General features: G+C 65.4%; 102 protein-coding genes and 1 pseudogene (1 of these 103 only partly in view). 70 read left to right on the top strand and 33 right to left on the bottom strand.

All coding sequences use genetic code 11. The features are described from left to right. On the top strand, positions 1-903 hold the 3' portion of the coding sequence (locus tag AB3X99_RS17390; RefSeq protein ID WP_069265629.1) for an SPFH domain-containing protein. 57 nt of this gene lie to the left of the window's left edge; only the last 903 of its 960 coding nucleotides appear in the window; the start codon falls outside the window, past its left edge; it ends in the stop codon at positions 901-903. A 70-nt stretch (positions 904-973) separates the two neighbouring features. Here AB3X99_RS17390 and smpB read toward each other — a convergent pair whose 3' ends face one another. After that, entirely contained in the window at positions 974-1,420 is a 447-nt protein-coding gene (gene smpB / locus AB3X99_RS17385) for an SsrA-binding protein SmpB (protein ID WP_368617633.1), read from the bottom strand. Positions 1,421-1,522: 102 nt separating this feature from the next. On the opposite strand from smpB, the gene AB3X99_RS17380 reads away from it, so the two are divergent. Together AB3X99_RS17380 and AB3X99_RS17375 are read left to right on the top strand one after the other, a co-directional pair. Next, a complete protein-coding gene (locus tag AB3X99_RS17380; RefSeq protein WP_042265786.1) occupies positions 1,523-1,960 on the top strand; it encodes a type II toxin-antitoxin system RatA family toxin in 438 nt (145 codons plus the stop codon). Continuing rightward, a complete protein-coding gene (locus AB3X99_RS17375; protein WP_042265785.1) occupies positions 1,957-2,289 on the top strand; it encodes an RnfH family protein in 333 nt (110 codons plus the stop codon). The genes AB3X99_RS17380 and AB3X99_RS17375 overlap by 4 nt, the downstream gene beginning before the upstream one ends. 97 nt (positions 2,290-2,386) lie before the next feature. On the opposite strand, the gene AB3X99_RS17370 is transcribed toward AB3X99_RS17375, so the two are convergent. After that, on the bottom strand, positions 2,387-3,439 hold the full coding sequence (locus AB3X99_RS17370; RefSeq protein ID WP_368617632.1) for a DMT family transporter: 1,053 nt from the start codon (positions 3,437-3,439) through the stop codon (positions 2,387-2,389). 269 nt (positions 3,440-3,708) lie between these two features. Between AB3X99_RS17370 and guaB the strand changes: the two genes are divergently transcribed. The 3 genes from guaB to guaA all read left to right on the top strand — a co-directional run bounded on the left by guaB (position 3,709) and on the right by guaA (position 7,661). Then, positions 3,709-5,169, top strand: a complete 1,461-nt coding sequence (guaB, locus tag AB3X99_RS17365) for an IMP dehydrogenase (RefSeq protein WP_069265633.1) — start codon at positions 3,709-3,711, stop codon at positions 5,167-5,169. 6 nt (positions 5,170-5,175) lie between these two features. Continuing rightward, positions 5,176-5,898: a hypothetical protein gene (locus tag AB3X99_RS17360; RefSeq protein WP_368617631.1), complete on the top strand. Its 723-nt coding sequence runs from the start codon at positions 5,176-5,178 to the stop codon at positions 5,896-5,898. Positions 5,899-6,077: 179 nt separating this feature from the next. Then, positions 6,078-7,661 (top strand): glutamine-hydrolyzing GMP synthase, encoded by a 1,584-nt coding sequence (gene guaA, locus AB3X99_RS17355; RefSeq protein ID WP_069265635.1) that lies wholly within the window; start codon positions 6,078-6,080, stop codon positions 7,659-7,661. A gap of 81 nt (positions 7,662-7,742) precedes the next feature. Here guaA and AB3X99_RS17350 read toward each other — a convergent pair whose 3' ends face one another. From AB3X99_RS17350 to AB3X99_RS17335, 4 genes are all read right to left on the bottom strand, one after another. Next, on the bottom strand, positions 7,743-8,735 hold the full coding sequence (locus AB3X99_RS17350; RefSeq protein ID WP_165979471.1) for a sugar-binding protein: 993 nt from the start codon (positions 8,733-8,735) through the stop codon (positions 7,743-7,745). A 185-nt stretch (positions 8,736-8,920) separates the two neighbouring features. After that, positions 8,921-9,916 carry an ABC transporter permease gene (locus tag AB3X99_RS17345; RefSeq protein WP_342945823.1) on the bottom strand — a complete coding sequence of 332 codons (996 nt, stop codon included), beginning with the start codon at positions 9,914-9,916 and terminating at the stop codon, positions 8,921-8,923. 159 nt (positions 9,917-10,075) lie between these two features. Beyond that, positions 10,076-10,816, bottom strand: a complete 741-nt coding sequence (locus tag AB3X99_RS17340) for an ATP-binding cassette domain-containing protein (protein WP_368617630.1) — start codon at positions 10,814-10,816, stop codon at positions 10,076-10,078. A gap of 211 nt (positions 10,817-11,027) precedes the next feature. After that, positions 11,028-11,501, bottom strand: a complete 474-nt coding sequence (locus tag AB3X99_RS17335) for an Lrp/AsnC family transcriptional regulator (RefSeq protein ID WP_069265638.1) — start codon at positions 11,499-11,501, stop codon at positions 11,028-11,030. A gap of 254 nt (positions 11,502-11,755) precedes the next feature. Between AB3X99_RS17335 and AB3X99_RS17330 the strand changes: the two genes are divergently transcribed. From AB3X99_RS17330 to AB3X99_RS17275, 12 genes are all read left to right on the top strand, one after another. Then, positions 11,756-13,150: an amino acid permease gene (locus AB3X99_RS17330; RefSeq protein WP_368617629.1), complete on the top strand. Its 1,395-nt coding sequence runs from the start codon at positions 11,756-11,758 to the stop codon at positions 13,148-13,150. Between the two features lie 43 nt (positions 13,151-13,193). Beyond that, positions 13,194-14,390, top strand: coding sequence for an amino acid aminotransferase (locus AB3X99_RS17325; RefSeq protein ID WP_368617628.1), 1,197 nt, complete (start codon positions 13,194-13,196; stop codon positions 14,388-14,390). A gap of 279 nt (positions 14,391-14,669) precedes the next feature. Continuing rightward, positions 14,670-15,080 (top strand): DnaJ family domain-containing protein, encoded by a 411-nt coding sequence (locus AB3X99_RS17320; RefSeq protein ID WP_368617627.1) that lies wholly within the window; start codon positions 14,670-14,672, stop codon positions 15,078-15,080. Positions 15,081-15,178: 98 nt separating this feature from the next. Further along, the gene (gene tadA, locus AB3X99_RS17315) at positions 15,179-15,772 is read left to right on the top strand and encodes a tRNA adenosine(34) deaminase TadA (protein ID WP_256094790.1); all 594 of its coding nucleotides are present in this window, start codon (positions 15,179-15,181) and stop codon (positions 15,770-15,772) included. A 25-nt stretch (positions 15,773-15,797) separates the two neighbouring features. Next, the gene (ldcA, locus tag AB3X99_RS17310; RefSeq protein WP_342945820.1) at positions 15,798-16,724 is read left to right on the top strand and encodes a muramoyltetrapeptide carboxypeptidase; all 927 of its coding nucleotides are present in this window, start codon (positions 15,798-15,800) and stop codon (positions 16,722-16,724) included. Between the two features lie 310 nt (positions 16,725-17,034). Then, complete coding sequence (locus AB3X99_RS17305; RefSeq protein WP_368605414.1) at positions 17,035-17,757, top strand: GntR family transcriptional regulator; 723 nt, start codon at positions 17,035-17,037, stop codon at positions 17,755-17,757. Between the two features lie 299 nt (positions 17,758-18,056). Then, on the top strand, positions 18,057-19,571 hold the full coding sequence (locus AB3X99_RS17300; protein ID WP_069265644.1) for an NCS1 family nucleobase:cation symporter-1: 1,515 nt from the start codon (positions 18,057-18,059) through the stop codon (positions 19,569-19,571). 37 nt (positions 19,572-19,608) lie between these two features. Beyond that, positions 19,609-20,397 carry an aspartate/glutamate racemase family protein gene (locus tag AB3X99_RS17295; protein WP_368605412.1) on the top strand — a complete coding sequence of 263 codons (789 nt, stop codon included), beginning with the start codon at positions 19,609-19,611 and terminating at the stop codon, positions 20,395-20,397. Positions 20,398-20,655: 258 nt separating this feature from the next. After that, entirely contained in the window at positions 20,656-21,615 is a 960-nt protein-coding gene (puuE, locus tag AB3X99_RS17290) for an allantoinase PuuE (RefSeq protein ID WP_368605411.1), read from the top strand. Further along, the gene (gene uraD, locus AB3X99_RS17285; RefSeq protein WP_342945816.1) at positions 21,612-22,133 is read left to right on the top strand and encodes a 2-oxo-4-hydroxy-4-carboxy-5-ureidoimidazoline decarboxylase; all 522 of its coding nucleotides are present in this window, start codon (positions 21,612-21,614) and stop codon (positions 22,131-22,133) included. The genes puuE and uraD overlap by 4 nt, the downstream gene beginning before the upstream one ends. 82 nt (positions 22,134-22,215) lie before the next feature. Then, positions 22,216-23,226, top strand: coding sequence for an allantoicase (gene alc, locus AB3X99_RS17280; protein WP_368617626.1), 1,011 nt, complete (start codon positions 22,216-22,218; stop codon positions 23,224-23,226). Positions 23,227-23,244: 18 nt separating this feature from the next. Continuing rightward, entirely contained in the window at positions 23,245-23,769 is a 525-nt protein-coding gene (locus AB3X99_RS17275) for an ureidoglycolate lyase (RefSeq protein WP_069265648.1), read from the top strand. A gap of 364 nt (positions 23,770-24,133) precedes the next feature. On the opposite strand, the gene AB3X99_RS17270 is transcribed toward AB3X99_RS17275, so the two are convergent. Continuing rightward, entirely contained in the window at positions 24,134-25,327 is a 1,194-nt protein-coding gene (locus AB3X99_RS17270) for a urate hydroxylase PuuD (RefSeq protein WP_069265649.1), read from the bottom strand. 216 nt (positions 25,328-25,543) lie between these two features. Then, positions 25,544-25,897 (bottom strand): hydroxyisourate hydrolase, encoded by a 354-nt coding sequence (gene uraH / locus AB3X99_RS17265; RefSeq protein ID WP_028204021.1) that lies wholly within the window; start codon positions 25,895-25,897, stop codon positions 25,544-25,546. A 230-nt stretch (positions 25,898-26,127) separates the two neighbouring features. Here uraH and AB3X99_RS17260 point away from each other — a divergent pair, with 230 nt between their 5' ends. Further along, positions 26,128-26,325, top strand: a complete 198-nt coding sequence (locus AB3X99_RS17260; protein WP_141710710.1) for a hypothetical protein — start codon at positions 26,128-26,130, stop codon at positions 26,323-26,325. A 160-nt stretch (positions 26,326-26,485) separates the two neighbouring features. After that, entirely contained in the window at positions 26,486-27,895 is a 1,410-nt protein-coding gene (locus AB3X99_RS17255) for an 8-oxoguanine deaminase (RefSeq protein ID WP_368617625.1), read from the top strand. 66 nt (positions 27,896-27,961) lie between these two features. Here the strand turns inward: AB3X99_RS17255 and AB3X99_RS17250 are convergent, their stop codons facing one another. Next, positions 27,962-28,894 carry a LysR substrate-binding domain-containing protein gene (locus AB3X99_RS17250; RefSeq protein WP_069265652.1) on the bottom strand — a complete coding sequence of 311 codons (933 nt, stop codon included), beginning with the start codon at positions 28,892-28,894 and terminating at the stop codon, positions 27,962-27,964. Positions 28,895-29,151: 257 nt separating this feature from the next. On the opposite strand from AB3X99_RS17250, the gene AB3X99_RS17245 reads away from it, so the two are divergent. The 4 genes from AB3X99_RS17245 to AB3X99_RS17230 all read left to right on the top strand — a co-directional run bounded on the left by AB3X99_RS17245 (position 29,152) and on the right by AB3X99_RS17230 (position 34,099). Beyond that, entirely contained in the window at positions 29,152-30,780 is a 1,629-nt protein-coding gene (locus AB3X99_RS17245; RefSeq protein ID WP_368617624.1) for an ABC transporter ATP-binding protein, read from the top strand. A gap of 66 nt (positions 30,781-30,846) precedes the next feature. Next, entirely contained in the window at positions 30,847-31,953 is a 1,107-nt protein-coding gene (locus AB3X99_RS17240; RefSeq protein WP_342945812.1) for an ABC transporter permease, read from the top strand. A 39-nt stretch (positions 31,954-31,992) separates the two neighbouring features. Then, positions 31,993-32,922: an ABC transporter permease gene (locus AB3X99_RS17235; protein ID WP_368617623.1), complete on the top strand. Its 930-nt coding sequence runs from the start codon at positions 31,993-31,995 to the stop codon at positions 32,920-32,922. 91 nt (positions 32,923-33,013) lie between these two features. Beyond that, positions 33,014-34,099, top strand: coding sequence for a BMP family ABC transporter substrate-binding protein (locus AB3X99_RS17230; protein WP_069265656.1), 1,086 nt, complete (start codon positions 33,014-33,016; stop codon positions 34,097-34,099). A 152-nt stretch (positions 34,100-34,251) separates the two neighbouring features. Here AB3X99_RS17230 and AB3X99_RS17225 read toward each other — a convergent pair whose 3' ends face one another. Continuing rightward, positions 34,252-34,461 (bottom strand): dodecin, encoded by a 210-nt coding sequence (locus tag AB3X99_RS17225; RefSeq protein WP_069265657.1) that lies wholly within the window; start codon positions 34,459-34,461, stop codon positions 34,252-34,254. A gap of 189 nt (positions 34,462-34,650) precedes the next feature. Between AB3X99_RS17225 and AB3X99_RS17220 the strand changes: the two genes are divergently transcribed. From AB3X99_RS17220 to AB3X99_RS17200, 5 genes are all read left to right on the top strand, one after another. Then, positions 34,651-35,550, top strand: a complete 900-nt coding sequence (locus AB3X99_RS17220) for an NAD(P)-dependent oxidoreductase (protein WP_368617622.1) — start codon at positions 34,651-34,653, stop codon at positions 35,548-35,550. Positions 35,551-35,749: 199 nt separating this feature from the next. Next, entirely contained in the window at positions 35,750-37,342 is a 1,593-nt protein-coding gene (locus tag AB3X99_RS17215) for an ABC-F family ATPase (protein WP_069265658.1), read from the top strand. A gap of 241 nt (positions 37,343-37,583) precedes the next feature. Next, a complete protein-coding gene (locus tag AB3X99_RS17210; RefSeq protein ID WP_368617621.1) occupies positions 37,584-39,017 on the top strand; it encodes an aldehyde dehydrogenase family protein in 1,434 nt (477 codons plus the stop codon). Between the two features lie 165 nt (positions 39,018-39,182). Further along, positions 39,183-40,373, top strand: a complete 1,191-nt coding sequence (locus AB3X99_RS17205; protein WP_342945806.1) for a nitronate monooxygenase family protein — start codon at positions 39,183-39,185, stop codon at positions 40,371-40,373. Between the two features lie 126 nt (positions 40,374-40,499). Further along, the gene (locus AB3X99_RS17200; protein ID WP_069265661.1) at positions 40,500-41,099 is read left to right on the top strand and encodes an OmpW family protein; all 600 of its coding nucleotides are present in this window, start codon (positions 40,500-40,502) and stop codon (positions 41,097-41,099) included. Positions 41,100-41,159: 60 nt separating this feature from the next. Here the strand turns inward: AB3X99_RS17200 and AB3X99_RS17195 are convergent, their stop codons facing one another. Then, positions 41,160-41,363 carry a DUF1289 domain-containing protein gene (locus tag AB3X99_RS17195; RefSeq protein WP_069265662.1) on the bottom strand — a complete coding sequence of 68 codons (204 nt, stop codon included), beginning with the start codon at positions 41,361-41,363 and terminating at the stop codon, positions 41,160-41,162. Between the two features lie 466 nt (positions 41,364-41,829). Between AB3X99_RS17195 and AB3X99_RS17190 the strand changes: the two genes are divergently transcribed. From AB3X99_RS17190 to AB3X99_RS17175, 4 genes are all read left to right on the top strand, one after another. Further along, complete coding sequence (locus tag AB3X99_RS17190) at positions 41,830-42,930, top strand: polyamine ABC transporter substrate-binding protein (RefSeq protein WP_133186742.1); 1,101 nt, start codon at positions 41,830-41,832, stop codon at positions 42,928-42,930. Positions 42,931-43,050: 120 nt separating this feature from the next. Beyond that, on the top strand, positions 43,051-44,214 hold the full coding sequence (locus tag AB3X99_RS17185; protein WP_368617770.1) for an ABC transporter ATP-binding protein: 1,164 nt from the start codon (positions 43,051-43,053) through the stop codon (positions 44,212-44,214). Further along, positions 44,211-45,146, top strand: coding sequence for an ABC transporter permease subunit (locus AB3X99_RS17180; RefSeq protein WP_342945805.1), 936 nt, complete (start codon positions 44,211-44,213; stop codon positions 45,144-45,146). The genes AB3X99_RS17185 and AB3X99_RS17180 overlap by 4 nt, the downstream gene beginning before the upstream one ends. Then, on the top strand, positions 45,143-45,961 hold the full coding sequence (locus AB3X99_RS17175) for an ABC transporter permease subunit (protein ID WP_069265666.1): 819 nt from the start codon (positions 45,143-45,145) through the stop codon (positions 45,959-45,961). Before AB3X99_RS17180 ends, AB3X99_RS17175 begins: the two co-directional genes overlap by 4 nt. Positions 45,962-46,045: 84 nt before the next feature. On the opposite strand, the gene AB3X99_RS17170 is transcribed toward AB3X99_RS17175, so the two are convergent. Beyond that, a complete protein-coding gene (locus AB3X99_RS17170) occupies positions 46,046-47,464 on the bottom strand; it encodes a methyl-accepting chemotaxis protein (RefSeq protein WP_069265667.1) in 1,419 nt (472 codons plus the stop codon). 219 nt (positions 47,465-47,683) lie between these two features. On the opposite strand from AB3X99_RS17170, the gene AB3X99_RS17165 reads away from it, so the two are divergent. Then, positions 47,684-47,815, top strand: coding sequence for a hypothetical protein (locus AB3X99_RS17165; protein WP_256094777.1), 132 nt, complete (start codon positions 47,684-47,686; stop codon positions 47,813-47,815). An 18-nt stretch (positions 47,816-47,833) separates the two neighbouring features. Continuing rightward, a complete protein-coding gene (locus tag AB3X99_RS17160) occupies positions 47,834-48,604 on the top strand; it encodes a class I SAM-dependent methyltransferase (protein ID WP_368617620.1) in 771 nt (256 codons plus the stop codon). On the opposite strand, the gene AB3X99_RS17155 is transcribed toward AB3X99_RS17160, so the two are convergent. From AB3X99_RS17155 to AB3X99_RS17140, 4 genes are all read right to left on the bottom strand, one after another. Further along, entirely contained in the window at positions 48,601-50,091 is a 1,491-nt protein-coding gene (locus tag AB3X99_RS17155) for a flavin-containing monooxygenase (RefSeq protein WP_368617619.1), read from the bottom strand. The two genes, AB3X99_RS17160 and AB3X99_RS17155, sit on opposite strands and share 4 nt — an antisense overlap. Before the next feature lie 113 nt (positions 50,092-50,204). Continuing rightward, positions 50,205-51,371: a tetratricopeptide repeat protein gene (locus AB3X99_RS17150; RefSeq protein WP_368617618.1), complete on the bottom strand. Its 1,167-nt coding sequence runs from the start codon at positions 51,369-51,371 to the stop codon at positions 50,205-50,207. Positions 51,372-51,497: 126 nt separating this feature from the next. Further along, positions 51,498-52,178: a PspA/IM30 family protein gene (locus tag AB3X99_RS17145; RefSeq protein ID WP_069265671.1), complete on the bottom strand. Its 681-nt coding sequence runs from the start codon at positions 52,176-52,178 to the stop codon at positions 51,498-51,500. Between the two features lie 398 nt (positions 52,179-52,576). Then, on the bottom strand, positions 52,577-53,230 hold the full coding sequence (locus AB3X99_RS17140; protein WP_368617617.1) for a hypothetical protein: 654 nt from the start codon (positions 53,228-53,230) through the stop codon (positions 52,577-52,579). A 140-nt stretch (positions 53,231-53,370) separates the two neighbouring features. Here AB3X99_RS17140 and AB3X99_RS17135 point away from each other — a divergent pair, with 140 nt between their 5' ends. Together AB3X99_RS17135 and AB3X99_RS17130 are read left to right on the top strand one after the other, a co-directional pair. Further along, on the top strand, positions 53,371-53,601 hold the full coding sequence (locus tag AB3X99_RS17135) for a hypothetical protein (RefSeq protein WP_141710711.1): 231 nt from the start codon (positions 53,371-53,373) through the stop codon (positions 53,599-53,601). A gap of 227 nt (positions 53,602-53,828) precedes the next feature. After that, positions 53,829-56,357, top strand: coding sequence for a penicillin-binding protein 1A (locus tag AB3X99_RS17130; protein ID WP_368617616.1), 2,529 nt, complete (start codon positions 53,829-53,831; stop codon positions 56,355-56,357). A gap of 392 nt (positions 56,358-56,749) precedes the next feature. On the opposite strand, the gene AB3X99_RS17125 is transcribed toward AB3X99_RS17130, so the two are convergent. The 4 genes from AB3X99_RS17125 to AB3X99_RS17110 form a co-directional block, all read right to left on the bottom strand. Next, positions 56,750-57,370 carry a 2-hydroxychromene-2-carboxylate isomerase gene (locus AB3X99_RS17125; protein ID WP_368617615.1) on the bottom strand — a complete coding sequence of 207 codons (621 nt, stop codon included), beginning with the start codon at positions 57,368-57,370 and terminating at the stop codon, positions 56,750-56,752. Positions 57,371-57,454: 84 nt separating this feature from the next. After that, the gene (locus AB3X99_RS17120; protein WP_368605394.1) at positions 57,455-59,038 is read right to left on the bottom strand and encodes an efflux transporter outer membrane subunit; all 1,584 of its coding nucleotides are present in this window, start codon (positions 59,036-59,038) and stop codon (positions 57,455-57,457) included. Beyond that, positions 59,035-62,190, bottom strand: a complete 3,156-nt coding sequence (locus AB3X99_RS17115; protein WP_368617614.1) for an efflux RND transporter permease subunit — start codon at positions 62,188-62,190, stop codon at positions 59,035-59,037. The genes AB3X99_RS17120 and AB3X99_RS17115 overlap by 4 nt, the downstream gene beginning before the upstream one ends. Then, positions 62,187-63,323, bottom strand: coding sequence for an efflux RND transporter periplasmic adaptor subunit (locus AB3X99_RS17110; protein WP_368617613.1), 1,137 nt, complete (start codon positions 63,321-63,323; stop codon positions 62,187-62,189). The genes AB3X99_RS17115 and AB3X99_RS17110 overlap by 4 nt, the downstream gene beginning before the upstream one ends. A gap of 253 nt (positions 63,324-63,576) precedes the next feature. On the opposite strand from AB3X99_RS17110, the gene AB3X99_RS17105 reads away from it, so the two are divergent. Then, on the top strand, positions 63,577-64,194 hold the full coding sequence (locus tag AB3X99_RS17105) for a TetR/AcrR family transcriptional regulator (protein ID WP_069265677.1): 618 nt from the start codon (positions 63,577-63,579) through the stop codon (positions 64,192-64,194). A gap of 34 nt (positions 64,195-64,228) precedes the next feature. Here AB3X99_RS17105 and AB3X99_RS17100 read toward each other — a convergent pair whose 3' ends face one another. The 6 genes from AB3X99_RS17100 to AB3X99_RS17075 form a co-directional block, all read right to left on the bottom strand. Next, positions 64,229-64,459: a DUF2795 domain-containing protein gene (locus AB3X99_RS17100; protein ID WP_069265678.1), complete on the bottom strand. Its 231-nt coding sequence runs from the start codon at positions 64,457-64,459 to the stop codon at positions 64,229-64,231. A 245-nt stretch (positions 64,460-64,704) separates the two neighbouring features. Then, positions 64,705-64,977, bottom strand: a complete 273-nt coding sequence (locus AB3X99_RS17095) for a hypothetical protein (protein ID WP_069265679.1) — start codon at positions 64,975-64,977, stop codon at positions 64,705-64,707. A gap of 248 nt (positions 64,978-65,225) precedes the next feature. Beyond that, positions 65,226-66,575 carry a C45 family peptidase gene (locus AB3X99_RS17090; protein WP_069265746.1) on the bottom strand — a complete coding sequence of 450 codons (1,350 nt, stop codon included), beginning with the start codon at positions 66,573-66,575 and terminating at the stop codon, positions 65,226-65,228. Positions 66,576-66,725: 150 nt separating this feature from the next. Then, positions 66,726-68,471: a ClcB-like voltage-gated chloride channel protein gene (locus AB3X99_RS17085; RefSeq protein ID WP_368617612.1), complete on the bottom strand. Its 1,746-nt coding sequence runs from the start codon at positions 68,469-68,471 to the stop codon at positions 66,726-66,728. A 160-nt stretch (positions 68,472-68,631) separates the two neighbouring features. Further along, on the bottom strand, positions 68,632-69,366 hold the full coding sequence (locus tag AB3X99_RS17080; RefSeq protein ID WP_368617611.1) for a glutathione S-transferase: 735 nt from the start codon (positions 69,364-69,366) through the stop codon (positions 68,632-68,634). A 246-nt stretch (positions 69,367-69,612) separates the two neighbouring features. Beyond that, complete coding sequence (locus AB3X99_RS17075; RefSeq protein WP_368617610.1) at positions 69,613-70,689, bottom strand: YeiH family protein; 1,077 nt, start codon at positions 70,687-70,689, stop codon at positions 69,613-69,615. 145 nt (positions 70,690-70,834) lie between these two features. On the opposite strand from AB3X99_RS17075, the gene AB3X99_RS17070 reads away from it, so the two are divergent. From AB3X99_RS17070 to AB3X99_RS17035, 8 genes are all read left to right on the top strand, one after another. After that, positions 70,835-71,752: a LysR family transcriptional regulator gene (locus AB3X99_RS17070; RefSeq protein ID WP_368617609.1), complete on the top strand. Its 918-nt coding sequence runs from the start codon at positions 70,835-70,837 to the stop codon at positions 71,750-71,752. A 158-nt stretch (positions 71,753-71,910) separates the two neighbouring features. Further along, positions 71,911-72,708 (top strand): TIM barrel protein, encoded by a 798-nt coding sequence (locus tag AB3X99_RS17065; protein ID WP_368617608.1) that lies wholly within the window; start codon positions 71,911-71,913, stop codon positions 72,706-72,708. 62 nt (positions 72,709-72,770) lie between these two features. Further along, on the top strand, positions 72,771-73,739 hold the full coding sequence (locus AB3X99_RS17060; protein WP_368617607.1) for a sugar kinase: 969 nt from the start codon (positions 72,771-72,773) through the stop codon (positions 73,737-73,739). 98 nt (positions 73,740-73,837) lie between these two features. Beyond that, complete coding sequence (locus AB3X99_RS17055) at positions 73,838-75,121, top strand: MFS transporter (protein WP_368617606.1); 1,284 nt, start codon at positions 73,838-73,840, stop codon at positions 75,119-75,121. Positions 75,122-75,142: 21 nt separating this feature from the next. Next, on the top strand, positions 75,143-76,108 hold the full coding sequence (locus tag AB3X99_RS17050) for a 2-hydroxyacid dehydrogenase (RefSeq protein WP_368605384.1): 966 nt from the start codon (positions 75,143-75,145) through the stop codon (positions 76,106-76,108). Further along, a complete protein-coding gene (locus AB3X99_RS17045) occupies positions 76,105-77,202 on the top strand; it encodes a LacI family DNA-binding transcriptional regulator (protein WP_342945787.1) in 1,098 nt (365 codons plus the stop codon). Before AB3X99_RS17050 ends, AB3X99_RS17045 begins: the two co-directional genes overlap by 4 nt. A 114-nt stretch (positions 77,203-77,316) precedes the next feature. Beyond that, positions 77,317-78,126: a YhfC family intramembrane metalloprotease gene (locus tag AB3X99_RS17040; RefSeq protein WP_368617605.1), complete on the top strand. Its 810-nt coding sequence runs from the start codon at positions 77,317-77,319 to the stop codon at positions 78,124-78,126. A 33-nt stretch (positions 78,127-78,159) separates the two neighbouring features. Continuing rightward, on the top strand, positions 78,160-78,525 hold the full coding sequence (locus AB3X99_RS17035) for a DUF3022 domain-containing protein (protein ID WP_368617604.1): 366 nt from the start codon (positions 78,160-78,162) through the stop codon (positions 78,523-78,525). A gap of 69 nt (positions 78,526-78,594) precedes the next feature. Here AB3X99_RS17035 and AB3X99_RS17030 read toward each other — a convergent pair whose 3' ends face one another. Together AB3X99_RS17030 and AB3X99_RS17025 are read right to left on the bottom strand one after the other, a co-directional pair. Next, positions 78,595-79,029 (bottom strand): PGDYG domain-containing protein, encoded by a 435-nt coding sequence (locus AB3X99_RS17030; RefSeq protein WP_368605381.1) that lies wholly within the window; start codon positions 79,027-79,029, stop codon positions 78,595-78,597. 159 nt (positions 79,030-79,188) lie between these two features. After that, a complete protein-coding gene (locus AB3X99_RS17025; RefSeq protein ID WP_368617603.1) occupies positions 79,189-79,740 on the bottom strand; it encodes a Spy/CpxP family protein refolding chaperone in 552 nt (183 codons plus the stop codon). A 225-nt stretch (positions 79,741-79,965) separates the two neighbouring features. Here AB3X99_RS17025 and AB3X99_RS17020 point away from each other — a divergent pair, with 225 nt between their 5' ends. Together AB3X99_RS17020 and AB3X99_RS17015 are read left to right on the top strand one after the other, a co-directional pair. Continuing rightward, on the top strand, positions 79,966-80,430 hold the full coding sequence (locus tag AB3X99_RS17020; RefSeq protein WP_042265707.1) for an Lrp/AsnC family transcriptional regulator: 465 nt from the start codon (positions 79,966-79,968) through the stop codon (positions 80,428-80,430). 209 nt (positions 80,431-80,639) lie between these two features. After that, the gene (locus tag AB3X99_RS17015) at positions 80,640-81,743 is read left to right on the top strand and encodes a saccharopine dehydrogenase family protein (RefSeq protein ID WP_069265691.1); all 1,104 of its coding nucleotides are present in this window, start codon (positions 80,640-80,642) and stop codon (positions 81,741-81,743) included. 4 nt (positions 81,744-81,747) lie between these two features. Here AB3X99_RS17015 and AB3X99_RS17010 read toward each other — a convergent pair whose 3' ends face one another. Both AB3X99_RS17010 and cydX read right to left on the bottom strand, forming a co-directional pair. After that, positions 81,748-82,341, bottom strand: a complete 594-nt coding sequence (locus AB3X99_RS17010; RefSeq protein ID WP_368617602.1) for an AAA family ATPase — start codon at positions 82,339-82,341, stop codon at positions 81,748-81,750. After that, entirely contained in the window at positions 82,338-82,517 is a 180-nt protein-coding gene (gene cydX, locus AB3X99_RS17005) for a cytochrome bd-I oxidase subunit CydX (RefSeq protein ID WP_069265693.1), read from the bottom strand. The genes AB3X99_RS17010 and cydX overlap by 4 nt, the downstream gene beginning before the upstream one ends. Before the next feature lie 141 nt (positions 82,518-82,658). Between cydX and AB3X99_RS17000 the strand changes: the two genes are divergently transcribed. From AB3X99_RS17000 to AB3X99_RS16900, 21 genes and pseudogenes are all read left to right on the top strand, one after another. After that, on the top strand, positions 82,659-83,105 hold the full coding sequence (locus tag AB3X99_RS17000; RefSeq protein WP_368617601.1) for a hypothetical protein: 447 nt from the start codon (positions 82,659-82,661) through the stop codon (positions 83,103-83,105). A gap of 182 nt (positions 83,106-83,287) precedes the next feature. Then, positions 83,288-84,265: a magnesium/cobalt transporter CorA gene (corA, locus tag AB3X99_RS16995; RefSeq protein WP_368617600.1), complete on the top strand. Its 978-nt coding sequence runs from the start codon at positions 83,288-83,290 to the stop codon at positions 84,263-84,265. Positions 84,266-84,431: 166 nt separating this feature from the next. Continuing rightward, complete coding sequence (locus AB3X99_RS16990) at positions 84,432-85,394, top strand: sugar ABC transporter substrate-binding protein (RefSeq protein ID WP_069265696.1); 963 nt, start codon at positions 84,432-84,434, stop codon at positions 85,392-85,394. Between the two features lie 108 nt (positions 85,395-85,502). After that, positions 85,503-85,661 (top strand): hypothetical protein, encoded by a 159-nt coding sequence (locus tag AB3X99_RS16985; protein ID WP_368617599.1) that lies wholly within the window; start codon positions 85,503-85,505, stop codon positions 85,659-85,661. Then, the gene (locus AB3X99_RS16980) at positions 85,661-87,373 is read left to right on the top strand and encodes a sugar ABC transporter ATP-binding protein (protein ID WP_368617598.1); all 1,713 of its coding nucleotides are present in this window, start codon (positions 85,661-85,663) and stop codon (positions 87,371-87,373) included. Before AB3X99_RS16985 ends, AB3X99_RS16980 begins: the two co-directional genes overlap by 1 nt. After that, entirely contained in the window at positions 87,370-88,458 is a 1,089-nt protein-coding gene (locus AB3X99_RS16975) for an ABC transporter permease (protein ID WP_141710712.1), read from the top strand. Before AB3X99_RS16980 ends, AB3X99_RS16975 begins: the two co-directional genes overlap by 4 nt. A gap of 139 nt (positions 88,459-88,597) precedes the next feature. Next, the gene (locus tag AB3X99_RS16970; RefSeq protein WP_069265698.1) at positions 88,598-89,635 is read left to right on the top strand and encodes a LacI family DNA-binding transcriptional regulator; all 1,038 of its coding nucleotides are present in this window, start codon (positions 88,598-88,600) and stop codon (positions 89,633-89,635) included. 110 nt (positions 89,636-89,745) lie between these two features. Then, positions 89,746-90,614, top strand: a pseudogene (rbsK, locus tag AB3X99_RS16965) (ribokinase). 202 nt (positions 90,615-90,816) lie between these two features. Continuing rightward, the gene (locus AB3X99_RS16960; RefSeq protein ID WP_368610264.1) at positions 90,817-92,604 is read left to right on the top strand and encodes a methyl-accepting chemotaxis protein; all 1,788 of its coding nucleotides are present in this window, start codon (positions 90,817-90,819) and stop codon (positions 92,602-92,604) included. A gap of 379 nt (positions 92,605-92,983) precedes the next feature. After that, a complete protein-coding gene (locus tag AB3X99_RS16955) occupies positions 92,984-93,745 on the top strand; it encodes a 2-keto-4-pentenoate hydratase (protein WP_069265700.1) in 762 nt (253 codons plus the stop codon). A 777-nt stretch (positions 93,746-94,522) separates the two neighbouring features. Then, the gene (locus AB3X99_RS16950; protein WP_069265701.1) at positions 94,523-96,445 is read left to right on the top strand and encodes a PrkA family serine protein kinase; all 1,923 of its coding nucleotides are present in this window, start codon (positions 94,523-94,525) and stop codon (positions 96,443-96,445) included. 175 nt (positions 96,446-96,620) lie between these two features. After that, positions 96,621-97,889: a YeaH/YhbH family protein gene (locus tag AB3X99_RS16945; RefSeq protein WP_069265702.1), complete on the top strand. Its 1,269-nt coding sequence runs from the start codon at positions 96,621-96,623 to the stop codon at positions 97,887-97,889. Beyond that, on the top strand, positions 97,886-99,610 hold the full coding sequence (locus tag AB3X99_RS16940) for a SpoVR family protein (RefSeq protein ID WP_069265703.1): 1,725 nt from the start codon (positions 97,886-97,888) through the stop codon (positions 99,608-99,610). Before AB3X99_RS16945 ends, AB3X99_RS16940 begins: the two co-directional genes overlap by 4 nt. 196 nt (positions 99,611-99,806) lie before the next feature. Continuing rightward, complete coding sequence (locus AB3X99_RS16935; protein WP_368617597.1) at positions 99,807-101,483, top strand: SulP family inorganic anion transporter; 1,677 nt, start codon at positions 99,807-99,809, stop codon at positions 101,481-101,483. Positions 101,484-101,685: 202 nt separating this feature from the next. Further along, the gene (locus tag AB3X99_RS16930; protein ID WP_368617596.1) at positions 101,686-103,089 is read left to right on the top strand and encodes a GH1 family beta-glucosidase; all 1,404 of its coding nucleotides are present in this window, start codon (positions 101,686-101,688) and stop codon (positions 103,087-103,089) included. A gap of 244 nt (positions 103,090-103,333) precedes the next feature. After that, entirely contained in the window at positions 103,334-104,572 is a 1,239-nt protein-coding gene (locus tag AB3X99_RS16925; RefSeq protein ID WP_368617595.1) for an ABC transporter substrate-binding protein, read from the top strand. 8 nt (positions 104,573-104,580) lie between these two features. Next, a complete protein-coding gene (locus AB3X99_RS16920) occupies positions 104,581-105,525 on the top strand; it encodes a carbohydrate ABC transporter permease (protein WP_368617594.1) in 945 nt (314 codons plus the stop codon). After that, positions 105,522-106,451, top strand: a complete 930-nt coding sequence (locus AB3X99_RS16915) for a carbohydrate ABC transporter permease (RefSeq protein ID WP_069265708.1) — start codon at positions 105,522-105,524, stop codon at positions 106,449-106,451. The genes AB3X99_RS16920 and AB3X99_RS16915 overlap by 4 nt, the downstream gene beginning before the upstream one ends. A 9-nt stretch (positions 106,452-106,460) precedes the next feature. Continuing rightward, a complete protein-coding gene (locus tag AB3X99_RS16910; protein ID WP_342945771.1) occupies positions 106,461-107,558 on the top strand; it encodes an ABC transporter ATP-binding protein in 1,098 nt (365 codons plus the stop codon). 35 nt (positions 107,559-107,593) lie between these two features. Next, positions 107,594-108,601: a substrate-binding domain-containing protein gene (locus AB3X99_RS16905; RefSeq protein WP_176732901.1), complete on the top strand. Its 1,008-nt coding sequence runs from the start codon at positions 107,594-107,596 to the stop codon at positions 108,599-108,601. Between the two features lie 116 nt (positions 108,602-108,717). Next, the gene (locus AB3X99_RS16900) at positions 108,718-109,488 is read left to right on the top strand and encodes an IclR family transcriptional regulator (protein WP_368606777.1); all 771 of its coding nucleotides are present in this window, start codon (positions 108,718-108,720) and stop codon (positions 109,486-109,488) included. A 74-nt stretch (positions 109,489-109,562) separates the two neighbouring features. Here AB3X99_RS16900 and AB3X99_RS16895 read toward each other — a convergent pair whose 3' ends face one another. The 3 genes from AB3X99_RS16895 to AB3X99_RS16885 are packed head-to-tail and all read right to left on the bottom strand — an operon-like array spanning position 109,563 to position 113,068. Then, positions 109,563-110,405, bottom strand: a complete 843-nt coding sequence (locus AB3X99_RS16895) for a citryl-CoA lyase (RefSeq protein WP_368617593.1) — start codon at positions 110,403-110,405, stop codon at positions 109,563-109,565. A gap of 2 nt (positions 110,406-110,407) precedes the next feature. Then, entirely contained in the window at positions 110,408-111,604 is a 1,197-nt protein-coding gene (locus AB3X99_RS16890; protein ID WP_368606775.1) for a CaiB/BaiF CoA transferase family protein, read from the bottom strand. Between the two features lie 24 nt (positions 111,605-111,628). Beyond that, positions 111,629-113,068: an MFS transporter gene (locus tag AB3X99_RS16885; protein WP_368617592.1), complete on the bottom strand. Its 1,440-nt coding sequence runs from the start codon at positions 113,066-113,068 to the stop codon at positions 111,629-111,631. A gap of 224 nt (positions 113,069-113,292) precedes the next feature. Between AB3X99_RS16885 and AB3X99_RS16880 the strand changes: the two genes are divergently transcribed. Beyond that, entirely contained in the window at positions 113,293-114,165 is an 873-nt protein-coding gene (locus AB3X99_RS16880) for a DUF2092 domain-containing protein (RefSeq protein WP_368617591.1), read from the top strand. Positions 114,166-114,372 lie beyond the last annotated feature (207 nt).

Below are 114,372 nucleotides of genomic sequence, written 5' to 3'. Positions count from 1 at the left end.
CAGACTATCAAGATCGTGCCGCAACAGCATGCCTGGGTGCTCGAACGGCTTGGGCGCTACCACGCCACGCTTACGCCGGGGCTGACGATCGTGCTGCCGTTCGTGGATCGCGTGGCGTACAAGCACGTGCTCAAGGAGATTCCGCTCGACGTGCCGAGCCAGGTCTGCATCACGCGAGACAACACGCAGCTTCAGGTGGATGGCGTGCTGTACTTCCAGGTGACCGATCCGATGAAGGCGTCGTACGGCTCGAGCAATTTCGTGTTCGCGATTACGCAGCTTTCGCAGACCACGCTGCGCTCGGTGATCGGCAAGCTCGAACTCGACAAGACCTTCGAGGAACGCGACTTCATCAACCATAGCGTCGTGTCGGCGCTCGATGAAGCCGCATCGAACTGGGGCGTGAAGGTGCTGCGTTACGAAATCAAGGATCTCACGCCGCCGAAGGAAATCCTCCACGCCATGCAGGCGCAGATCACCGCCGAGCGCGAAAAGCGCGCGCTCATCGCGGCCTCGGAAGGCCGCAAGCAGGAGCAGATCAACCTGGCAGCCGGCGCGCGCGAAGCAGCGATCCAGAAGTCGGAAGGCGAGCGTCAGGCGGCGATCAACCAGGCGCAGGGTCAGGCGGCCGCCATTCTCGCAGTGGCCGAGGCCAACGCGCAGGCCATCCAGAAGATAGGCAACTCGATCCAGGCGCAGGGCGGGATGGACGCCGTCAACCTCAAGGTGGCCGAACAGTACGTGAATGCTTTCGCCAATCTGGCGAAGCAGGGCAATACGCTGATCGTGCCGGGTAACATGGGCGATTTAAGCTCGATGATCGCTTCAGCGCTGACGATCGTGAACCGGGCAGGCCTGCGCGAGGGGCAGATCAGCGGGGCCGGGGCGGCGAAGGGCGCATAAGCGCTCAGGCCGCTGCAAATGACAACGGGCCGCATGAGCGGCCCGTTGTCCATCAGAACTTCCGGAAGAATCAGGTGGCCGAGCGCATCAGGCGCGCCTTTTCGCGCTCCCAATCGCGTTTCTTCTCGGTTTCGCGCTTGTCGTGCAGCTTCTTGCCCTTGGCGAGGCCGATCTCGCACTTCACGCGGCCGCCCTTGTAGTGAAAGTTCAGCGGCACGAGCGTGAAGCCGCGCTGCTCGACCTTGCCGATCAGCTTGTCGATTTCCTCGCGATGGAGCAGCAGCTTGCGGGTGCGCGTGGGGTCCGGCTGGATGTGCGTCGAGGCCTCGGGCAGCGGGCTGATGTGCGTGCCGATCAGGTAGAGCTCGCCGTCCTTGATCACGACGTAGCTTTCCTTGATGTTGGCTCGCCCGGCGCGCATGGCCTTGACTTCCCATCCTTCCAGCACGAGCCCGGCCTCGTGGCGCTCTTCGATGAAGTAATCGAAGAACGCTTTTCTGTTGTCGATGATGCTCATAGGAAAATGGGATTGGCCCAACTCGTTTAAAATTACGATTTTAGCAAAGCGGGCTCCCGAAAGCCCGTGGCGCTTTCACCCTAGCCACGCATTGCGCAATTTATGGCGGATGTCCAGAAAACCGTGTTGATTCGCCATTCGGCGGAACAAATGTTCGACCTCGTCACCGACGTCGCCGACTACCCCAACTTCCTGCCGTGGTGCGGCGGCGTCGAGATTCGCCGTCAGGACGAGAGCGGCATGGAGGCGAAGATCGACATCAACTTCAAGGGCATCAAGCAACACTTCGCCACGCGCAACTCGCAAAAGCGGCCCGAGCGCATCGACATGGAATTCGCCGATGGCCCGTTCCGCAAGTTCACGGGCTACTGGCGTTTCACGCCGCTGCGCGCCGACGCCTGCAAGATCGAGTTTGCGCTGCATTACGAGTTTTCAAACATCATTCTAGAGAAGCTCATCGGGCCAGTGTTCCATCACATCGCGAACACCTTCGTCGACTCCTTCGTGAAGCGCGCCGACCAGCGCTACGGCAAGCCATGAGCGCGAATCTTTCCATCGACGTCTGCTACGCGCTGCCGGATGCGCAGACGCTCATCAGCATCGAGTTGCCGACGGGCGCGACCGTCCAGCAGGCCATCGAAGCAAGCGGCATTCTCGCGCGCCATCCCGAGATCGATCTGGCGAAGCTCAAGGTGGGCGTGTACGGCAAGCTCAAGCCGCTCGACACCGTGCTCGCCGACCACGACCGCGTGGAGATCTATCGGCCGCTGATCGTCGACCCCAAGATGGCGCGCCAGCGCCGCGTCGACAAGACCCGCAAGGAAGGCTCGATCGAAGGGCGCAAGTGGTTGCCCAAGGACTCGCGCTAGAGGTTCGAGCCGGGTTGCCACGGATTTGACGCACGAGCGTAATGGGCGGGACAGCCTGCGCTGTCTCGCCCATTCGGCATTTTGCGGCCCGGCGCGCTCAGGCGATGGTCGTGCGGCCGTTTTGCTTCGCGTCGACGTTGGGTTGCGCAAGGCGGCTTTCGTTGCCGATGCCCGGCAGATCGCCGTCCGGCACGATGCCGTCGCCGTGCGCGGTGTCTTCCGGACCGCCCGAATGCTGGCGCACCGACCAGCTTACGCCCGCCACGAGCAGCATGATCGCCGCGATTTCCAGCCCGCGCGGCAGCCGGTGATCGTAAATAAAGCCATAGAGCAGGGCGAACAGCGTCTCGAACACGATCATCTGACCTGAGAGCGTGAGCGGCAAGCGCTTGGCGGCGGCGTTCCAGAGTCCGTTGCCGAGCCACGAGGCGCCGATCGCGAGCACCAGATTCAGCTGCCAGAACGTGGTCCAGCGGCCGGCGGCCACGGTTTCCTGCACCCAGTGCGACGGCACGACGAGAATGCCGAGCCAGAGCAGGCCGCCGAGCGCGCCCGTGACCACGCCCCAGAGCACCGACCATTCGTTGCCGCTGAAGTGCGCATTGCGCTGCAGATAACGCGCGTTCTCGACCGCGAACCAGGTCCAGCACACGAGCGAGCCGACTGCGCAGCCAATGCCTGCGATGCGTGTGAGGATACTCGCGCCGCCCGCGTCGCCGGCTGCGCTGAACACGTCCACGTTGATGCAGACGATGCCGGCCGCGATCATCGCAAGCGGCCAGACCAGACGCGAAAGCGGCACGGCGCCATGGTCACGGCGGCCGAGCAGCGTGACCGTGACGGGCAGCACGCCGACGATCAGCGAGGCCGGCGCGATGCCCACCAGATGGATGGCGCTCGCGAGAAAGAGGTAATAGAGCACGTTGCCCACCAGCGCGAGTTTCACGAGCGCGACGAGATCGGCGCGCGTCATGCGCGGCCAGACACGGCGCAGCATGGGCAAAAGCGCAGCGAGCGAAACGAGCCCATACATCGCATAGCGGCCCGCGCTCAGGAGCAGTGGCGAGAACTCCGCCAGTTGCCGGGGCACGACGAACACCGTTCCCCATAATGCGCCGGCGAGCACGCCGTACAACACACCACGCTGCATTTGTATTGCCTCCGGATACTTCGGTGGCCCAAGGCAGGCCGTTTTGACAGAACGGCCCGAAGCATAACTGGAGGTGCGCGCACCCGTCTTGTTCAATCCTGCAGCGTGCGCCCGATATTCGGGTCGGAGGCGGGCCATGCCCGCATGGCTCGCACCGGCAGGGCCGGAGCATGGAAATAATCCCGAAAACGGCGCTAAGCTACTGTTAGCGCTGATGATTTCCAGGGCGCTATCGCGTATAATCTGCTTTTGCGCCTATAGGATTTGCCATGCGTCTGATCCAGAAAGCACTCACGTTCGATGACGTGCTCCTCGTCCCCGCCTTTTCCGACGTTCTCCCGCGCGACACCAGCCTGAAGACCCGGCTGACCCGCAATATCTCCCTGAACATTCCGCTCGTGTCGGCCGCTATGGATACCGTCACGGAGGGCCGTCTGGCAATCGCCATGGCGCAGCAGGGGGGTGTCGGCATCGTTCACAAGAACCTCACGCCGGCCGAGCAGGCGCGCGAGGTCGCGAAGGTGAAGCGCTTCGAGTCGGGCGTCGTGCGCGATCCGATAACGGTTCCGCCGCAAATGAAGGTCGCCGACGTCATCGCGCTCTCGCAGCAGCATGGCATTTCGGGCTTCCCGGTCGTGGAAGGCGCGCAACTCGTCGGCATCGTCACGAACCGCGACCTGCGTTTCGAAACGCGCCTGGATGAGCCGGTGCGCTCGATCATGACGCCGCGCGAGCGCCTCGTCACCGTCAAGGAAGGCACGCCGCTCGTCGAAGCCAAGGCGCTCATGCACAGCCACCGCCTCGAGCGCGTGCTGGTCATCAACGACGCATTCGAGCTGCGCGGTCTCATGACCGTCAAGGACATCACCAAGCAGACCGAGCACCCGGCCGCCTGTAAGGACGAGCACGGCAAGCTGCGCGCGGGCGCGGCAGTCGGCGTCGGTCCGGACAACGAAGAGCGTGTCGAGTTGCTGGTGCAAGCCGGCGTGGACGTGATCGTCGTGGATACGGCGCATGGTCACAGCAAGGGCGTGCTCGAGCGCGTTCGCTGGGTCAAGAAGAACTTCCCGCACGTCGAAGTGATCGGCGGCAACATCGCGACGGCCGACGCGGCGCGCGCGCTCGTCGAGTACGGCGCGGACGGCGTGAAGGTCGGCATCGGCCCGGGCTCCATCTGCACGACGCGTATCGTGGCCGGCGTGGGCGTGCCGCAGATCAGCGCGATCTCCAATGTCTCGGAAGCACTCAAGGGCACGGGCGTGCCGTGCATCGCCGACGGCGGCGTGCGCTACTCGGGCGACGTCTCGAAGGCGCTGGCCGCCGGCGCGAACGCCGTGATGATGGGCAGCATGTTCGCGGGCACCGAAGAGTCGCCGGGCGACGTGTTCCTGTACCAGGGCCGCCAGTACAAGTCGTATCGCGGCATGGGCTCGGTCGGCGCGATGAAGGACGGCGCCGCGGACCGCTACTTCCAGGACAACTCGGCGAACATCGACAAGCTCGTGCCGGAAGGCATCGAAGGCCGAGTCGCCTACAAGGGGCCGATCAACGCGATCCTGTTCCAGCTGATCGGCGGCGTGCGCGCTTCGATGGGCTACTGCGGCTGCCGTACGATCGAAGACCTGCATGCGAAGGCGGAGTTCGTGCAGATTACCGGCGCCGGCCTGCACGAGTCGCACGTGCACGACGTGCAGATCACGAAGGAAGCGCCCAACTATCACGTGGACTAAGCCCCGATGAAGCCGCTGCTGCGCGTGCTACTGATTGTCGATGCGTTGACGTTGCTGGGGTTCGGCGTGCTGTTCGTTCTCACGCCCTGGACCCTCGTCTACAACGCGTTGCAACTGGTGCAAACGCAGCCGGCGCTCGTTGGGCAGGCGTTCGGCGTGGTGCTGCTGGGTTTCGCGTGGCTCGCGCTGCGCGCGGCCTTCCACGGGGAGATGACACTGCCTGTGGGCCGCACCGTAGGGCACGTCAACTGGATTGCCGGCGTGCTGATGCTGGTCTGGCTGATCGGGCTGCGTGCGCCGCAGCTCACGGGTTTTGGCCAGTTGGTGGCAGGTGCGGTTGGGGTGTGGCTGATCGTCCTCGGCCTCGGCGGCGTCCGGCTCGCGGGCGCGGTGCGCAAGCGCCAGAAGGGGCAGGCGAGCGGCAGTTCCGCGCAGCAGCGCAAGGTGGAGAAGGCCCAGCCCGAACGGCGCGAAGAGCCGGTGTCGTACGCGAAGCCGGGCTTTATGCGAACGATGGCGTGGGGCGGTGCACAAGGGGCAAAACGGCCCGCAGCGCCGGTCGAACCCGTTGTGGAAGTCCCGACCGTGACGCCCGCGGCCGTTCCGCCGGTTGCGCCCCGTCCATCGCCGGTTACGCCGCCGCCCGCGAGTCCCGCGCAAGCTCGAGAGGCTCGCCAGGCGGCTCGCGACGAGGCGGCCGACGCACCGAGGCCGCCGCTGCGTGGCTGAAGCCACGCGCAAACCCGGCCTCCCAAACAGCAGACGCAGTGCGCCCGAAGCACACCCGAGCTTGCGCCACCCGGTGCCGCCGTAGCGCGGCGCTTGGGTCCTGATGAATTCACGCTGCGCGCATTTGAAGTGTCGCGCGGCTTTCCGTATCCGTTCTTTTTTAGGTCTCGTCCGCAGCCATGCACGACAAAATCCTGATCCTCGACTTCGGCTCGCAAGTCACCCAGCTCATCGCGCGCCGCGTGCGCGAAGCCCACGTTTATTCGGAAATCCATCCGTACGATGTGGATGACGCATTCGTGCGCGAATTCGCACCGAAGGGCATCATCCTCTCCGGCGGCCCGAACTCGGTCACCGACACCGATACGCCGCGCGCGCCGCAAGCTGTGTTCGAACTGGGCGTGCCGGTGCTCGGCATTTGCTACGGCATGCAGACAATGGCCGAACAGCTCGGCGGCAAGGTCGACGGCGGCCACCTGCGCGAATTCGGCTACGCCGAAGTGCGCGCGCGCAACCACACGAGCTTCCTCGAGGGCATCGAAGACTTCCGCACGAGCGAAGGCCACGGCATGCTCAAGGTGTGGATGAGCCACGGCGACAAGGTCACGGAGATGCCGGCAGGCTTCCAGCTGATGGCGTCGACGGAATCGTGCCCGATCGCGGCCATGGCCGATGAAGCGCGCCACTTCTACGGCCTGCAATGGCACCCGGAAGTCACGCACACGGTGCAGGGCCGCGCGATGCTCGAGCGCTTCGTGCTCGGCATCTGCGGCGCGAAGGCCGACTGGGAGATGGGCCACTACATCGACGAAGCCGTCGAGACGATCCGCAGGCAGGTGGGCAACGAGCACGTGATTCTCGGCCTCTCGGGCGGCGTGGATTCGTCGGTCGCGGCGGCGCTGCTGCATCGTGCGATTGGCGACCAGCTGACCTGCGTGTTCGTCGATCACGGCCTGCTGCGTCTGAACGAAGCCGAGCAGGTGATGTCGATGTTCGCCGACAACCTCGGCGTGAAGGTGATCCATGTCGACGCGAGTGAAGCGTTCATGTCGAAGCTCGCCGGCGTGACCGATCCGGAAGCGAAGCGCAAGATCATCGGCGCGGAGTTCGTCGAAGTGTTCCAGACGGAAGCCGGCAAGCTCACCGACGCCAAATGGCTCGCGCAAGGCACGATCTATCCGGACGTCATCGAGTCGGCCGGCAAGGGCAAGAAGGCCGCGCACACGATCAAGAGCCACCACAACGTGGGCGGCCTGCCGGAAACGCTCAACCTCAAGCTGCTCGAACCGCTGCGTGAACTCTTCAAGGACGAAGTGCGCGAACTGGGTGTGAAGCTCGGCCTGCCGCACGAAATGGTCTATCGCCATCCGTTCCCGGGCCCTGGCCTCGGCGTGCGTATTCTCGGCGAAGTGAAGCGCGATTTTGCGGATCTGCTGCGCCGCGCGGATGCGATCTTCATCGAGACGCTGCGTAACACGATCGACAAGGAAACCGGCAAGTCGTGGTACGAACTCACGAGCCAGGCGTTCGCCGTGTTTCTGCCGGTGAAGAGCGTGGGCGTGATGGGCGATGGCCGCACGTACGAGTATGTCGTTGCGCTGCGCGCGGTGCAGACGCTCGACTTCATGACGGCGCACTGGGCGCACCTGCCGCACGAGTTGCTGGGCCACGTGTCGAACCGCATCATCAATGAAGTGCGCGGCATCAACCGTGTGGTGTACGACATCTCGGGCAAGCCGCCCGCGACGATCGAATGGGAGTGACGTTCTCCCGCTAGCCTGCAGGCGAAGCAAAGAACCCGCGTTCGGCACGGTGTGCCGGCGCGGGTTTTTTGCTTCCGGCGCTCAATGCTTCAGGCACGTATCCGCGTTCTTCCAGGTGCAAACGTCGAGACCCGTGTGAACGATCGGCTTCACCGTCTTTCCTTCGGCGAGGTCGCGCATCACCATCGCCGCCTGATAGCCCATTTCCTCAGGCCGCTGCCCGACCAGCGCATTGACCTTGTGGTCCTTGAGGGCCTGCAGCTCCGGCCCGAGCGTATCGGCTGAAACGATCACGAACTGGCCGCTGTTGATCTTGTCCATGATCGGCGCGACGACCTGCGAATACGCCTCGGGTGCGAAGAGCGGCCAGCCGCCCTCGAACACGAACGCCTGGAGCGTGCTGGCGTTCGCGGTGAGCGTGTCCTGCATCATCTGATTCGCTTTCGCGGCATCGTCGTTCACGTAGAGTGGACAGGCGCTGATCTCGTGCCAGTTGTTTTCGCCCGCCAGCTTCTTGATGCCTTTCTTGCCCGAGAGCACGTCGCGTGTGCCCTGGGCGCGCTGGTTGATGTTCTCGGCCGCGGGGTTGCCCATCACGAGGCAGATGTTGCCGCCCTTGGGCATCAGCGTCTTCAACTGCTCGCCGAGCTTCACGCCCAGCTCGTAGTTGTCGGTGCCCACATACGCCTTGCGCAACGACTGGTCCTTCGGCAGCAGATCGGCGTCCGCGGTGATGATCGGAATCTTCGCGTTGCGGCGGCGGATCACCTCGGCAATGGCCGGCGCGTTCGACGGCGAAATGGCAATCGCCGCGACGCCCTTGGTCAGCAGGTCGTCGACGATCTGCACTTCGGCGCTTTCATCCGCCGCTGTCGCGGGGCCCGTGTAGTAGCAGTTGTAGCCCTGTTTGCTGAGCTCCTTGTTGGCCCGGTCGCAGCCCTGGTGCATGAGGTCGAAGTACGGGTTGTCGAGGCCCTTCACGACCAGCGCGAGGGTCTTGTCGGCTGCGTAGGCGGAAGAGGCCAGCATCGCGAGCCCTCCGATCGCAGCGAGATACTTCCACGCTTTCTTCATGGTTTCCTCCTGTTCGGCGCCGGTCGTACGGCGCGCGTGTCTCGTACAGTTTTCGTCATCGGAAGGAAAGCCCGCGCCCGTGCCTTGGGCTTTCTGCGGAACCGCGCGCAACGAGTCGCGCTTCTTGTGATGGGTGACGGCCGGCGGTTCCGCGTGCAGTCCGGCCGCGCCTCCCTGAATTGCGTTCAGTCGTTTTGCCGCTCGCCGCCCAGCCGGTTGAACAGCACGGCGATGATGATGAAGCCGCCTACGACCGTGCCTTGCCAGAACGAATCGACGCCGAGCAGGATCAGGCTGTTGCGGATCACTTCGATGAGCGCGGCGCCGACGATCGTGCCGAACGCGCTGCCCACGCCGCCCGCGAGATTGGTGCCGCCGATCACCGTCGCGGCGATCACGCGTAGCTCGTCGCCGGTGCCGAGGCCGGTGGTCACCGCGCCGAGCCAGCCCACTTCGAGAATGGCCGCGACGCCTGCCATCAGGCCGCCCAGCACATAGACCGAGCAGATGACGCGCCGTACCGGCACGCCTGTGAGATTGGCCGCATGACGGTTGCCGCCGACCGCGAAGACATAGCGGCCCCAGCGCGTGAAGGCGAAGGCGAACCAGAACAGCAGGCCGAGGACGATCAGAAACCACACGGGATTGGCCACGCCGAGCGTTTTGCCGCCGCCGAGCAGGAGTAACTTGTGCCCGTCGGGTCCGAATTCGAAGATAGTCCGGCTTCCGGAGATCACGAGCGCGAGGCTGCGGCCCACGCTCAGCATGCCGAGCGTCACGACGAACGGCTGCATGTTGAGATAGGCGATGAGCAGGCCGTTCACGAGGCCGACCACTCCCGCGGTGAGCAGGCCGAGGCCGATGCCGGCCCAGATCGGGTAGCCCGCGTTCATCGTGACGGAAAGCACGATGCCGCTCAGGCCGATCGTCGAGCCGACCGAAATGTCGATCCCGCCTGTAATGATGATGGCCATCATCCCCAGCGCGACGATGGCGACAAAGGCGAAGTTGCGCGTGACGTTGAAGAGGTTTTGCTGCGTGGCGAACGTCGAGGTGACGAACGAGAGCAGGAGGCAGGCTGCGAGCGTCGCGAGCACCACCCAGAACACCTGGCTCGCGAGCAGTCCGCTCCAGCGGGTGTGGGTCTTCGCGGATTGGGGATCGTCAAGCAGTGTCGGCATCGGATTCGGCCTTTGCGGCGCATCGTTCAATTCCGGGTCTCCTGTCGGCCGCACTTAGCGCTTCAGCGCTTAGTGCGGCCCCATGCAAAGCGGTCGGCGCGCACTTAGCGCTTCAGCGCTTAGTGCGGCCCCATGCAACACAATCGCGCGCGGGCCGCTTCAGGCCGCGGCGATGGCTCCGGTGATCAGGCCGGTGACTTCCTCCGGCGAAGAGGCTTCGGTCTGCTTGTCCGCAACCTTGCGCCCGCGCCGCATGACGACCACGCGGTGGGCGACTTCGAAAACGTCAGGCATGCGGTGACTGATGAGAATGACGGCAATGCCATGTTCGGACAGGCGTTTGATGAGGTCGAGCACCTGCGCGACCTGGCGCACGCTGATCGCGGCGGTGGGTTCGTCCATGAGCACGAGCCGCGCCTCGGACAGTCGCGTGCGCGCAATCGCCACGGCCTGGCGCTGGCCGCCCGACATCTGCCGGACGAGATCGCGCGGGCGCGTTTCGGACTTCAGTTCCTTGAACAGCTCGGCAGCGCGCCGGTACATGGCCGCGTGATCGAGTACGCGAAAGGGCCATATGCCGATGCGCGGCTCGCGCCCGAGAAAGACGTTGGCCGCCGCGGTGAGGTTGTCGCAGAGCGCGAGGTCCTGATACACGACCTCGATGCCCTTGGCGCGGGCATCCACGGGGCGGCTGAAATGAACGGGCTTGCCGTCGATGAGGACTTCGCCGTGAGAGGGCGGGAAGTTGCCGGCGATGACCTTCACCAGCGTCGATTTTCCGGCCCCGTTGTCGCCCATGAGTCCGACCACCTGGCCGGGTTCCAGGCTCAACGTCACGTCGGTCAGCGCCTGGATGGCGCCGAAGTGCCTGGAAACGCCTCTGAGTTCAAGAAGACTCATGGACTGTCGTGCTCGCGCTTGTGAAGCCGCCCGTTGCCGTGTCCAGGGTGGCCAGGAGACAGGCTAACTAGCATGTTTTTTAGAGCACGATGGGGCTTTTAGCAAGACTATTTCATCAGCCGGTCTTGCGACGCCGCGAGCAGGCCGCTGATGAGATAAAATTGCGTTTTCGCCGAAAACCCCCGCCAGACGGACCTGGCGCGCGCTTGTCTCAGGCTTCCAGCGGCATCGCGCTCGTCCCCTTGAGTTCATCGAGGCAGACGATCGACTGCACGCTGTTCACGCCGGGCGCGCGCATCAGCGTATCGAGCAGGAACTCGGAAAGCGCCTTGAGATCGCGCGCCACCACCTTCAGAACGTAGTCGATATCGCCAGTCACGGAGTAGCACTCCTGCACCTGCGGCAACGTCGCGACGAGTTCCTTGAACTTGACGAGCTCGCGCATGTGCCCGCGCTCCATCGTTACCTGAATGAAGGCGACCACGCCGAAGCCGAGCGCCTGCGCGTCGAGGCGCGTCTCGTAGCGCCGGATCACGCCGAGCTCCTCGAGCCGCCGGTGACGCCTGAGTGTCTGCGCGGGCGAGAGCTTGATCGCGGCCGCGAGTTCGAGGTTCGAAGCGCGTCCGCGCTCCTGCAGTGCGGCGAGAAGCCGCATGTCGATCGTATCGAGCGCGAGATTTTGCATTTATCTTGCGTGAGATGGGTTTGAGGCGAGAGGGAATTGTATCAATCAGGGTTTGCCTGCGTACGAGATGAAATCATATTTTTCCGCGTCAACTATACACTGGGCGCACCCGATCGGGCTGGCGGCCAATACCACCAAGCCCGGCAGCGCGCCGATGCAGAAGGTTGTGTGCGCAATTTTATTTCGTGGAGCGGAGCCGGCGTCCTACCCGGATGCTTCGGCCCTGCGCACATAAGTCGGAGACAGGACGAGACATGGTTTCAAACGACACGCGTGAAAATCGCGGCCAGCTAAAACGCGGCCTCAAGAATCGCCACATTCAGCTCATTGCGCTGGGCGGGGCGATCGGCACGGGGCTGTTCCTCGGCATTGCGCAGACGATTCAGACCGCCGGCCCCTCGGTGCTGCTCGGCTACGGCGTCGCCGGCATCATTGCGTTCTTCATCATGCGGCAACTGGGCGAGATGGTCGTGGACGAGCCCGTCGCCGGTTCGTTCAGCTATTTCGCAGACAAGTATTTCGGCCCGTTCGCGGGCTTTCTCTCCGGCTGGAACTACTGGGTGCTCTACGTGCTCGTGAGCATGGCCGAGCTTTCGGCGGTCGGCATCTACATGCATTACTGGTGGCCGACGCTGCCCACGTGGGTCTCGGCGCTGGTGTTCTTTGTCGTGATCAACGGCATCAACCTCACGAGCGTGAAGTCGTACGGCGAACTCGAGTTCTGGTTCGCCATCGTCAAGGTGCTCGCGATCGTCGGCATGATCGCCTTCGGCGGCTGGCTGCTGTTCTCGGGCTCGGCCGGTCCCGAGGCAAGCGTGTCGAACCTCTGGCGCAACGGCGGTTTCTTCCCGCACGGCGTCTCGGGTCTCGTCATGGCCATGGCGGTCGTGATGTTCTCGTTCGGCGGGCTGGAGCTGGTCGGCATCACCGCGGCAGAGGCCGATGATCCCTCGCACAGCATTCCGCGCGCGACGAATCAGGTGATCTACCGCATCCTGATTTTCTACATCGGCGCGCTCGGCGTGCTGCTCTCGCTCTACCCCTGGCAAAAGGTCGTGGCCGGCGGCAGCCCCTTCGTGCTGATCTTCCACGCGATGAACAGCGACCTCGTGGCCAACGTGCTGAACCTCGTCGTGCTGACGGCGGCGCTCTCGGTCTACAACAGCGGCGTGTACTGCAACAGCCGCATGCTCTACGGTCTCGCGCAGCAAGGCAATGCGCCGAAGGCGCTGCTCAAGGTGAGCCGGCGCGGCATTCCGCTGGCGGCGCTCGGCGTGTCGGCGTTCGTCACGGCCGCCTGCGTGATCATCAACTACTTCATGCCGGGCAAGGCGTTCGAACTGCTGATGGGGCTCGTCGTGTCCGCGCTCATCATCAACTGGGCGATGATCAGCCTGATTCACCTGAAGTTCCGCCGCGAGAAGGCGCGTACCGGTCAGACGACCACGTTCCGCAGCCTCGGTTATCCGCTGACGAATTACGTGTGTCTCGCGTTCCTCGGCGGCATTCTCGTTGTAATGTATCTGATCCCGGATCTGCGCATTTCCGTGTACCTGATTCCGGTCTGGCTGGGCGTGCTTGGGCTCGCCTACCGCCTGTGGTGCCGCAAGTCGGTGCCGGCGCTGCAACGCGGCGTGCCGGCTCCGTAAGCGCTGATATTCGTCCCGAATTTCGTCCAGAGAGTTAAACAGCATGTTCGAACACATCGATGCCTATCCCGGCGACCCGATCCTCTCGCTCAACGAGAATTTCCAGAAGGACCCGCGTCAGAACAAGGTCAATCTGAGCATTGGCATCTACTTCGATGACGAAGGCCGTCTGCCCGTCATGAAGGCCGTTCACGCGGCCGAGGCGGCGATTCTCGAGGAGCCGGGTCCGAAGCCGTATCTGCCGATGGCCGGTTTCGCGCAGTATCGCGACGCTGTGCAGGCACTGGTGTTCGGCGCCGACTGCCCGTCGCGCGCGGCCGGCCGCATCGCGACCGTGCAGACGCTGGGCGGCTCGGGCGCGCTCAAGGTGGGCGCCGATTTCATCAAGCGCTATTTTGCGACCAGCCAGGTGTGGGTGAGCGATCCGACGTGGGAGAACCACCGTTTCATCTTCGAGCGCGCGGGCTTCACGGTGAACACGTACCCGTACTACGACGAGGTGACGGGCGGCCTGAAGTTCGAGGCGATGCTCTCGGCCATCGACGCGCTGCCGGCGAAGAGCGTCGTGCTGCTGCACGCGTGCTGCCATAACCCGACGGGCGTCGACCTGGATCGCGCGCAATGGGAGCAAGTGATCGACGTGCTGCAAAAGCGCGACCTGCTGCCGTTCGTCGATATGGCGTATCAGGGCTTCGGCGCGGGCCTCGAGGACGACGCGTTCGCCGTGCGCGAGCTTGCGCGCCGTGGCGTGCCGGCGCTCGTGGCGAATTCGTTCTCGAAGAACTTCTCGCTTTACGGCGAGCGTTGCGGCGGGCTGCACGTGATCTGCGAAGACGCGGCGGCCGCCGACCGCGTGCTCGGCCAGCTCACGGGCTCGGTGCGCGCGAACTACAGCAATCCGCCGACGCACGGCGCGAAGATCGTCACGCGCGTGCTGGGCACGCCGGCACTGAAGGCGGCGTGGGAGCAGGAGCTGGCGGCGATGTGCGAGCGCATTGCGCGCATGCGCGTGGCGATCCACGACGGCCTGCGCTCGCATGCGAGCGAAGCGGCGCTCGCTCGCTACGTGAAGCAGCGCGGCATGTTCACGTACACGGGCTTGAGCGAGAAGCAGGTCGAGCGCCTGAAAGAAGAATTCGCCGTGTACATCCTGCGCTCGGGCCGTATGTGCGTGGCAGGCCTGAACGAGAAGAACGTAAGCGTGGTGGTCGACGCGGTCGGCAAGGTGATGAAGGACTAAGTGAAGGGCGGGGCCGAATGCCCCGATATCTTCCTTGCGCCGCTGGCGTGCCGGTATGTGCCGGACGCTCCAGCGGCGTTTTTGCATCCAGCCCTTGGAACGGCTGCCTCAGCCGGCTGCCATCAGGCGATTCCAGATTGCGTCGCCCGCGTCTTTTCATTCGCATCAAACCGTCGGTCTGTCAAGCTGCAGGGGGTAGATGGCACACATGCCGGCCGCGCACGGTCTTCCAGGTCTCACCCTGATAGAATGCGTGAGCCGCAACGTAGTGGATTGCTGATGAAATTGCTTGATGCCCTCGTCGAACAACGGATTGCCGCCGCGGCCGCGCGCGGTCACTTCGACGACCTGCCCGGCGCCGGTGCGCCGCAGACGCTCGACGACGACCCGCTCGTGCCCGAAGAAGTGCGCATAGCCCACCGCATCCTGAAGAACGCGGGCTTCGTGCCGCCCGCAGTCGAACAGCTGCGGGCCTTGCGCGACCTCGAGGACGAGCTCGCCACGGTGGGCGACAAGGCCGTGCAGTGTCGTCTGCGCGCGCGCATGCTGGCGCTCGACATGGCGCTCGAATCGTTGCGCGGCGGACCGATGGTCGTGCCGCACGAATATCGCCGCCGCATCGCGGAGCGTTTGTCCGAACGCGCAGCGGGCGAGCCCGGCCTCCCGGGGCTCCCGGCGGGGGCGGCGTGACGGGCAGTCCCGTCCAGCCAGACGCCCCCGGCGGCGAACGCGAAGAGGCGCACCCGGTGGTCACTTCGCCCGCTGGATCGGTTCCCGCCGATCCGCTCGTGACGGCGTCCACACCCGCGCCTCAATCCGACGTCCAGCTCAATCCCGTCTCCGAGCGCGACCGGCATTTCATGCGCCTCGCACAGGCCGCCGCCGAAGAGGCGCGCGCCGCCGGCGAAGTGCCCGTGGGCGCGGTGCTCGTGCGTGGCGACGAAGTGATCGCCTCGGGCTTCAACCACCCGATCGGCGCGCACGATCCCTCCGCGCACGCCGAAATGGCGGCCTTGCGCGCGGGCGCGCACGCGCTGGGTAACTACCGCTTGCCGGGCTGCGAACTCTATGTGACCCTTGAACCGTGCCTGATGTGTGCCGGCGCGATCATGCACGCGCGCATCGCACGTGTGGTGTTCGGCGCACATGATCCGAAAACCGGCGCGTGCGGCAGCGTGGTCGACGCCTTCGCCAACGAGCAGCTCAATCATCACACGAGCGTGTCCGCAGGCGTGCTGGCGGACGAGTGCGGCGAGGCGCTGCGCGCGTTCTTCGCCGATCGGCGCCGCGCGAGCCGGGAAGCGCGCCGCAAGGCTCGGGAACAGGCTGAGCAGGCGCAGGGAGGGACTGGCGTAGCCGGTCCGGATGGACCCGCGGGTTGAATCTCACGGTTGAAGCGAATTCGACATGACCATTCATCGCACCATCGAGCTGGTTGCTCCGTCCGGTTATCCGCATGATGCGGAAGCGGTGCACCGAGCGCTTGTCCGGTTGCGGGCGCAGGGCCATCACGTCAACGGCGTGCAGGCGACCGAGCGGCGCTATCAGCGTTTTGCCGGCACGGATGGCCAGCGCGCGGCCGAACTGAATCGCCTCGCCGACCCATCGCGCGACCTGCCGGACATCGTACTCGCCGTACGTGGCGGCTATGGCGCGGTGCGCATCCTGCACGGTCTCGATTACGACGGACTGCAACGGCGTTTGACGGACCAGCCCATTGCGTTCGTGGGGCATAGCGATTTCACCGCCATCCAGCTCGCGCTGCTCGCGCGCGCCGGGCTCACGACGTTCGGCGGCCCGATGCTCTGCAGCGACTTCGGCGCCGAGAGTCTCAGCAGCTTCACGATGCATCACTTCTGGGACGCGCTCTCGAAACCGAACTACACGCTCAAGGTGAACGCGCCGCAGGCCCAGTCGACGAGTGTTTCGGGCACGCTCTGGGGCGGCAATCTGGCCGTGCTGACTTCGCTGATCGGCACGCCTTATCTGCCGCCGGTCGAGGGCGGCATCCTGTTCGTCGAAGACGTGAACGAGCAGCCGTTCCGCATCGAGCGCATGATTTATCAGTTGCATCTGACCGGCATCCTTGCTCGCCAGCAAGCCCTGGTGCTGGGCGACTTCACGGGCCACAAGCAGTTCGATTACGACAATGGCTACGATCTGCGCGAAATGGTTGAGCAGGTGCGTGCCGTGGTTGGCATTCCGGTGGTCACGGGCCTGCCGTTCGGCCATATTCCGGATATGGTCACGCTGCCGATGGGCGCACCTGCGCAGTTGACCACCACCGCGCACGGTTTCGAACTGACCGTGAGCGGGTATCCGCACCTGAGTTGATTTCGCACCGACATGGAAGCGCTTTCGGGCGCTTTTTTTCAGGGAGCCTTATGCAACTAACGGCCAGTCAAAGGCGGCATCTGACAATGTTCACGCCAACGCTTCTTCTCTAAATTGTTGACAAAAAATTCGCCCGGATTGGGGCAGCAAATCACCATGCAGGTGCTGAATTCCCCGAAGTGGAGCGCCTTTCACCGATACGAGGCACGTGGCAGTCGGCGCGCACGTGGGGATCTTCCCCAGGTTCGCCAACATAATTGTTGACAATATTTATGTCCAACCTAGGATACCCAGCATAGAGACACGAGCCATGCGAAAGACCGATATCGACGCCGAAGCAACCGGCATGAAGCCCGAGGCGATCGCCGCGCGAATCCGCGCAGCGATTCTCGAGCACCGGCTGCCGCCCGGCGCGAAGTTGACCGAAGCACAGTTGTGCGAAGTATTCGGCGTGAAGCGCGGCCCGATCCGCCAGGCGCTCGCGCTGCTCGCGAAGGACCACCTCGTGGATCTGGAGCCCAATCGTGGCGCGTTCGTCGCAAGCCCGTCGCTCCAGGAAGTGCACGAGGTGTTCGAGATGCGACGGATCATCGAGCTGGCAGTAGTGGGGCGCATTTGCAGCGCGCAGCACGGCAACCGTCGGCTGAAGACCATCGGCGAGACGATCCGGCGCGAGCGCAAGGCCTTCGAAGGGCGCGACTTCCCGACGTGGATCCGGCTTTCGGGCGAGTTCCATACGTCGCTGGCCACGCTCACCGGCAATACGGTGCTGTGTGACTGTCTTAACGGGCTCGTGGCGCGCTCCACGCTGATTTCGGCGCTCTACGAATCGCCGGGACGCAGTCCGTGTTCGTTCGACGATCACGAGGCGATTCTCGCGGCACTCGAGGCCGGAGACGAGAAAGCGGCCGTCGAGCTCATGGTCCGCCATTTACAGGGTGTCGAGCTCAGGATGCTCGACCGGCCGGGAGGCGCCTCGGTCGACTTGCAGGAAGTGTTCAGTGCGCGCGAGGCGACCACGCTTGCACGCTGATACGCATGCGAAGCGGCACTAAAACGGATTGCAGTAAGGGATTGCAGTAAAGCGCGACAGCCCGCTTCGACAGGTGGCTGCCGCGGCTGAAAAGGATGGAGTGGGGCGCATGCAATGCATGCGTACGGCAAGAACAGGCACAGCGTTACAGGGCGCCACCAGACGGCGACCGGCGCAGTGCCCGAGAAGGCCAGACCATTCGGGGATATCGCGGCGGCCGCGTCCAGCGGCGGTACGCACGCGTTTCGAGGCGTTCAGGCGTCTTTTTTCCGTCGGCATATCCATCCAAGGAGCGGATCATGGCTCAATTCAGCGCGTCACCTGGCAGTCCGGCAGTGCCCAACTTCGAATCTGGCGAAAGCAGCGAGTCCGCAGACAATCTGCGCTTGCCGGCCGGCTACAGCGAGCGGCTCTACAACCACGACCTGGCTCCCCTCAAGGAGCAGACCTGGGGCGCGTACAACATCTTCGCGTTCTGGATGTCCGACGTGCATAGCGTCGGCGGCTATGTGTTCGCGGGGAGCCTCTTCGCGCTCGGCCTCACGAGCTGGCAAGTGCTCGTCGCGCTGATCGTCGGCATCTCCATCGTCAATGTGCTCTGCAATCTGATCGCGCGGCCGAGCCAGCGTCACGGCGTGCCGTATCCGGTGGCGTGTCGCGGCACCTTCGGCGTACTCGGCGCCAACATTCCCGCCGTGATTCGCGGCCTCATCGCCGTGGCGTGGTACGGCATCCAGACCTATCTCGCTTCGAGCGCGCTCGTGATCGTCGTGCTCAAGTTCGTTCCGCAACTCATGCCTTATGCCGACGTGCACAAGCACGGCTTGCTCGGGCTTTCCGCGGTCGGCTGGGCCGGCTTCATGACGCTCTGGGTGCTGCAGGCCCTCGTGTTCTGGAACGGCATGGAGACCATCAAGAAGTTCATCGACTTCGCGGGGCCGGCTGTTTATGTCGTGATGTTCGCGCTCGCGGGCTACATGGTGTATCGCGCGGGTTGGCACAACATCGGTTTGAATCTCGGCGGCGTGAAGTATCACGGTACCGAAGTGATTCCCGTGATGATCACGGCGATCTCGCTCGTGGTGTCGTATTTCTCGGGGCCGATGCTCAATTTCGGCGACTTCTCGCGCTACGGCAAGTCGCTCAAGAGCGTGCACAAGGGCAACTTCTGGGGGCTGCCGGTCAACTTCCTCGCCTTCTCTCTCGTCACGGTCATCACGACGTCGGCAACGCTGCCTGTGTTCGGAGAACTGATTACCGATCCCGTCGAAACGGTCGGCCGCATCGATCATCCGACCGCGGTGATTCTCGGCGCGCTCACGTTCACGATCGCGACTATCGGCATCAACATCGTCGCGAACTTCGTTTCGCCCGCGTTCGATTTTTCCAACGTCGCGCCGCGGCTCATCAGCTGGCGTGCGGGTGGCATGCTCGCCGCCGTGGCCTCGATCTTCATCACGCCGTGGAATCTCTTCAACAACCCGGCCGTGATTCACTACACGCTCGACATACTCGGCGCCTTCATCGGGCCTTTGTATGGTGTGCTGATCATCGACTTTTATCTCGTGAAGCGCGGTCGTCTTGCCGTGGATGATCTCTACACGGTGTCGCCGAACGGGGCGTACTGGTATCGCAACGGCGTGAACTGGCGCGCGGTGTCGGCCTTGCTGCCCGCCGCCGTGATCGCGATTCTCTGCGTGATGGTGCCTTCGCTCGGCGGCGCGGCGAACTTCTCGTGGTTCATCGGTGCCGCACTCGGCGCGTTGTTCTACCGTGCGCTCACGATGGGCGAACGTGCTCGCGCGAACGCATGAGCTGCGCGTAAAACCAGGCATCGACGAAGGAATCGAAATGCGCATCAAACTGATCAATCCGAACACTACGCAGCGTATGACCGCCGCGATGGAGCAGTGCGCGCGCGCCGTGATCGCACCGGGCACGGAGGTGGTGGCGGTGAGCCCGACGATGGGCCCGCCGTCGATCGAAGGCTATTACGACGAGGCGCTCGCCACCCCTGGCCTGCTCGCCGAAGTGGAGGCGGGCGAGCGCGAAGGCTTCGACGGCTACGTGATCGCGTGCTTTGGCGACCCGGGCTTGTACGCGGCGCGCGAGTTGGCGCGCGGGCCCGTCGTGGGCATCGCGGAAGCCGCGATGCATGCGGCGAGCGTGCTCGCGCCGGGCTTCTCGGTCGTGACGACGCTCTCGCGCACGCGCGCCATGGCCTGGCATCTCGCCGAGCGTTACGGCATGACGCGTTTTTGCCGCAACGTGCGCGCGATCGACGTGGCTGTGCTCGAACTCGATGAACCGGGGTCGGCCGCGCGCCGCGCGATCGTCGACGAGTGCCGCCGTGCGCTCGAAGAAGACGGTGCGGACGCGATCGTGCTCGGTTGCGCGGGCATGACGAGCCTGTGCGCGCAGGTGGAAGACGCGCTCGGCGTGCCGGTGGTCGACGGCGTGACGGCCGCTGTGAAGTGGGTCGAGGCGCTCGTCGCACTGCGCCTCACGACCGCCAAGCGCGGCGACTTCGCGCGCCCGCTCGCCAAGCGCTATGACGGCGAATTCGCGCGTTTCAGCCCGGCCAACCCCGCCCCGGCCACGGAAACGCCGCCGCCCGTGCGGCCGCTGCGTTACGGGTAAACGCGCAGCGCGCGCAAGCGGAGGTGGCCACCCGGATCACGTCGTATCGGGCGGCCACATACACCTCGCTTGACCCGTACTATCTGAGCGTGCGTATGGGCGCGTCCAGGTGATTTCGCTACACTGGTCCGGTCCTGTGAGCAGGTTGCGCGGACCGTCCGCGAGGCCCTGCAATGCAGCGCCAGCGGCCGTTTCGCGGTGCCTCGCCGTTGTGCGGATATTGCGTTTCATTCTCTCTATTCGATTGATTCGACCAGCATGCCACTCGATCCCCAATATCCCCGCGATCTGATCGGTTATGGCCGGTATCCGGTGCAGGCCAACTGGCCCGGCCAGGCGCGCGTCGCGGTGCAGTTCGTGCTCAACTACGAAGAGGGCGGCGAAAACTGCGTGCTGCACGGCGACCCCGGCTCCGAGCAGTTCCTCTCCGAAATCGTGGGCGCCGCGGCCTATCCCGCGCGCCATATGAGCATGGAGTCGATCTACGAATATGGCTCGCGCGCGGGCGTGTGGCGCATCCTGCGCGAATTCGAAAAGCGCGGCCTGCCGCTCACCGTGTTCGGTGTGGGCATGGCGATCGAGCGTCATCCCGAAGTCGCGCGTGCGTTCGTCGAGTTGGGCCACGAGATCGCGTGCCATGGATATCGCTGGATTCACTACCAGGACGTCTCGCCCGCCAAGGAAGCCGAGCATATGAAGCTCGGCATGGAAGCGATCGAGCGCGTGACGGGCGTGCGTCCGCTCGGCTGGTACACGGGACGCGACAGCCCGAACACGCATCGCCTCGTGGCCGAGTATGGCGGCTTCCTCTACGACTCCGATTACTACGGCGACGACCTGCCGTTCTGGATGGACGTGGAGGTCACCGGCGGCACGTCGGTGCCGCAACTGATCGTGCCTTACACGCTCGATACCAACGACATGCGCTTCGCGTCGCCCCAGGGCTTCAACACGGCGGACCACTTCTTCACCTATTTGCGCGACGCATTCGACGTGCTCTACGAAGAAGGCGACGAAGCGCCGAAGATGCTCTCGATCGGCATGCACTGCCGGCTGCTCGGGCGCCCCGGGCGTTTTCGCGCGCTGCAGCGCTTTCTCGATCACATCGAGAAACACGAGCGCGTGTGGGTCACGCGCCGCGTGGACATCGCGCGCCACTGGCGCGAGCATCATCCCTATCAACCGCAGCAGAACGACCACCGCGGGGCCGCCGCATGAAGGCAATGCACTACACCCTCGAACAGCTGAATCAAGCCTCGGTCGACGCCTTCGTGGCGGCACTTTCGGGCATCTTCGAGCACTCGCCCTGGGTCGCCGCTGCGGCCGCGCAGCAACGCCCGTTTGCGAGCATCGACGCGCTGCATCGCGCCATGTCGCAGGCCGTGGAAACCTCCGGCGAGACGCAGCAGCTCGCGCTCATCAACGCCCACCCGGAACTTGCGGGCAAGGCCGCCGTGCGTGGCGAGCTGACCGCCGAATCCACGCGCGAGCAAAGCGGCGCGGGTCTGAACCAGTGCACGCAGGAAGAGTTCGACAAGCTGCTGGCGCTCAACGGCGCGTATCGCGAGAAGTTCGGATTCCCATTCATCCTCGCGGTGCGCGGCTATGACCGCCACGGCATCATCGCGAACTTCGAGGCGCGCGTGAACAACAGCCGCGCCGATGAAATGCGCGCGAGCCTCGACCAGATTTACCGCATTGCGCGCTTCAGGCTGGACGAACTGATCGACGCGTAACGTGGCGACGCGCCCCCCGGCTTCTCGCGGAAGGGGTGCAGCGCCGTTTTGATCTACAGAAAAGACACGAAGGAAGACAACGATGGCACTCCCGACTCTCGACCCCAACGCCCCCGATTTCACGCGCCGCTTCGTGAATCTCGCGGACCCGCGCCTGGGCGCGCAGGCGCTCGAGGCGAGCGACGACTTCTTCGCGCCGAAGGATCGCATGCTCAATCCGGAGCCGGCCGTCTTTATTCCGGGCAAGTACGACGAACACGGCAAGTGGATGGACGGCTGGGAAACGCGCCGCAAGCGCACGACCGGCTATGACTGGTGCATCGTGAAGCTCGCACGCCCCGGCGTCATCAAGGGCCTCGATATCGACACGAGCCACTTCACCGGCAACTACCCGCCGGCGGCATCGGTGGAGGGCGCGTACGTGGCCGATGGCGCACCCGCGGCCACGACACAATGGACGGAGATCGTTCCTTCGACCTCGTTGAACGGCAATAGCCACCATTACGTGGAAGTGTCGAGCGACAAGCCGTACACGCACCTGCGTGTGAATATCTATCCCGATGGCGGCATCGCGCGTCTGCGCGTGTACGGCCAGCCGCAGGTGGACTGGGCGGGCGCGAGCCGTACCGAACTGTTCGACCTGGCCGCTATGGAAAACGGTGCGTACCTCGTTAGCGCGAACAACCAGCACTTTGGCATGGCCTCCACGCTGCTCATGCCGGGCCGCGGCGTGAACATGGGCGACGGCTGGGAAACGCGCCGCCGCCGGGAGCCGGGCAACGACTGGGCGATCATTGCGCTCGCACAGCCGGGCATCATCAGGAAGATCGAAGTCGATACGGCGCACTTCAAGGGCAACTATCCCGATCGCTGCTCGTTCCAGGCCGCGCGCGTGGTGGGCGGCACGGACAGCTCGCTCGTGACCCAGGCCATGTTCTGGCCGGTGCTGCTCGGCGAGCAGAAGCTGCGGATGGACAAGCAGCACTACTACGAAAGCGAACTCGCGGCGCTTGGCGCGGTTACGCACGTGCGCTTCAACATCATCCCGGACGGCGGCGTGTCGCGTGTACGCCTCTGGGGCACGCTCGCCTGATACGCTGACGAGGCCATCATGAGTGAAACAAGGACGACGCTGACTATCGAGCCGCTCACGCCCGAGGCGTTCGCGCCCTTCGGCGACGTGATCGAACTCGCGGGTGCGAAGCAGATTCCGATCAATCTAGGGACGACCATCCGCTTTCACGATCTCGCGAAAGTGGATGTGACTGACGAGGGCGGCCGCACGCTCGTGAATCTCTTTCGCGGGCAGCCGCGCGAGCTGCCGTTCGAAGTGAAGATGCTCGAACGGCATCCGCTGGGCAGTCAGGCATTCGTGCCGCTCAACGACAAGCCGTATCTCGTGGTGGTCGCACCGGCGGGCGATCTGGATGTCACCCGGGTTCGCGCGTTCGTTTCGCGCGGCTGGCAGGGCGTGAATTATGCGAAGGGCGTTTGGCATCACCCGCTGATTGCGTTGGGCGAGGTGAGCGATTTCATCGTCGTCGACCGCGGTGGAGACGGGCTCAATCTCAACGAGCAGGATCTGCCTGAGTCGTTCTGGTTGACGGAAGAAGCGATGAAGGCGGCGATGCGCTAATTCGCGGAATTACCAGGCAGTCCGTATCAGCAGGAGAAAGCCACGTCCGAGACGTGGCTTTTTTTGCGTTTTGCGGATGAAGGCGCGGTGAAACGTGGCGAGTCATGCATGGCTGTGTGCGACGCTTCAATACGTCGATTGGATCAGGTGGCGAGGGTCGTTGGCATACGCGCTCTGTTTGCTCAGCGGCGCCCGACTGCGTGATGCGCCTGCCGTCGCCAGCCCGAATGGTTCGCAGCCCAACGCGCAACCCCCTCAGCAACGACCGTACCAAAGGCAAAAGGACCCGAAGCGCGTCGCGCCTCGGGTCCTTCCAGTCACATCTCACGTAGCGCGAGGCAAACCACTCGCGCTGCCAACTACATCATTGCTTCGCACCGCCCTGGAACCAGGTGGCGATCTTCTGCCGCTCGTCGTCGGTCATGTGAGTGACGTTGCCAAGCGGCATCGCCTTGAGCGTCACGGCCTGCTGATAGAGCCGCTGCGCGTTCTGCGAAATCTCGTCGGGCGTATCGAGCATCACGCCGGCCGGCGCTGCGCCCATCAACGTCGGGTGCGCCGAGTGACAGGCCGCACAACGTTGCTGCAGGATAGGCTGAATGTCGGAAACCTTCAGCGACGGTGCGTTCGCGGCTTCGGCCTGAGGCACGACCGGGCGCGGCAGCGTCCACACCAGCGCGACGAACATCAGGGCCACGCCGCCGATCGGCAGATACCAGAGCTGCTGGCCACGGTGACGCATCACGAAGAACTGGCGAATCAGTGCGCCGGCCAGCATGATCACCACGAGCACGGCCCAGTTATAGGCGTGGGCGTAGGTCATGGCGTAGTGGTTCGACAGCATCGCGAACACCACGGGCAGCGTGAAATACGTGTTGTGCACCGAGCGCTGCTTGCCGCGCTTGCCGTAGATCGGGTTCGGCACTTCGCCCTTGAGCATCGCGGCAACCATCTTGCGCTGGCCCGGAATGATGACGAAGAACACGTTGGCCGACATGATCGTCGCGAGCATCGCGCCCATGATGAGGTACGCGGCACGGCCAGAGAAGATGTGGCAGGCGAGGTAGGCGGCGATCACGACATAGAGGCCTACGCATACGCCCAGCAGCTTGTCCTTTGTGCCAAGCACGCGGCACAGCGAGTCATAGACGATCCAGCCGGCGGCGAGGAAGCCGAGCGCGGAGAAGATTGCGACGACAGGACCCATGTCGAGCACGTTCTTGTCGATCAGATACGTGTTCGGCGCCATGAGATACAGCACCGTGAAGAGCGACGCGCCCGAGAGCCACGTGGTGTACGACGGCCACTTCGACCAGTGAAGGTCATCGGGCATTTCGGGCGGCGCCACGGTGTACTTCTGCATGTTGTAGAAGCCGCCGCCGTGCACGTGCCACAGCTCGCCGAACACGCCGCGACGACGCTGGTTCGGGTCCGTGGGCGGTTTGAGGCTGTTGTCGAGCGCGACGAAATAGAACGACTCGCCAATCCAGGCGATCGCCGCGATGACGTGGAACCAGCGCAGTGCGAGGTTCAGCCAATCGGTAATAAAGCCTTCCATGAAACGTCTCCAGTCCTGATGCATTGCGCGCGCGTCTGAACGCACGTGCTAACTGCGGGGTATGAGCGCGCCGCGTAGCGTTGGGGCCGCAGAGTGACCCATGCGCGCTGCCGCGCTGCCATTGTTTTTTGTATGTCCTCGGGCTTGATGAGTCGGGCTGGAAGATCGCCCGGAATGCCCTACGAGTTCGTGTTGCGGTGGCCGCCCGATTGACGCTCAGCTGCCCCGATAGGTGCTGTACGACCACGGCGAAACGAGTAGCGGCACGTGGTAGTGCGAGCCCGCGTCGGCGATGCCGAAGCGCAGCACCACGCGGTCGACGAAGCGCGGCTCGGGCACTTTCGTGCCGAGAGCGGCGAAATAGTCGCCGGCGTGGAACACGAGTTCGTATTCGCCTTTGGCGAGCGCAACGCCCTCGAGCAGCGGCGCGTCGCAGCGGCCGTCGTCATTGGTGGTCACGGTCTTGAGCGCGCGGCGCGCGTCGCCCGAGAGCGCAAAGAGCTCGACCTTGATGCCCGCGCCGGGACGGCCGTTCGCGGTGTCGAGCACGTGGGTAGTCAGCTTGCCCATTCGCAGTTTTCCTTGTGAGTGCCTGGTGCGATTGCGAGGTTTCAGCGGCAGCTCTCGATCCCATGCATGATGCATTGCGGCGGATCGAGGCTCCACATCAGTGGCTACATACCCGTCGGCGGATCGAAGCGAGCGCCGTGAACGCATTTTAAGAACGATCGCACCCGGCGCGCGCGCGCGATAGGAAAGATAAAGCGACACGCATGAGGGTGAGCCCTGGGACTGCCTGGATGCTGTCGCTCATTGCGCCCCGGATTCGCGCGTCCCTTGTTGGCATCGTAGCGACGCCAAAAATCGACCTTTATATGCGTGGCGTAAATTTGGGTATCGCAGCGGCGCGAATTGCCACGACTATTTTGGTTGCGGATCGTATAGGCCATGCGCAGCGCGTGCTGCGCGTCCCGAAGACGGCGGTGGACGCCGGGTAACCGGGCCAGCGGCGTCCTCGTCGGGACGCGTCGGCACCGGGCGCCTGGGCGACCGGCGAGGTCGGCGGGTGAGGCGAGGGCGTCTGGTTCACGTGCCGTGCGCGAGTCCGAACGAAAAGCCAGGGCTCGTGGCGGCACGACAACGGAGCGAACAAGGACGATGGAACCCACTCTCGCACAGCGGCAAAACCCGCAAGACCCACAAAAGCCCGGCAAGACATTGCTGGTGAAAAACGCCGACATGCTGGTGACGATGGACGGCGCGCGTCGCGAGATTCGCGGCGGCGGGCTCTACGTCGAAGGCAACCGCATCGTCGCGGTCGGCCCGACGGCCGACCTGCCCGCCACGGCCGACGAGGTGATCGACGCCAGCGGCCACCTCGTGACGCCGGGGCTCGTCAACACACACCACCACATGTACCAGAGCCTCACGCGCGCCGTGCCCGCCGCGCAGGACGCCGAACTGTTCGGCTGGCTCACCAGCCTCTACAAGGTATGGGCGAACCTCACGCCCGAGATGATCGAGGTCTCGACGCTCACCGCGATGGCGGAGCTGCTGCTCTCGGGCTGCACGACGTCCAGCGATCATCTGTACATCTATCCGAACGGCAGCCGCCTCGACGACAGCATTCGGGCTGCGCAACGCATCGGCATGCGCTTTCATGCAAGTCGCGGCAGCATGAGCGTCGGCCAGAAGGACGGCGGCTTGCCGCCCGATTCCGTGGTCGAGCGCGAGGACGCGATTCTCGCCGACACGCAGCGCCTCATCGAGACGTATCACGACGAGGGCCGGTACGCGATGCTGCGCGTCGTCGTGGCGCCGTGCTCGCCCTTTTCGGTGAGCCGCGAACTGATGCGCGAATCGGCGGTGCTCGCACGGCACTACGGCGTGTCGATGCACACGCATCTCGCCGAGAACGCCAACGACATTGCTTACAGCCGCGAAAAGTTCGGTATGACGCCCGCCGAATATGCGGAGGACCTGGGCTGGGTGGGCCGCGACGTCTGGCATGCGCACTGCGTACAGCTCGACGATCACGGCATCGGTTTGTTCGGCCGGACCGGCACCGGCGTCGCGCATTGCCCGTGCTCGAATATGCGGCTCGCCTCCGGCATCGCGCCCGTGAAGAAGATGCGGCTCGCCGGCGTACCGGTCGGGCTCGGCGTGGATGGTTCGGCGTCGAACGACGGCGCGCAGATGGTGGCCGAGGCGCGGCAGGCCATGCTGCTCGCGCGCGTGGGCTTCGGGCCGGATGCCATGACGGCGCGCGAAGCGCTCGAAATCGCGACGCTGGGCGGCGCGCAGGTGCTGGGCCGCGACGACATCGGCGCGCTTGCACCCGGCATGGCGGCGGACTTCGTGGCGTTCGACCTGCGCCAGCCGCTTTTCGCGGGTGCGCTGCACGATCCTGTTGCTGCGCTCGTCTTCTGCGCACCCTCGCAGGTCGCGCTGAGCGTGATCGGCGGGCGCGTGGTCGTGAAGGACGGCGTGTTGCAGACGGTGGAGCTTGGGCCGGTCATCGAGCGGCATAACCGGCTCGCGGCGCAACTCGTGCAGATGGCGCGCTGAGGCAAGCGCGCCACGCATGGACGTACTGAAAGGTCAGGCGGCCGCAGCATCGTGCGGCCGTGCTGCTCAAGGCTTGTCGATCAGCGTCTTCGTCGCTTCGGCGATGAGGCTGCGTAACCAGCGTACTTCGTCCGAGTAATGACAGCGTTCGTGCCACAACTGGTAGTACTGCATCGGCGGGAAGTCGAGCGGCGCGGGTACGACCGTGAGCGGCAGGAAGCGCGCATAGTGGTCGGCGAACAGGCGCGTGGTCGTGAAGACCAGGTCCGACTTCACGAGCACGTAGGGCGCGAGATTGAAGTACGGCAGCGTGACGACCACGTGGCGCTTGAGGCGCTCGCGCGCGAGGTGCACGTCGATGGCGCCGCGCTGACCCACGGAGTAGGGCGTGGGCGCGAGATGCGGCGCGTTCAGATACTGGTCGAGCGTGAGCCCGCCGCGCTTGGCGAACGGGTGCGAGTTGCTCATCAGGCAGACGATCTGGTCGACGAACAGGTTCGACAGGTGCAGTTGTTCGGGCGGCTCGGGCCAGTTGCCGATGACGATATCGAGCTTGCCTTCCTCGAGCGCGAGCTCGTAGTCGAACGCAGGCCCGAGCGAGTGAAACTCGAGCGTGGCGTTGGGCGCGGCCAGGCGGAAGCGCTCGACCACGGTCGGCACGAACAGGACGTTCAAATAGTCAGGACAGCCAATCCGATAGCAACGGATAGAGGTGGCCGGATCGAAATTGTGCTGCTGGAAGCGGATGCGCTCGATCTCGCGCAGTGCGTTCTGCACGGGCTCGAGCAGGCGCAGGCCGTACTCGGTCGGCACCATGCCGGACTTGCCGCGCACGAGCAGCGGGTCGCCGGTGATGTCGCGCAGGCGCCGAAGCGCCGCGCTGATTGCGGGCTGGGACTGATTGAGCTTGACGGCTGCGCGTGTCACGCTGCGCTCCATCAGAAGCGTGTGCAAGACGCGCAAGAGGTACGTGTCGATCGCCTCGCGTTGCTGACTCATGAATTCTCCGAATTATATGTTCTGGCTGATCGATGAGGCTTGGGGGTATATCGTTTTTAATATGGACAAAAAGTGGCGTCAAGCGAGGCTTACCCCGAGGCTCGCGCCGGGGTTATGCCGGCCAGCCTCATGCAGCGAGGCAACAGCGAATTTTGACGGCTCGACCTTCGCAGGGCTAACAGGTATCGTCACCCCCGCACGGCGGCCAGCGTCAATCGGGTTAACGAACAGCAATTACGTACAACGGCGGAACCTCCATGGGTGATTCTTCTTCTCGTCAGGCAACGCTTGGGCAAAACGGCAGCGATGTGCCGCGCCTCGCGCTTGCCGGCATCACGAAGCAGTACCCGGCGGTGCGCGCGAACGACGATGTCACGCTCTCGGTCGCGCCGGGCGAAATCCACGCCTTGCTCGGCGAGAACGGCGCGGGCAAGAGCACGCTCATGAAGATCGTCTACGGCGCGGTGCGGCCCGACGCGGGCGAGATCCGCTGGGAAGGCCACGCCGTCGAAATCGCGAGTCCGGCTGGGGCGCGCAAACTCGGCATCGGCATGGTGTTCCAGCATTTTTCGTTGTTCGAAACGCTTACCGTCGGCGAGAACATCGCGCTCTCGCTCGACGAACCGTTCGACCTGAAAACGCTCGGCAAACGCATTCGCGAGGTGTCGGCGCAATACGGCCTCGATGTCGATCCGCAGCGCCACGTGCATAGCCTCACGGTGGGCGAGCGTCAGCGCGTGGAGATCGTGCGCTGCCTGCTGCAGAATCCGCGTCTGTTGATCATGGACGAACCGACTTCGGTGCTCACGCCGCAAGCGGTGCGCAAGCTGTTCGGCACGCTGCGGCGTCTCGCTTCCGAAGGCTGCAGCATTCTCTATATCAGCCACAAGCTCGACGAAATCCAGGAGCTTTGCGACACGGCCACCGTGCTGCGCGGCGGCAAGGTCACGGGCCGCGTCATTCCGCGCGAAGAAACGCATGCGTCGCTCGCGCGGCTGATGGTCGGGCGCGAACTGCCCGACTACACGCGGCGCGCACACGCGCCCGGCGACGTGCTGCTCGAAGCACGGCATCTGTCGATGCCGAGCGACGATCCGTTCGGCACCTCGCTCAACGACGTTTCGTTCGGCGTGCATGCGGGCGAGATACTCGGTATCGCCGGCGTCTCGGGCAACGGCCAGGCGGAACTGCTCGCCGCGCTCTCGGGCGAGGCGCAAGCGGCCCGTCACGGGGTGAGCGCCGATGCCGTCAGGATTTGCGGCAAGGCCGCGGGACGCCTTTCGGCTGGGGCGCGCCGAAAGCTCGGCTTCGCTTTCGTGCCGGAGGAACGCCTTGGGCGCGGCGCGGTCCCGGCCATGTCGCTTGCCGAAAACGCCTTGCTCACGGCACACCGCGAAGGCATGGTGCGCTCGGGTTGGCTCAGGACCGGCGCGATGCGCGCGTTCGCCGAGCGCTGCATCGGCGCGTTCGATGTGCGCTGCGGCGGCCCGGATGCGCTCGCGCAAAGCCTCTCGGGCGGCAACCTGCAGAAGTACATCGTGGGGCGCGAGATTCTCCAGGCGCCGAAGGTGCTCGTGGTCGCGCAGCCCACCTGGGGCGTGGACGTGGGCGCGGCCGCATTCATTCGCCAGCAGTTGCTCGATCTTTCGGCGCGCGGTGTGGCGATACTCGTGATCTCGGAAGAACTGGAAGAGCTTTTCGACATCTGCGACCGCATTGCCGTGCTCGCGGGCGGACGCCTTTCGCCCGCGCGTTTGACCGGCGAGACGAACGCCGAGGAAATCGGCCGCTGGATGGCGGGGCTCTTCGGCGAGCGCGCGGATCGCGGAGACGGAGGCGGCAGGCCCGACAGCGAGCCGCCCGCGCAGACCGTGGCGAACGCATGATCGGCGACACATAACAACGCGCTAAAGCACATCGACCACCAGAGACCGTCCACCGACTTCACGACCATGATCTTTCCGTATCGACTCGAAGCCCGCACGACGCCGTCGCGCACGGTGCGCATCGCCGTGCCGCTCATCGCGGCGCTGCTCACGCTCGCCATCGGCTTCCTGATCTTCGGCCTCGTGGGCCGCGATCCCTTGCAGGCGATGCACGCGTTCTTCATCGAACCGCTGTCGAGCATCAACGGCTGGTCCGAGCTCCTGCTCAAGGCCTCGCCGCTATGCCTGATCGCGCTCGGTCTCGCGGCGGGGTATCGCGCCAACGTGTGGAACATCGGCGCGGAAGGGCAGATGGTGCTGGGCGGCATCGCGGCGAGCGGCGTGGCGATCTATTTCGACCAATCGACGGGCTGGTGGATCCTGTTCCTGATGATGTTCGCGGGCGTGCTGGGCGGCATGGCGTGGGCGGCAATTCCCGCGTGGCTCAAGAGCCGCTTCAACACCAACGAGATCCTCACGAGCCTGATGCTCACCTACGTCGCCACGCAGCTACTGATCTGGCTCGTGAGCGGTCCGTGGCGCGACCCGCAGGGCATGAACTTTCCGCTCTCCGAAATGTTCAGCGGCGACGCGCTCTATCCGACCTTCGGCGGCGACTGGCGCATCCACTGGCTGCGCGGCACGCGCCTGAACGCATCGATCTTCCTGACGCTCGCGGCCATTCCGCTCGTGTGGCTCTTCATGCGCCGCAGCTTTGCGGGCTATCGCATGAGCGTGGGCGGCCTCGCGCCGCTCGCTGCGCGCTATGCGGGCTTCTCCGAGAAGAAGACGATCTGGACCTCGCTGCTGCTTTCCGGCGGCCTCGCCGGCCTCGCGGGCATGGGCGAGATTGCCGGTCCCATCGGTCAGCTGCAGGCGACCTGGTCGCCGGGCTACGGCTTCACGGCGATCATCGTCGTGTTCGTGGGGCGTCTGCATCCGGTCGGCATCGTGCTCGCGAGCCTCTTGATGGCGCTGCTCTACCTGGGCGGCGAAGCCGTGCAGACATCGCTGCAATTGCCGCAGGCGCTGTCCGGCGTGTTCCAGGGGCTGCTGCTGTTCTGCCTGCTCGGCGCGGACCTCTTCGTGAACTATCGCGTGCGCCGCCGTCATCCGGTCGCGGTTGCGAACTGACCAGCGCAAGCCAGAGAACAATCAAACGGGCCACACGACATGGATATCCAGCAAGCCAGCTCGCTCGCATCGAGCGCCGTCACCGCCGCCATTCCGCTCATGTTCGCGGGCGTGGGCGAGCTCGTCACCGAGAAGTCGGGCGTGCTCAACCTCGGCGTGGAAGGCATGATGCTGATGGGCGCCGTCACGGGCTACGCGGTCGCGACCATTACCGGCAGCCCATGGCTCGGCCTCGTTGCGGGCATGGCCGCCGGCATTGCGATGTCGTTGCTGTTCGGCTTTCTCGTGCTCACCATGCTCGCCAACCAGGTCGCCACGGGCCTCTCGCTCACGATCTTCGGCGTCGGGCTCTCGGCGTATGTCGGCAAGCCGTACACCTCGGCCGCGACCTCGTCGACCATCGCGGCCTGGCCGATTCCGGGGCTCTCGCAACTGCCCGTGGTCGGGCAGGCGCTCTTCAGCCTCACGCCTGTCGACTACCTCGCGTTCATCATGTTCGCCGTAGTCGGCTGGTTCCTCTATCGCACGCGCGCCGGGCTCGTGCTGCGCTCGGTCGGGGAGTCGCCGCAGGTCGCGCATTCGGTGGGCTTTCCCGTGATCGGCGTGCGCTATGGCGCGACCGCCTTCGGCGGCGCGATGGCGGGCCTCGCGGGCAGCTACTACTCCGTGGTGCAACTGCATCTGTGGCAGGAGCAGATCACCGCAGGACGCGGCTGGATCGCGCTCGCGCTCGTCGTGTTCGCGACGTGGCGCCCGGGCCGCCTCCTGATCGGCGCGCTGCTCTTCGGCGCGGTCACGGGCGCGCAGTTCTATGCGCAGGCCGTGGGCGTGCCGGTGCCCACGCAGTTCCTCGCCATGCTGCCGTACGTCGCGACGATCGTCGTGCTCGTGCTCATTTCGCGCAACCCGAACACGATCCGCCTGAACGCGCCGGCTTCGCTCGGCAAGCCGTTCTTTGGGGCCGCATAGGTGCGGTTGCTTAAGACGGGCAGTCTATTGGGAATACTAACCAAAACGCCTTGAACGCTCGCAGTTCCCCATTCACGACAGGAGATCCACGATGAAAAAAACCATCCTGACCGCTTTCGCCGTCGCCGCCACGTGCGGCACGGCGGCCCTCGCGCCCGTGGCCCACGCCGCCGACGCGCCGGGCGTCGCGTTCGTCTATCTCGGCAACCCGGGCGATGCCGGCTGGACCTTCGCACACGATCAGGGCTCGAAGGTCGCCGAGCAGAAGTTCGGCAACAAGATCAAGATCACGCGCGTGGAAAACGTGCCGGAGTCGGCGGACTCGGAGCGCGTGTTCCGCGATCTCGCGAACAAGGGCAACAAGATCATATTCGGCACGAGCTTCGGTTACCAGGACTTCCAGCTCAAGGTGGCGAAGGATTTCCCGGACACCGTGTTCCTGCACGCGACGGGCTACAAGAAGGCGCCGAACTTCGGCACCTATGACGTGCGCATGTATCAGGGCGCGTATCTCGCGGGCGTCGCCGCGGGTTACGCGACGAAGACCAACACGCTCGGTTTCGTCGCCTCGGTGCCGATTCCCGAAGTCGTGCGCAACATCAACGCGTACACGCTCGGCGCGCGCTCGGTGAATCCGAAGGTGCATACCAAGGTCATCTGGATCAACAGCTGGTTCGATCCGGGCAAGGAGAAGCAGGCCGCCGAAACGCTGATCGGCCAGGGCGCCGACGTGCTGCTGCAAAACACCGATTCGAGCGCGACGCTCGCCACCGCCGAAGAGAAGAAGGTCCACGCGTTCGGCTGGGATTCGAACATGAAGAAGTTCGGCCCGCACGCGCACCTGGGCTCGGTCGAGGCGAACTGGGGCGTGTACTACGTCGCGGCGATCCAGCAGGTGCTCGATGGCAAGTGGAAGAACGACCCCGTGTGGTGGGGCATTCCGCAAAAGGCCGTCGATCTCGGCGACGTCAACACGTCCGAGCTCCCGGCAGACGCGCAAAAGGCGGTCGCCGCGAAGCGAGAACAGATCGCGAGCGGCAAGTGGGACGTCTTCACGGGCCCGATCAAGGATCAGACGGGCGCAGTCAAGGTTCCGGCCGGCAAGACGCTGACCGACCCGGAACTGCAACGCCTGAACTGGTACGTCGAAGGCGTGGACGGCTCGCTGCCGAAATAGGCATATGCCGGGCGCGCTCGCCCGTCCTGCACGGCGCGGGTGCGAGTTGCATTCCTCGTACGATTTCGCCGTGCGTACGCGAAGCGGCTGCGTGTAGCGCTGAGAGGCGCGCGCAGCCGTTTGACGTTCTAGCAGCGCAACGCAGCGCCGCGTCAGTCGTCGATGCGTATGCCGACCTTGATCGTGACCTGCCAGTGCGAGACCTGATCGTTTTCGATCAGGCCGCGCGTTTCCACGACCTCGAACCAGTGCAGGTAGCGCAACGTCTTCGATGCCCGCGCGATGGCGCAACGAATGGCGTCGTCGCTGGACACCTTCGACGAGCCGGTAAGTTCGATCTGCTTGTAGACGTGGTCGTTCATGGCAGAGTCTCCTCGTGGGTCGCGCGGCGTCGGCGCGTCAATCGAGTATAGGTAACGGACCGGGGCGCAAGGGCAAAGATGAGAGAAGCCCGGCGCCAGTTATCATGACGCCTCGCGCGAAAACGAGCATTCGACGTGCCCGTTTTGCAGGCGTGAATGCGCAACGGCGATCGACAGGAGACGGAGAAAATGGACGGGCAGGTGTTGGGTTTTTGCGGACCGGGGCTGATGGGCGCGCCGATGATCCGTCACTTGCTGCGCGCCGGGCATGCAGTGCGCGTGTGGAACCGCTCGCCGGCGAAGGCGCAGGCGCTGATCGCCGACGGCGCGCAGGTGGCCGCGACGCCTGGCGAACTCGCGCGCGAGGCTGACGTGGTGTTGCTGTGCGTCGCCGACGCGGCGGCGGTCGAGCAGGTGGTGTTCGGCGAACACGGGCTTTTGGCCGGTACGCCCGGCGCGAGCGTGCGCGTGCGTCGCATCGTCGATCATTCGAGCATTCCTCCCGACGCGACGCGCAGGCTCGCGGAGCGCGCGGCGGCTTTCGGCGTGGGTTGGATCGACGCGCCGGTTTCGGGCGGCGTGGCGGGCGCGCAAAACGGCACGCTGGCGATCATGGCGGGCGGCGCAGCGGCCGACGTCGAAGCCGTTACGCCGATCCTTGGCGCCTACGCGGCGCGCGTGACCCATATGGGTGGCGTGGGCGCGGGTCAGACCACCAAGCTGTGCAACCAGGCCATCGTCACGGCTACGGTCGCCGCAATTGCCGAAGCGGTGAGCCTCGCGCGGCGCAGCGGCATCGAGGCGGCGAAGCTGCCCGAGGCGCTTGCGGGCGGCTGGGCCGATTCGACGTTGCTGCGCACGTTCGTGCCGCGTATGACGCAAGACGCGTTCGAATCCATCGGCACGCTCAAAACGTTCCAGAAAGACGTGGACACGATCGCCGCCGCGGCCGCTCAGACCGGCACGCCTATGCCCGTCTCGGGCACGGTCCAGCAATTGCTCCGTCTCGCGGCAGCCATGGGCCTCGAGCAGGCCGATTTTTCGGGCTTCATCGACGTGCTGCAGACACCGCGCAGCGGCGAAGCGTGACCTGATCAGGCACCCGCAGGGCCTCGCGAGCGATGCGGCCCCGTTGTAACCGGCGTGCATGGCGGCCTTCACATTGTTCACTTCCTGCCGTGTCATGCTGCGCGGAGCAAGGCTGTCCGCGCGGCTGGAACTCGCGCGCGAAGTGGCATAACCTGCTAAAATTACAGGTTTTTCGTCGATCTACTTTCCGGGACGCGCTGTGCTCTCTACCGCCAACATCACCATGCAATTCGGGCCGAAGCCCTTGTTCGAGAACATCTCGGTCAAATTCGGCGAAGGCAACCGCTATGGCCTGATCGGCGCGAACGGTTGCGGCAAATCCACGTTCATGAAGATCCTCGGTGGGGATCTCGAGCAGAGTTCGGGCAACGTCATCCTCGAGCCGAACGTGCGTCTGGGCAAGCTGCGTCAGGACCAGTTCGCGTACGAAGACGTGCGCGTGCTCGACGTCGTCATGATGGGCCACACCGAAATGTGGGCCGCGATGAGCGAGCGCGACGCGATCTACGCGAACCCCGAAGCCACCGACGACGACTACATGCATGCCGCCGAACTCGAAGCGAAGTTCGCCGAGTACGACGGTTACACGGCCGAAGCGCGCGCGGGCGAACTGCTGCTCGGCATCGGCATCGGCACGGAATTCCACAACGGCCCGATGAGCGGCGTGGCGCCGGGCTGGAAGCTGCGCGTGCTGCTCGCGCAGGCGCTGTTCTCGAAGCCGGACGTGCTGCTGCTCGACGAACCGACCAACAACCTCGACATCAATTCGATCCGCTGGCTGGAAGATGTTCTGAACGAGTACAACTCGACCATGATCATCATCTCCCACGATCGACACTTCCTGAACCAGGTCTGCACGCACATGGCGGACATGGACTACGGCACGCTGAAGGTCTGGCCGGGCAATTACGACGACTACATGCTGGCGTCGACGCAGGCGCGCGAGCGTCAGCAGGCCGCGAACCAGAAGGCGAAGGAGCGCGTGGCCGACCTGCAGGACTTCGTGCGCCGTTTCTCGGCGAACAAGTCGAAGGCACGTCAGGCCACCAGCCGCCTGAAGATGATCGACAAGATCAAGATCGAGGACTTCAAGCCCTCGTCGCGCCAGAACCCGTTCATCCGCTTCGAATTCGAGAAGAAGCTGCACAACATCGTCGTGGTCGCGGAAGAGATCACGAAGACGTACGAGCGCCGCATCTTCAACAAGCTCAGCATCAGCGTGCAGCCGGGCGAGCGCATCGCGATCATCGGCGAGAACGGCGCGGGCAAGACCACGCTGCTGCGTTCGCTGCTCGGCAATCTGGCCGTCGACAACGGCTCGGTAAAGTGGGCGGAGAATGCGAACGTCGGCTACATGCCGCAGGACACGTACGAAGAGTTTCCGGCCGACGTGACGCTGATGGACTGGATCGACCAGTACCGCCAGGAAGGCGACGACGAGCAGTCGGTGCGCGGCACGCTGGGCCGTCTGCTCTTCAATGCGGACGACATCAGGAAGTCGGTGAAGGTGCTGTCGGGTGGCGAGAAGGGCCGCATGATCTGGGGCAAGCTGATGCTCGGCCGCCACAACGTGCTGCTCATGGACGAGCCGACCAACCACATGGACATGGAATCGATCGAGTCGTTGCAGATCGCGCTCGAAAAGTTCGAAGGCACGCTTATTTTCGTGTCGCACGACCGCGAGTTCGTGAACGGCCTGGCCAACCGCATCATCGAGGTGAAAACCGATGGCACGGTCAAGGACTACAGCGGCAACTACGAAGACTTCCTGGTGAGCCAGGGGCTGCAATGAGTTTCGATCGCTGATCGAGGCGTGAAATGAAAACGGGCGGCGCGTGAGCGTCGCCCGTTTTGTTTTTGGCCTGCGTGCCTTAGCCTACGGCGCGCTCGCTTTACGTATGCGTCAACCACGCTAGAATGCACTGTCGCCGCGGCGAGCGCCGCGATGAAATCGCGAACGAACACAGAGCTTTGCATGGGATGGCAGTAAGCGCTAAAGCGCAAGCCGCCATCGACAGACAGGAGACAAGTAGATGAACGACTACGCGCAGTTCTACATCAACGGCCAATGGGTCGCCCCGCACGGCAAGGGCACGATCGACGTGATCGATTCGGGCACCGAGGCGGTGATGGGCCGCATCCCCGAGGGGATCGAAGCGGATGCCGAAGCGGCCGTCGCCGCCGCGCGCGCCGCCTTCGACGGCTGGGCCGCTACGCCCGCCGCCGAGCGCGGGGCGTATCTGCAAAAAATTGCCGACAATCTCAAGGCCCGCACCGACGAACTCGCGCAGCTGATCGCAGGCGAAGTGGGTATGCCGCTCAAGCTCGCGCGTGCCATTCAGGTGGGCGGCCCGGTCTACAACTGGGGCGCTTACGCGCAGCTCGCAAGCGAGTTCCAGTACGAGGAGCGCGTGGGCAACTCGCTCGTCGTGCGCGAACCGGTGGGCGTCGTCGCGGCTATCACGCCGTGGAACTATCCGCTCAACCAGATCACGCTCAAAGTCGCCGCCGCGCTCGCCGCCGGCTGCACCGTCGTGCTCAAGCCCTCCGAGGTCGCGCCGCTGAACGCATTCGTGCTCGCCGAGGCCATCCACGACGCCGGCCTGCCCGCGGGCGTGTTCAATCTCGTGACGGGCTACGGTCCCGTGGTGGGCGAGCTGCTAGCGCGCCATCCGGACGTCGACATGGTGTCGTTCACCGGTTCGACGCGTGCGGGCAAACGTGTGTCGGAAGTCGCGTCGGCCACGGTCAAGCGCGTCGCGCTGGAGCTGGGCGGGAAGTCCGCCGCCGTCGTGCTCGATGACGCCGACTTCGCGGCTGCCGTGAAAGGCACGGTGGGCGCGTGCTTCCTCAACTCGGGGCAGACCTGTTCGGCCCACACGCGCATGATCGTGCCGGAGTCGCGCTACGAAGAAGCGCGAGACCTCGCGAAGCAGGCCGCCGAGGCGTTCAAGGTGGGCGACCCGCGCGACGACAAAGCGAAGCTCGGCCCGCTCGCCTCGAAAGTGCAGCAGGAACGCGTGCTGCACTACATCGAGCGCGGCATGGCCGACGGCGCCGAACTCGTGACGGGCGGCCCCGGCATGCCGGAAGGCGTGACGCAGGGCTTCTTCGTGAAACCGACCGTGTTCGGCCGCGTGCCGCGCGACGCGGCCATCGCGCAGGAAGAGATCTTCGGCCCGGTGCTGACGATTCTCACGGCGAAGGACGAAGACGACGCCGTCGCGATCGCCAACGACTCGCTCTATGGCCTCGGCGGCGCGGTCTGGGCCGGCAGCGACGAGCGCGCGATGCGCGTGGCCCGCCGTATCCGTACGGGCCAGATCGACATCAACGGCGGCGCCTGGAACATGGCCGCACCCTTCGGCGGCTTCAAACAGTCGGGACACGGCCGCGAAAACGGCGCGTATGGCCTCGAGGAATACCTCGAATACAAGTCGATGCAGTTCAAGGTGCCGAAGGGCTGATGAGGCATCTCGTCGCGCGCTATCGCAAATCTTTTAATACGACGTGTTGATGCAAGTCATGAACGCGGACTTCTTTGCTGAAGTCCGCGTTTTTCTTTGATGTGCGTCAATGTCATATGTGGGGTACGCGCGACCATAAGCGCTTTGTCATCGACAGAGCACAACATGTTTCCTGGCCACTCCTTCGCTCCCCTCCAGATTCGCGGTCGTCAACTCCTGCCCGTCGTGCAGGGCGGCATGGGTGTCGGCATTTCGGCACACCGGCTGGCCGGCAGTGTGGCGCGTGAAGGCGCGCTCGGCACGATTGCGAGCATCGACCTGCGCCATCATCACAGCGACCTCATGGACATGTGCCGCGCGGACCCGCGGCACGAAACGCTCGCACGCGCGAACCTCGTCGCGCTCGGCCGCGAAATCGCGGCGGCACGCAAGCTTGCGGGCGGCAACGGCATGATCGCCGTGAACGTCATGAAGGCGGTGAACGCCCATGCCGACTACGTGCGCGCCGCGTGCGAGCACGGCGCCGACGCCATCGTCATGGGCGCGGGCCTGCCGCTGGATCTGCCCGACCTCACGGCGGGCGTGGATATCGCGCTCGTGCCGATCCTGTCGGACGCACGCGGCGTCGCGCTCGTGCTCAAGAAGTGGATGAAGAAGGGTCGCCTGCCCGACGCCATCGTGATCGAGCATCCGGCCTACGCGGGCGGCCACCTCGGCGTGACCGACATCGCCGACATGGGCAACGAGCGCTTCGCCTTCACGAAGATATTCGAGGAACTCGAAGGCGTCTATGCCACGCTCGGCATTTCGCGGCGTGACGTGCCGCTCGTCGTGGCGGGCGGCGTCAACAGCCACGAGGCCGTGCGCAAATGGCTCGAGGCGGGCGCGAACGGCGTGCAGGTCGGCACGCCGTTCGCCGTGACCGAGGAGGGCGACGCGCACCCCGACTTCAAGCGCGTGCTCGCCGAAGCGAAGCCTGAAGACATCGTCGAGTTCGTGAGTGTGACGGGCCTGCCCGCGCGCGCGGTGAAAACGCCGTGGCTCGAACGTTACTTGCGCAACGAGTCGCGCATTCGCGCCAAGATCGGCTCGCTCAAGCTTGCTTGCCCAACCGGTCTCGAATGTCTTTCGGCCTGCGGGCTGCGCGACGGCATCGAGAAGTTCGGCCACTTCTGCATCGACACGCGCCTTGCCGCGGCGTTGCGTGGCGACGTCGCGAACGGCTTGTTCTTCCGCGGGCGTGAAGCGTTGCCGTTCGGCAATGCGATCCGCAGCGTCCGCGACCTGTTGGAGTTGCTGCTGACCGGCGCTGCGCGACCTGCGGTCGCACGGCGCGCAGCCTTCGCACTGGCTTGACACGTATCAAAACGGCGCCAGACCCCGTCTCTGACAATTTGTGGGCCTTCAAGGCTAGACCTACAGACACGGGGATCAACGATGTATAAAGCAATTAGAAAGGCAGCAGCAACTGCCGCGCTCACCATGGGCGCGGTCTTTCTGGCAGTGCCGGCCAGCGCGGCCGGTTCGCCCGACTCGGGCATCTACGCAGGCGACTGGCTGGTGCGCCTGCGCGCGATCGAAATCGCGCCGGACGCGCGCGGCAGCGGTACGCTCGGCGCGCTTGGCGCGGACGTGAACAACGCCATCGTGCCCGAGGTCGACTTCACCTACATGGCGACCAACAACATCGGCGTCGAGCTGATTCTCGGCACGTCGCGCAACCAGGTGACGTCGAATATCGGTGCACTCGGCGGCGTGGGCGTGCTGCCGCCAACGCTGCTCCTGCAGTATCACTTCAACAACGCGGGCAGGGTGCGGCCGTACGTGGGCGCGGGTATCAACTACACGCTGTTCTACAACAACGGTCTGCACGCAGGCGGCCAATCGGTTTCGATCGACAACCACAGCTGGGGCCCGGCGCTGCAGTTCGGTATCGACTTCCAGGTGACGAAGCGCATCTTCGTGAACGCGGATATCAAGAAGATCTGGATGCACACCGACGCGTCGCTGGGCGGCACGTCTCTCGGCACGCTGCATATCGATCCGCTCGTGGTGGGTCTGGGCGTCGGCATGAAGTTCTGATCGGTCGCCTCATCACCGCTTTTTCGAACGCCGGCTTGCCCGGCGTTTTTTTATCCGCGTTCAGGCGCGGTCTTTCTGGAAGCGCATGGCGGTGCCGTCGCGCTCGATGCGCTCCCACACGGCGCGCTTTTCTTCGTCGCTCAGAAATACCCAGTTGGAAACTTCCACGGCGGTGCGCCCGCAACCTTTGCAGACGTCGTCGAAGAGGGTCGAACACACACCGATGCACGGGCTGTCGGGGAGGTCGTGGAGATTGGATGCCATTGAAGAACCTTGGGGCGTGGCCGGGCATCGCGCGCGCCGGCTTCGGTACGGAACGCCGCTATGTTAACCGATACGGCGCGGGGCGGCCGCCCGCACCTCCAGGCGAGCGGCGGCGATGTGCGATGCGTGATGAATCGGCCAGGCCGCTGCAAGGCGATAGCAAGGTGAAGGGCGCCGCCGCGTCCCGCTGGCAGCCGGGCGTCGCGCGCATGCGCCACCGAAGCGGTTTTTTGTGGACACGGCCCGTGAAACGGCTAAAATTGCGCGCGATTTACCGTCCGCGCACGGCTTGCCGGCCTTCCAGGGCTCATGTTCCGTTTGTGCGACACGCCCGCGTTTTATTTCTTGCCGGGCGGGTTTGATGGTAGGTTCTGGGAAAGTCAGGGGAGCCGTGCACAGGTGAAACGGAGCACGGCACGAAGCGAGGCAGGCGGCCGGCCGGAGCCGGTCAGGATCGGAGAACGGGATGAAGAAAGGGGTTGTGGCGCAACTGGCCGCGCTCGCACTGTGCGCGGCGCCGTGGATGACGTCGGTGGCGAAGGACACGCAGCTGAACGTGTACAACTGGTCCGATTACATCGCCAAGGACACGATTCCGAACTTCACCAAGCAGACTGGCGTTCAGGTCAAGTACGACAACTACGACAGCGATGACACGCTCCAGGCCAAGCTGCTCGCTGGCAACTCGGGCTATGACATCGTCGTGCCGACCAGCAATTACGCAGGCAAGCAGATCGCCGCCGGCATTTTCGCGCCGCTCGACAAGTCGAAGATCCCCAACCTCAAGTACCTCGATCCGCAGCTGATGGCGCTCGTCGCCGGCGCGGATCCGGGCAACAAGTATGCGGTGCCCTGGGCGTACGGCACGACGGGTCTCGCCTATAACGTCACGAAGGCGCAGCAGATCCTCGGCAAGAATGTACCGCTCGACAACTGGGACATCCTCTTCAAGCCCGAGAACATCTCGAAGCTGAAGGCCTGCGGCGTGTCCGTGCTCGACGCGCCGGACCAGATGTTCGCGGCCGCGCTGCACTACATCGGCAAGGACCCGCTCTCGACGAACCCGGACGATTATCGCGCCGCGCTCGCGATGATGAAAAAGATCCGTCCGTACATCACGCAGTTCAACTCGTCGGGCTATATCAACGACCTCGTGGGCGGCGACATCTGCTTCGCGTACGGCTGGTCGGGCGACGTCGTGATTGCCAAGCACCGCGCCATCGACGCGAAGAAGCCCTACAAGATCGAGTACTACATCCCGAAGGGCGGCGCGCCGATCTGGTTTGACGTGATGACCATCCCGAAGGATGCTCAGCACAAGGAAGCCGCGCACGAGTGGATCAACTACATCGAGACGCCGCAGGTCCACGCAGCGATCACGAATGCGGTCTACTACCCGAGCGCGAACGCGGAAGCACGCAAGTACGTGGACAAGGACATCGCCAACGACCCGGCCGTGTACCCGCCGCCCGAAGTCCTGAAGACGCTGTTCCTGCTCAAGCCGCTGCCGCCTGAGATCCAGCGCCTGCAGACGCGTCTGTGGACCGAGTTCAAGTCGGGCCGCTGACGCGCTCGCAGCCGCGGTTGAAATTCGATCCCGTTTTACCCCGAGCCCTCGGCACGATGCCGGGGGCTTTGTTCGTCAACCCCGTCCAGCATTCACGCAGAAACAGGCAGGGCAGAGAGAATCATGAGTGACCAGTCGAGCGCGCCGGCATCCGCCGGCTCGCTGCCTTCGGGCTTCACCGCGGCAGATTCGGCCGCGGACAACTTCGTGCAGATCGTCGATGTCGTCAAGAAGTTCGGCGAGACGACCGCCGTGAAGGGCGTCAATCTGTCGGTGAAGAAGGGCGAGCTGTTCGCGCTGCTCGGCAGCTCGGGCTGCGGCAAGTCCACCTTGCTGCGCATGCTCGCGGGTCTCGAGACCGTGACCTCGGGCAAGATCATGATCGACGGCGAGGATCTCGCGTCGATGCCGCCGTACCGCCGTCCGGTCAACATGATGTTCCAGTCGTACGCGCTCTTTCCGCACATGACGGTGGAGTCGAACGTGGGCTTCGGGCTGCGCCAGGAAGGCGTGAAGAAGGGCGAGCTCAAGGACCGGGTGGCCAACGCGCTCGAACTCGTGCAGATGACGCGCTTTGCCAGGCGCAAGCCGCATCAGCTCTCGGGCGGCCAGCAGCAGCGCGTGGCGCTCGCGCGTTCGCTCGTGAAGCGCCCCAAGCTGCTCCTGCTCGACGAGCCGATGTCGGCGCTAGACAAGCAGATTCGCCAGCGCACGCAAATCGAACTCGTCAACATTCTGGACAAGGTCGGCGTCACCTGCATCATGGTCACGCACGACCAGGAAGAAGCGATGACGATGGCGGGGCGCCTCGCGGTGATGAGCGAAGGCGAGATCGTCCAGCTCGGCACGCCCAACCAGGTCTACGAATTCCCGAACAGCCGCTTCTCGGCGGAGTTCATCGGCTCGACCAATCTTTTCGATGGCAACGTGGTCGAGGACGAGCCCGACCATGTATTCGTCGAGTGCCCCGAGCTGCCGGTGCGCCTCTACGTGAACCACGGCATCACCGGGCCGCTCGGCATGCCTGTGACGATCTCGGTGCGCCCGGAGCGTATCTCGCTCACGCGCAAGCCGCCCGAGGGCGTGTTCAACTGGGGCAAGGGCGTAGTGAAGAACATCGCCTACATGGGCGGCTACTCGCTCTATCACGTCAAGCTCGACTCGGGCAAAACGGTGATCGCGAACATGTCGAGCCTCGCGCTCTCCGAGATCGATTCGCCCACCTGGGAAGACGAAGTCTACGTGCGCTGGAGCGCTTCGGCCGGTGTGGTGCTGACGTCATGAGCGCGACGACTTTGCGCAGCATCCTGAACTGGCCGGCGAAACGCTTCAACCTGACCGGGCGTACGGCCGTCGTGGCGGGCCCGTTCATCTGGCTGCTGCTGTTCTTCCTCGTGCCGTTCATCCTGGTGGTGAAGATCAGCTTCGCCGACCAGCAACTCGGCATTCCGCCGTACACGGAGCTGACGTCGTTCGCGGATGGCATCTGGCATATCTCGCTCGACCTTTCGCACTACGCGTTCCTGTTCCAGGACAGCCTGTACTTCGCGACCTACGTGAATTCGGTCGTGGTGGCGGCGATTTCGACGCTGCTATGCCTCATCATCGGTTATCCGATGGCGTATTACATTGCGCGCTCGAATCCGGCCTCGCGCAACATCCTCATGATGGCCGTGATGCTGCCGTTCTGGACGTCGTTCCTGATCCGCGTGTACGCATGGATCGGCATCCTGAAGAACAACGGACTGCTGAACAATTTCCTGATGTCGATCGGCATCATCCATTCGCCCATCGAGCTGTATCACACGAACACGGCCGTCTACATCGGCATGGTGTATTCGTATCTGCCGTTTCTCGTGATGCCGCTCTATGCGCACCTCGTGAAGATGGACCTCACGCTGCTCGAAGCCGCCTACGACCTCGGCGCGAAGCCGTGGCGCGCGTTCGTGGAGATCACGCTGCCGCTCTCGAAGAACGGCATCATCGCCGGCTGCCTGCTCGTGTTCATTCCGGCGGTGGGCGAGTACGTGATTCCTGAGCTGCTCGGCGGCGCGAACACGCTGATGATCGGCCGCGTCATGTGGAACGAGTTCTTCGACAATGCCGACTGGCCGATGGCCTCCGCGGTGACCTGCGCGATGGTGCTCCTGCTGCTCGTGCCGATGGCGCTGTTCCAGCACTATCAGGCGAAGGAACTGGAGGGCCGCGGCAAATGAAACCGAATCGCGTTCTGCAGTTCATCGCGCTCGGCCTCGGCTTCGCGTTCCTCTATATTCCGATCCTGAGCCTCGTCGTCTACTCGTTCAACGAGTCGCAACTCGTGACGGTGTGGACGCGCTTTTCCACGCGCTGGTATCAGGCGCTCATCACCGACGACGAGTTGATCACCGCCGCGTGGCTCTCGCTGCGCATTGCGCTGATGACAGCGTTCGCCTCGGTGTTCATCGGCACGTGGGCGGGCTTCGTGCTCGCGCGCATGGGGCGCTTTCGCGGCTTCACGCTCTTCTCGGGCATGATCAATGCGCCGCTCGTGATTCCCGAAGTGATCCAGGGCATTTCGCTGCTGCTGCTGTTCGTGGAAATGGGCAAGCTGATCGGCTGGCCCGCGGGGCGCGGTGTGTTCACGATCTGGATCGGCCACGTCATGCTGTGCATTTCGTACGTCGCCATCATCGTGCAGTCGCGCGTGCGCGAGCTGAACCCGTCGCTCGAAGAAGCGGCCTTGGACCTTGGCGCAACGCCGTTCAAGGTATTCTTCCAGATCACATTACCGCTCATCTCGCAGGCGCTTGCGGCAGGCTGGCTGCTGTCGTTCACGCTGTCGATCGACGATCTGGTGCTCTCGGCGTTCCTCTCGGGCCCGGGCTCGACCACCTTGCCGCTCGTGGTGTTCTCGCGCGTACGCCTTGGCCTGAACCCGGAGATGAACGCGCTCGCGACGCTCTTCATCGCGGTCGTGACGGTGGGCGTGATCGCCGGCAACTACTTCATGCAGCGCGCGGAGCGCAAGCGGATGGCGATGGCGGTCTGAGCGCCGCCGCGCTTCGAAGCGCCTGCAATAGACGGCGCGCGGGCAGTCATGTCCGCGCGCCGTTTGCTTTATTCGGCGCAGTCCTTACAGCCGATATCCCATACGAAACCCGCCCCAGTGCCGCCCGTTCACGAAGATCGGCGCGGAGGCGTCCTTCATCATCACGAACGTGCCGCCGCCCATGTCGCGACGATAGGTTTGCAGCAGGAAGGGCTTGGTATGCGAGCCGGCCGCGCGGCCCGCGCGGTCGTTGAAGATTCGATGATTGCGGCAGTTCGCGGCGTTCCACACCGGGTCGGCGCCCTGCGGATGCGAGAACTTGCGATTGTGGGTCGGTATGTAGCCGCGCGGATCGATCGCGACACAGAAGGCGACGCGTTCGTCGAACGTGAGCAGCGGTTCGAGGACCGGGGGCAGCACGCGGTCCGTGAAGGCCGTAAAGCGTGTCATATGCTGCTGCGGGTTCGTGTTCGGCACCGGCGCGTAGACGCTGTCGAACAGATCCGCTTCGCCGATCTCGCCGCGCGCGAGCGCGCCTTCGAACAGCTTGCTCACCTGGGCGGCGGCGCGCTGTACCGTCTCGATGAAGCGGGTGTCGTCGGTTTCCACGCCGGTTGCGGCGGACAGCTCGATGAGCGTTTCCGAGACCTCGAGCAGCTTGCCGAGCTGATCCTTCGCCTGCACGAAGTTGCGCCCCGAATCTTCGACGCCCGCGACCATTTCGCCCACCTGGCTTTCGAGCCCGTCGCATTTCGTTTCGATCTCGCCCGTGAGCTGGGCGATCTGGCCGGCGTGCTCGTCGAGTTGCATGATCGCCTGGCCGGTGCTGTGCACGGCCTCGCCGATCGTGTGCGTGCCCTCGCGCACGCGATGCGCGCGTTCGGTGTTGGCGGTGCCCTCGGCGATGAGTTGCTCGGTCTGCTGCGTGAGTTGTCCGAGCGTCTGCTCGATCTGGCCGGTGGCCTGCGCCGTCTTGGCGGAGAGGTTTTTCACCTCGGCCGCGACCACGGCGAAGCTCTTGCCGGACTCGCCCGCGCGCGCCGCTTCGATGGCCGCGTTGAGCGCGAGAAGCTGGGTTTGCCGCGCGATCAGGGAGATTTCCTCGGAGACCTTCGAGACATGCGCGAGCGCGCTTTTGAGCGCCCGGATCTGCGTCTCGATGACGGTGACGCTCTCCACGAGACCGTGAATGTCGGCAAGCGACTCCTCGATGGTCTGCTGCGACTGCTGCACGGTGGCGGCGGTGCCGGTGCTCAGCTCGCGCATGGCGCGGGCCGCCGTGGCGATCTGATGGTTGCCGGCGAGGGTGTGGGCCGCCGACTCGCGCAGGGCGTGGCAGACGTCGGTCTGACGCTGCACGCGCGCGGCGACTTCGTCGACATGGCCCGCCACGTCGCAGATCTCGATACCGAGCCTGCCGGCATGTGCGGCAATGTCGCCGACGACGCCGGCGGATTTCCCCGCGCGGCGACCGCGCAGGCCCAACAAACGCAAACGTGCCATCGGGTGTCTCCTTTCCCGGTGCGCCATGAAAGCTGCGGACAACTGCCCAAAGCTGCAGGCCCGGTCGTCGGCAGGTTCGATCGCCGGGCTTTCTGAACTGGTTTACGGCGCGTAATACGGCGACTTGAGCGCAGGGGTGGCGCCTGGCGCTATGATCGGGAACTCGGGCGCTCCGAAAGCCGGAAAAGAGGGGCAAAGGGGCGTCGCGACGGGAGCAAGATGATAGAAGCGATTTTCGGCGGGAGCGCGCCGCTCGCGCTCTGGCAGCAGCTGATCCAGCTCTGGGAGCTGATCGTGATGGTGTTGCGCTTCCTCTGGGAGCTGGTGAAGCTCCTCGGCGGCGGCGGTTGAACGACAATAGGGCAGACGATGATCGACGATTCCACCCGGCGTTTCACCGACCGGGTCGCAGATTACGTAAAATTCCGGCCGACCTATCCGCGCGAAGTGGCGACTTTCGTGCATGTGGAGTGCGGCATCGCGCCGGGCGCGCCCGTGGCCGACATCGGCGCGGGTACGGGCCTCTCCACGAAGCTCTTTCTCGACGCGGGTCATCCTGTCACGGCAGTCGAGCCGAACGCGGCCATGCGCGCCGCGGCGGACGAACTGCTAGGCGGCTATCAAGGCTATCGCAGCGTGGCGGGCACAGCGGAGGCGACGACGCTCGAAGACGCGAGCGTGGATCTCGTGAGCGCCGCACAGGCGTTTCACTGGTTCCACAAGACCGACACGCAGCGCGAATTCGCGCGCATCCTCAAGCCGCGCGGCAAGATCGTGCTGTTCTGGAACAGCCGCCTGCTCGAGGGCTCGGCGTTTTTGGCAGGCTACGAGGCGCTCCTGCAGCGTTTTTGCCCCGACTACGCGCGCGTGGCCGAGACCTATCCGGACTCGGCCGCGATGGCCCACTGGTTCGGCGATGGCTTCGAGCATCAGACCGTATTCCCGAACGCTCAACTGCTCGACTTCGATGGCCTGCGCGGACGGCTGATGTCGTCGTCATACGCGCCGCGCGCGGGCGACGAACGCCACGAGCCGATGCTCGCGGCGCTGCGCGAGCTGTTCGAGGCCACGCAAAAGGACGGCACCGTCAACTTCGCCTACGAGACGCGCGTGTACGCGGGGCAGCCGCAGCGCATCTAGCGCTCGAACGCGTAGTCGGCGGTGCGCACGCGGCGCGTTTTGCGGCGGAACATGAACGTGAAGCCAGGCCACAGCGCGGTGTTCTTGCCCGCCTGCGTGAGGTAGTAGCTGCGGCAGCCCGACTGCCACACGGTGCGCGCGAAGCGCGCCTGCACGCGCGCGTTCCAGTTTTGCTGCGCCTCGGCGCGAACCGCCATCGTGCGGGCGCCCGAGCGCTGCAGCGCGCGGATGCAGGCCGCGATATAGGCGATATGCGACTCGATCATGTAGATCATCGAGTTGTGCCCGAGCGCCGTGTTCGGCCCGATCACGAAAAAGAGATTCGGGAAGCCCGCGACGCTCGCGCCGAGGTAGGCCTCGGGGCCGTCGCGCCGCCACGTCTCGCCGAGGTCCTGGCCACCCACGCCCGTCACCTGGAAGGGCGCGTCCACATCGTTGACCTGGAAGCCCGTGCCGCACACGATCGCGTCGTAGGGCCGATGCATACCGTCGGCGGTGACGATGCCATCGGCGACGACCTCGCGGATCGCGTCGGTCACCAGCTCGACGTTGGGCTGCGCGAGGGCAGCGTAGTAGTCGCTCGACAGCAGCACGCGCTTGCAGCCCAGCCGATAGTCGGGCGTGAGGCGCGCGCGCAGCTCGGGGTCTTTCACCTTGTGCGCGAGGTAGCTCAGCGCGAACTTCGTCGGCGTCTTGAGCAGGCGCGGCTCGACCGCGAAGCCGACCGCGCGCGATTCGTGCTGCCAGTAAATCTTTGCGCGCGCCACACGTTGCGCGAACGGCATGTGCCGATAAATCCAGCGCCAGCGTTCGCTGATGGCGCGGTCGCGCCGCGGCATGATCCACGGTGGCGTGCGCTGAAACACCGTGAGCTGAGCCGCGCGCGGCTGGATATGCGGCACGAACTGGATCGCGCTCGCACCGGTGCCGATCACGGCGATGCGCTTGCCTTCGAGCGCGTAGTCGTGGTCCCAGCGCGCCGAGTGGAAGAGCGTCCCTTCGAAGCGCTCGATGCCCGCGATATGCGGCAGCGCCGGGCGCGAGAGCGGACCGTTCGCGGCTATCACCATATCGGCTTCGATCGTCGTGCTCGCGCCGTCGCGTTCGATCTCCACCTGCCAGACGCCGCGCGCCTCCAGGAAGCGCGCCGCGCGCACGCGCGAACGGTATTCGATGAAGCGCTCGACATCGTACTTGTGCGCGCAATGGCGTAGGTAGTCGAGAATTTCATGCTGCGGCGCGAAGATGCGCGTCCACGCCGGATTCAGCTCGAACGAAAATGAGTAGAGGTGCGAAGGAATATCGCAAGCGGCCCCCGGATAGGCGTTGTCGCGCCAGGTGCCGCCGAGGCCTTCGGCGGCCTCATAGATCGTGAACGAATCCACCCCCATGCGACGCAGCCGGATCGCCATGCCGATGCCGGAAAAACCGCTGCCGATGATGGCGATGCGCAGCGCGCCCCCGTTGCCGAGCGCTTGATTGGCCATGTGTGCGTCCGCCGTTATGTGTGTGTGCTGCGTATTTTGCGCCGATGCAAAACGGGCTCCATGAAGGAGCCCGTCGTTGCTTTAGCGGCGTGCGCTGGGCAAGCCTCAGGCGTTCAGGAGTTGTTCCAGTCGTCCGAGCTGTCGTTGCTGCCCATATCGACACCGCCGCCGCCCGAGCCGTCGTCCCAGTCGTTCGAGCCCTGGCCGAAGTCGAGGCCGCCGCCGTTGTTGCCGTCGCGCTGAACCCTGCGGCCCTCGTCGTCGACATACACATCGCGCTCGATCACGCGGTCACGGCCATGATTCAGGGCTTCGCCGAGCAGCACGCCCGTGAGCAGGCCACCCATGCCGCCCATGCCACCGCCGCCTTGCTGCACGATGACCTGCGGCGGTTGCTGCGGCGGCGCAGGCGGATACTGCGGCTGACGTCCGAAGGCGGCGTCGGCTTCGCTCGCGTAGGGGGAGTTGCTGCCGTAGTCGGGCGCGGCAGGCTGCGCATTCGGATCGGCGCGGCCCTCGGCGCGCGCCTTGAGGCTCGCGAACTGGCGTTCGAGATCCTCGAGCTCATACGGCGGCCGCGGATTCGCGCTGTTCGAAAGCGTTTCGACGAGGCTGCGCAACTGCGCTTCGAGTCCTTCGACTTCCTTTTCGAGCGCTTCGTGACCGGGCGCGGTCGAGAGCTTCACGTCGAGCTTGAGCGAGCGCACGCCGTTGAGCAACTCGGTGGCGCGCTTGAGCTGGTCGCGGCGGTCGTCGCCGGCCTTCGCGTCTTCGGTGGACTTCGCGCGACGCAGCGTCCAGCGCAGCACGAGCACAATGCCGACCAGCAAGATGGCGATACCAATCCACATGCCCATACCAGGACCTCGCTTCTGTGGCGCGGGCGCGGCCAACTGCTGCTGCGTGAACGGGTTGCCCGTGCTGTTCGTGTTGACACTGCCGGCGCGTGAAGCGTCGGAACGAATCTTCGCTTCGACCTGCGCGAAACGTTGCGGCTGGGTGAAGCGGATTTGCGGATCGAGCGACTTCGCCTGCTCGACCTGGGTAAGCGCGTCGCTGTAACGACCTTCGCGGTCGAGGACCTGGGCGTAGAGGTAGTGCGCGCGAGCGTTGTCCGGATGCGCCTGCAGGACTTCGGTCAGGCCGGAATCGGCGCGCTGCCAGTCACCCTGCGACATCGCGGATTCGATCTGCTGCACGCTCGGCAAGGCGAACGCAACGCCGCCCGTAAAGGCGAGCGACGCGACGGCGATACTGGCAGCGGCAAGAAACTTTTTCATGTTGCAGGCCGGGCGGATTGACGCCCGTCTCCATGGCATTCGATACGGGGATGCGGCGCTCTCGCGCGCCTGCCGATTGCCATCGGCCGCACGGATCATGCCGCGCCGCATCCAGCACGCAGGCGCTTACTGTGCCGGCGTGTTCATCTGCTTCTTGAGCGCCTCGAGGCGCTCGTCTACCGACGGACCCTTGTTGAGCGCCGCGAGCTTGTCGTCGAGCGCCTTGCCGCTCGACTGGTCGGACGAATTCAGGCGGGCGTCCGAGCGCGCGTTCGAGAGCGCGACCTTTTCTTCCAGCTTCTGGAAATCGCCGTCGAGATTCTTCCCGCCGATGCCGCCCAGCGCCGTAGCCGCGACATCCTTCGCCTGGGCGATCTGCTGCTTCGCCTGCAGGATGTTCGAGCGCGCGTTCAGGTCGTTGCGGCGCTGGCGCATGTCGTCGATCTGCTGCTTCAGTTGATCGACCGACGGTTCGAGCTTCGCGAGTTCGCCCGCGAGCGCGTCGCGTTCGGCTTCCGCGGTTTGCTGCGCGCCGAGCGCTTCGCGTGCGAGCGCTTCGTCGCCCGATTGCAGCGCGCGCTTCGCGCCGTCTTCGTACTTCTTCGCCTTGTCGGCGGCCACGTCGCGCTTGCTTTGCTGCGTCGCGACCTGCGCCTGGATCTCGACGAGCGAGTTCTCCGCGCGGCCGATGCTGTCGTCGAGCTCACGCACGATCTGGCGCGCGTCGCGCGACGGATCCTGCACCGAGTCTGCGGCGTCGTTGAGCAGGCCCTTGACGGTGCGGGAGATGGAGTCGAAAAGCGACATGAATTCCTCCAGTGAAATGAGATCGGCCGTGGTGGGCCGAGGTGCGTGTTCGCGGTTTGGCCTCACGCGCCAGCCGGCCGGCAGAGGGCTGATCCATCTGCCAGCTTACGCCGCTTTGCGCCTGGCGCGCATGCACGGCGAAAATCGGGGCGAGTGCGGCAATTGCAATAGCGTGAAGCTGTTTTCTTGCACGCGTGTGTTCATCAGGACGGGGCCTGGCTGCGCGGCGCGAAGCACCGCTGCAGGCCGGGCGCCGCTATCGATCGCGGATATTACACCACGGCCCGTCTTAAAAGTGACTTAAAGGAATCGGGCCTGCCCAGCGCTCGCGGCGCGTATGTAAGCGGGCGTTAAGCCGATTGTGACTCGTGTGTATGGCGGCGTGGATGCTGCGCGTGTCAGGCGTATTTGCCGCCTTCGGGCGCGGCGTCGTCGCTGCGGGCTTCGTCGCGTGGATCGCTCGCGTCGCGCCGGGAGCGGGCGAAGGGCGCCGAGCTCAGCGGCTGCAGCGGTTCGACGTCCAGCGATTGTGCGGCGGCCGTGTCGAGCGCGGCGCTTTGCGCTGCAGCGGCCGCTTCGGCGCTCAGCCGGGCGACAGCCTGGGCGATTTCGCGCGCGGCATGGCTCACGTCCGCCTCGTCGGTGTGCGCAGCGGGCAGGGGTATGTTTGGCGCTTGAAGCGTTGCCTCGTGGGCGTCGTCGTCGTGAAGACCCGCGGCCGCTTCGCCAGCCTTTTGCGCGTCCGCGTTCGCGTCGCTCGCGCCGATGGCCGCCGCCGCGCCCACTGCTGGCCGGATCGCGCCGGCTCGACCCACACGCAGCGGTCTCGCTGCCTTTTGCAGCACCTGCGCGAGCGCGTCGGGCTGACGCGGCGCGTTCAGCCGGTCGACGATGCTCGCGGCCTTCACCTGATCGCTCGTCGCGCTGAACGCGATCACGGCGCGGCGCATGAGTTCGCTGAGGCTGATGCCGAGCTCGTCGGCGGTGGCGGAGATCGCGCGCTTTTGCGCGGGCGTAACGAAGACGACGATGCGTTCGCTGGGCTTGTTCATGATCGACGGGCCGTTGGGTCGGCTTCGTATGACGTCGGTTTGCCTGCCTGCGCAACAGCTTTTTGTAAGAATGGATGCGTGCTTGCCTGGGCGCGGACAGGGGCGTGTAGCAGATCTTTCATGATAAGACGAGTGCGCCGATGCGCAATGAGAAGGTGCGCGACCAGGAACAACCCTGCCTGCAAAAATCTGCCGTCAACAACCAGTCGATGCCTAATTTATCGCGCTACACAAGGACGGTTACGAAACTTTTCGCGCATAAAACCATGATCGACGCAAGCGAGCGCCCGGACGGCCAGAAATCGGGCAGGAAGTGTTTCCCAAGAAACTCTTACAAAAAAAGCGCGACCCGGCGTGCGCGATTTCTTTAGAATGCGCTGTTACATTTCGCGAATGGCGCCCGAACGGGCGGTATTCGCATGTGGCGTGCCATAGTGCGCGCCGCGCGGCCGGACGGGGGCGTTGCCGGTCGCGCCGCGTCGCCGGGATTGAGCCGGCGACGTCGTATGCCGCATTGGCGCCATGACGCCGTGGTCGACATCCATGCGCGCGAGTTGCGCGCAGCCGGCGCGCGCGAGACGCGCCCATCATTCCAGTCATGCCTATCATCAAACGACCGCCTTCACCGCAGTACCCGAACGAAGATCGGGAACCCTCCTTCAACAACGGGCGCCAGCCGCCTCGCCGGCCTGAATCGGGCGGCGGGTCCGGCGGCAACGGGCCGCGCGACGGGAGCCCGAAGCGGCGCTCCATCGGCACCACGCTCGCGCTCTGGTTCGTCGGCCTGATCGGCACGCTCTGCGTGGTCGGTGCGCTGCTCGTGGGCTACGCGCTCGTCGTGATGGAGCCGCAACTGCCGTCGCTCGATGCGCTCACCAACTATCAGCCCAAGGTGCCGCTGCGCATCTATACCGCCGATCACGTGCTGATCGGCGAGTTCGGCGAAGAGCGACGTCAGCTCGTGCGTTTTCAGGATATTCCTGATATTCAGAAGAAGGCCGTGCTCGCCATCGAGGACTACCGGTTCTACGAGCACGGCGGCGTGGACTTCGTCGGCATCCTGCGCGCGGGCGTGGCCGACCTGATGCACGGCGGCGCCTCGCAGGGCGCGAGCACGATCACGATGCAGGTCGCGCGCAACTTCTTCCTGTCGAGCGAGAAGACCTACACGCGTAAGGTCTACGAGATGCTGCTCGCCTACAAGATCGAGCGCGCGCTCACGAAGGACCAGATTCTCGAGTTGTACATGAACCAGATTTATCTGGGTCAGCGCGCCTACGGTTTTTCGGCGGCGGCGCGCGTGTACTTCGGCAAGGACCTGAAGGACATCACGGTGGCCCAGGCGGCGATGCTCGCGGGCCTGCCGAAGGCGCCTTCGGCGTATAACCCGATCGTCAATCCGCACCGCGCGAAGATTCGCCAGGAGTACATCCTCAAGCGCATGCTCGACCTCGGCTACATCACGCAGGCGCAGTACGACGAAGCGATCAAGGAGCCGCTGCAGACGAAGACGGCCGGCACCGAGTACAACGTGCACGCCGAATACGTCGCCGAAATGGTGCGCCAGATGATGTACGCGCAGTACAAGGACGAGACCTATACGCGCGGCCTCACGGTGACGACGACGATCGATTCGGCCGACCAGGATGCCGCGTACGCGGCTGTGCGCAAGGGCGTGATGGACTACGAGCGCCGCCACGGCTATCGCGGACCGGAGGGCTTCGTGCAGTTGCCCGCGGACGGCGACGACCGCGAGCAGGCCATCGAAGACGCGCTCACCGATCACCCGGACAACGGCGACCTCGTTTCGGCAGTCGTGACCGACGCGGGCCCGAAGTCGGTGACGGCGCAACAGCTCGACGGCACCTCGGTGACGGTGACGGGCGAGGGCCTGCGCTTCGTCGCGGCCGCGCTCTCGCCGCGCGCCTCGCAGGCGCTGCGCATTCGCCCGGGATCGATCGTGCGCCTGATGGAGGACGCGAAGGGCAACTGGCAGATCACGCAGCTGCCGCAGGTCGAAGGCGCGCTCGTCTCGCTCACGCCGCAGGACGGCGCGATCCGCGCGCTGATCGGCGGCTTCGACTTCAACAAGAACAAGTTCAATCACATCACGCAGGCGTGGCGTCAGCCGGGCTCGAGCTTCAAGCCGTTCATCTACTCGGCTTCGCTCGAAAAGGGCCTTGGGCCGGCGACGATCATCAACGACGCGCCGCTGTACTTCCCCCCCAGCACGCCGGGCGGCGACGCGTGGGAGCCGAAGGACGACGACCAGCCCGAAGGGCCGATGTCGATGCGCCTCGCGCTGCAGAAGTCGAAGAACCTCGTGTCGATCCGCATCCTCTCGTACATCGGCACGAAGGACGCGCAGGACTACGTGACGCAGCGCTTCGGCTTCGACGCGGACAAGACCCCGCCGTACCTGCCGATGGCGCTCGGCGCGGGCCTCGTCACGCCGCTGCAGTCGGCGGGCGCGTATAGCGTGTTCGCGAACGGCGGCTATCGCATCAACCCGTATCTGATCGCCGAAGTAGACGACGCGCGCGGCCAGCCGATCCTGCGCGCGCAGCCGTTGGTGGCGGGCCAGAATGCGCCGCAAACGCTTTCGCCGCGCAACGCATTCGTGATGAACAGCCTGCTGCACTCGGTGGCGACGGCGGGTACGGGCGCCGGCACCAACGTGCTCCATCGCAACGACCTGCAGGGCAAGACCGGTACGACCAACGACGCCAAGGACGGCTGGTTCGCCGGTTATCAGCGCACACTGGTCGCCGTGGCGTGGATGGGCTATGACCAGCCGAAGAGTCTCGGCAGCCGCGAATTCGGCGCGCAGCTCGCGTTGCCGATCTGGGTGGAGTACATGCAGCGTGCGCTGCGCGGCGTGCCGCAGGAAGAACCGGCGATGCCCGAGGGCCTCACGACGATCAACGACGAACTGTTCTTCTCGGACATGACGCCGGGTAACGGCTTCGTGGCGAGCATCGGTCTGGACTCGGCGAACCCGGCCGGTGCGGCGAGCGACGCGAGCGGCGCGACCGGCAGCATGGGGCCGGCCGGCATGACGCCGCCGAACGTGACGACGACGGAGAAGAAGCAGATCATGGATCTGTTCGAATCGAACAAGCCTTGATGCTGATTTGATGAGTTCTGCCGGATAAACACGGCGCGTCGGCAACGGCGCGCCGTGTTTTGTTTGGTCAGCGGAATTTCCTTGTGGGCCAAGGAGTTGGTCGAGCTTTCCAGGGCTTTTCCACAGGGCTGTCAACGAAATCTGTGGGTAACTCTCGTGCCGACTTTTCCACAGTTTTTGTTGAAGCCCCTGTTCATAACCCTGGGATATCGAAGCTAACTGGCTGACGCCAAAGGCTTTGTTCACAGGCAGGCCGTATGAGGCATCGCGCCTCAAAACACATCGTCAGAACGCAGTCCGAAGGTTTGGCTGTGCGAACCGCGCGAATACGTGACGGCGTGAACAGGCAGGAATACGAACAGCTCCACGGTAGTGATGCGCAAAGAACAGGACTACGCAGTGTCCCGGTTCTGCGGCGCGCCGAGCGCCGCTTCGATGGCGTCTTCCAGCCGGTCGTTACCCCAGAACATCTCTTCGCCGACGAAAAACGTCGGTGCGCCGAAGATGCCGAGATCGCGAGCCGCCTGGGTGCGCTCGCGCAGGCGCAGCCGGTTCGCCTCGCTGCCGGCTTCCTCGATGAGCCGTTGTGCCGGCAATCCGAGCGTGGTGAGCATCTGTGCGACGGCTTCGGGCGAATCGACTTCGCGGTCGTCGCCATAGTTGCGCGTCATGACGGCGCGGCACCATTCGGGCAGCCACGGCTCGTCGGCGGCGAGCACGGCGATGCGCGTCGCGAGCCCGGTGCGGCGGGGAAACTCGCTGGGCTGTTGCCACGGCAGCACGTATTTGCGGCACTGCCGGCGCATGTCCTGCCACACATAGGCGCCTTTTTCCTTCTGCACGACGAAGGGCGGACCTTCCCAGCCGAGTGCGTCGAGAATGGGGCCGAGGAGGAAGGGCCGCCAGTAAACATCCACGCCATTTCGTTCGGCGAGCGCGGCGATGCGCATCACGCTGAGATAGCTGTAGTTGCTGGCGAGGTCGAACCAGAAGTCGAGCGATGGACGGGACATGCTGTCGTCTCCATGAAGCGGTTGCACCTAGGTGCGCGGCGCTTGCGATCATGGTACGCCGAGACGCCCGGACAATCGCGAGTGTTACTTGCCTTGTGCGGCGGCTCCAGCGTCCGATGCGGGAGCGGCAGCGGCCGTGTCCGTCCCGCGCCCGCTGCCGAGCGTCGCCGGGTTGACCGGCGGATTGCCCATCGCCTGGAAGAGGGCGGCCGTATCGGCAAGCCGGGTGCCGCGGTAGCGGATTTCGTCGAGCCGCGCGTTACGCCATTGCTGCTCGCTTTGGCGCACCGCGTACCACGGCACCGCGCCCAACCTGTAGCGCGCGTTGGTGTCCTCGTAGACGCCCTGGGCCGTGCGTGCCGAGGTACTGGCTGCGTCGAGCGCCTGGGCGTCGTGATCGAGCGCGGCGAGACGATCGGCGACATCCTGGAACGCCGTGAGCACCGTTTGCTTATAGGTGTCATTGGCTGCCTCATAGGACTGCAACGCCGCACGCCGCTGCGCAACGAGTGCGCCGCCGTGGAAAATCGGCTGCGAAAGCGAAGCGCCGATCGCCCACAGCGCGCCCGCGCCGGAAGTCACCACCGGCCAGCTGAAGCCGCCCTGGCCGAGCGCCGCCGAAAGCGTGATGCTCGGGTACATTTGCGCGGTGGCGGCGCCGACGCCCGCCGCGGCCGCCTTGAGCGTGGCTTCGGCGGCTTCGATGTCGGGTCGGGTTCTCAGGAGTTCTGAAGGGATGACTACCGGTACCTGCGCGGGCAAGGTCAGGCTGGCGAGATCGAGGTCGGGCGGCGCCTGGTCGGGTGTGCGGCCGATCAGCACGGCGAGCGCATGGCGCTGTGCGACCCATTGCTGACGCAGCCCCGGCAGGCTCGCCGCGAGCGACGCCGCGCTCTGCTGCGCGCTGAGCAGATCGGTGCGCGAGGCCGAGCCGAGCGCGTAGCGCTTTTGCACGTCGTCGGCCTGCGCATTGGCGAGCGCGATCAGCTGTTCGGTCGTGTCGATCTGCGCATGCAGCGTTGCCGCGCCGAGCGCACTTGCCACGATGTTCGCCGCGAGCGCGCGCTGCGCGGCCTCGAACTGGAACGCCTGCACGTTCACGCGCGAGGCGAGCGCCGCGTTGTTCAGGCGGGTCGCGCCGAACACGTCGAAGGTGTAGCGAACGTCGATCAAGCCCGCAAAAATCGCGTATTGCAGCCGGTCGATGCCGAACTGTGGGATCGCGGGTTGCTGCTGGCGTTGCGCGATGCCGATGGCGTCGACCGTCGGCAGCAGCGAGCTGCCGATCTGGCCGCGCAACTGCTCGCGCGCCGCTTGCAGGTTGTGGTCGGCGGCGGCGAGGTTCGGGCTGTTGGCGAGGCCCTCGTTCACGAGCGCATCGAGCGCGTCGCAGCCGTAGAGCGTCCACCATTGCGGCACCGGTTCCGCGCCCGTCACGAACTGCTGCGCGACGCCCTGGGCGGCGACCGTCTGTGCCGGTTGCGCCTGCACACCGTAGTGCTCGGGCTGCGGCATGGCGGGCGGCTCACCGGTCGGTCCCATCGCGCAGCCGGCCAGCGCGAGCGCGGCGCATGCGGCGAGCAAGCCGGGCGCGTGCGGAAAACGTGTTGCGGGCGAACGCGCCGTTGCACGCGGGCCCGACGCCAATGTCGAAGAATCCGTCTTCATGATGCCTGTTCCGGCGTCTTGCCGGTCTCGTCAGTCTCGCTGCTGCGCACGCGGAACGCGGCCGCGTAAGCCGCGGGCAGGAAAAACAGCGTGAGCACGGTCGCAATCGTGATGCCGCCCATTAGCGCCGTCGCCATCGGCCCGAAGAAGTTCGAACGCAAGAGCGGGATGAGCGCGAGCACGGCGGCCGCGGCGGTCAGCATGATGGGCCGGAAGCGGCGCACCGTGGCGCCCACCACGGCGTCGAAGCGCTTGTGCCCGGCGCGGATGTCCGTTTCGATCTGGTCCACGAGGATCACCGAGTTGCGCATGATGATCCCGAACATGGCGATCACGCCCAGCATGGCCACGAAGCCGAACGGCTGCCCGAACAGGAGCAGGGCGATCACCACGCCGATCAGACCGAGCGGTGCGGTCAGCACGACCATCAGCACGCGCGTGAGGCTTTGCAGCTGGATCATGAGCAGCGTGAGCACGGCAATGGCGAGCACCGGCAACTGCGCGAAGATGGACGCCTGGCCCTTCGCGCTTTCCTCGACGGAGCCGCCCACCTCGATGTGGTAGCCGGGCGGCAGCGCGCGCTTGATCGACTCCAGTTTGCCGTCGAGCGCATGCGTGACGTCGATGCCCTGTGCGCCCGCTCGCACGTCGGACTGCACGGTGATCGTCGGCTGCCGGTCGCGCGACCAGATCACGCCGTACTCCAGATCGTTGGCGAGATGCCCGAGCGCTCCGAGCGGCACCGGGCCGTTGGGCGTAGGCATGGCGAGCGTGAGCAGGCGGGCCGGATCGACGCGCTCGGCAGCGGGCGAGCGCAGATCGACGCTGATGAGCTTGTCGCGCTCGCGAAACTGCGTGACGGTATAGCCCGAATACGTCATCTGCAGGAAGTTGGCGATGTCCTGCGACGAGACATTGAGCGCGCGCGCCTTTTGCTGGTCGATCTGGAAGTGCAGCGAGCGTCCCGCCGGTTCGTCCCAGTCGAAACTGACGTTGTCGGTGCGCGAATCGGCGCGCATCGTCGCCGCCACCTTGTTCGCGATGTCGCGCACGGTCGGAATGTCGTCGCCGCTCACGCGGAACTGCACGGGGTAGCCGACCGGCGGCCCGTTCTCGAGCCGCGAGAGGCGCGTGCGGATGGCGGGGAACTTGTCGCGCAGCATCGGTTCGAGCCAGCTGGCGAGCTTTTCGCGATCTTCGACCGACTTCGTCGTGATCACGAACTGCGCAAAATTGGGCTGCTGCAACTGCTGATCGAGCGGCAGATAGAAACGCGGCGCGCCGGTGCCGACGAAATCGACGAAATGGTCGATCTCGGGGCGGCCCTTGATCGCCGCTTCGAGGCGCTTCGTCTGGCGCAGCGTCGCATCGATCGAGGCGCTTTCGGGCAGGCGCACGTCCACGAGCAACTCGGGCCGGTCGGAACTCGGGAAGAATTGCTGCGGCACGAGCTTGAAGCACGCGAGCGCGGCCACGAACAGCGCGATGGTCAGCACGAGCACGATGGCATGGCGCTCGATGCACCAGCCGATCCAGCCACGCAGCCGCCGATAGAAACGCGTGTCGTAGATCTCGTGCTCGTGATCGTCGCCATGGGCGGCGTGCGCCGCATCCGGATCGGGCTTGCGCTCCGGCAACAGCCGGTAGCCCAGCAGCGGAATCAGCACGACGGCCGCGAACCACGAGGCGATCAGCGCGATGGCGGACACCTGGAAGATCGAGCGCGTGTACTCGCCGGTGCTCGACCTCGCGAGCACGATGGGCAGGAAACCCGAAACGGTGACGAGCGTGCCGGTCAGCATCGGGAACGCGGTGCTGGTGTAGGCGAATGCAGCGGCGCGCGTGCGGTTCCAGCCCTGTGCGAGCTTCACCGCCATCATCTCGACGGAAATGATGGCGTCGTCCACGAGCAGGCCGAGCGCAAGCACGAGGGTGCCGAGCGACACCTTGTGCAGACCGATGCCGAAGAGGTACATCGCGAGAGAAGTGACGGCGAGCACGATCGGAATGGTGATGACCACCACCATGCCCGTGCGCACGCCCAGCGAAACGAGGCTCACGAGCAGCACGATGCCCACGGCCTCGGCCACGGCTTCGACGAAGTCGTCCACCGAGCGCGAGACCGCATCGGGCATGCTCGACACCTCCACGAGCCTCAGGCCCGCGGGAAGTTGCGCGCGCAACTGCTCGACGCGCGCATCGAGCGCCTTGCCGAGACGGATCACGTCGCCGCCCGGCTGCATCGTGAGGCCGATACCGAGCACGGCCTGGTTCTGGAAGCGCATCTGCGTGGCGAGCGGCTCGTCGTAGCCGCGCCGGATCGTCGCGATGTCGCCGAGGCGAAACGTGCGGTCGTTCACGCGGATCAGTGTATCGGCGAGCGCCTCGAGGTCCTCGTACTGACCGCTCGGGCGCACGAACACGCGGTCGTCGGCGGTCGTGAGCGTACCTGCGGCGGAGACGCTGTTCTGCGCGCCGATCACCTGGCCGAGTTGCGTGGGCGAAATGCCGAGGCGTGTGAGCTGCGTGTTCGGAATTTCGATGTAGATGCGCTGCTGCGGATCGCCGAAATAATCGACCTTGCCGACGTCGGGCACGCGCAGCAACTGCTCGCGCAGCTTGTCTGCGTAGTCGTGCAGTTGCGCGGGCGAAAAGCCGTCGCCCTCCAGCGCGTAGATGTTGGTGTAGACGTCGCCGAACTCGTCGTTGAAGAACGGCCCTTGCACGCCCTGGGGCAGCGTGTACGCGATGTCGCCGACCTTTTTGCGCACCTGGTACCAGGTCTCACGCACTTCGCTCACGGGCGCGGAGTCCTTCATCGTGAAGAACACGAGCGATTCGCCGGGCCGCGAATAGCTGCGCAGAAAGTCGATATAAGGCGTTTCCTGCAGCTTGCGGCCGATGCGGGTCGTCACCTGATCCTCGACCTGGCGCGCGCTCGCACCGGGCCAGAAGGTCTGGATGACCATCACGCGGAACGTGAAGGGCGGATCTTCCGACTGCGCAAGACGCGTATAAGCGAGCGCGCCGAATATCGTTGCCAGCACAACGAGAAAGGTGACGAGCGCCCGATGCCGCAGTGCCCACGCCGACAGGTTGAAGCGGCCCTCTTCGTGATCGGCGCCGGGGCCCGAGTCCGTCGTCTGGCTCATGACGCGAAGTCCTCGGGATGCAGCGGCGCCACCGGCCGTACCTGCTCGCCCGCGTGGACGGTATGGACGCCTTGCAGCACGATGCGTTCGCCGTCCTGCAATCCGCCCGCCACGGTGATCGTGCGCGCGTCGTAGCGCGCGATGTTCACGCGCCGCAATTGCAGCACGTTGTCGGGCGCGTGGACGACCCAGATGGCGGGCGCTGCGCCGTCGTGGAAGAGCGCGGTGGCCGGCACGGTAAACGCGGCCGGCGCGTTGGCCTCGCTCGGTGCCGCGAACGCCACGTTGGCGGTCATGCCGAGACGCACGTCGGCATCGGGACGTTCGAGCGTGAGCCTCGCGCGCCACGTGCGGCTTTGCGGGTCCGCCGCCGCGGCGAGTTCTCGCAGGCGCGCCGTGTAGTGGCGACCGGGCAGGGCGCCGAGCGTGACCTGCGCGGTGTCGCCGCTGTGCAGCGCGGCGACGGCGCGCTCGGGCAGGTCGCACACCACATCGACGTCGCCGCTCCACGCGAGCTGGTAGACGGCCTGGCCGGCCTGCACGTTCTGGCCGGTGTCGGCGTTTTCGGCGGTGATGACGCCCGCGTGGTCCGCTACGATCTGTGTGTAGCGCAACTGGTTCTTTGCCAGCGCGAGCTGCTGCTGCGCCTGATCGCGCTGGGCCGCGGCCGAGGCGTAGGCATCCTGCGTCTGTTCGAGCTGCGCGCGGGCGATGAGATTGGCCGCCGACTGGGCCGTGTCGCGATCGAGCTGCTGCTTCGCGAAGACGAGGCGATGCTGCGCGGCGTCGAACTGGGCCTGCGCGCTGGCCGCGTTCTTTTCGAAGTCTGCAGGATCGAGCCGCGCGAGGGTCTGGCCGGGCTTGACGCTGTCGCCCAGGCGCACGCTGCGCTCGATGATCTTGCCGTTCACGCGAAACGAAAGCGGCGTGGCGTTGCGCGCCTCGATATCGCCTGGATAGACGGGGCTCACGCCGCCGCCGTCGGGGTGCACGGTCATCGAGACGACCGGGCGCGGCTGCGGCGGGGCTTCCTTTTCCTTGCCGCAGGCAGCCAGCGCGGCCACACCGAGCACGAGAAGCACATTCGCGGCATGCCGCCACGGTGCACTGAACTTACCGGTACCACTGCGCATTCTGCTCGATGCGCCACGACCGCGACGATTCACCTGGACCTCGATAGGCTGGGTGCGCACGCAGACCGCAATGCCGCCGGACCGGCTGCGCCGCCGTTGAGTCGCGGGCGCGGCGCGGCTCGCGCACCGACCCGGACTTGGGATGATGAGCCGGATTCTAATACAACCTTGTATCTGAGTGCGAAACTGAATCCGAGGAATGTTTCAGTGCTAGACTCGCGTCCATCCGTGATACATAACGACGCCCCACGCCATGAAGCGCATTCGACTCACCCGCGAACAAAGCCGCGACCAGACGCGCGAGCGCCTGCTCGACGCCGCGCAGGCCGTGTTCATGAAAAAAGGGTTCGTGGGCGCGAGCGTCGAGGACATCGCGCACGCGGCGGGGTACACGCGCGGCGCGTTCTACTCGAACTTTTCGGGCAAGTCGGACCTGCTCGTGGAACTGCTGCGGCGCGATCACGAAGCCATGCAGACCGACCTGCGCGCCATCTTCGAGACCGAGGTCTCGCGCGAGCAGATGGAGGCGCGCGTGCTCGCCTACTACAGCCGCATGCCGCAGGACAACAAGGTCTTCCTGCTGTGGGTGGAAGCCAGGCTGCTGGCTGCGCGCGACGCGCGCTTTCGCACGCGCTACAACGCCTTCATGAAGGAAAAGCGCGAGAGTCTTGCCGTGTACATCGAGGAGTTTGCGGCGCGTGCGGGCATGCCGGTGCCGCTCGATCCCCAATTGCTCGCGCTCGGGCTGATGGGGCTGTGCGACGGGGTGCAGTTTCTCGCCACGGCCGATCCGCAGCATGTCACGCCGCCAGTCGTCGAAGCCGTGCTGGGGACTTTCCTCGCGCGCGTGGTGTTCGGCCGCGACGCGTGAGCCCGGCGTGCAGCCAGCCCACGACGCGCGCGCGTCAGGAGCCGAGGCCAGGGCCGTAGTTGCTGCCGATCAGCCGCGTAACGGACGCGACGTCCTGATAATCCTGCTCGGGCATGCCGTCGAGGATGCCGAGCACCTCGTTGCTCGCGCCGGCCTCGCGCGCGGCGTCCACGAGTTCGTCCTTGTTGGCGGGCCAGCGCACTTCGCGCAGCACGTCGGCGAATTGCAGATCGATGGGTTCGTCGGGAATGCGAGAGGCTGACATGCGTGGCGTCCTTTGCGCGGGCGGCCGGCGTTGGCGGTCCGCGTCGTCGTCTCGTTTGTTGTGCGGTTTGTTTTTCAGATTTTGTTCGCGCCCGGTCTGCTTTGCGGCGCGCAGCGCTAGCGCCGCGCCTCAAGCATACACAATCCGACTCGCACGCCCTCGCGGCGTGCGCACGCGCTGCTCATTTGCCGCTCATGCGCCACTTTGGTTTGCCGCTTGTTCGCAAACGGGGGTACCGGTCAGGCTCAGGTCTGCTCGTGCAGGTCCGGGCTGAGCGTCTTGTCCAGCCGATGCGACCTGGGCAGCGTGAGGTACTCCCAGTGTTGCGGACCGTTTGCGGTCGCGGGCACGTTGGGGGCAGGGGGCGCGACGGGGGCGTCGTAGGCGTGGGACTGTCCACTTGCGAGCGGGATGTGCGCGCTGGTCGGGGTGACCGGTGAGTCCTGCGCGGTACGTACCGGAGCGGCGAAGCAGGACGCCGACAACAGCACGGTGGTCATCAGTGTCGAGGTTTTCATCGCTCGACCTCCTTTCTCATGCGGCCCACAGGTCGCAGCAAGCGCCGTACCGCATCCGCCAGCGTGGGTTGGCGGCGCAGGCAGCCGCGCCAGCCGGGGCGGCCAGGCGCGCCGCTACGCGAAGGCGCAACGAGCCGCCTGGACGGCTCATGTGCGCGACGCGCATACGGAAATACCATGATGGCAGGAAATGACCCGACACGTCTCGAACGCGCGTGCTTTTTTGCCGGCACTGCCGCTACGCGGGACTAAGGCGAGGGCCTGCGCAGCGCCTCGAAGCGCGTCCAGGGCCACGACGGGCGGTCGCGCATATAGCCGTTGAGCCAGTTCCATTGCGGGTGGCGCTGCATGAACGCCTGGGCGTCGAACGGGCGGCCGCAGGGATGGCCCCAGCGCGCCCAGAACGACAGATCGCGCGCCATTTCGCTGTCGACTACCTTGCCGTCGTTCGCGCCCCACGGGTTGAACGGCCCGTGGTCGGCGCCGCCGAAGCGCGCGTCGTCGAGTTCGAGATGGCCGCAGATCGTGCGCGAGCACGGGTTGTCGCTACGCTCGAGGTAGACGTCGTGGTGGTCCGCGATCATCGCCTTGGCGAGTTCGGCGTCGATCGCGCCGCGGTGCTCCTGCGCGAGTTGCATGAAGCGCAGGCGGCGCGCGCCGTTGCGGCGCACGTCGGTGTAGTCGTCGGCTTCGCCGGTGCACTCCTGGTTGCGGATCTTGAGGTCCGTGGCCGCGTTGAAGCCGCTGTAGAAGCCGTCTTTCGTGCTCTCGAAGCCCGCGTGCTGCAGGCCCAGTTCGTAGCGCGCGATCTCGCCCGTTTTGGTGTCGCCGAGCAGCCAGCTGTTCACATAGCCCGCGTTGTTCGCCTGCGCGAACATCTCGCACCATTGCGCAATGCTCGACGCATACTGCGTCGCCCGTCGCGAGCGATAGAACTCAGGCGCGCCGTTCGCGCGGTAGCCGACGAAGTTCGAGATGGTCGTCTCCGTCACCATCAGGCCCGCGCCGTTGATCCAGAAGTCGGTGAGACTCGAGATGCAGCCGGGCAGGCCCTGCATGAGGATACGGTGCCCCGAGTCGGGCACGATGTCGAACACGATATTGAAGGCATCGCCGGCCGCGTAGCGGTCCCACGAGTTGTGCGCCATGACGATGCGGCCGTCGCGCGTCGCGCTGCCCGTCGCGATGAAGGCGCTGCAATGGTGGCCGCGCCGCCCGCGCCAGGGGCGCACCGCGGGCTGCGCTTGCTGTGTCGCAACATGAACCGGCCACCAGCTCTGCAGCAGGTCCATGTAGCCGTTCCAGGCGAGCACTTCGGCGAACTTGAGACCGGCGCCGTCGGCGATGCCCTGGATCTCGTCGGCGAATTCGGTGTCGAGGCGCGGCGCGAACTGCATGATCGCGGCGTCGACGAAGGTGTCGAAGTCTTCGCCCGTGTCCCACTTCGCGAGGTAGCGCGCGGTGCGAATCGCATTGCGGATTTCGGTGGCGAGCAATTTGCCGTGCTGCTCGCCGCGGTCGTACGGCTCGCCCTGCAAGTGCAAGAATATCCAGCCCGCGTGGTCGCGGCGTACGGCTTCGAGTGAGGGTTCGCTCATCTTCGCTCCGGTCATCCCCGCGTCGATTCTCGCTGGCCCCCTGTGCGCACGACGGTGCGCGCACGCACAGCGCGGGCCGCGAAGCGCGTTTCCCTCTAGATTCTAGAAAATCCGCTGCGCTTTGCCACGCGCCTCGCGCGCGGGCGAAGCCTACCGCTCCGCGTTCATGCGCTGATAGGCATCGAGCAGCGACGTCTTGTACACCACGCCCGCGAGCGTCGGCTCGCGCGTGCTTTCGACCACGGGCAGACGCTCGCCCTGAAACGACATGAAGTGCTGCAGGCCGACGGCGAGCGGCATGTCGGGCGTGAGCACGTCGAACGTCGGCTTCAGGTAGTCGCGGGCGTGCTTGTGCGCGGTATCGCGCTTTTGCAGCAGGTCCGAGGTGATGTCGGCGAGCGCAACCGCGCCGAGAAAGCGCCCCGTCTCGTCGGTCACGTAGAGGTACTTGACCGGATATTCGAGGAACACGCGCGTCATCTCCTGCACCGTGGCGCTCTCCAGCACGACCGTCTGCGCGGGGCGGACCAGCTCGCGCATCTGCGTCATGCGCAGGCGCATGCGTTCGGCTTCCTCGCGGTTGCGATGCAGCGTGATTTCGTACATCGACGCCTTGCCGATCGCGCGCGCGACGAAATACGCAACGACGCACGAGAGCATCAGCGGCAGCACCACCTGGTAGCTCAGCGTCATCTCGAAGATCATCAGGATCGCCATGAGCGGCGCCTGGGTCGCGCCCGCGAGGAACGCGCCCATGCCCACCATCGCGTAGGCGTACGACGCCGAGGTGCCGTCGGGCCAGAGCGTGTGCATGCCCTGGCCGAACAGGCAGCCGAGCACGGCGCCCATGAAGAGCGTCGGCGTGAACACGCCGCCCACGGCGCCCGAGCCGACCGTCGCGGCCGTCGCGATGAGCTTGAAAACGAGCACCGTGGCGAGCGCCGTCCAGGTCCACGGCGAATGGAGGATGGAGTTCACGACGCTATAGCCGTTGCCCCACACCTCGGGCGTCCACACCGAAAGAATGCCGACCACCAGACCGCCGAGCGCGAGCCGCACGGGCAGCGGCGCGTTGATGCGCCCAAAGCCCTTTTTCGCGGTGGCCATCATCATGAGGAACTGCGGGGCGAGCGCGCCGCAAAGGAGGCCGAGCGCCACGAAGAGCAGCACCTCGACGCCCGTCACCGGCGGGAACACGGGCATCTCGTACGGCGGCTTGTAGCCCGCGAACTCGCGCATCGTGATGTTGGCGACCACGGAGGAAACGACGATCGGCCCGAAGCTTTCCATGACAATGGAGCCGAGCACGATTTCGGTCACGAAGAAGGCGCCGGCGATGGGCGCGTTGTATGCCGAGGTGATACCGGCCGCCGCGCCGCACGCGACGAGCAGGCGCAGCCGCGACGGATCGAAGTGGACCCAGCGGCCGATCAGCGAAGCGGCGAGGGCGGCGAGCTGCACCATCGGGCCTTCACGGCCGATCGAGCCGCCGCTCGCGATCGTGAAGAGCGACGAGAGGCTGCGCCAGATGCTCGTGCCCACGGGCATGACGCCGTCGCCGATCGCCACCGCCTCGATGTAGTCGGCATGCATCGCCTTGCCGCTATTACCGGGCGCCTTGCGCCGCGCGAGCAGCAGCAGGCATCCCGCGATGAAGCCGCCCGCGGCCGGCATCCAGATGCGCCGGTGCCACGGCAGATGGCGCGCCATCTCGACGAGGCTGCCTTCGCTGCCCGCGAAGAGCATCTGCACATACGCGATGCCCTCGCGAAAGATCACGGTCGCAAACGCGCCCGCCACGCCGACGATGACCGACCAGATCAGCATCGTATGGGCGTCGGACAAGCGAAAGAGATCGCGGGCGCGGGTGCGCAGTTTCAGCAGGAATGACAGCACGGCGGGCGGGTCAGGTTACGGGTGAAAGAAAGCCGCGCGTGCGCGCAGGGCGCGACGTGCGGCGGGAAGCATAACGGGTCAATGCAGCAACTGCGCGGCAATTGCGCGCCGCGTGCACGAAACCAGGCGGTGGCGGACGCCTTCCTCGGCCCGCGCGCATTCAGCGCACGGCCCGGTCGAGTTCGGGGTAGTGCCGGAAGATGCCCGTTTCGTTGAACGGCAGCCGCCGCTCCGAGTCGAGATAGGCGGCGATATTCGGGCGCCTGGCCACGGCGTCGCGCAGCGCGACGACATGCGGATAGTGATCCGCGAAATGCTTCGTCGCTTTTGGAAAGGCGTAGCGCAGGCCCTCGACGATCTGAAACATCGACAGATCGACATAGCTGAGCGCGTTGCCCACCATGTGGCGCGGGCCTTCCGGATTCTGCGCGAGCACGCGCTCGAAATAGCTCATGAATTTCGGAATGCGATGCGCGATGAAATCCGCCGAGCGCGCCTTCGCTGCGTCCTTCTGGTCCTCGTAGTAGAGCCCGCTCGCGATCGGATGATGGGTGTCGTGCGCTTCGGTCACGAGGTCCGCGATCGTCAGTTGCAGGCCGTTCGCGACGATGCGCAAGCTCTCGTCGCGCGGCGCGAGCTTGAGCTTCGGGCCGAGATAGAAAAGGATATTGGCGGTTTGCGGCACGATCAGGTCGCCGTCCTTGAGGAAGGGCGGGGCGTAGGGCGGATACGGTTCGTCGCTCTCCAGTTCGCCCATCATCGCGCCGATGCCGAGGCCGTCCTTCTTCTCGCCGCGCGCCACGTCCACGTAGGGCGCCTGCGCCTCTTCCAGCGCGAGCCGCACGAATTCGCCCCGGCCCTGCAGACCGTCCCAGTAATAGAGTTCGTATGCCATCGGTCGTCCCCTTGCGTTCATGGCCGTGCTCGCCACGGCCCGCGCGGCCGCTGCCCACGCAACGGGCAGCAACGCACAGTATCGCTCGCAACGCTCGCGCCTGGTTCGCGTGTGGCGTGTGCACGCGAGATGGCGTAAGGGGGCCGCGCGCAGAAACGCAAACAGCCCCGCCGCAGGCGGGGCCGGTGGCCGGGAGCGCCGGCGCACAAGGGATCGGGTCGGGGCGCGCGGCCCTCGGGCGCCGGGTCATCCGAACAGGCGCTGCACGCCCCAGGTGATCGCGAGACCGCCGCCGACCAGCCAGAGGTAGATGATGAAACCGGCGGTCAGCGCCCGCGGGCCGGCCTGGCGAATCTGCGAGACGCGCGTCTCGATGCCGAGGGCCGTCATCGCCATGGTCAGCGCGAAGGTGTCGAGCGTGTTGACCGCGTGGGTGGCCGTCTCGGGCAGCACGTGGAGCGAATTGACGATCACGAGCGCGAGGAAACCGAGCGCGAACCAGGGTACCGCGAGCTTGCGCGCGCCGCCTTGGCTGGCGTGGCCGTCGGCCGTTGCCTTGCTGCGCGCCGAGCGATTGAGCCACACGCCGAGCACGAGCAGCACAGGCACGAGCAGCATCACGCGCGTCATCTTGACGATGGTGGCGATGTGCGTGGCCTCCGGGCTCACGTTGCTCGCGGCGCCCACCACCTGCGCGACCTCGTGAATCGTGCCGCCGAAGAAGAGCCCGGCGCCGAGCGTGTCGAGATGCAGCCAGCCCGCGCGGAACAGCACCGGGTAGAGGAACATCGAAAGCGTGCCGAACAGCACGACGCTGCCGACAGCCATGGCGCTCTTGTGCGGCTTCGATTGCAATGTGGATTCGAAGGCGAGCACGGCCGCTGCGCCGCAGATCGCGCTGCCGGCCGCCGTGAGAATGGCGGTGTCGCGGTCGAGCTTGAGCAGTTTCATGCCGACCCAGGTGCCGATCACGAGTGTGCTCACGACGATCACGACCGACTCGACGAGCCCCGGCACGCCGACCTGGGCGATTTCCTGCAGGCTCACGCGCAGTCCGAAGAACGCCACGGCGATGCGCAGCAGCTTGCGCGCGGAGAAGTTCACGCCGGCGGCCCAGCTTTCGGGCATGCCGTCGCGAAGCGCATTGCCGTAAATCGCGCCCGCGACGATGCCGACGATCAGCGGGCTCATGCCGAGCCCGGCGATCGCGGGCAGCGACGCGACACTGGTGACGGCGGCCGCGAACAGCGCGACGAACAGGACGCCGTTGAGCTGCCCGCGGGTGGACGGCGATGATGCGTGCGCAAGACTGGGTGTGGACATGACGGCCTCTGTACCGGGCGATGCGGCGGAAAAATGGGGTAGCGAACAGGTCGCTATCGAATGGCCTAATCCTAATTTAGGTATATCGATATGAAAAATCGTGATTTGTGACGTAATATATAGGACAACACGATGGTTTCCCTCGATGACCCCGGAACAACTGATAACTTTCGCTGCTGTCGCCGAGCATCTCAATATCAGTCGAGCTGCACTGGCACTGCATTTGTCGCAGCCGGCCGTTTCGGGCCAGTTGCGGCTGCTGCAGGAGGAGATCGGTGAGCCGCTGTATCAGCGCGACGGCCGGGGGGTGCGCCTCACGCCCACAGGCGAACAGCTCGCGGGCTACGCAGCGCGCCTGCGCGACACCTGGCGCGACGCGCTCACCTACCGCGACGCGTTGCGCGGCCTCGAGCGCGGCACGCTGCGCATCGGCGCGACCACCACGCCCGCGAGCTACCGGCTGCCGTATCTGGTGGCGCAGTTCCACGGCCGCTATCCGCAGGTCAAGCTCGAAACGTCGAGCGGAAATTCGACGGACGTCGTGGGCATGCTCGGCGCGGTCGATATCGCGCTAATCGAGGGCCCGGTGGGCGAGCAGCTGCCGCCGGATACCGCCGTGCATGCCTGGCACGAGGACGAAATCGTCGCGATCGTGCCGCGCTCTCACGCACTGGCGTCGCAGCTCGACGCGCAGGGGGAGACGGCCGCGATGCCGGCCATCACGGTGGGAGCGCTCGCGCAGTGGCCGCTGGTCCTGCGCGAGGATGGCTCGGGCGTGCGCCAGGTGGTCGAGCGGGCGTTCGCTCGCGCCGGCGTGCCCATGCGCGTTGCGCTGGAGATCGCGGGCGTGGAGGGCGTGAAGGAGGCGGTGCGAGCAGGTATGGGCATCGGCTTCGTATCGGCCATGTCGATGCGTCACGAGAACGGCGCCTTGCGGCAGATCCGCCTTGGGCCCGAGCCGCTTGCGCGGCGCTTTTCCATCCTGGTGCCGCACGCGGGCGCGGCTTCGCGCGTTGCGCAGCGCTTCCTGGAACTGTGTCTCGCCGATGTCCCTGGCGCCTGAGCCACCAGACCCAGGGCAATCCAGAATGGCGGCCCAAGCGGCTAACGCGCACTATCCGCTCTAATCAACCGGCGCGCAGGCGCTTTTTTTTTTGGGGCTGGATTTGGAACCGGTTCCAAAAAACGAAGTGCGCGACGGCAGGCAACGGGATGACGGCAATGGCGGAAGTAGCAATCGTGGCGAGCGCCTTCGGGGCGCAGGCAATCTGGCGTGACGGACACGCGGCGTGGAGCCGGCTCGCGCGGCGCGCGGGCGCGCACGCGTTCGAGGTGCGGCGCGAGTTGATGCACGATGCCGACGCGCAGCCCGAAGCGCTGCGCGCGCTCGGAAAGGCGCTTGCGGACGAAGGGTTGTGGCGCGTCTGGTCCACACCGGACGCGCTCTATGGCGAGAATGGCGCGCTCGACGAGGCGGCGCTTGGCGCCGCGGTCGCGGCGGGACGGGCGCTCGGTGCGCGTTTCGTGAAGCTGCAACTGGGCGGTTTCTCAGGCGACGCCAGCGCGGCGCGCCTCGCGAGCCTGCTCGAAGCACTGGGCGCACGCACGGGCGACATCGTTGACGCGCGCAACGGCCCGCGTGTCGTCGTCGAGAACGGTCAGCTCGAGCAGGGCGGCAAGCTCGACCAGTTCATCGGCCTCTTCAACGCGCTGCGCGACGGCGGCGCGCCGGATGTGATCGGCATGACGTTCGACATCGGCAACTGGCAATGGCCGGGCGAGCCGCCGCTGCTCGCCGCCGCCGCGCTCGCGCCGCACGTCGAATACATCCATTGCAAGGCCGTGGTGGGCGAGGGCGCGCGCCGCTTCGCTGCCGCGCCGGGCGACGACGACGCGCTGTGCCGCGCCGCACTCGCGCTGCTGCCGACACACGTGCCGCGCGGCATCGAGTTTCCGTTCGATCCGGCGCGCATACACGCAGACGCCGCGCATTACGTCGAATGGCTCGCGGCCGCTTGAGCGCCGCGCGAAGCCTCGAAACCGCGCACCAGACTCCATACGATTCATCAGGAACGCATCTCATGACCGAAGCACTCGATGTCATCACCTACGGCGAAGCGATGGCGATGTTCGTCGCCACGGAGCCGGGTCCGCTCGCCCAGGTCGCGCATTTCACGAAGCGCGCGGCAGGCGCGGAGCTCAATGTCGCGACCGGCCTCGCGCGCCTCGGTTTCAAGGTGGGCTGGATGAGCCGCGTGGGCGCCGATTCGTTCGGCGAGTTCGTGCGCGACGTGCTCGCGCACGAAGGCATCGACGCGCGTTGCGTGAGCACCGACACGCGCTTTCCGACCGGCTTCCAGCTCAAGTCGAGGAACGACGACGGCAGCGATCCCGCTGTCGAGTATTTCCGTCGCGGCTCGGCGGCGAGCAAGCTCTCGGCTCGCGACTATCAGGCCGACTATGTGCTCGGCGCGCGCCATCTGCACCTGAGCGGCGTGGCGCCCGCCATCTCTTCCTCTTCACGCGAACTGGCGTTCAAGCTTGCACACGAGATGCGCGCCGCGGGGCGCACGATCTCGTTCGACCCGAATCTGCGCCCGACGCTGTGGGGCTCGCAAGCCGAAATGGTTGGCACGCTCAACGAACTCGCGAGCTTCGCCGACTGGGTACTGCCCGGCGTCGGTGAAGGCCTTGTGCTGACGGGTTCGGACGACCCGGAAGCCATCGCGCAGTTCTATCTTGCGCGCGGCGCACGCGGCGTGATCGTGAAGCTCGGCGCAGAGGGCGCGTACTACGCCACGGCCGAAGGCGAGCAGGGCCGCGTCGCGGCGCAGCGCGTGGAGCGCGTGGTCGATACCGTGGGCGCCGGCGACGGCTTTGCCGTGGGCGTGGTGAGCGCGCTGCTCGAAGGACGTTCGCTTGCCGCGGCCGTGACTCGCGGCAACCGCATCGGCGCGCTGGCCGTTCAGGTGATCGGCGACTCCGAAGGCTTGCCGACGCGCGCGCAGCTCGATGCGCTCGAAGCCGCGCAAACGCAGGCAGCCGCATAGCGGAACAGGCGGCGCAACGCAAAGTGCGGCGCGCCAAACGACATGAGACCAGAGGGCGGCACTGTCAGGTACCGAGCCCCATTCAACTGGAGACACCGATGACCTCAACCTCGCTCGCACCGCGCCGCTGGTGGGCAATCATGCCGATCGTGTTCATCACGTACAGCCTCGCCTATCTCGACCGCGCGAACTACGGCTTCGCCTCGGCGGCCGGCATCAATCGCGATCTCGGCATCAGCCCGGGGCTCTCGTCGCTGATCGGCGCGCTGTTCTTCCTCGGCTACTTCTTCTTCCAGCTGCCGGGCGCCGTGTATGCGGAGCGCCGCAGCGTGCGCACGCTCGTGTTCGTGAGCCTCGTGCTGTGGGGCGGCTGCGCCGCGCTCACGGGCGTCGTCACGAACATTCCGTCGCTCATGGCGATCCGTTTCGTGCTCGGCGTGGTCGAGGCGGCCGTGATGCCCGCCATGCTCATCTTCATCAGCAACTGGTTCACGAAGAAGGAGCGCTCGCGCGCCAACACGTTCCTGATCCTCGGCAATCCGGTCACGGTGCTGTGGATGTCGGTCGTATCGGGCTATCTCGTGCATGCCTTCGGCTGGCGTCACATGTTCATCGCCGAAGGCGTGCCGGCTGTGCTGTGGGCCGTGTGCTGGTGGTTGCTCGTGCGCGACAAGCCCGCACAAGTCAACTGGCTCTCCGACGATGAAAAGCGCGCGCTCGACGCCGCGATGCGCGCCGAGCAGGCCGCCATCAAGCCGGTACGCAACTATGCCGAGGCGTTCCGCACGCCTGCCGTGATGCTGCTCTCGGCGCAGTACTTCTGCTGGAGCATCGGCGTGTACGGCTTCGTGCTGTGGCTGCCGTCGATCGTGAAGAACGGCTCGGCGCTCGGCATGGTCGAAACGGGTTGGCTCTCCGCCGTGCCGTATCTCGCGGCGACCATTGCGATGCTGGCCGCCTCGTGGGCGTCGGACAAGCTCGACAATCGCCGCGCCTTCGTGTGGCCGTTCCTGCTGGTCGGCGCGCTCGCCTTCGCGCTCTCCTACGCACTCGGCTCGACGCACTTCTGGATGTCGTACGCGCTGCTCGTGGTGGCGGGCGCGGCGATGTACGCGCCGTATGGCCCGTTCTTCGCGATCGTGCCGGAGCTGCTGCCGAAGAACGTGGCCGGCGGTGCGATGGCGCTCATCAACAGCATGGGCGCGCTCGGCTCGTTCGTCGGCTCCTATGTGGTCGGGTATCTGAATGGCGCGACGGGCTCGCCTGCGGCATCCTATGCGTTCATGAGCGCGGCGCTGCTCGTTTCGGTGGGCCTCACGCTCGCCGTCAAGCCGCAGCGCGCCGCCACCCGTGGTTATGCATCCCCGGCTCACGGAAAATAACCTCTCTTTTCTAGCGCACTTATGAAGCCGAAAATCGTTGTCTACAAAGCCTTGCCCGCCGATGTCGCCGACTATCTGCGCGAGCATGCCGAACTGATCGACGTCGATGCCGACCAGCCCGGCGCACTCGCCGCCGCGCTAAAAGACGCCGACGGCGCGATCGGCGCGAGCGTGAAGATCGCACCGGCGATGCTGGACGGTTCGCGCGTGAAGGCGCTCTCGACGATCTCCGTGGGCTACGACCAGTTCGACGTGGCCGATCTCACCAAGCGCGGCATCGTGCTCGCCCACACGCCCGACGTGCTGACCGAATCGACGGCCGACACCGTCTTCTCGTTGATCCTCGCGAGCGCTCGCCGCGTGGTCGAACTGGCCGACTGGGTCAAGGCGGGCCAGTGGAAGGGCAGCATCGGCCCGGCGCAATTCGGCGTGGACGTGCAGGGCAAAACGCTCGGCATCGTGGGGCTCGGGCGCATCGGCGGCGCCGTGGCGCGCCGTGCCGCGCTCGGCTTCAACATGAAGGTGCTCTACACGAACCGCAGTCCGAACGAAGCGGCCGAGCGCAACTATGGCGCGCGCCGTGTCGAACTCGACGAACTGCTCGCAAGCGCGGACTTCGTGTGCCTCCAGGTGCCGCTCACCGACGCCACGCGCCATCTCATCGGCGCGGAACAGTTGAAGAAGATGAAGAAGAGCGCGATTCTCATCAACGCCTCGCGCGGCGCGACCGTCGACGAAAAAGCGCTGATCGCGGCGCTCGAAGCTCGCACGATCCACGGCGCGGGCCTCGATGTGTTCGAGCGCGAGCCGATCGATCCCGCGTCGCCGCTGCTGCGCATGCCGAACGTGGTGGCGCTGCCGCACATCGGCTCGGCCACGCACGAGACGCGTCACGCGATGGCGCGCTGCGCAGCGGAGAACCTCGTCGCGGCGCTCGCTGGCACGCTCGATGTGAACGTCGTCAACCGCGAGGTGCTCGCGCGATGAGCATGGCTGCGGGCGGCGCGGATCGCGAGCGTGACGTCGATACGGCGGAAAAGGGCGCCGCGGCCACGGCGCCGCGCCGCGCGACCATCAGCGACGTGGCGCGCGAAGCCGGCACCGGCAAGACCAGCATCTCACGCTATCTGAACGGCGAGCTGGGTGTGCTTTCGCCCGACCTGCGCGCGCGCATCGAGGCGGCGATCGAGCGGCTCGACTATCGCCCCAACCAGATGGCGCGCGGGCTCAAGCGCGGCCGCAACCGTCTGCTCGGCCTGCTGATCGCCGATCTCGCCAATCCCTATTCGGTGGAGATTCTGCAGGGCGTGGAAGAGGCGTGTCACGCGCTCGGCTACATGCCGCTCATCTGCCACGCGGCGAACGAGATCGACATGGAGCGGCGCTATCTCCAGCTGCTCACCACGTATCGCGTGGAAGGCGTGATCGTCAACGCACTCGGCGTGCGCGAATCGATGTTGAAACCCGTGGGCAGCGGCGGCATTCCGGCCGTGCTGATCGACCGGACCGTCGACGGCCTCGATGCGGACATGGTCGGCCTCGACAACGCGGCGGCCGTGCGCCTCGGCACGGAGCATCTGCTTGCGCGCGGCTACGACGACATCGTGTTCGTCGTGCAGCCATTCGAACAGGTGAGTTCGCGGCGCGAGCGCGAAGCGGCGTTTCGCGAGTCGATGCAGGCTACGAAGGGCGCGGCCCGCGGCCTCACGCACGTGCTCGATCTCCATGACGAAGCCGCCGTGCAAACCGCGCTCGCGGCGCTCGACACCCACGTGGCCCAGGCGCTGGCACGCGGTGCGCGTTGCGCGTTGTTCGCGGCCAATGCGCCGGTGGCGCTGCGCCTCGCCTTGCATCTGAAAGCGGCGCTCGGCGCCCAGTGGCAGCAGCGCGTGGCGCTCGTCGCCATCGACGATCCGGAGTGGGCCGAGCTTGCCGGCATCACGACGATCCGCCAGCCGACGCGCGAGATCGGCTATCGCGCGGTGGAGTTTCTGCACGAGCGCATCGAGGGCGCGGCGCCCAAGGCACGCGCGGCGGCCTTCGAGGGCGAACTGGTGGTGAGGGCTTCGACGCTGGGGTGAGGACGGCGCGATTGCGGGGCTCTCGCGCAGCCGGGGCTGCGCGCAAGCGCCGATATCTGCGATCATTCGGGCTGCGGCGCGCGTGCGTGCGTGCCGAACGTCATAAGGAAGCCCATGTCCGTAGCTCCGATCACGCTCGTCTGCCTATCGCTCGCGACGCTGTTTGTCGCCGCCTTGCCCGTATCGCTGTATCGCCGGCTGCGTGTGCCGTTCGCGCTCGACTGGCGCGATACGGTCACGGGCGTCGCCATCTTCGCGTTGTTCGTGGCTGTGATCGAGCGCGCCATCAACGACTACATGCTGCACGGCAACGCCGCCGTCGCGCAGGTCCTTTCGAACCCCGTTTTCTTCGTGCTGTACGGTGCGCTCGCGGCGGGCGTGTGCGAGGAGGTCGGGCGTTATATCGCCATGCGGCTCATCGCGCGCCGCGGCGCAGGCAAGTCCAACGCGCCCGCAGACAGCTCGGCCTTCGGCTACGGCATCGGCCATGCGGGTGCGGAGGCGTGGTTCGTCGGCGTGCTCGTGCAGTTGCAATGGATCGTGTTCGCGGTGCTCGCGAATCGCGGCGATCTCGACGAGCATCTCTCCAATCTCACGATGGACTCGGTCTTGCGCGTGCATCTGATTCTCGCTAGCCTTTCGCCGCTTTTCGCGGGCGTCTTTGCGCTCGAGCGCACGGCCGCGTTCGTGTTCCAGATTGCCTTGTCGGTGCTGATGTGGCGCGGTGTGCGCGCGGGATGGAAGGGGATTTTGCCGCTCGCGATCCTCGTGCACGCGCTCATCGACGTGCCTGCCGCGATGTATCAGGCGCGTCTCGTGCCGCTCGTGGCCGTGGACGGTTTGTATGTGGCGGCGGCCGTGGTGGTCGCCGTCGTGCTTTTCAGGACGTGCCGCCCGCAGCGGCGCGTCGCACGCGCGGCGTAAGTGCGCGCGTCTCACTTCTTTTTTCTGGCGTCAATGGAAGCCTATCTGTTTGAATGCGCGAGCCCCGAATTCGACGAGCTCGCCCGCGTGATCGCCGACATCTTTCCCGAGCAGACGCGCTTTGCCGAAGAGCCGAATGAAAACGGCGTGCCGCAACTGGTCGTGCACTGGGTGGCGATGCGCTTCGGCTCGAAGGCGCGCCGCATGGTGCTCACGGTGGCAATCGCACCCGCCGCGCTCGCACGCTATCGCGCATTGCCGCCGCGGCTGCGCGGGCGCAGCTTCGCGGTGTTGCGAGCCTACGTGGAGGCGACGATCGAATCGCTCGAGGAACAGCACGCGAAGGGCGAAGACGTGCCGCGCGAGGTGACGATCGCGCTGGACGAAGAATTTGCGTAAAGCGCTTGCTCGAAGCGCATTGGCTTGAAGCGATGGGCGCAGTGCGCCCAGTTTGCGTTGCGCTGAGATTCAGTCGGCGAGCTTGTAGACCTTGGCGAAACGTGCGGCCTGCACGACGCCATAGTCGCCGGGTGCGTATTGCATGACCCAGTCGCCGGCCACGCCGCCAAGCCGGTCGCCGCCGGCAGAACGCACGAGCGTGAACGGCTCGTCCATGCGCCTTGCGAGCACCACGACCTGGTGGTTGCGATACGCGCCTGCCTCGCCGTGAGCGAGGGTGTCGCTCGCCGGCAGGTACTTCGCATCGAACCTGTCGCGCGAGACGACCCAGCGATCGCCGGTCGAACCGGTGATGATCGCGTCGCCGGGCGCATAGCGGTTCGGGCCTTCGAGGCTCATCAGCTCGCCGGCAACGGCCGCGAACTCGACGCTCACGGTCTCGTCCTTGACGACGCGCTGTGCGGCGGGGTCGACACGCAGGTCGAGTTGGGTCAGTTCAATCATGGCGGCAGCAGCGGACGGGCTTCACAAAAAGCGGCTTTCAAAGAAGCGACGGCCGGGCAGTTTCGCCCGGCCGTCGCGCGGTCCGCAAGGGTACCCTGGATCGGGCCGTCGCGCACGCATGGGCGCGCAGCCCGATTCGCGGGTGCGCCTTACTCCTTCTTACTGCGCGGCCGGCGTGCTGGCCGCTTCGGTGTCGCTGGCTGCGGCGTCTGCCGACGGCTTGGCCTTGCCCTTGTGCTTCGGATGGCCCGGCTTGCCCGACGGGCCGTGCTCATTGCCGTGGCGGAAGGACTGATCGGCGAGCTTCTTCTGTTCCGGCGAGAGGCTCGTGTAGAGCGGCTCGAACGCCGAGACGAGCTTCTGCATGTCGTCCGCGTGCGCCTGGGCGATCTGCGCATACTGCTTCATGTCGTCGAGCGCGTTGCGCGAGCTTTCGCTTTCCGCGCGCTGCTTGAAGAGATTCGCCATGGTCTCGCCGTTGCTGCGCATGGTGTCGGCGAACGTCTTCCATTGCGGTTCTTGCTCGGGCGTGATCTTGAGCTGCGTGTGCAGCCACGTGATGCGCTCCTCGACACGCTGCTGATGCTGCGCGGCGCGCACATCGGCGCTCGACGCGGCCGCGGCGGTTGCCGAAGCGGCCGGCGCAGCGCTTTGCGCGAACGCGCCGCTCATCGAGAGCGAGACGGCAAGGATGACGAAAGCTTTCTTCATTGTGACTCCTTGAATCATTTCGTAGCGGGTAGCATGGCCAGAATGGCTGCAGGCGCTATTAGTACCACGTTCTCGCTTCGCGACGCCCCGGCTGCGACACTTGCTTACAAACGAAACGCGTGGAAATACCCGTCGCGCAGGACTTGCGCGCCGCGAGCGCCGCCGGCGTGCTCACCCGCGCGCGATAATGACGCCGTTCAGACCTTCCATACAGACCGCCGCCCGATGAGACCTCCGCGCCTCGATCAACTCGACGACCTCGACCGCAGCCTCGTCGCGCTGCTGCAGGAAAATGCGCGCGAAAGCGTCGCGAATCTCGCACGGCGCCTGGGCGTCGCGCGCACCACGGTGCTTGCGCGCATCGAGCGGCTCGAACGCACTCAGGTGATCGCCGGTTACGGCGTGCGCCTCGGCCAGGATGTGCTCGACGCGAGCCTGCAGGCGTGGGTCGGACTCATCATCGCGCCGCGCCATGGGCCCGATGTGCAAAAGCGCCTCGGCAAAATGCCCGAAGTGCAGTTGCTGTGCGCGGTAAGCGGCGAGTACGACTACGTGGCGTGGCTGCGCGCCGATTCGCCCGACCGCCTCAACGATCTGCTCGACCAGATTGGCGGCATACCCGGCGTGGAACGCACGACCACATCGATCGTGCTTGCGCGCAAGGTCGATCGCGGCTCGGTGACGGGCTGAATCGAGGGCTGAGCCGCGGCCCGAACGGCGAGGTCTTCGTCATCGAAAATGAATGGTTTCGTCATTTCGACGAGAACGGTCGTCAGAATGACGAAAATGGCGGTCGAAACGCATCGTTTTGCGTCTATGAACCGTATTTGTCTCTCCCTAGACTGTGTTTGAGCGGGCGCTGCCCATCCCCAAGCATAGAAAACCAAAGGAGATGACACATGAAAGTTGCGATTGCAGGCGCCGGCCTGATCGGCCACACCATTGCCCACATGCTGCGTGAGAGCGGCGACTATGAAGTCGCGGCGTTCGACCGCGATGCGAAATCGCTCGAGCCGCTTGCGGCGCAGGGCATTCCCACCGCGCGTGTCGATTCCGGCGACGCCGCCGCGCTGCGCGGCGCGCTGGAAGGTTATGACGTGCTGATCAACGCGCTGCCGTATTACCTTGCCGTGAACGTCGCCTCGGCGGCGAAGGGCGCAGGCGTCCATTACTTCGACCTGACCGAAGATGTTCGTGCGACCCACGCGATTCGTGCGCTGGCCGACGACGCCGATCATGTCTTCATGCCGCAATGTGGTCTCGCGCCCGGCTTCATCGGCATAGCGGCGCATGCGCTCGCGAGCCGCTTCACCGAGATCCGCGACGTCAAGATGCGCGTAGGCGCGCTGCCGCAGTTTCCCACCAACGCGCTCAAGTACAACCTCACATGGAGCGTCGACGGTCTCATCAACGAGTATTGCCAGCCGTGCGAAGCGATTCGCGAAAGCCGCACGCAGTGGGTGCAGCCGCTCGAAGGTCTCGAGCATTTCTCGCTCGACGGCGTCGAGTACGAGGCCTTCAATACGTCGGGCGGCCTGGGTACGCTCTGCGAAACGCTTTCGGGCAAGGTCGAATCGCTCGACTACAAGTCGGTGCGTTATCCGGGTCATCGCGCGCTCATGCAGTTCCTGCTCGAAGACCTGCGCCTTTCCAGCGACCGCGACACGCTCAAGTCCATCCTGCGCCGCTCGGTGCCCGCGACCGAGCAGGACGTCGTGCTTATCTTCATGACGGTGACCGGCATGCGCGACGGCAAGCTCGTGCAGGAGGTGTTCACGCGCAAGATCTTCGCGAAGACGGTGTGCGGCGTGCCCATGAGCGCGATCCAGATCACCACCGCCGGCGCCATGTGCGCGGTGCTCGATCTGTTCCGCGAAAAGCGTCTGCCGCAAGCCGGGTTCGTGCGCCAGGAGCAGGTGTCGCTCCAGCAGTTCCTCGCGAACCGCTTCGGTCAGGTGTACGAAGGCGCGACGCTCGACAGCCGCGCGAAGGTGGCGGCCTGAAGTCTCAGGTCGATGCCGTTGCCGACACGATGCGCTCGAGCAGCGCGTCGTAGTCGGCCGCTGCGGGCGCGCTGTTGTCGAAGAGCAGAAGGCCGTCGAGCTGCGCGCCCGACGGCATGAAGCGCCGCTGCCGGTATTCGTTCCAGTGAGCGAGCTTGTAGGCGTCGATCGGATGGGCGCGCGCGCCGATGCGCGCGTGCGCCGTTTCCTCGCTCGTATGCACCCACACCACGGTGAGTCCCACCTCCTGACCGACACCGAGCCACGCGCGGTCGAACAGCTCGCGCTCGCGCACTTCGCGCGACAGCGGGCCGACCACGAGCGCGCTCACGCCAAGTTCGAGGTTTTCGCGGGCGGTGTCGATGAGCCCGCGGTACTCGGGTTCGCGAAAATGCTGCAGGAAAAGCGGGCTGTCGCGATCGTTCGGGTCGTGCGTGAGCGCGCCCATCGCGGCTGCGCTATAGCTGCCGTAGAGCGTGTCCTTGTCGAGCAGGCAGAACGGCTCGCCGGTTTCGCGGGCGAGCGGGGCGAACAGGCGTTTGGCGAGCGAGGTCTTGCCGGCGCCGGCGTGGCCGCAGAAGAACACCAGTCTTGTCACGGGCGGCGTGCCTCGCCGGGTTGCGTGCCGGCGTTTGCCGACGGGGCGTTATCCAGGCCGTTTTGCTCGGGTCCGTGTCCGTTCAGGAATTTGCCGTTGGCCTCGAGCCACATCACGTTGATGATGCCAAAGCCGAGCGCAACGCCGATGCCGAGAATCCACGAGAAGTACCACATGGCCGTTGCCTCCTCTCAATGCCGGTTGCGAGCGCTGCCGCGCAGTCCCCAAAGCATATAACAACGATGATCGGTCTGGCGCCCGTACGGATATGATGGGCGCGAACCGGGAGCCAGACGTCAGAAAAGGGGAAAGCGCCCATGCCGCCTTTGCCGTCGCGCAGATCGATTGCGAGTCTCGCCGCCGCCGTCACGGTGGTCGCCGCGTTCGCAGTCGGCGGCTGTGCCGAGGAGCAGCCGCAGCCCATGCCGTTCAAGCCCGTGCCGGCCGAACGCATCCTGAAGCCTGGCTACACCGAGCCGGGCGAGGGCCTCGTGGCCGTGGACGTGCGCCGCGAGCGCACCCGCAACGTCATCGTCAAATTCCGCGACGCGCCCGTCTACATCGACGGTGAACGCGTGACCGACCTCATGGACGGCGAACACGTCACGTTCTACCTGAAGCCCGGCGTGCGCCGCATCGCCGTGACGACGCAGTTCGATCCTGTGATCGAGCTGCGCTTGCTTGTGGATCCGCGCTACACCAACCGCGCGAGCATCACCTTCGACAAGGATGACCGCATCGGCATCCGCCGCGTCGCGCAGTAGCCTCCCGGTTCGCCGCCGCCGTTGCACGGCGGGCACGGCAGTGCTCTCAGGCCCAGTCAACCGGACGCGCGCCGCTCGGGCACCCCGTCCAGACGCCGTCGGTCGACGGAACACCTTACACTTGGCAACCGGTGCAACTCGAAGCGGCGCGGGCGCGACCCGCCGCGCGGAAGAAAAGGAACATGCTAATCAATTGCGTCGCGTATCAAGGCGGCAAGAAACTGGCCGATGTCACAGTCGAAGCCATCAGCGACTATCTGGCGAAGCCCGAGTGTTTCGTCTGGGTCGCGCTCAAGGACCCGGACGCCGGAGAAATGGCGGCGATGAAGGAGGAGTTCGGCCTGCATGCGCTCGCCATCGAAGACGTGATGAACGGCAACCAGCGGCCGAAGATCGAGGAATATGGCGACACGCTTTTTTGCGTGCTCCACACGCTCGAACTCGACGACGACGGCGAAGTCATCACAGGCCAGGTGAACGTCTTCGCCGGCCCCAATTTCGTGCTTTCGGTGCGCCACCGCGCGCAGCAGGGTTTCAGCGATGTTCGCGCGCGCTGCGAGCGCGAGCCCGAATTGCTGCGCGAAGGCTCCGGGTTCGTGCTCTACGCGCTGATGGACAGCGTGGTCGATCGCTACGCGCCGGTGCTCGAAACGCTCTCCGGCGAGATCGAGGAGCTGGAGGACCGCATCTTCGACAAGCACGACCTCGCGGGCTCGCGCGCGATCATCGAGGATCTCTATTCGCTCAAGCGTCGTCTCGTGATCCTCGCGCATCACGTCACGCCGCTCGTCGATGCCGTCGGCAAGCTCGTGGGCGGGCGCATTCCGCAAATCTGCGTGGGCATGCAGGCGTACTACCGCGATGTGTACGACCACCTCGTGCGCGTGTCCAACATGGTCGACGCGCGCCGCGAAATGATCGTCACGGCGATCCAGGTGAACCTCGGCATGATCTCGCTCGCGGAGAACGAAGTGACCAAGCGGCTCGGTTCCTTCGCCGCGCTCTTCGCCGTGCCGACCATGATCGCGGGCATCTACGGCATGAACTTCGAGCACATTCCGGAGCTGCACTTCAGATTCGGCTACCAGATCTGCCTCGCCGCCATGCTCGTGCTCGATATCTTCCTGTTTTTCCTGTTTCGTCGTATTAACTGGCTCTAAGGCAGTGCGGGCGTTGTTGCGCCGCCGCATGGCCGGCAGCGACGCCAGTGACAGAGCAAAGTTGACATCGTTGAGCGCCTGCGCCGAGAATGGGCCGGCAGAAAACGTTTGCGCATAACCAGAAAGCAGGGCCCAGCCGGGCCCGACAAACCGGAGACTTCCAGACATGAACTCCCGCATTCGCCGCCGCATCCTTCTCGCCGCCAGCGCGCTCGCCACGACCGCCGTAACAGGCGCTTTGCCGCTCGCGGCCCGCGCACAGGCGCCTCACAAGCCGAAAGTCGCGCTCGTCATGAAGTCGCTCGCCAACGAGTTCTTCCTCACCATGGAGACCGGCGCGAAGGACTATCAGAAGCACAACGCCGACCAGTTCGATCTCATCACCAACGGCATCAAGAACGAGACCGACACGGCCGCCCAAATCCAGATCGTCGAGCAGATGATCGTCTCGAAGGTCGACGCCATCGTGCTCGCGCCCGCCGACTCCAAGGCGCTCGTGCCCGTCGTGAAGAAGGCGGTGGACGCGGGCATCATCGTCGTGAACATCGACAACAAGCTCGACGCCGACGTGCTCAAGTCCAAGGACCTGAACGTGCCGTTCGTCGGCCCGGACAACCGCAAGGGCGCCCGCCTCGTGGGCGACTACCTGGCCAAGCGCCTGAAGTCGGGCGACCAGGTGGGCATCGTCGAGGGCGTCTCCACCACGACCAACGCGCAGCAGCGCACGGCGGGCTTCAAGGACGCGATGGACGCCGTGAGCGCGAAGATCGTCTCGACGCAGTCGGGCGAATGGGAGATCGACAAGGGCAACGCCGTCGCCTCCGCCATGCTCAATGAATACCCCGACATCAAGGCGCTCCTGTGCGGCAACGACAACATGGCGATCGGCGCCGTGTCGGCCGTGCGCGCGGCGGGCAAGCAGGGCAAGGTGTACGTGGTCGGCTACGACAACATCGGCGCCATCAAGCCCATGCTCAAGGACGGCCGCGTGCTCGCCACTGCCGACCAGTTCGCGGCGAAACAGGCCGTGTTCGGCATCGACACGGCCCTGAAGGCGCTCAAGGAGCACAAGAAGCAGTCGGAGCTGTCGGGTATCGTCGAAACGCCCGTGGTGCTCGTCACGAAGTAAAGCGCTGCCGGCAGGCGCCATGCCGTGCCGCGGCGGTATTTGCGTGCCCAACGCAATAAGCGCTCAAGAATCTCGCCGCGCAGCCGTTATTTGTACCGGGATGACCGCATGGGCGGCCGTCTTCCGCTGGGCGGCGTATCGCTGCCCAGCGCGCCGTTCGAGGCATGCTCTACCGGAGCGTGCGGCGGCGGTGCGGACCCGCAGTATCCGGGCGGCGCGACTCACCGGTTGAACCCGGCGGCGCGGCTCGCGACTACAGGATCGTGATGGATGCAAATGTCCCCGACGTAGCGTCACCTGCGCCCGCCGTGCTTACGGTGACGGGCGTCGGGAAGACCTACGAGCAGCCGGTGCTCGCCGACGTCAGCCTCGCGCTGCACGCCGGCGAAGTGCTTGCGCTTACGGGGGAAAACGGCGCGGGCAAGAGCACGCTCTCGAAGATCGTGAGTGGCCTCACAGCGTCGAGTGCGGGCAGCATGACGCTGATGGGCCGCCCCTACGCCCCGGCGAGCCGCCGCGAAGCCGAGGCGCTCGGCGTGCGCATGGTCATGCAGGAGTTGAACCTGCTGCCCACGCTCACTGTTGCGGAGAACCTGTTTCTGGACCGCCTGCCGCAGTCGGGGCCGCTGCGGTTCGGCTGGATCGATCGCAGGCGGCTGCGTGACGACGCGCGGGCCGCGATGGCGCAGGTCGGACTCGAGGCGATCGACTCCGATACGCCGGTCGGGGAGTTGGGAATCGGGCATCAGCAACTCGTGGAGATCGCGCGCAACCTGGTCGGCAGCGCCGCTGCGGCCGATCATGGCGATGGCGGCGACATGCGCGTGCTGATCCTCGACGAGCCGACGGCCATGCTCACGGCTCGCGAGGTCGAATTGCTGTTCGAGCAGATCGCGCGGCTGAAGGCGCGCGGCGTGGCGATCGTCTACATCTCGCACCGGCTCGAAGAACTCGAGCGCATCGCGCAGCGCGTCGCGGTGCTGCGCGACGGCAAGCTCGTGCGGGTGGACGCCATGGCCAACCTCACGCCCGAGCGCATCGTCGCGCTGATGGTGGGGCGCGAGCTTGGCGAGCGCATCGATCTGGGGCAGCGGCGCATCGGCGCGCCGCTCCTGAAGGTGGACGGGCTCACGCGCGCGAAGGCTGTGCGCGACGTGTCGTTCGAAGTGCGCGCCGGCGAGATTTTCGGCGTGTCGGGGCTGATCGGCGCGGGCAGAACGGAGCTGATGCGGCTCATCTACGGCGCCGACCGCATGGAGCGCGGCACGGTGGCGCTGGCGCCCACGCCGGGCGCGGCGCCGGAACCCGTGCAGATTGCCTCGCCCGCCGATGCGGTTAAGCTTGGCATCGCGCTCATCACCGAGGACCGCAAGGGCGAAGGGCTGCTGTTGCCGCAGCCGCTCGCCGCGAACGTGACGCTCGGCAACGTGGGCGCGGTCTCGCGCTATGGCGTGGTGGATGCGGCGCGCGAGAACACGCTGGCGCGCACGCAGATCGACGCGCTGCGAATCCGCGCGTCCGGACCCGCGCAGTCGGTGGGCGAGCTGTCGGGCGGCAACCAGCAGAAGGTGGTGATCGGCCGCTGGCTCGCGCGCGACATTACGCAGTCGATGCGCGTCGTGCTGTTCGACGAGCCTACGCGTGGCATCGACGTCGGGGCGAAGTTCGACATCTACGCGCTGATGGGCGCGCTCGCACGTGAAGGCCGGGCGCTCGTGGTGGTATCGAGCGACCTGCGCGAGCTGATGCTGATCTGCGACCGCATCGGCGTGATGTCGGCGGGGAAGATGACGGCCATCTACGGTCGCGACGAGTGGAGCCAGGACAAGCTGCTCGCCGCCGCCTTCGCGGGGCTGCGCGCCGAGGATGCGCTGGTCGCGAACGCGCGCGATCTGCCGGAGATGGGCGAAGTGCCGCCACACAGGGAAACGCGCAAGCCCCAGGAACGCAACGACGACCCACGAGGGAGCGCTTCATGACGAACGACCCGTTGCGCGGGCAACCGTCGCCGCACGGCGACGAAATCGGTGGGCGTACCAGTTCGACCAAAATCGCGCCGGGCGCTGCGCCGGTGTCGGCGCCGCATGCGATGCAGGCGAGCGGCAAGCCCGTGGGCACGCGCTTCGGCTTTTCGAACTACCTGGGCCTCGCGCTCGCGCTGATCGCGATGATCGTGTTGTTCTCGCTGCTGAGTTCACACTTCCTCACGTACGATACGTTCAGCACGATCGCGAACCAGATTCCCGATCTCGTGGTGATGGCAGTGGGCATGACCTTCGTGCTGATCATCGCGGGTATCGATCTTTCGGTGGGTTCGGTGCTCGCGCTCGGCGCTTCGGTGGTGAGCGTGGCGTCGCTCAAGTGGGGCTGGGGCGCGCTGCCGGCGGCGCTGCTCGGCCTCGTCGCCGCGGCGGCCACGGGCACGCTCACGGGCGCGGTGACGGTGGGCTGGCGCATCCCGTCGTTCATCGTTTCGCTCGGCGTGCTCGAAGCGGCGCGCGGGCTTGCGTACCAGATGACGAATTCGCGCACGGCGTATATCGGCGACGCGTTCGACTTTCTCTCGAACCCGATCGCATTCGGCATCTCGCCGGCGTTCCTGATCGCGGTGGCGGTGATGGTGATCGCGCAGCTCACGCTGACGCGCACGGTGTTCGGACGGTATCTGATCGGTATCGGTACCAACGAAGAGGCGGTGCGCCTGGCGGGCGTCGATCCGCGGCCGTACAAGGTGATCGTGTTCGCGCTGATGGGCGCGCTTTCCGGGCTAGCGGCGCTGTTTCAGATTTCGCGCCTCGAAGCCGCCGATCCAAACGCGGGCGCGGGGCTGGAGCTGCAGGTGATCGCCGCCGTGGTGATCGGCGGCACCAGTCTGATGGGCGGGCGCGGCTCGGTCATCAGCACGTTCTTCGGCGTGCTGATCATCTCGGTTCTGGCCGCGGGGCTCGCGCAGATCGGCGCGAACGAGCCCACCAAACGGATCATCACCGGCGCGGTGATCGTCGTGGCGGTCGTGCTCGACACGTACCGCAGCAGGCGAAGTCGCAGAGGCAGCAGGACATAACAATTTTTTCGAGGGCGCGGTCCGCAATGCAGCGCGGGCCGACGGAAATGACCGGGAAAGCGACGCCAGACCAAACTTACAACGGGCGCGCAGAGAGCCGGCAGCAACAGGGCAGCAAAAAAGCAGGAGCAACATAAAGATGGCGACGATCAAGGATGTGGCCGCCGTGGCGGGGGTATCTTTCACGACGGTGTCGCATGTGGTGAACAATTCGCGTCCGGTGTCGGCGGACGTGCGGGCCAAGGTCGAGCGCGCGATCCGCGACCTGAACTACGTGCCGTCGGCGGTGGCGCGCTCGCTCAAGGCGCGTGCCACGGCGACCGTCGGTCTGCTCGTGCCGAACGGCACCAACCCGTATTTCGCGGAGCTTGCGCGCGGCGTCGAGGACGCCTGCGCGCGCAAGGGCTATTGCGTGTTCTTCTGCAACTCCGACGACGACCCGGCCAAGCAGCGCAGCTACCTGCGCGTGCTGCAGGAAAAGCGCATCGACGGCCTCATCGTCGCCTCGGCCGGTGACGACGCCGTGCTCGCCTCGACGCTTGCCGATACGCGCGAGCCGATCGTCGTCATCGACCGCAACATCGAGGGACTCGACGCCGATCTCGTGCAGATCGACCACGAGCGCGGCGCCTGGCTCGCCACGCGGCATCTGCTCGAGTTCGGGCACTCGCGCATCGGCTGCATCACCGGGCCGGTGACGACCGCGGTGAGCGCGATGCGCATGCACGGCTTCCTGCGCGCCATGTCCGAGCGGGGCGTGGAGATCGCGCCGGGCGCGATCGTCGAAAGCGACTTTTCCGGGGCGGGCGGTTACCGCGCGGCGGCGCAACTGTTCGACAGCGTGCGGCCCACTGCGATCTTCGCCGGCAACGACATGATGGGCATTGGCGCCTTGCGCGCGGCCGCCGAGCGCGGCTTGCGCGTGCCGGGCGACTGCTCGATCATCGGCTTCGACGATATCGAGCTCGGCAACTTCACCTGGCCCGCGCTCTCGACGGTCGGCCAGCCCGCGCGTGCGCTCGGCGACATGGCGGCGCTCACGCTGATCGAGCGCATCGCGAACGCGCGTGAGGAAGGCGCGAGGGCGCGTCGGCGCGTGATGCCGCCTACGCTCTTCGCTCGCGAATCGACCGGGCCCTGGGTCGGTGCGGAGGAATACGCGCCGCTCGCGGCCTGAGGCAGGGCGGCCGTAGCGAAGGCGCAAGCCATCGAGGAGGCATCGTGACGACTGACGCAGCAAAGCCGACCGACGCACGCGCTCGCGTGGCCGTGGTCGGCAGTCTGAACATGGATCTCGTCGCGCGCGCGCCGCGCTTGCCGTCTCCCGGCGAGACGCTCGCGGGCCATGCCTTTGCGCAGGTGGCCGGCGGCAAGGGCGGCAACCAGGCGGTGGCCGCGGCACGCCTGGGCGCCCAGGTGGCGATGATCGGCCGGGTCGGCGCCGACAGCAACGGCGAGGTATTGCGCGCGGGGCTGATGGCAGAAGGTATCGACTGCGGCGCGCTCGAAACGTCGCCTGGCGCGCCGACCGGCGTGGCGTTGATCATCGTCGACGACGCGAGCCAGAATGCCATCGTCATCGTGGCCGGCAGCAACGGCGAACTCGCGCCCGAAACGATCGCGCGCCATGAGGCCGTGCTCGCGCGGGCCGGCGTCGTGGTCTGCCAGCTCGAAACGCCCACCGACGCTGTGGCGGCCGCGCTCGCCGCTGCACGGCGCCTGGGCAAGATCACCATCCTCAATCCAGCACCCGCCACGGGGCCGCTGCCCGCGCAGTGGCTCCCGCTCATCGACTATCTCGTACCGAACGAACTGGAGGCGGCCGCGCTCACCGGCTTGCCCGCGAGCACGCCGGAAGAGGCGGCGCGGGCGGCGTCGGCGCTGCGGGAGGCGGGCGCACGCAACGTGCTGGTGACGCTCGGAGCGCAGGGCGTATGTGCGCTGCTCGACGGCGCCGCGCCGGTCCATCTGCCCGCGCCACGCGTCAATGCGGTGGATACGACGGCGGCCGGCGACACCTTCATCGGCGGTCGCGCCTGGCTGCCGGGGCGCCCGCGCTCGAAGCCATTGCTTTCGCATTGCGCGCGGCGTCGGTTTCAGTCACGCGCGCGGGCGCTCAACCCTCTATTCCCACGCTCGCCGAACTCGCGGGCTGAGCGCATCAGCACGTCTCGCTGGCATCTAAGCCATGACCGGCCACGGCGCGGCCTATTCGCGCCGCGCCTGATTGTATTTCGACAATACTTCATACCATATACATATTTCAAGACCTTGAAATCCTGTGCCGTAAACGCCTGTTAGAGCGACCACTCGATGTCGGGCGTTGGGCCCGACCATATCACAAGCGTTGGGGGAGTCATGGGCAAGGGCATCAGTATCAAGGCGCGCATTGGCATCACGATGGGCTTTCTGGCGACGTTGATCGTCGCGATCAGTGCGGTCGGGCTGCTGGGTCTCACGCGTTCGAACGACGCGTATCGCGAGACTTTCACCGACCAGATGCCCAGTTCGCACGCGGTCAATCTGGCCGAAATCTATGCGGCACGCGAGCGTCTCGCGCTCGACCGGGCCGCCTTCGAACAGGGTACGTCCGACGCCGCGGCGACGGTCGACCGGGCGCGCATGCTGCGTGGCGTGTCGGACGACTTCTGGAAGAAGTACATGGCCTTGCCGCACGCCGGCGAGGAAGCGCGCCTCGCTCAGGATGTCGGAGCCCGGCGCGAGGCCCTGCACCAGATCGCGGACCAGTTCATGACGACCGTCCAGTCGGGCGATCAGGCGAAGGTGGTGGCCGGCGCCAAGGCGCTCAAGGAGGCCTACGACGGGCTCTCGAAGGCCGACGCCGTGCTCGACAAGTTCCAGATGACGCAAGCGCAGCAGGGCTTCGACGACGCCCAGGCCGCGTTCTCGGAGCTGCGCGTCGCGTGCATCGCGGCGCTGCTCGTAGGTATCGGCGCCGCCGCCTATTCGTTCTTCTCGCTGCGCCGCGCTATTGCGGAGCCGCTCGGCGAAGCGCTTGGCGCTTTCCATGCGATCGCCGCCGGCGATCTGCGCCGGCCCGTGGTCGTGCGCCGCAACGACGAGATGGGCGAACTGCTGGGCGGCGTCGCGCAGATGCAGCGCAGCCTCACCGAAACGGTGCGTTCGGTGCGCTCGGGCACCGAATCGATCGCCACGGCCACGCGTGAGATCGCCGCGGGCAACCTCGACCTCTCGTCGCGTACCGAAGAGCAGGCATCGGCGCTCCAGCAGACCGCGTCGAGCATGGAACAGCTCACGGGCACCGTGAAGCAGAACGCCGACAACGCCCGCCAGGCCAGCGCGCTCGCCGCCAACGCCTCGGAAATCGCCAACAAGGGCAGCTCGGTCGTCAATCAGGTGGTCGGCACGATGGGCGACATCAACGACAGCTCCGCGAAGATCGCCGACATCATCACGATCATCGAGGGCATCGCGTTCCAGACCAACATCCTCGCGCTCAATGCGGCCGTCGAAGCGGCACGCGCGGGCGAGGAAGGGCGCGGCTTCGCCGTGGTGGCGGGCGAGGTGCGCAGCCTCGCGCAACGCTCGTCGGCGGCGGCCAAGGAGATCAAGGGGCTCATCGACACCTCGGTCGAGCGCGTGCAGGCGGGCTCGGCGCTCGTCGACGAGGCGGGCCGCACGATGACCGAGATCATCGCCGCGGTGCAGCGCGTGACCGACATCATGGGCGAGATCGCGGCGGCTTCGCAGGAGCAGTCGGGCGGCATCGACCAGGTCGCGCGTGCGGTCACGCAGATGGACGAGGTGACCCAGCAGAACGCGGCACTCGTCGAGGAGGCCGCCGCCGCGGCGCAGTCGCTCGAGGACCAGGCGGGACGCCTGCGCGAGGCCGTCGCCGTATTCAATCTGGAAGACGCAGCGCTGGGCGCAGCGCAGGTGAAGCCTGCGCCGGCAGCCGCCAGGACGGCTTCCGTCGCCCGTGCTGCTGCCACGCGCCAGGCATCGGGAGCCGGGGCAGCGGCGCCTGCCGCAAAGCGCGCGCCGCGCAGCACTCCGGCTGCCGCCGCCGCCCAGCCGGCCGCACGGCCCGTGGCAGCCCCCCGCGCGCCCATGAGCGCGGTGGCGTCGGCTGCCGGTTCGAACGGCGACTGGGAAACCTTCTGACATTCATCCGCCAAGCCGCGCGGGCCGTCCGCGCACGAGAGCCAGCCGCTGTGCCGCAGCGGCTTTTTTTACGCCTTTGACCCCGTTGTGCGGCCCCGCCGTGCGCCATGTGGGCGCCGTTACGGTACATTGTCAGCCGTGTCATCTGCGCGGCCCGGTCGGCGCGCTACACTGCGGCGCCCAGCGGTGCCCGCGAGCGGCATGGCGTCGTGCTGGACGGTTCAGCCCGCGCCGATGTCCGGGCGCGGCCCAAACGGGGTGGCACCGCAGGAGGAACGACCCGCCCCGCAGGGGCAAGGCAGGCGCACCGCGCCAGGCAGGACGGATTGGCCGGCATCGAGCGCCAGCGCCGCATGACAGCACAAACAAGGAACCCGACATGACGCATGACGATCTCGCGCAACGCCTCGTGAATGCGCGCCGGCATCATCATCTGATCGAAACGCTGGAACCCGAGCGCGTGCCGCCCGACGCGGCCACGGCCTACGCGATCCAGCAGGCGGTGCTCGCCGGGCTCGAGACGACCACGGGCGGCTGGAAAGTGGGCGCACGCGCCCCCGGCGGCCCTGCCTCCGGCGCGCCGATCCCGGCGCCGCTCGTGCACGCCTCGCCGGCGCGCTTCGAGCGCCGCCACTTTTTCCGCGTGCTCGTGGAACTGGAAATCGCGTTTCGTTTTTCGGAACCGATCGTCCCGCGCGCCGAAGCCTATGCGCGCGACGAGGTGCTCGCGCGCGTAGGCCAGATCGTGCCGGCCATCGAGATCGTCGACAGCCGTTTCGCGCAGTGGCCCAACGTCGCGCCGCTCGCCCAGCTCGCCGATGCACAGAACAATGGTGCACTCGTGACCGGCCATGCGCTGCCGTACCCAGCGCTTGCCCGCGTGCTCGATTTCGTCGCGCCTGAGCTCGAACTGACGTTCGACGGCGCCTCGCTCGTGCCGGAGGCGCCGGGCAACCCCGCGGGCGATCCGCGCGAACTGCTGGTCTGGTTCGTCAATCATTGCGCCGCCATGGGCATCACGATCGAGCCCGAATGGACTATTACGACCGGCACCTATGTCGGTGCGCACCGCATCGATACACCGGGCCTCCTGCACGGCCACATCGACGGGCTAGGGGAAGTCGAAGTCGAGTTCGTCTAGGTCGCCCAGGGGCGCATCGTGTAACTGTCGCACCTGTCATATTTGCTCTCACGAACGGCCGCCGCGCGCATTGCGCGGCGGCTTTATTTTTTTGTACGCGTTGTGCGTCCCATGGGTGTAAACCTGGCAACCTGTCACGCGCGTCATCTTCATCGCGTGGCGTTCGCGCGTCGTCCGATTGGAGCGGGAAAACCACTACTGCCGACAGAGCCGGTCAGCGTCGATTGGCATCCGCGCAAGAATGCGCGGCAGGTCACCGACGACGGCGAAATCGACGCGTAAAACGGGAAAAAAATCGCATTGACGCGTGCTCACAACATTTGCGTGGCAGTTCGCAATGCGCGCGCGTTCTGCGGGCTCGCGAACAAATCGTAACGAATGGGTGTGCACCGGCGCTGCGTTGGTGCGTTTGATGAAGAGGCGCTGCGTATGCCGGAGTGCCGGACAGGCCGCATGACAAGGCGAAAAGCCGGTCGAACATCAGGTAAAAAGTGGCGTGCTGCGAATGCCCCGCCCGATGGAATTAGCCAACACGCAGGCACAGCATGTGGGAAGGAGCGTGACCCCGGTCTGAAATTTGCACCAGTAGGGAAGATCATTGTAAGTCGTTGTCTGGCGCCCTCCAAGCGCTCAATAATGCTTAGCTTTAGAGGGCACATCAGGCGCGATTTAACGGTGCGAAAAATTTCAAAAGGGTTTAGGATGAATTTGAGCGATGTCGTTTCCGAATAGCGCGCCGCGCACGACATCGGTCGCAGATCTTGGCGAGGAGGTAGCATGGATATCTATAGCAGCTTCGCGACCCGCTTCGAAAAAACGCGAGAGGAGGAGTTCTCGCTCGAGGAGTATCTCGCGCTCTGCAAGGAAGATCCCAATGCGTACGCCACGGCTGGCGAACGCATGCTGACGGCAATCGGCGAACCCGAACAGATCGACACCCGCAACGATCCGCGTCTGTCGCGCATCTTTGCGAACAAGGTCATCAAGGTGTATCCCGCATTCCGCGAGTTCTATGGCATGGAAGACGTGATCGAGCAGGTCGTCGCGTACTTCCGCCATGCGGCGCAAGGACTCGAAGAGAAGAAGCAGATTCTCTATCTGCTCGGTCCGGTGGGCGGCGGCAAGTCCTCCATCGCCGAGCGGCTGAAGCAGCTCATGGAGCGCGTGCCGTTCTACTCGATCAAGGGCTCGCCCGTGAACGAGTCGCCGCTCGGGCTGTTCGACTACGACGAAGATGGCCCGATACTCGAAGAGCAATACGGCATACCGCGCCGTTACCTTCGCAGCATCTTGAGCCCGTGGGCCGTGAAGCGCCTGCACGAATACAACGGCGACATCCGCAAGTTCCGCGTGGTGCGCCGCTTCCCGTCCATCCTGCGCCAGATCGGCATCGCGAAGACCGAACCTGGCGACGAGAACAATCAGGACATCTCGTCGCTCGTCGGCAAGGTGGACATCCGCAAGCTCGAGCAATATGCCCAGGACGACGCCGACGCCTACAGCTACTCGGGCGGCCTGTGTCTCGCGAATCAGGGCCTGCTCGAATTCGTCGAAATGTTCAAGGCGCCGATCAAGGTGCTGCACCCGCTGCTCACGGCCACCCAGGAAGGCAACTTCAAGGGCACCGAAGGATTCGGGGCGATTCCGTTCAACGGCATCATCCTCGCGCACTCGAACGAGTCGGAGTGGAAGGCGTTCCGCAACAACCGCAACAACGAGGCACTGCTCGATCGTATCTTCGTGGTGAAGGTGCCGTACTGCCTGCGCTACTCGGAAGAGATGAAGATCTACGAGAAGCTGTTGCGCAATTCGTCGCTGGCCGAGGCCGTGTGCGCGCCTGGCACGCTGAAGATGATGGCGCAGATGTCGGTGCTCACGCGCCTGCAGGAGCCGGAGAACTCGAGTCTCTTCTCGAAGATGCAGGTGTACGACGGCGAAAACCTCAAGGACACCGATCCAAAAGCGAAGTCGTACCAGGAGTACCGCGACTTCGCGGGCGTGGACGAAGGGATGAACGGGGTTTCGACGCGCTTCGCGTTCAAGATCCTCTCGCGCGTGTTCAACTTCGACTCGACTGAAGTGGCCGCGAATCCGGTGCACCTCATGTATGTGCTCGAACAGCAGATCGAGCGCGAGCAGTTCCCGCCGGAAACCGAGCAGAAGTATCTGTCGTTCGTGAAGGACGTGCTGGCCTCGCGTTACGCGGAGTTCATCGGCAAGGAGATCCAGACCGCCTACCTCGAGTCGTATTCCGAATACGGGCAGAACATCTTCGACCGCTATGTCACCTACGCCGACTTCTGGATTCAGGACCAGGAGTTCCGCGATCACGACACGGGCGAAAGCTTCGATCGCGCGGCATTGAATGCCGAGCTCGAGAAGATCGAGAAGCCCGCGGGCATCAGCAACCCGAAGGACTTCCGCAACGAGATCGTGAATTTCGTGCTGCGTGCGCGTGCGGCCAACGCCGGCAAGAACCCGGCCTGGATCAGCTACGAGAAGCTGCGCGTGGTGATCGAAAAGAAAATGTTTTCGAACACGGAAGAACTTTTGCCGGTCATCTCGTTCAATGCGAAAGGATCGGCGGAAGAGCAGCGCAAGCACGAAGACTTCGTCAACCGCATGGTGGCGAAGGGTTATACGCCGAAGCAGGTCCGGTTGCTCTGCGACTGGTATCTGCGGGTGCGCAAGTCGTCGTGAACGAAGAGGCTTTACCGTCCGAGTGCGCTGCCGCAGTTTTGCGGCGGCGCAAAAGGACCCCCGGCGGGGCGCAGGCGGCGTGGCCATGAGCGGGTGAACGCGGCACGCACGATGGCAGACGCGGCAATGAACACTGCGCACCTCGCCCATTCGCAACTGGAGCGGGAGACTGGATGTGCTTCATCAAATCATCGACCGCAGGCTAGCCGGAAAGAACAAGAGCATTGCTAACCGCGAGCGCTTTTTGCGCCGCGTGAAGAACTATATTCGTCACGCCGTTTCGGAAGCGGTGCGTGACCGCAGCATCAAGGACATACAGAGCAACCAGAGCATCACCATTCCGCGCAAGGACATTGCAGAGCCGTCGTTCCGGCACGGCCCCGGCGGCAAGCGCGAAATGGTTCACCCAGGCAACGAGGACTATATTCGCGGCGACCGCATTCCGCGTCCACAGGGCGGCGGCGGCGGTGGCGGCAGCCAGGCGAGCAACGAGGGCGAAGGTCAGGACGACTTCGTGTTCGAACTCTCCCGCGAAGAATTCATGCAGTACTTCTTCGACGACCTCGAACTGCCGCGCCTCGTCAAAACCCATCTCATGGCCGTGCCAACGTGGAAGAGCATCCGCGCGGGCTGGGCTGCCGAAGGCACGCCGAACAACATCGATGTCGTGAGATCGCTGCGCAGCGCGCTTGGCCGTCGCATCGCGCTCGGCGCGCCGCTCGTCAACGAACTGCACGAACTCGAGGAGCAGCTCGAAGCGCTCAAGGCCGACCCGGCCGACCGGCGTGAAGAAATCGCGCGGCTCGAAGAGCAGATCCATCACCTGCGCGGGCGCATCTGGCGCATTCCGTTCATCGACCCGTTCGATCTGCGTTACGTGAATCGCGTGAAGCAGCCGCAACCGTCGAGCCAGGCCGTGATGTTCTGCCTCATGGACGTGTCGGGCTCGATGGACGAGCAGCGCAAGGACTTGTCCAAGCGCTTCTTCATCCTGCTGTACCTGTTCCTCAAGCGCAATTACGAAAAGATCGAGGTGGTCTTCATTCGCCACCACACGCGTGCCGAAGAAGTGGACGAGGACACCTTCTTTCATTCCACCGAAAGCGGCGGCACGGTCGTGTCGAGCGCGCTGGAGCTGATGAAAAAAGTGATCGAGGACCGTTATTCGCCAAGCGACTGGAACATCTACGGCGCACAGGCTTCGGACGGCGACAATTGGACTGACGATTCGCCCAAATGCCGCAAGATTCTCGCGGATGACATACTGCCGCAGGTGCGCTATTTTGCGTATATTCAGGTGACGCCGGAGGAGCAGAACCTCTGGCTCGAATACGCGCAGCTCGCACTCACCGAACCGCATCTGGCGATGAAGAAAGTCGACACCGCGGCGGACATCTACCCGGTGTTCCGGGAGCTTTTCGAAAAGCAGGTGGAGCACTCATGACGACACGCCACCTGCACAACGAGGCGCGCGGCTACCAGCCGGAGCGCCGGAAGACGAGCGGCCACGAAAAAGGGCATCATGGCGAACACGGTGACGAGCGCAAGCCCGGCCACCATGAAGACGCCGAAGCGCCCGGACATGCCGCCGGGGCTGCTCGCCACAAGGAGCATGGGCTCGCCCAGCAAAGGGAAGTGCAAATGAACGTAGCCGACAAACGGCCGTTGCCGTGCCCCTCCGACTGGACCTTCGAACTCATCGAGGAGTACGACACTCATATCTCGCATGTTGCAGAGCAATACGAACTGGATGTTTATCCGATCCAGCTCGAACTGATCAGCGCCGAGCAGATGATGGACGCCTATGCGTCCGTCGGCATGCCGGTGAACTATCGCCACTGGTCATTCGGCAAGCACTTTCTCTCCACCGAAAAGAGCTATCGCCGCGGCCAGATGGGCCTCGCCTACGAGATCGTCATCAACTCCAACCCCTGCATCGCGTATCTCATGGAAGAGAACACCATGACGATGCAGGCGCTCGTGATCGCGCACGCCGCGTACGGGCACAACTCGTTCTTCAAGGGCAACTATCTGTTCCGTCTCTGGACGGACGCGCACGCCATCATCGATTACCTCGTGTATGCGAAGAATTACATCGCCGAATGCGAGGAGCGTTATGGTCTCGACCGCGTGGAAGAGTTGCTCGACTCGTGCCACGCGCTCATGAATTACGGCGTAGACCGCTACAAACGTCCGCAAAAGCTGTCGCTCGAGCGCGAGGCCGCATTGCGCCGGGAACGCGAGGCTTATCTGCAGTCCCAGGTCAATGAACTATGGCGCACGCTGCCGAAGCAGCAAATGCCCGTTGCCGAGGAGATCGACGAGCGCTTTCCGCCGGAGCCGCAGGAAAACCTGCTGTATTTCGCCGAAAAGAACTCGCCGCTGCTCGAGCCGTGGGAGCGCGAAGTCATACGCATCGTGCGCAAGATCGGGCAGTACTTCTATCCGCAGCGGCAAACCCAGGTCATGAACGAAGGCTGGGCCACATTCTGGCATTACACGCTGCTCAACACGCTCTATACGCAGGGCAAGCTCGAAGACGGCTTCATGATGGAGTTCCTGCATTCGCACAGCAACGTGATCTATCAGCCGCCGGTGACGAAGCCGTATTACAGCGGCATCAATCCGTATGCGCTCGGCTTTTCGATGATGAGCGACATTCGCCGCATCTGCGAGAACCCCACGGAGGAGGACCGCAAGTGGTTCCCCGAGCTGGCCGGCAGTCCGTGGCTCAAGGCGCTGCACTATGCCATGCGCAACTTCAAGGACGAGAGCTTCGTGGCGCAATACCTGTCGCCGCATCTGATCCGCGAAATGCGGCTCTTCTCGGTGCTCGACGACGACATGCGCGATGCACTCGAAGTCTCGGCCATCCACGACGAAAGCGGCTACCAGTACGTGCGCCAGGCGCTCTCGCGTCAGTACGACATGCATCACCGCGAACCGAATATCCAGGTGTGGTCGGTGAACACGCGCGGCGATCGTAGCCTCACGCTGCGTCACTTCATGAGCGACAATCGCCATCTTTCGGGTGACACCGACGAAGTGCTGCGCCACATGGCGCGCCTCTGGCAGTTCGACGTGTTCCTCGAAAGCGTGGATGAGAACGGCACGGTACGAAAACGCTACGAATGCCGTTATATGCCGCCGCCGATTCGGGTATAGCCATCGCGCTGCGTGACGCGGTTGAGCGGATCAGTCATGAGGCCAGCCTGCGGGCTGGCCTCTTTCATTGATGCGCGAGCAACGACGTTGCAATCGAACACGTACTGGAACGCGCCCGCGCGCTAACATACTGCGCCAGTGAGCCCGCAGCTAAAAAAACACCGCCCGAAGAGGCGGATTTCGAAAGGATGGCGTAATGGCGTTTGAACTGTTTCGCGGCGTGCGTCCGCTGTCTCGTGCGTCTGCATTGCGTGATGCGCTCGCCGGCGTGCAGCTTGCCTCGATGAACGTGCCGCAACTGCTTGGCTATGCGCGCATCGCGGGCATGCCTGCCGTCACCGGTCTGTACACAGGCTTTCTGCCTCTCGTTGCGTTTGCACTCTTTGGCGCGTCGCGCCATCTCGTGGTTGCCGCCGATTCCGCCACGGCCACCATTTTCGCGAGCCGTCTCACGACCATGGCAGCGCCTTCGAGCGCTGAGTACGTCGCGCTCGCGGGCATGACCGCCTTGCTCACGGCCGTGATGTTGTTGATCGCACGCCTGTTTCGGCTCGGCTTTCTCGCGGACTTTCTCTCGCGCACCGTCCTCGCAGGTTTTCTCACGGGCGTGGGCGTGCAAGTGGGCGTGGCGATGCTCGGCGACATGCTTGGCATTACTGTCAATTCACGCCGCACGGTCCTGCAGATCAAGCAGATCGTCACGCAACTGGGCACGATTCACTGGCAGACGCTTGCCATCGCCGCGGTGGTCGTGGCGGCGATTCTGGTCTTCAAGACGTACCGGCCGCGCTGGCCGGTGCCGCTCGTCGCCGTGGCGGGCAGCATCGCCGCGAGCGCCATGCTGAACTTCGCGGCCCACGGCATTTCGGTGATCGGGCCAGTGCAGGGCGGCTTGCCGCGCCTGAGCTTTCCCGCGGTGGGCTGGTTCCAGATGATCGATCTGCTGCAGGTGGCGGCGTCGTGCTTCGTCATCATCGTCGCGCAAAGCGCCGCCACGAGCCGCGCGTTTGCCGAGCGCTACGGCGAGCGCACCGACGAAGACACCAATCTCCTCGGCCTCGCGGCGGCCAATGCGGCGGCTTCGATGAGCGGCGCGTTCGTCGTGAACGGCAGCCTCACGCAGACCGCCATGGCCGATCAGGCCGGCGCGCGCAGCCAGTTCGCGCAGCTCGTGTTCGCGGGCGTCGTGCTCGTGGTGCTGTTGTTCTTCAGCCACCTGCTGCAATATCTGCCGCACTGCGTGCTGGCCGCGATCGTCTTCACGATTGCCGTGGGGCTCGTGAACATTCGCCAGCTGATCGACATTCGCCGCGAAAGTCCCGGCGAATTCCGGCTCGCGGTGACGACGGCGCTCGCCGTCGTCGTGATCGGCGTGGAGAACGGTATCCTCATCGCGATCGGCCTGTCGTTACTGCGCCACGTGCGCCATAGCTACCGGCCGCACACCATGGTGCTCGTGCCGAACGACGAGGGGCACTGGCTGCCCGAGCCCGCGCAAGCGGGCCAGCTCACGGCGGCAGGGCTGATCGTCTATCGCTTCGGTGCGGACCTGTTCTATGCGAACGACCATTTGTTCGTCGACGAACTGCGCATGCTGATCGATCGCGCGCCGTCGCCCGTGCACTGCGTGGTCGTGGATGCGGGGGCGATCACCGATCTCGACTATTCCGCGGGGCGCTCCGTCATCGACCTCTGCGCGGAACTCGCGGAGCGCGGCGTGAAGGTGATTTTCGGGCGCGTGAACCGCTATCTGCTTTCGGACATGGATCGGCATGGCATCACGGCCGTGGTGGGCCGTGCGAACATCTTTCCGACCCTGCACGAAGCGCTCGCGGCAGTGCGTCCCGAACTGGAGTCGCGCTCGGATGCGTGACGCCCGTGTAGCCATGCTACAAGCCAGACGAGCGTGTAGTGCGGAAAACGTGTGAAGCAGCTACATAATAACGTCCATAAAAACCCCGATTGCCCGCCGGAATTCGCCGCTGCTATTGTGCGCCTCAAGCGCTGTGGAAGCGCTTCCACTCCAACTCGATCCGGCTACCCAGAACGCCGGTGACTTCCGCGCAGGAGGCTTCGTGACTCAGGACACCGCATTGCCGCATTCCGCCGCCGCAGTTGCCGACGATCCGTTCACTCCGCCCGCCAGCTCCGCACTGTGGCGCAGCGACTTCCTCCTGGGCGCGGCCACGGCTTCGTATCAGATCGAAGGCGCCATTCACGAGGACGGGCGCATCCCCTCGATCTGGGACACGTTCAGCGCCACGCCGGGCAAGGTGCTCGCGGGCGACACGGGCGCCGTGGCCTGCGACCACTATCACCGTTGGGAGTCCGATCTCGATTTGCTCGAGAGCCTTAACTTCGAGGCCTATCGCTTTTCGATCGCGTGGCCGCGCGTCATGGACGAGGCGGGCCGGCCCAATGCCAAAGGCATCGCCTTCTACAAGCGCTTGCTGGAGCGCCTGAGGGAGAAGGGCGTGCGCACCTTCGCCACGCTCTACCACTGGGACCTGCCGCAGCATCTGGAAGATCGCGGCGGCTGGCTCAATCGCGACACCGCATACCGCTTCGCCGACTACGCCGACCTCATGAGCCGCGAACTGTCCGGCCTCGTCGACGCATGGATGACGCTCAACGAGCCGTGGTGCTCGGCGTACCTCGGCTACGGCAACGGCCATCACGCGCCGGGCCTCGCGAACGGCCGCTATGCGACCCAGGCGATGCATCATCTGCTGCTCGGCCACGGCCTCGCTACCGGCGTGCTGCGCGCGAACGATCCGGGCTCGACCAAGGGCATCGTGGCGAACGTGGGACGCGGCACGCCCGATTCCTCGTCGCCGGAAGATGTGCTCGCCGCACGCCGCTTCGAAGTGCAGCACAACGCGTGGATTCTCGATCCGCTGCTCAAGGGCGCGTACCCCGAAGAACTCTTCGAGCTGTGGCCGGGCACCGAGCCGCTCGTGCTCGAAGGCGACATGAAGACGATCTCTGCGCCGCTCGATTTCCTCGGCATCAACTACTATTTCCGCACCAACGTGAAGAGCGACGGCGCGCACGGCTTCGTCGAAGTGCCGCTGAAGGACGTCGAGCGCACGCAGATGGGGTGGGAGGTTCACCCCGACGGTCTGCGCGACCTGCTGATCGGTTTCGGTCGCACCTACGAGAACCTGCCGCCGATCTATATCACCGAGAACGGCATGGCTTCGGACGACCGCGTGAGCGAAGGCGAGGTCAACGATACGCAACGCATCTCGTTCCTCAAGCGCCATCTCGCCGCGGTGGACGCCGCGATCAAGGCGGGCGTGGACGTGCGCGGCTATTTCGTCTGGTCGCTGCTCGACAACTTCGAATGGGCGTTTGGCTATGAGCGGCGCTTTGGCGTCGTGCATGTCGATTACGACACGCAGGTTCGCACGCCCAAGCGCAGTGCGCAACTCATTGCGCGTTTCATCGCGCAGCGGCGCGCGCTCGACGGCGCTTGATGGCACGTCAAGGGCGCTTGACAGGGTTACCGAGCAAGGGCAACAACTAGCGTGACAACCACGGCAGGGCATGCGACGCTCGGGCATGCCGTACGACGCGCCGTGGCCGACGAAATTTCCAACCCAAAAGCTTTTGCAGACCAACCCGGAGCAACCGGAGCCCTGCATGGGCCCGACGCCGGTGCCGAAAGCACTGACGCCAGGCGACAGCTGAAGCGCCAGCTCCGGATCGACAGGAGACGCAATGAAGCACAACGCACCCGTTCTGCGCGGCATCGTGGCCGCTCTCGCGCTGGCCGGCGCGCTCGCGGCCCACGCCGCGGAGCCGCTGAAGGCCAACGTGATTCACTGGTGGACGTCGGGCGGCGAGTCGGCCGCGATCAAGCAGTTCGCGCTTGCCTACGATCAGGCGGGTGGAAAGTGGGTGGACAACGCGATCGCCGGCGGGGACCAGGCGCGCGCAACGGCAATCAACCGCATCGTGGGCGGCGATCCGCCCACCGCTGCGCAGTTCAATACGTCCAGGCAGTTTCATGATCTCATCGACCAGGGACTCCTGAACAATGTCGATGCGGTCGCAACGAAGGAGAACTGGAGCGCCAGCTTCCCTGAATCGATTCTCACGGCGATCAAGGTCAAAGGGCACTACTATGCCGCGCCCGTGAACATCCACATGCAGGACTGGTTCTTCTATTCCAAGCCCGCGTTCGCCAAGGCCGGGATCAAGGGCGAACCGCAGAATTTCGACGAACTCTTCGCCGATCTCGACAAGCTCAAGTCGGCTGGGGTGATTCCGCTCGCGCTGGGTGGGCAGGCATGGCAGGAGAAGATCACCTTCGACGCCATCTTCGCCGACATGGACCGCGATCTCTACATGAAGGTGTACCGCGACCGCGACGCGAACGCCGTGAATTCGCCCGCGTTCCGCAACGTGCTCACGACCTTCAAGCGGCTGCATAATTACGTGGATCCGGGCTCGCCTGGCCGCAACTGGAACGACGCCACGGCGCTCGTGATTTCCGGCAAGGCGGGCATGCAGATCATGGGCGACTGGGCCAAGGGCGAGTTTTCTGCCGCGAACCAGGTGGCGGGCAAGGACTTCGGATGCTTCCCCGGTTTCCCGAAGTCGCCGTACATGATCGCCGGCGACGTGTTCGTGTTCCCGAAGACCGACAATCCCGAGCAGGTCAAGGCGCAGCAACTGCTCGCCACGGTGATGACGTCGCCTGCCGCACAGGTCGCGTTCAACCAGAAGAAGGGCTCGATTCCGATTCGCCCCGACGTGGACACCTCGGGCTTCGACATCTGCGCGAAGGAGGGCATGACGATCATGAAGGACAAGTCGCGGCAACTGCCGAATCCGGAAATGCTGATTCCGCCTGATGTCCAGGGCGCGCTGCAGGACGTCATCACGAACTTCTGGAACAAGAACCAGTCGTCCGAAGACGCGCAGAAAGCCTTTGCCACGGCAATCCAGAGCTGAGCGCAACCATGTACGCCGCCAAGCTGCACCCGGCCAAACGCCAAGCGGGGCAAGTGCGCAGCGCGCGCCCCGCGCGGCGGCGGCTCTCGCTTGCCGCCTGGATCGCGCTCGCGCCGATGGCGGCGACGGTCCTGTTCGCGTATCTCGGCACCATGCTGTGGACGGCGCGCGTCTCGCTCAGCCTCTCGCGCTCGCTGCCCACCAACACCTTCGCGGGCGTGACGCAGTACGTGCGGCTCTTCGAGAACGACCGCTGGATCCTGTCGCTGCAGAATCTCGTGATCTACGGCCTGTGCTTCATCGCGGCGTGCCTCGTGATCGGGCTACTGCTCGCGATCTTCATCGACCAGCGCGTCGTGGCGGAAGGCGCGCTGCGCACGGTGTTTCTCTATCCCTATGCGATGTCGTTCGTCGCAACGGGCCTCGTCTGGCAGTGGATCCTCAACCCCGAACTCGGCGTGCAGGCCGTGCTGCGGCACATGGGATTCGAGCACGCGCGCTTCGACTGGATCGTCACGCAGCGCTTCGCGATCTACACGCTCGTGATCGCCACCGTGTGGCAGGCCTCGGGTCTCGTGATGGCGCTGATGCTCGCGGGGCTGCGCGGCATCGACGACGAAATATGGAAGGCCGCGCGCCTCGACGGCATTCCGCGCTGGCGCGTGTACGCGAGCATCGTCGTGCCGATGCTCAAGACCTCGCTTTCCACGGCATTCGTGCTGCTCTTCGTGATGGTCGTGAAGCTCTACGACGCCGTGGTCGCGATGACCCAGGGCGGCCCCGGCACCGCGAGCGAGGTGCCGGCGAAATTCATCATGGATTACCTGTTCAATCGCGCGAACATCGGGCTCGCCTCGGCAGCGTCGATCGTGCTGCTCGCTACGGTCCTCGCGATTCTTGCGCCATTCTTCTACGCGCGCAGCCGCGCGGCGCTCAAAGGAGACCGGGCATGAGCACGCCTTTGGCCGATTCGCTGCGTCCCGCGCCCGCTTCCGCGCGTGCGGCGCAAAAGCGGCGCAAGCCGCGCAGCCGCTTCACGCCCGCGCGGCTCGGCGTCTATGCGTTTCTGTTCACGGCGGCGCTGTTCTTCCTGCTGCCGCTCTATGTGATGCTGGTGACTTCGGTCAAGCCGATGACCGAGATCCGCCTCGGTCATCTGCTCGCACTGCCGGTGCAGTGGACGCTCGCGCCGTGGCGCGACGCGTGGTCCTCCGCGTGCACGGGGCTCGACTGCAGCGGCATTCGCGTGGGCTTCTGGAATTCGGTGCGCATCGTCGTGCCGAGCACGGTCATCTCCATTGCCGTGGGCGCCGTGAACGGTTACGCGCTGTCGTTCTGGCGGCCGCGCGGCGCGGGCGTGCTGTTCGGCATTCTGCTCGCGGGCGCGTTCATTCCCGTGCAGGTGATGGTGTACCCGCTCGTGCGCGTGCTGGCCTTCGTGCATCTGTTCAGTTCGCTGCCGGGCATCGTCCTGATACACACGATCTTCGGCATGCCGGTCATGACGCTCCTGTTCCGCAACTACTATGCGTCGTTGCCACAGGAGCTGTTCAAGGCCGCGCGCATCGACGGCGGCGGGTTCTGGCGCATCTTCATGCAGCTCATGCTGCCGATGTCGGTGCCGATCATTGTCGTGGCGATCATCATGCAGGTCACCGGCATCTGGAACGACTACATTCTCGGCCTCGTGTTCGCGGGCACGAGAAACCTGCCGATGACGGTGCAGCTGAACAACATCATCAACACGACGACCGGCGAGCGTATCTATAACGTCAACATGGCCGCGACGATCCTCACGTCGGCCGTGCCGCTCGCGATCTACTTCATTTCGGGGCGCTGGTTCGTGCGCGGCATCGCCTCGGGCGCGGTGAAAGGCTAGGAGCAGGGCATGGGCAATCTCACGAACGTTTCCGTACGCAACCTGCGCATCGACCTCGGCGCGAACACGGTGATCGACGAACTCGATCTCGATGTGCGCGCAGGCGAGTTCGTCGTGTTGCTCGGGCCTTCGGGCTGTGGCAAATCCACCTTGCTGCACAGCATCGCGGGCCTCGTCGACGTGACCGACGGCAGCATCGAGATCGGCGGCGAGGACATGACATGGGCCGACCCGAAGGATCGGGGCGTGGCGCTCGTGTTCCAGTCGTACGCGCTCTATCCGACCATGAACGTGGAGCGCAATCTCTCGTTCGCACTGCGTATCAATGGCACGCCGAAGGCGGAGATCGACCGCCGCGTGAAGCGCGCCGCCGACATGCTGCAGCTCGGGCCACTGCTTTCGCGCAAACCCGCGCAGCTCTCGGGCGGCCAGCGCCAGCGTGTGGCGATCGGGCGCGCACTCGTACGCGAGGCGGACGTGTTCCTGTTCGACGAGCCGCTCTCGAATCTCGACGCCAAGCTGCGCACCGAATTGCGCCGCGAACTCAAGCAGTTGCATCAGCAACTCGGCGCGACGATGATCTACGTGACGCACGACCAGGTCGAGGCGATGACGCTCGCCACGCGCATGGCGGTGATGAAGGGCGGGGCGATCCAGCAGTTCGGCACACCGGCCGAAGTCTACGCGCGCCCAGAGAACCTGTTCGTCGCGACCTTCCTCGGCGCGCCGCCGATGAATCTGCTGCGTGGCAGGCTCGAAGCCGACGAAGGCCGGCTGCGCTTTCGCGGGTCAGGCCTCGACGTGGATGTGTCGGCTTACGCGTTCAAGGGCACGCCGGATCCGACACGCCCCTGCGTGCTCGGCGTGCGCCCGGAAGACGTGCGTGCAGGCGGTGCAGTGCGCCCGCACGAGGCGTCGTGGGAAGGCCACTTGACGCTCGTGGAGCCCATGGGCAATCATCGTGTCCTGTGGATCGAGCATCAGGGGGGGCAGATCGCGTCGATCGATCAGGACAAGACGCCGCTGGCGAGTGGGGCGGCGGTGCCGTTCTCCATCGACGGTGCGCATGTTTCGCTATTCGACGAAGAAACCGGCGCACGCATTTGATGCACACAACCGATAAAGACAGAGAGGCCAGGAACGTGGCGACCCTGAAAGACGTGGCGGCGTTGGCCGGCGTGGGCCTTTCGACAGCTTCGCGGGCGATATCGGGCAACGGCCCGGTGTCGGCAGAAGCAGCCGCGCGCGTGCAGGCTGCGATCGAACAGCTCAATTTCCGGCCTTCGTCCATCGGGCGGGCGATGGCCACGAAGTCGCTCGGCATCATCGGTATCTTCGTACCGACGTTTTTCGGCTCGTACTACGGCACTATCCTGAAGGAAACCGACACGCAGCTGCGCGCCGTGCGGCGTCATGTGGTGGTAGCCACCGGTTGCGGTGAAGCCTCGCCGCGCGAGCAAGCCATCGAGGCCGTGCGCTTCCTCATCGGCCGCGATTGCGACGGCGTCGTGGTCATCAGCCACGATCTGTACGACGACGACCTGCAGATGCTGCACGCCATGCACCCGCGCATGGCCTTCCTGAACCGCTCATTCGATCAGTTACCCGAAGCATCGTTTTGCGCCGATCACTTTCACGGCGGCGAGATGGCAGCCCGCACGCTCATCGAGCACGGCCATCGCGAGCTTGCGGTGATCGGCGGCCCGTCAACGTCCTCGGACAATGCGGCGCGTCTGCATGGTTTTTTCGCCGAGCTGGCGCGTCACGGCATCGAGCGCAGAACCGTGCCGCATATCGTCTCGGACTTCTCGCCCGAGGGCGGCTATGTGGCGGCCGGGACGCTCCTCGAACGCAAACATCGCTTCACCGGGCTTTTCTGCGCGAACGACACGATGGCCATGAGTGCGCTCGCGCGCTTGCAGCAGGCAGGGTTGCGCGTGCCCCACGACGTTTCGGTGATCGGCTACGACGACGATTATTCGGCGGCCTACATGGCGCCTGCGCTGACCTCGGTGCACATTCCCACCGCGGAGCTCACGCGCAATGCGGTGCGCTGGCTCATCAACCAGTGCTACGGCACGCAGTGGCCGATCGAGCGCACGTTTCCCGTAAGCGTGACGCTGCGCGATTCGGTGGCGCGGGCGAAGTAACGCGCGCGTCCCGTGCAACGAGCAGCAGCGCTGGAGTCGAAGGTGAGGGGGGCGCACCCGGGAGACGGCAAGTCGCGTAAAATCGGACGCATTCCCAATCCCCACGTTTTCCATTCATGCCCGCGCAAGACCCGGCTGGTACGGTCAAGAAAGAAGAAGGCGTCGCTGTCATCGACCGCGCGTGTGCCATCCTGTTTGCGTTTCGCCCCGGAGACGGCGCGCTCACGCTCGCCGAACTCGCAGCGCGCACGGGCCTCTATAAAAGCACGTTGCTGCGGCTGGCCGGTGCGCTGATTCAGCATCGCCTGCTGCTGCGCCTCGACGACGGCCGCTACCAGCTCGGCCCCGCCACGTTCGCGCTGGGCGCGCTCTATCAGCGCGGTCTCAACATGGGCGACATTCTGCTGCCGCTCATGCGCGAACTGGCCGCGGCGAGCGGCGAGAGCGTTTCGTTCTACGTGCGTGACAACGCGGTGCGCGTGTGCCTGCATCGCGTCGATTCGCATCATGTGGTGCGTCACCATGTGCGCGAGGGCGACGTGCTGCCGCTCGAAAGCGGATCTGGCGGCCGCGCGCTGCTGGCATTCGGCGGCGAACCGGGCGAGCCGTTCGAGACCATTCGCCACGACTTCTACTGCATCTCGATCGGTGAGCGCGACCGCGAAACCGCCGGCGTGTCCATGCCCGTGTTCGGCGTTCACGACACCTTGCGTGGCGTGCTCACGCTCGCCGGGCCGAGTTCGCGTATCGACGCGGCGTTCGTCGAGCGTCATCTCGACGCGCTGTTCGAGTGCGCGATACGCGCTACCGACGCGCTCGGCGGCGACTCGCGCGCGCTGCGCGCCGCCCAACGTGCGCACGCCGCGCACGCACGTCAGGACGCCTGAAGCCACCCGCAGCTAGCGCAAACATTGCAGGCGCAAAGCACCGTTTGCACACGGTCGTTTTCACGGGGCGTTGATCAGGACTGCTCCAGATGTCGCTCCGGTGCGCCAGTATAGGCATACGGAATCTGACGCGGCATGGGCCCCTTGTTACGCTCGCCGCGCCCGCGCTGCTCCCACGCATGCGCGAGGATGCCAACCGCGCGCGAGAGGCAGAACACGCCGCGCGCCAGTTCGGGCGCAAAGCCCAGTTCGGCGTAGATAACGGCCGTTACGCCGTCGATGTTCATCGGCACGGGGCGGTCCTTGCGCTTTTTCAGCAACGCTTCGATGCCGCGCGCAATCGCGGCGTAGCGGCCCTTGATGGTGCCCGACGCCACACGTGCGTCGACGAGCGCGAGCAACCGTCTGGCGCGCGGATCGACCGGATGGAAGCGATGGCCGAAGCCCGGGAGATACTTGCCGTGAGCGGAGATGAACTCGTCGACGCCGGCTTCGACCGCGGCTTCGAATGGGGCGCCTGCCACGATGCGCGCGGCGATGTCGGCATAGAGTTCGACCGCCTGCTGGCCGGCGCCGCCGTGCACGTCGTCGAGTGCGTTGAGCGCCGAGGCCATTGCGCCGTTGATCGGCAAGCCGCAGCTCGTGGCCATGCGCGAGATCGCGATCGAAGGCGCGTGTGGTCCGTGATCGACCGAGGCTACGAGCGCCGCTTCGAGCAGCGTGGCCTCTTCGTCGCCGGGCAGTTCGCCGCGCAGCATCAGCCAGATCATCTGCGGGAAACTCACGCTGCCGATCAGCTCCTGGATCGGATAGCCGCGCACCTTGATGGAGCCCGGATGGATGTCGATGATCGAGGTGCTCCAGTAGTCGGCGCATAGGGCGGCGAGATCGGGCGTGGCTGTATTCGTCGTCGGCATGGTCAGATCACTCCGTCATCGTGGAGAGCTTCGATTTGGGCGGCTTCGTAACCGAGTTGTGCGAGCGTTTCGCGCGTGTGGGCGCCAAGAACCGGCGCGGGCGTGGCGGGCGCGGCGTCGGCATCGGCGAGCCGCAGGCCCGCGCGCGTCACGCGCTGCGCGGCTTCGCCTTGTGCCGGTTCGAACTCGCGTATGAAGCGCCGTTCGGCCAGATGCGGATGCGCGAGGATTTCGGGCACCGAGAGCACGCGGCCCACGGGCACGCCGCGCTCGAGCAGGCGCGTTTCCCAGTTGGCCGCGCTGTCTGGGGCGAGCGCGGTTTCGATCTCGGCCTTGAGCGCTTCGCGATGCTGCTTGCGCGAATGGCGCGCGGAGAAGCGCGCGTCGCGCGGCAGGTCCGGGCGGCCGATCACCTCGCACAGGCTTTCGAACTGGCGCGTTTCGTTTGCCGCAATATTGAGCAGCCCCGCGCCCGTGCGGAAGGTGCCCGACGGCGCGGCCGTGAAATTCTCGTTGCCCATCGGCGCGGGCTCGACGCCGGCGTTCAGGTAGTTCGACACGACCCAGCCCATGCTCGCGAGCGTGGCTTCGAGCATCGAAACGTCGAGGCGCCGCCCGCGGCCGCTCGTTCGCGCGTCGACGAGCGCCGCGCAAATGCCGAATGCGGCGGTGAGGCCGCCCACGGTATCGGAGACGGGATAGCCTACGCGCAGCGGCGCGCTGTGCGCGTCGCCCGTCACGCTCATCACGCCGGACATGCCCTGAATGATCTGGTCGTAGGCCGGGCGGCGCGACAGCTCGCCTTCATCGCCGAAACCGGAAATCGCACAGTAGACCAGCGCCGGATTCACTTTGGATAACTGATCGTAGCCGAGTTCGAGGCGGTCCATCACGCCGGGCCGGAAGTTTTCGACGAGCACGTCGGCGTGGCGTACCAGATCGAGCAAAATGGCCTTGCCGCGCGGGTCTTTCAGGTTCAGCGTGATCGAGCGCTTGCCCGCATTCACGGCCACGAACGACGCGCCCATATTGCGCGCCGCGGCGTCCTTGTCGGCCCCGAGGCGGCGCGCCAGGTCGCCGCCTTCAGGATGCTCGACCTTGGTGACTTCGGCGCCGAAGAGCGCGAGTTGATAGGCGCAGAAGGGACCCGCGAGCACATTCGACAGATCCAGGACGCGCACGCCGGCTAACGGGAGCATGGTTACCGCCTCGTATTGGAAAAATTAGTGGGAGATGTCGTCGAGCGCGCGATTCTTCGTGCGCGGCCCGAAGATGCCAATGGCCGCCATCACCACGATCATCGCGCCGGTAATCAGCGCGAAAACGCCTGGCACCCCGAAGTGGCGCAACGCGAACGCGATCATGAAGCCCGAGAACATCGCGGAAAGACGCGACATCGAATAGACAAAGCCAACAGCGGTGGCGCGCATGCGCGTGGGGAAGAGCTCGACCTGGTACGCGTGGTAGCCGACCGAGAGGAGGGTACCGCCCAGCGTAATGAGCACACCGAGGAACATGAGCATGCCGGCCGAGGTTTGCATGGCGAACAGCGTGCCGCAGACGGCGATGGCGAGCGCGGAGAGTACGACGAGCGTCTTGCGCTCGATGCGGTCGGCAATCGCCATGCCGAGCAGCGGCCCGAACGGATTCGACGCCGCGATCACGAACGAGTAGAGCAGGCTGTGCGTGACCGTGACGCCCTTGGAAACGAGCAGCGTCGGCACCCACGAGGCGAAGCCGTAGAAGCCGATGGCCTGAAACAGATTGAAGACGAGCAGCGTGATCGTGCGGCGGCGGTAAGGCGGCTGCCAGATCTCGGCGAAACGCGCCTTGGCAAGTGTTTGCGCGCTGGCAGGTTCCACGACAGGCGCAGGCAGCGAGCGACCGTGCTGCGCCTCGATCTTCGCTTCGAGCCTCGCGAGAATGCGTGCAGCTTCCTCGGTGCGGCCGCGCTGCGCGAGCCAGCGCGCGCTCTCGGGCACGCGACGGCGGATCGCCCAGGCGATGAGCGCGCCGAACGCGCCGAACATCACGACCCAGCGCCAGCCGTCGAAGCCGAGCGGCGCGCGCGGCACGAACCACCACGCAAGCAACGCAACGGCCGGCACTGCCGTGTACTGCACCAGATGCACGAACGCGAACGCGCGGCCGCGCATGTGCTTGGGCACGAGTTCGCTCACGTAGGTGTCGATGGTGACGAGTTCGACGCCCACGCCAATGCCCGCGATGAGGCGCCACAGGTTGATGCCGGGCGCGCCCGTCTGCAGCGCCATGATGCATGTCGCCACCGAATACCAGAGCAACGATGCGGTGAACAGCGTGCGGCGGCCATAGCGGTCGGCGAGACCTGTCAAGCAGAACGTGCCGATGAAGAGCCCCGCGAACGACGCCGCGACGAAGGCGCCGAGACCCGAGAAGCCGAAGAACGAAGCCGTGGTGGTCGAGTAGAGACCGCTTTTCACGAGGCCCGGCCCGACATAGGCCGTGAAGAACAGATCGTAGAACTCGAACCAGCCGCCCAGCGAAAGCAGGAGCACGAGCGTCCAGATGGCGCGGGTGGCCGGCAGGCGGTCAATGCGCGCGTTGATCTCGGCCGCACTGACGGGCGCGGCGGCAGGGTCCCGGAGCGACGCGCGTGTCGCTCCGATTGGCAAGCTGGACATCGGAATCTCCTGAACGCTTCGTTTGCGTGTCTGTCCGTTCTGTCTGACAGAACGTCGTTCTAAAAATATGGGTCGATGATACTGCGAGGCGGTGGGCCAACCGACCAGGGCTTTTACTGAGTCGTGCATGCAGGGAGAGGCGACGTGTGCCTCACAGCGGTCCACTGGGCATGCCGTGTGCTCCAAGCCCGTCGTTTTATACGGATGCTCAGTCAGGAGACGTCTTGAAGAAGAAAGTCTTTTCCGGGGTTCCTGCCGAGTTCGCCTTGTCGCTCTGCGCCGCTATTGCGCTCTCCGGCTGTGCGCATCCGGAGAGCGGGGGCTACACGCAGGCGCAATCGAATGTTCCATCGCCGCTCACCGATCTCGATAACGGCGAGGGAACCGCCGCCGCGAACACGCCGCAGGCAGCCGTCGATGCGCAGGCGCTCGACGCGCTCAATGCCATGGGCGCTTATCCGCGCACGTTGCGCAAGTTCGAGGTCAACGCGGACACGTCGACCGACGTCGTGCTCGACAACGGCCAGAACGCCGCGTTGCTGCGCCATACGGTGCTCGAGGTCAAGCGGCCCGACCGGCTGCGCGCCGAAATCACGGGCAACGGCAACTTGCGCGGGCTGGTCTATGACGGACGCGAATTCATGACCTTCAATGAAAAGAGGGGCTTTTACACGCGCAATGACGCGCCACCGACGCTCGATGGCCTCGTACGTGAACTCGCGAACACCTGGCGTATCGAGGCGCCGCTCGCGGAGCTTTTCTATTGGGGCAACGGCAAGGACGACAACGCGGCGATCACGGCGGCGCAGGTGCTCGGCGTCGAAATGGTCGATGCGCGCCGGTGCACGCATTACGCGTTTCAGCAGCGTGGCGCCGACTGGGAAATGTGGATCGAGCAGGGACGGCGACCGCTGCCGTGCCATCTGGTCGTGACCGACACGACCCAGCCTTCGAGGCCGCGTCATGAAGTGACGTACCACTGGAATCTGGCGCCGTCGTTCGTCGCATCGACATTCGCGTTGCATGCGAAACCCGGTGCGAAGCGAATCGAACTGGAGCCGGCTGCCGTGCGGCCTTCGTTCGAGGAGGCTCAATGACAGAGCGGCGCAAGCTTGGCAGGTGGCGCCGCCCGTGGATTTTTTCTATTTAACATAAGATAAATTATCGCAGTTTTATATTGTACGGGCTAAGTTGTAGTGTCCGCTTTTAGCCAAGTTCAGATGTCCGCTTTTTGGACGATCGTAAGCTAACAGATCGCTGGGAATCCAGTGTTTGGGAGCTTTAATGGCGGCAACAGAACGGAT

Origin of the sequence: Paraburkholderia sp. BR10882 (assembly GCF_040948855.1) — a bacterium.
GTDB classification, from domain to species: domain Bacteria; phylum Pseudomonadota; class Gammaproteobacteria; order Burkholderiales; family Burkholderiaceae; genus Paraburkholderia; species Paraburkholderia nodosa_A.
This window is presented reverse-complemented; position numbering and strand designations above follow the sequence as displayed.

Bases quoted from the DNA above. Each gene is read 5' to 3' on its own strand.
- AB3X99_RS17275 (WP_069265648.1), top strand. From the start codon at position 23,245: ATGAGTGAAACAAGGACGACGCTGACTATCGAGCCGCTCACGCCCGAG.
- AB3X99_RS17205 (WP_342945806.1), top strand. From the start codon at position 39,183: ATGTTTCCTGGCCACTCCTTCGCTCCCCTCCAGATTCGCGGTCGTCAA.
- AB3X99_RS16980 (WP_368617598.1), top strand. From the start codon at position 85,661: ATGGATGCAAATGTCCCCGACGTAGCGTCACCTGCGCCCGCCGTGCTT.
- AB3X99_RS17250 (WP_069265652.1), bottom strand. From the start codon at position 28,894: ATGAGTCAGCAACGCGAGGCGATCGACACGTACCTCTTGCGCGTCTTG.
- AB3X99_RS17155 (WP_368617619.1), bottom strand. From the start codon at position 50,091: ATGGCCAATCAAGCGCTCGGCAACGGGGGCGCGCTGCGCATCGCCATC.
- AB3X99_RS17330 (WP_368617629.1), top strand. From the start codon at position 11,756: ATGGTTTCAAACGACACGCGTGAAAATCGCGGCCAGCTAAAACGCGGC.
- alc (WP_368617626.1), top strand. From the start codon at position 22,216: ATGGCACTCCCGACTCTCGACCCCAACGCCCCCGATTTCACGCGCCGC.
- AB3X99_RS17340 (WP_368617630.1), bottom strand. From the start codon at position 10,816: ATGAGTCTTCTTGAACTCAGAGGCGTTTCCAGGCACTTCGGCGCCATC.
- uraD (WP_342945816.1), top strand. From the start codon at position 21,612: ATGAAGGCAATGCACTACACCCTCGAACAGCTGAATCAAGCCTCGGTC.
- AB3X99_RS17240 (WP_342945812.1), top strand. From the start codon at position 30,847: ATGATCTTTCCGTATCGACTCGAAGCCCGCACGACGCCGTCGCGCACG.
- AB3X99_RS17080 (WP_368617611.1), bottom strand. From the start codon at position 69,366: ATGGCATACGAACTCTATTACTGGGACGGTCTGCAGGGCCGGGGCGAA.
- AB3X99_RS17175 (WP_069265666.1), top strand. From the start codon at position 45,143: ATGAAACCGAATCGCGTTCTGCAGTTCATCGCGCTCGGCCTCGGCTTC.
- AB3X99_RS17180 (WP_342945805.1), top strand. From the start codon at position 44,211: ATGAGCGCGACGACTTTGCGCAGCATCCTGAACTGGCCGGCGAAACGC.
- ldcA (WP_342945820.1), top strand. From the start codon at position 15,798: ATGACCATTCATCGCACCATCGAGCTGGTTGCTCCGTCCGGTTATCCG.
- AB3X99_RS16935 (WP_368617597.1), top strand. From the start codon at position 99,807: ATGGCGTTTGAACTGTTTCGCGGCGTGCGTCCGCTGTCTCGTGCGTCT.
- AB3X99_RS16975 (WP_141710712.1), top strand. From the start codon at position 87,370: ATGACGAACGACCCGTTGCGCGGGCAACCGTCGCCGCACGGCGACGAA.
- AB3X99_RS16990 (WP_069265696.1), top strand. From the start codon at position 84,432: ATGAACTCCCGCATTCGCCGCCGCATCCTTCTCGCCGCCAGCGCGCTC.
- AB3X99_RS17210 (WP_368617621.1), top strand. From the start codon at position 37,584: ATGAACGACTACGCGCAGTTCTACATCAACGGCCAATGGGTCGCCCCG.
- AB3X99_RS17350 (WP_165979471.1), bottom strand. From the start codon at position 8,735: ATGAAGAAAGCGTGGAAGTATCTCGCTGCGATCGGAGGGCTCGCGATG.
- puuE (WP_368605411.1), top strand. From the start codon at position 20,656: ATGCCACTCGATCCCCAATATCCCCGCGATCTGATCGGTTATGGCCGG.
- AB3X99_RS17000 (WP_368617601.1), top strand. From the start codon at position 82,659: ATGCCGCCTTTGCCGTCGCGCAGATCGATTGCGAGTCTCGCCGCCGCC.
- AB3X99_RS17225 (WP_069265657.1), bottom strand. From the start codon at position 34,461: ATGAACGACCACGTCTACAAGCAGATCGAACTTACCGGCTCGTCGAAG.
- AB3X99_RS16895 (WP_368617593.1), bottom strand. From the start codon at position 110,405: ATGCCGACGACGAATACAGCCACGCCCGATCTCGCCGCCCTATGCGCC.
- AB3X99_RS17065 (WP_368617608.1), top strand. From the start codon at position 71,911: ATGGCGGAAGTAGCAATCGTGGCGAGCGCCTTCGGGGCGCAGGCAATC.
- AB3X99_RS17060 (WP_368617607.1), top strand. From the start codon at position 72,771: ATGACCGAAGCACTCGATGTCATCACCTACGGCGAAGCGATGGCGATG.
- AB3X99_RS17050 (WP_368605384.1), top strand. From the start codon at position 75,143: ATGAAGCCGAAAATCGTTGTCTACAAAGCCTTGCCCGCCGATGTCGCC.
- AB3X99_RS17125 (WP_368617615.1), bottom strand. From the start codon at position 57,370: ATGTCCCGTCCATCGCTCGACTTCTGGTTCGACCTCGCCAGCAACTAC.
- cydX (WP_069265693.1), bottom strand. From the start codon at position 82,517: ATGTGGTACTTCTCGTGGATTCTCGGCATCGGCGTTGCGCTCGGCTTT.
- AB3X99_RS16985 (WP_368617599.1), top strand. From the start codon at position 85,503: ATGGGCGGCCGTCTTCCGCTGGGCGGCGTATCGCTGCCCAGCGCGCCG.
- AB3X99_RS17335 (WP_069265638.1), bottom strand. From the start codon at position 11,501: ATGCAAAATCTCGCGCTCGATACGATCGACATGCGGCTTCTCGCCGCA.
- AB3X99_RS17245 (WP_368617624.1), top strand. From the start codon at position 29,152: ATGGGTGATTCTTCTTCTCGTCAGGCAACGCTTGGGCAAAACGGCAGC.
- AB3X99_RS16890 (WP_368606775.1), bottom strand. From the start codon at position 111,604: ATGCTCCCGTTAGCCGGCGTGCGCGTCCTGGATCTGTCGAATGTGCTC.
- AB3X99_RS17105 (WP_069265677.1), top strand. From the start codon at position 63,577: ATGAAGCGCATTCGACTCACCCGCGAACAAAGCCGCGACCAGACGCGC.
- AB3X99_RS17075 (WP_368617610.1), bottom strand. From the start codon at position 70,689: ATGTCCACACCCAGTCTTGCGCACGCATCATCGCCGTCCACCCGCGGG.
- AB3X99_RS17375 (WP_042265785.1), top strand. From the start codon at position 1,957: ATGAGCGCGAATCTTTCCATCGACGTCTGCTACGCGCTGCCGGATGCG.
- AB3X99_RS16950 (WP_069265701.1), top strand. From the start codon at position 94,523: ATGGATATCTATAGCAGCTTCGCGACCCGCTTCGAAAAAACGCGAGAG.
- AB3X99_RS17145 (WP_069265671.1), bottom strand. From the start codon at position 52,178: ATGTCGCTTTTCGACTCCATCTCCCGCACCGTCAAGGGCCTGCTCAAC.
- AB3X99_RS17120 (WP_368605394.1), bottom strand. From the start codon at position 59,038: ATGAAGACGGATTCTTCGACATTGGCGTCGGGCCCGCGTGCAACGGCG.
- AB3X99_RS17195 (WP_069265662.1), bottom strand. From the start codon at position 41,363: ATGGCATCCAATCTCCACGACCTCCCCGACAGCCCGTGCATCGGTGTG.
- AB3X99_RS17025 (WP_368617603.1), bottom strand. From the start codon at position 79,740: ATGAAGAAAGCTTTCGTCATCCTTGCCGTCTCGCTCTCGATGAGCGGC.
- AB3X99_RS17165 (WP_256094777.1), top strand. From the start codon at position 47,684: ATGATAGAAGCGATTTTCGGCGGGAGCGCGCCGCTCGCGCTCTGGCAG.
- AB3X99_RS16955 (WP_069265700.1), top strand. From the start codon at position 92,984: ATGACGCATGACGATCTCGCGCAACGCCTCGTGAATGCGCGCCGGCAT.
- AB3X99_RS17055 (WP_368617606.1), top strand. From the start codon at position 73,838: ATGACCTCAACCTCGCTCGCACCGCGCCGCTGGTGGGCAATCATGCCG.
- AB3X99_RS17325 (WP_368617628.1), top strand. From the start codon at position 13,194: ATGTTCGAACACATCGATGCCTATCCCGGCGACCCGATCCTCTCGCTC.
- AB3X99_RS16920 (WP_368617594.1), top strand. From the start codon at position 104,581: ATGTACGCCGCCAAGCTGCACCCGGCCAAACGCCAAGCGGGGCAAGTG.
- AB3X99_RS16940 (WP_069265703.1), top strand. From the start codon at position 97,886: ATGACGACACGCCACCTGCACAACGAGGCGCGCGGCTACCAGCCGGAG.
- AB3X99_RS17345 (WP_342945823.1), bottom strand. From the start codon at position 9,916: ATGCCGACACTGCTTGACGATCCCCAATCCGCGAAGACCCACACCCGC.
- smpB (WP_368617633.1), bottom strand. From the start codon at position 1,420: ATGAGCATCATCGACAACAGAAAAGCGTTCTTCGATTACTTCATCGAA.
- AB3X99_RS17270 (WP_069265649.1), bottom strand. From the start codon at position 25,327: ATGGAAGGCTTTATTACCGATTGGCTGAACCTCGCACTGCGCTGGTTC.
- AB3X99_RS17020 (WP_042265707.1), top strand. From the start codon at position 79,966: ATGAGACCTCCGCGCCTCGATCAACTCGACGACCTCGACCGCAGCCTC.
- AB3X99_RS17150 (WP_368617618.1), bottom strand. From the start codon at position 51,371: ATGAAAAAGTTTCTTGCCGCTGCCAGTATCGCCGTCGCGTCGCTCGCC.
- AB3X99_RS17370 (WP_368617632.1), bottom strand. From the start codon at position 3,439: ATGCAGCGTGGTGTGTTGTACGGCGTGCTCGCCGGCGCATTATGGGGA.
- AB3X99_RS17220 (WP_368617622.1), top strand. From the start codon at position 34,651: ATGGACGGGCAGGTGTTGGGTTTTTGCGGACCGGGGCTGATGGGCGCG.
- AB3X99_RS16960 (WP_368610264.1), top strand. From the start codon at position 90,817: ATGGGCAAGGGCATCAGTATCAAGGCGCGCATTGGCATCACGATGGGC.
- guaB (WP_069265633.1), top strand. From the start codon at position 3,709: ATGCGTCTGATCCAGAAAGCACTCACGTTCGATGACGTGCTCCTCGTC.
- AB3X99_RS17260 (WP_141710710.1), top strand. From the start codon at position 26,128: ATGCTGTCGCTCATTGCGCCCCGGATTCGCGCGTCCCTTGTTGGCATC.
- AB3X99_RS16970 (WP_069265698.1), top strand. From the start codon at position 88,598: ATGGCGACGATCAAGGATGTGGCCGCCGTGGCGGGGGTATCTTTCACG.
- AB3X99_RS17255 (WP_368617625.1), top strand. From the start codon at position 26,486: ATGGAACCCACTCTCGCACAGCGGCAAAACCCGCAAGACCCACAAAAG.
- guaA (WP_069265635.1), top strand. From the start codon at position 6,078: ATGCACGACAAAATCCTGATCCTCGACTTCGGCTCGCAAGTCACCCAG.
- AB3X99_RS17135 (WP_141710711.1), top strand. From the start codon at position 53,371: ATGCGCAATGAGAAGGTGCGCGACCAGGAACAACCCTGCCTGCAAAAA.
- AB3X99_RS17230 (WP_069265656.1), top strand. From the start codon at position 33,014: ATGAAAAAAACCATCCTGACCGCTTTCGCCGTCGCCGCCACGTGCGGC.
- AB3X99_RS17140 (WP_368617617.1), bottom strand. From the start codon at position 53,230: ATGAACAAGCCCAGCGAACGCATCGTCGTCTTCGTTACGCCCGCGCAA.
- AB3X99_RS16910 (WP_342945771.1), top strand. From the start codon at position 106,461: ATGGGCAATCTCACGAACGTTTCCGTACGCAACCTGCGCATCGACCTC.
- AB3X99_RS17030 (WP_368605381.1), bottom strand. From the start codon at position 79,029: ATGATTGAACTGACCCAACTCGACCTGCGTGTCGACCCCGCCGCACAG.
- AB3X99_RS17380 (WP_042265786.1), top strand. From the start codon at position 1,523: ATGGCGGATGTCCAGAAAACCGTGTTGATTCGCCATTCGGCGGAACAA.
- AB3X99_RS17130 (WP_368617616.1), top strand. From the start codon at position 53,829: ATGCCTATCATCAAACGACCGCCTTCACCGCAGTACCCGAACGAAGAT.
- AB3X99_RS17190 (WP_133186742.1), top strand. From the start codon at position 41,830: ATGAAGAAAGGGGTTGTGGCGCAACTGGCCGCGCTCGCACTGTGCGCG.
- AB3X99_RS17045 (WP_342945787.1), top strand. From the start codon at position 76,105: ATGAGCATGGCTGCGGGCGGCGCGGATCGCGAGCGTGACGTCGATACG.
- AB3X99_RS17170 (WP_069265667.1), bottom strand. From the start codon at position 47,464: ATGGCACGTTTGCGTTTGTTGGGCCTGCGCGGTCGCCGCGCGGGGAAA.
- AB3X99_RS17295 (WP_368605412.1), top strand. From the start codon at position 19,609: ATGCGCATCAAACTGATCAATCCGAACACTACGCAGCGTATGACCGCC.
- AB3X99_RS17115 (WP_368617614.1), bottom strand. From the start codon at position 62,190: ATGAGCCAGACGACGGACTCGGGCCCCGGCGCCGATCACGAAGAGGGC.
- AB3X99_RS16925 (WP_368617595.1), top strand. From the start codon at position 103,334: ATGAAGCACAACGCACCCGTTCTGCGCGGCATCGTGGCCGCTCTCGCG.
- AB3X99_RS17015 (WP_069265691.1), top strand. From the start codon at position 80,640: ATGAAAGTTGCGATTGCAGGCGCCGGCCTGATCGGCCACACCATTGCC.
- AB3X99_RS17100 (WP_069265678.1), bottom strand. From the start codon at position 64,459: ATGTCAGCCTCTCGCATTCCCGACGAACCCATCGATCTGCAATTCGCC.
- AB3X99_RS17305 (WP_368605414.1), top strand. From the start codon at position 17,035: ATGCGAAAGACCGATATCGACGCCGAAGCAACCGGCATGAAGCCCGAG.
- AB3X99_RS16915 (WP_069265708.1), top strand. From the start codon at position 105,522: ATGAGCACGCCTTTGGCCGATTCGCTGCGTCCCGCGCCCGCTTCCGCG.
- AB3X99_RS17110 (WP_368617613.1), bottom strand. From the start codon at position 63,323: ATGCGCAGTGGTACCGGTAAGTTCAGTGCACCGTGGCGGCATGCCGCG.
- AB3X99_RS17040 (WP_368617605.1), top strand. From the start codon at position 77,317: ATGTCCGTAGCTCCGATCACGCTCGTCTGCCTATCGCTCGCGACGCTG.
- AB3X99_RS17160 (WP_368617620.1), top strand. From the start codon at position 47,834: ATGATCGACGATTCCACCCGGCGTTTCACCGACCGGGTCGCAGATTAC.
- uraH (WP_028204021.1), bottom strand. From the start codon at position 25,897: ATGGGCAAGCTGACTACCCACGTGCTCGACACCGCGAACGGCCGTCCC.
- AB3X99_RS17095 (WP_069265679.1), bottom strand. From the start codon at position 64,977: ATGAAAACCTCGACACTGATGACCACCGTGCTGTTGTCGGCGTCCTGC.
- AB3X99_RS17235 (WP_368617623.1), top strand. From the start codon at position 31,993: ATGGATATCCAGCAAGCCAGCTCGCTCGCATCGAGCGCCGTCACCGCC.
- AB3X99_RS16885 (WP_368617592.1), bottom strand. From the start codon at position 113,068: ATGTCCAGCTTGCCAATCGGAGCGACACGCGCGTCGCTCCGGGACCCT.
- AB3X99_RS17360 (WP_368617631.1), top strand. From the start codon at position 5,176: ATGAAGCCGCTGCTGCGCGTGCTACTGATTGTCGATGCGTTGACGTTG.
- AB3X99_RS17320 (WP_368617627.1), top strand. From the start codon at position 14,670: ATGAAATTGCTTGATGCCCTCGTCGAACAACGGATTGCCGCCGCGGCC.
- corA (WP_368617600.1), top strand. From the start codon at position 83,288: ATGCTAATCAATTGCGTCGCGTATCAAGGCGGCAAGAAACTGGCCGAT.
- AB3X99_RS17300 (WP_069265644.1), top strand. From the start codon at position 18,057: ATGGCTCAATTCAGCGCGTCACCTGGCAGTCCGGCAGTGCCCAACTTC.
- AB3X99_RS16900 (WP_368606777.1), top strand. From the start codon at position 108,718: ATGCCCGCGCAAGACCCGGCTGGTACGGTCAAGAAAGAAGAAGGCGTC.
- AB3X99_RS17035 (WP_368617604.1), top strand. From the start codon at position 78,160: ATGGAAGCCTATCTGTTTGAATGCGCGAGCCCCGAATTCGACGAGCTC.
- AB3X99_RS17090 (WP_069265746.1), bottom strand. From the start codon at position 66,575: ATGAGCGAACCCTCACTCGAAGCCGTACGCCGCGACCACGCGGGCTGG.
- AB3X99_RS17070 (WP_368617609.1), top strand. From the start codon at position 70,835: ATGACCCCGGAACAACTGATAACTTTCGCTGCTGTCGCCGAGCATCTC.
- AB3X99_RS17200 (WP_069265661.1), top strand. From the start codon at position 40,500: ATGGGCGCGGTCTTTCTGGCAGTGCCGGCCAGCGCGGCCGGTTCGCCC.